Here is a 113,336-nt window from a genome sequence, read left to right as displayed (position 1 = left end):
AGCGGGCCACGCGCACCGGATGCACGAAGCGGACCGGCGCGAAGGTCAGCGCGCAGAGCGCGATCACGAACAGCACGGTGAAGACCTGCGAGGAGGACAGCACCATCAGCCCGAAGACGACCATGTTCCAGCCGGCCGGGAAGCCCTTGAACGAGCCGTCCGGCTGCTTCATGCCGTTGTCGGCGAAATAGAGCGCGCCGGTGAAAACGACGAGGCCGCCGCAGATCCAGTTCCAGGGGGTGGACAGCATGTCGCTGCCGGCAAGCGCGAAGGCCGGCAGGAAGACGTAGGTCGCGTAGTCGATGACGAAATCGAGCGAGGCACCCGACCACTGCGGCATCCGCCGCGCGATGTCGTAGCGCCGCGCCAGGGGGCCGTCGATGCCGTCCACCACCAGCGCGATGCCGAGCCAGACGAAGAGCATGGCCCAGTCGCCCTGCGCGCCGGCAAGCAATGCCAGAAGCGCAATCGGAGCGCCAAGCGCCGTCAGCACATGGATCAGGAAGAGCGGATGGGCGCTTTTCAGCGGCATGGCGATTGCGGATTCAAGATCCGCCGATTTGCCCTTTGTCACAGGCTGAGCCCTGGTTGGCCCCGTCCGGCGGGACGGGCTGCAGGTGGAAATCGAAACGAACGCACCGTATGCCCGCAACCAAGGCGGACTGCAACACGACATTGCATGCGAAGGTCAGAATATCGCAAGGGAAGCTCAGCCCGCAAGCAGTGCGCGTCCCGCATCCGAAAGCGCCAGCAGGGCCAGTCCCCACGCAATCAGGAACACGCCTATGGCGCGCGGGATCCAGAAGCGGAAGACGGTCTTCTCTATTCCCATGAGCAGACCCAGGACCGCGATCCAGAGCACGTTCATGACACCGACGGCGAACATGACGGTCATCAGCGCCCAGCAGCACCCGAGGCACAACATGCCCTGCACCAGGCCGAGACGGTAGACCTCGCCAAGGTTCGCGTAGCGCTGGTCGAGAGGAAAGAGAACGGGCCGCTGGCAGCGTGCCAGACAGGCGAGTTTCGCCGGCGTGAACTGGTAGATGCCGGCCGCGACCAGCGTCGTCCCGGCGAGCACCAGCGTTGCCGGCGCCATCATCGGGGTCATCAGGCGAAAGGCGGTCAGGCCGCCCTGCGCCACCGTTGCAACCACCGCGTAGGCAACCCAAAGGGTGAGATAGCCGAGCGCCAGAACAAGCGTTGGAACGGCGCGTGCGCTGCCTGACTTCATCGGGTGTGGATGTTCGGCAAAGCGGGCGATCATCGGGGCGGCACTCGGCAGCATCATGGCCAGCGCCATCATCACCCACATCAGGAACACGAGGCCGGCATCGGAAAGCGTGTATGTGGTGGAGGCCGGCATTCCGAAGGTCGTCGCCCCCTCGGGCAGGCACAGTGCCGCCAGCGCCGCGCGCATGTCCGGCGGCAGCCCGTCGAAGATATTGAAGGAGTTGAAGAAGGCCATGCCGGGGCCGAGTTCGGTCATGTCCATGACCGGCACCATGGCGGCGACCATGCCGGCGAGATAGGCCCAGCCGGCGGCGGCCGCGATGGCGATGGCACCAAAGACCGCGAGGCGCGGATTGCGGGCGAGCCCGCGCGCGGCGCGTGCCCCGGCTTCTCCCGGCGCCGGATCGTGCCTGATGCGTTCGCCCGTCATGTTCCCGTTCAATTCGCTCATGATGATGCGGCCCGTCCCGATCCTCGCACGCGCCGGCCCGTCCGGCCAGCCGTCCTCCGTGAGCGATCATAGCAGGAGGATGCGTCGCGACCGATCGGGTTTCTTGCGGATGCGACCATATGCACGGGGCCAGGCGCCCGAGGGGACTTGCAAAACGGCCCCGCTCCGCCATCTTGTTGCGCAACATAGGGGTTCACACCCCGGAGAGCGGAAAACCGACAGGCGGGCAACGACATGACCAGCACATCCGACGCGCGTGCAGCCGGAACAGAGACGTCCGTTCATGACGTCGCGGTGGTCGGCGCGGGCCCCTCCGGCCTTGCCATGGCGATCGCCCTCGCCCGCTCGGGACTGTCCACGGTCCTCATCGCGCCGGACGTGACGGCGGAGGATGACCGCACCACGGCCCTGCTCGATTCCTCGGTGGAGATGCTGAAGTCGCTCGACCTGTGGGAGCGCATTCTGCCCCATGCCGCGCCGCTGGCGCACATGCGCATCATCGACGGAACCGAACGGCTTTTCCGCGCGCCGGAAACGGTCTTCGATGCCTCCGAGCTCAAGCTCGAGGCCTTCGGCTACAACATCCGCAACCGTGACCTGAACCGGATCCTTGGCGAAGCAGCCTCCGGGACCGGAGGGCTGACCCGCATTCACGCCCGGTTCGAGGGGCTGGAGGCCGGTGCCGATTGCACGCGACTCGACCTGGAGACCGGCGAGCATGTTTGCGTGCGGCTCGTCGTTGGCGCCGATGGCCGAAACTCTCCGGTGCGCGACGCGGTCGGGATCGACACGAAGACCTGGCGCTATCCGCAGGCCGCTCTCATCGTCAATCTGGACCATGATCTGCCGCACCGCTTCCACTCGACCGAGTTCCACACGCCCACCGGCCCCTTCACCCTTGTGCCCCTTTCGGGACGCGGTTCCTCGCTCGTCTGCGTCGAACGGCCAGAGGTCGCGCAGGAACTGGCCGCGATGGATGACGACACGCTGGCGCTGGAGCTTGAGCGCCGGGCGCGGTCCGTCTACGGCAAGATGCGCATCGACGGGGCGCGGCAGGTCTATCCGCTCGGTGGCCTGACGGCGACGCGAATGGGGGCGCGGCGCGCGGCACTCGTCGGCGAGGCCGCGCATGTGTTTCCGCCGATCGGCGCACAGGGACTGAACCTTGGCTTGCGCGACGTGGCGGCTCTCGTCGAGATCGTCGTGTCCGCCCGCGACCGTGGCGAGGACATCGGCTCCGACGAGGTTCTTGGCCGCTACGAGCGCCAGCGCCGCGCCGACATCACCTCGCGGACCACGGCCGTCGACCTTCTCAACCGCTCGCTGCTGACCGACATGCTGCCGGTCCAGGCGCTCAGGAGCATCGGGCTCTACCTCGCCTCCCGGGTCGCGCCCTTGCGGCGGATGCTGATGCGCGAGGGCATCGCGCCCGTGCTCGCGCGCCCCAGGCTCATGCGTGGCGTGACGCTCGGGCGGTAGCGGTTTCGCGCCACACCCTAGCCGATGGGCAGGTAGCCTTCGGTGATGAAATAGATGAAGAGCGAGACCGTGACGGTCGAGGCGATGGTGCCGATCAGGATCGCGCTCGAGGCCCGCTGGGAATAGACGTCATACTGCTGGGCGATGACAAAGACGTTGGCCGCCGGCGGCAGGCAGGCCATCAGCACCGCCGTCGCCACCCAGGACGGATCGAATCCGCCGATCCAGTTGAGCAGCAGCAGCACGATGAGCGGATGCACCACCAGCTTGACGATGAGCACCGCCGGAAGCTCCAGCGGAACGCGCCCGAGCGGCCGCTGAACCACCGTGACGCCCATGGCGAAGAGCGCGCATGGCGCGGCGGCGTTTGAAAGAAACGTCAGCAGCGTGTCCAGGGCCTGCGGTGGGCGGAACTGCACTGCCGCCGCCAGAACGCCGGCGATTGTCGCCAGAATGAACGGATGCGTGAAGATTCGTTTCAGCACGGTGAGCGCCGTCTTCATCGGCGGCTCGTTGTCCGTTCCGGCGACGGCCATCATCAGCGGCGCCAGCGTGAACAGCAATATGTTGTCGAAACAGAACACCAGCGCCGTGGGCACGGCGGCCGCCGGCCCGAGAACGGCCAGCGTCAGGCCCGGCCCCATGTAGCCGATGTTGGAATAGGAGCCGATCAGCGCCTGGATGGTCGCCTCGGGGATGTTGCCGTTCGACGCGATGACGCCGATGCAAAAGGCGATCGCGAAGGCGCAATAGGTCGCGAAGGTGGTGCCGGCCACGTAGCCGATGTTGGTGAGTTCCTCCACCGGCGTCCTGGCGAGCAGGCGAAAAAAAAGCGCCGGCAGCGCGATGTAGATGACGAAGAACTGCATCCAGGCGAGGCCTTCGGGCGGCAGCTTCTTGAACTTGCCGGCGGCGACCCCGAGAAAGATGAGGCCGAAGAACGGCAACGCCAGTGAAATGACATTTTCCATCGCGATCTCCGGGACCGTTCCGGCCCCAATGCCTGCCCCGTTCCGTCTCCGCCATGCGCGCGGACACGGTCCCTCCCCGGACCTGTTGCCAAGCCCCCTTCGCTTCGGTAAGCACCGCAGGCCTAGCCGGTTCGCGGGAACCGGTCAACGCCATCCGGCGCCCTGGTGCCGGCCCGCTTTCATCAACGCCACCGCCCCGGGGATGCGACTGCCATCATGACGGCGCAATCCGGCCGCCCCCTCGCGGCCCGCCTCCGCTCCTTTGGCCTGACGGTCCGCCACGCCGCGGAATGGCTGATGTTGCGCGCCTGCTTCGCGCTGGTTCGGGTGATCCCCGAGCGGGCCATGGTGCGTGCCATGGGGCGGGCATGGCGCTTCTTCGGCCCGATGAACAAGCGTCACCGGCGCGCCATGGACAATCTGGCCCGTGCCTTTCCCGAGATGGGAGAGGCGGAACGCGACACACTGGCCCGCCGGATGTGGGAAAATCTCGGGCGGGTCGCGGCCGAAACGCTGCAGCTCGACCGCGTGACGCATGACCCGTCCCGTTTCGAGTTCGATGTGTCCGAGGTGGGCGATCTTGTCGGCGACGGTGGTGCGGTCGTCGTGTCCATGCACGCGGGCAACTGGGAAGTGACCACGCTCGGAGCCCTGGAACTCGGCTGGTCTCCCATCGGGGTCTACAAGGCGCTGAGCAACGCCCGTTCCGACACTCTTTTGCGCTCGCTGCGCGCGCCCCTTTATCCCGGCGGACTGCTGCCGAAGGGGCATGAGACGGCGCGCCGGGTGCTGTCGAAGGTGCGCCGGGGCGGGCGCGTCGCCATGCTCGCCGACCTGCGCGATCCGCGCGGCGCGATCATCCCCTTCTTCGGCCATGACGCCTACGCCACCACCTATCCGGCCATGGTCGCCTGCGCGGCCGGCGTGCCGCTGGTCGCCGCGCGTGTGTTGCGCCTGCCCGACGATCGGTTCCGCATCTCCGCCGTGATCGTCGATGTGCCGCGCACGGGCGACCGCAAGGCCGACGCCCTCGCCCTGACACAGGCCTACCACGGCCTGTTCGAACAATGGATCCGCGCCGCACCCGACCAGTGGATGTGGATCATGCGCAAATGGGTGTGATGCGGCAGCGCATCACACCGCCCGGCCACCGACCAAAGGCGGCTTGCTACCTGCCCCCGGCTCGCGCTTATATGCACTGCAACATTTCGGGAGGATCGGGTGAAGACACCACGCGCATTCTATCAGCCGCTTGCCATCGGTGCGCCTGCGCCGCTGCGTGAGCTCCCTACCCGCCTCGAGCGGATGATCCATTTCGTGCCGCCGCATCTGGAGAAGATGCGCGCCAAGGTTCCCGATCTGATCGGCACGGTGGATGTCGTGCTGGGCAACCTCGAGGACGCCATTCCCGCCGACCAGAAGGTTGCGGCGCGGCACGGCTTCATCGAGATGGCGAAGGCCAATGACTTTGGCCAGACGGGCCTGTGGACCCGGGTAAACTGCCTGAACAGCCCCTGGCTTCTCGACGATCTTGTCGAGATCGTCCAGGAGGTCGGCGACAAGCTCGACGTGGTGATGCTGCCCAAGGTCGAGGGCCCCTGGGACATTCACTATGCCGACCAGCTTCTGGCCCAGCTCGAGGCCCGGGCCGGCGTGACGAAACCCATTCTCATTCACGCGATTCTCGAAACGGCGGAGGGCGTGAAGAACGTCGAGGCCATTGCCACCGCCAGCCCCAGGATGCATGGCATGAGTCTCGGCCCGGCCGATCTCGCCGCCTCCAGGGGCATGAAGACGACCCGTGTCGGTGGCGGTCATCCCGACTACGCGGTGCTGCCCGATGCGGCCGAAGCCGCCGCACCGCGCCTGTCGGTTCAGCAGGACCTGTGGCACTACACGATCGCCAAGATGGTCGACGCCTGCATGGCCGCCGGCATCAAGGCCTTCTATGGCCCCTTCGGCGATTTCTCCGACGCGGCCGCCTGCGAGAGCCAGTTCCGCAACGCCTTCCTGATGGGATGCGCGGGCGCCTGGTCGCTTCATCCCTCGCAGATCGCCATCGCCAAGAAGGTGTTCAGTCCGGACCCTGACGAGGTTGCCTTCGCCCGCCGCATTCTCGAGGCGATGCCGGACGGCTCGGGGGCCGTGATGATCGACGGCAAGATGCAGGACGACGCGACCTGGAAACAGGCCAGCGTCATCGTCGATCTGGCACGCCTCGTCGCGGCCCGGGACCCTGACCTGGCAAGCGCCTACGGGTTCTGAGCGCAGGCAAAAGCACAGCGCGGTTTTGCGGCGAATGACGAAGCGGAGCGAAGAGTTCCGCCCCGGTCATGGACTTGTAAACCGGCTGTTGAAGGCGTATGGGCTACGCTAATTCACGAGATACTAACGGCGCGGCGGAGCATGGCCTTCGCCGCGCGAACGGGTTCTACAAGCAATGCGAACCGCGAAATACATGATCGGGCAAGTGGTCCGGCACAGAATCTATCCATTCCGCGGGATCATCTTCGACGTCGATCCGACCTTCTCCAACACGGAGGAATGGTGGGACACGATTCCCGCCGATGTACGTCCCGAGCGCGATCAGCCCTTCTATCACCTGCTCGCCGAGAACGCGGATACGGAATACATCGCCTATGTGTCGGAACAGAATCTGGTTCCCGATGACACCGGCGAACCGGTCCGCCACCCCCAGGTGGACGAGATCTTCGAGCAGCAGGCGGACGGATCCTACCTGCCGCGGGATGTCGATCTGCACTGAGGTTGCCCGTTCCGACGCAAATGAAAAAGGCCGCCGGGAGTTCCCGGCGGCCTTTTGCTTGTCCTGGACGGATGCGTTTCCGGCTCAATTGTCGCCGGTCGCTTCCTTCTGCTTGTCGATCAGCTTCTGACGGGCTTCCTCGGCGCGCTTCTGCAGCTCGGACTGGAGCTGCTGCTGCTTCTGCTGCAGCGCGGCCGCGTCGATCGGGTCGCCGTCGTAGACCTTGGTGAAGCCGGACAGCGTGAGCTGGAACGGCACCTGCTTGGCCTGCTGGTTCAGCGTGGTCAGGATCAGGTTTCCGCCGGCCTTGAGCGAGTTGATGAAGGCATCGTCGATCACCAGCTCGGAATAGCAGGCGTTGGGGAAGCAGATGCCGTACTTCGCTTCGGTCTGCTTGCCGTTGTCGACCTGAACGCGCAGGCCCGGCTGGATGAGCATTCCCGGCGGAACGGCGATGAGCAGCGTCTTGCGCGCCTCGCCGCCGATCTCGCGAACCGCGACGGAAGCCAGGAACTGGCCCGTGTCGGTCCTCAGTTCCTGCGTGACGACGCAGGTCTGCTTGTTGGACTGGGGATCCGTATTGCAGATCTTCACCCAGGGGGTGTCCGCCTGCGGTTCGACGGTCTGGGTCTGGGCGCTGGCGCCGGTCACGGCGGCAAGCAGCGCCGCCGCGGCGAGCGACACGCCGGCCAGGCTATTCTTCAAGGTCTCAGCCATACAATGCGTCCCTACGTCCATGATCTCGTTGCGCGACCCCGGTCGCGCGAACCGTGTGAATTCGCTTTGCGGAAGCGATCCGTCGCAAACCCGCGCCAGCTTTCGCCATATCCGAATCCGGCAGGCCGATCCGCGGTGCCCCTCGCCTCGACTCCGTTGTCACGCGCTCCTGCCCACATGGGCAAGGAATGCGGCGAGACATTGGCCCCGGTGCTTCCGGGGCGCATCTTTACAGGCTCAACCGGCAAATATCCAGAAAGAGCCTTGCGATAGTCGCGTACCGTAACGCCGCACCGCACGGCAAGCCTGACGCTGTTGCGCAAATGTCCCACCCTGCGCGAGGTCGCAATGTTGAACTCTCGTTAACCATAGCAAAGTGATTGCGCGCTATAAACGGGGCATGACTGTCGAGACGAACAATCTGATTCCCTCCCCCGTGTCGCGGCGCGCCCCTGGACATGCCGCGCGTATCGCGCGTGCGCTGGTGCTTGCCGCCGGTCTTGTCGTTACGGGACATGGTCTGGCGACCGCGCAGGCGCAGGAGGTGCCGGCGGTCCATGGCATCGCCATGCACGGGCAGCCCGCGCTGCCCTCCGACTTCGACCATCTGCCCTACGCCGATCCGGATGCGCCGAAGGGGGGCCGTATCACCTATGGCGTCCAGGGCACCTTCGACAGTCTCAACCAGTTCATCGTCCAGGGCGGGACAACAACCGCGCGCGGGATCCGCGACAACGACTATGGCGCCCTGGTCATAGAGAGCCTGCTGGAACGCAACCAGGACGAACCGTTTTCGCTTTACGGGTTGCTCGCCGAGGACGTGCGCCTGCCCGACAGTCGTGACTGGATCGAGTTCACGCTCAACGAGAAGGCACGCTTCTCCGACGGCACGCCGGTGACCGTCGAGGATGTGATCTTTTCCTTCGAGATCCTGCGCGACAAGGGGCGCCCGCATTTCCGCGCCCGCTATTCGCGAATCGAGAAGATGGAGCAGACCGGCCCGCGCAGCGTCCGCTTCACCTTCGAGGATGGTTCCGACCGCGAGCTTCCCCTGCTGATCGGCCTGTCGCCGATCCTCGCCAGGCACACCATCGATCCGGAAACCTTCGACCGCAGCACGCTGACGCCGCCCGTCGGCTCCGGCCCCTATGTCATCGACGCGGTGGACGTGGGCAATTCCATCACCTACCGCCGAAACCCGGACTATTGGGCGAAGGACCTGCCGGTCCGCAAGGGATTGTACAATTTCGACGAGATCCGCATCGAGTATTTCCGGGACGAGAACACCCTGTTCGAGGCCTTCAAGAAGGGGCTGGTCTCGGTGCTGCCTGTTGCCGATCCCGCACGCTGGATGACAGCGCTGGACTTTCCCGCCGTTTCCGACGGCAAGGTGGTCAAGGATGTCTTCCGCCTCGGCACGCCGGCGGGCATGCACGGCTTCGTCTTCAACACCCGCCGCGGGGTGTTCTCCGACGTTCGCGTGCGCCGCGCCCTCGCCATGCTTTTCGACTTCGAGTGGGTGAACCGCAATCTCTACTACGGACTTTATGAAAGGACCGGCGGATACTTCGACAATTCCGTCCTGTCCTCCCTTGGACGTCCGGCGAACGACAAGGAGCGTGCCCTGCTCGCTCCCTGGATCGAAGAGATGCCGGCCGATGTGATCGACGGCACCTGGCGTCCGACGCAGGCCGACGGTTCGGGGCGCGACCGCAAGGTCATGCGCGCCGCCGTCACGCTGCTGCGCGAGGCCGGCTACCGCATCGACGGCGGCACCATGCTCGGCCCCGACGGCAAGCCGTTCACCTTCGAGATGCTGACGGCGACGCCCGACCAGGAGCGTCTCGCGCTTGCCTATCAGCGCACGCTGCGCCTCGTCGGCATCGACGCGTCGATCCGCTCGGTGGACGGCGCCCAGTATCAGCGCCGGCGCCAGACCTTCGACTTCGACATGGTGCTGAACACCTGGCTCGTTTCCCTGTCGCCGGGCAATGAACAGCGCTACCGTTGGAGCAGCGACGCCGCCGGCCAGGAGGGCTCGTTCAACTATGCGGGCGCGAAGAGCCCGGCCGTCGACGCCATGATCGACGCAATGCTCGCCGCACGCGACCAGGACGGCTTCGTCGCCGCCGTGCGCGCCTTCGACCGCGCGCTGATTTCCGGTGCCTATGTGGTGCCGCTCTTTCACCTGCCCGAGAAATGGGTGGCCCGCTGGACGACGATCGGCCGGCCGCAGGACCATCCCGTTTCCGGCCCCCGTTTCGAAAGCTGGTGGTCGGCCACCGGCGACTGATCGGACCCTGGATGTAGCAAGATGATCCTCACGCCCGAAAAGACGATCGAAGCGCACCGCCAGAGCGGTATCTGGGGCAACGTCACCCTGGACGCGTTGTTCCGCAAGACGGCGGCCGCCAGCCCCGACCGGCTCGCCCTTGTCGATCCGCAGGACGCAAGGCTTGGCGAGACCGCGAGCCCTCCGCGCCAGCTCACCTATGCCGAGGCGGATGCTGAGATCTCGCGCCTCGCCGCCTTCTTCGCGGCCGTCGGCATGAGCCATGACAGCGTCATCGGGCTGCAGAGCGCAAACACGGTGGATGCGGTGATCGCACTGCTGGCGTCGCTGCGCGCCGGACTGGTCGTCGCGCCGATGCCGCTGCACTGGCGCCAGAAGAACGTCCTCGAGGCGCTCAACCGTGCGGGCGCACGGGCGCTCATCGCCGGCGACAGCTTCGGCGGGCGCAGCCTTGGGCACGAGGCGCGCGACGCCGCGGCCGAACTCTTCGCGCTGCGCTTCGTCTTCGGCCTGGGCAAGGACGTGGTCGACGGGCTCATGGAGCTTGGAAACGTTCTCGACGAATTGCCGGAGGATCTGGAGGACGCCCCTGTGCGGCGCGGCGCCAACGCCGCCGACCATGTCGCGACGCTGACATGGACCCGCTCGACCAGTGGCGAGCCGCTGCCCATCGCTCGCAGCCACAACCAGTGGATCGCCGCCGGGCTGATGCCCTATCTCGAGCTCTCCCTGCCGCGCGCGCCGAAGATCGTGCTGCCCTATGCCATGACCGGAATGGCCGGCATCGGGGCCGGTCTCGTGCCCTGGCTCCTGTCTGGCGGCACGTTGCACCTGCATCACCCCGCCTCGCTGCGGAAGCTCGCCGCCCACGCCGACATGGTCGAGGCGGACATGGTGCTGTGTCCCGGTTCCCTGGTGCCCGCGTTCGAGCGGCGCCTCGACAACGGCGGTTGCCGCATCGTATCCGTGTGGGGTGCCCATTCGGCGACGCCCGCCGCGCACAACACCAACCGCGATCTCACCGACCTGCATGTGATGGACGAATTCGCCATGGTCGCGCGCCGGCGCGAGGGCAGCGCCCTGCCCCGCCCGTTCGCCACGGGGCGCATCGGCTCGCCCTCCACCGCACAGAACGGACCGGCGCTGCTGGAGCTCGACCTCGACACCGAGAGCGGCCCGGCGACGCTGAAGGTGCGCGGCGCGATGGTCGCCGATTCCGCCTGGCCCGCCTGCAAGGTGCGCGTGCCCACCGACAAGGCCGGCTATGTCGACACGCTGTTGCCGGTACGCCAGTCCGAGGCCGGCATCACCGGTGTCGGCGTGCCGGGAACGACCGCGCCCGGCGTCGGCTCCCTGCCGTCCCTCGACGCGCTTTTCGCCGGCTTTCCGGGCATCCGGGAGGCGGCCGCCTTCCTCGTCGAAGACGGCATTCTGGGGGCCCGCCTCTATGCGGCGCTCGTGCCAAGCAGCGGGCTGATCCTCGATGTGGAGGGCTTCTTCGCCTATCTGGAGACCGAGCGCGCGGGACTTGCCGAAATTCCGCACCGGGTGCTCGCACTGCCCGCCCTGCCGCGCACCGAAAGCGGCAAGGTCGACCGGGTCGCGCTGTCCCAGCGGCTCGTCAATCCGCTGCGCTCCGCGGTCGCGTGATGGACATGGCGGAGGGGGCGGCCGACACGCTGCTGCGTGCGCGTGTCGCCGTGACGACGGCGTCCTGGCGCGACGCCCTGGCCGGCCGGCTGGGCGAAGCCTGGGAGGTGACACTTGCCGACGACACCCCCGATGCCCCCCTGCCCGATCTCCTCGTGCTTGCTCGGGAAACGGATGCCTACGACCTTGCCGCGGTCGCCGGGCTGAAACGCCGGGCGGCGACAGGTGGCGCGCGGCTACCCCTCGTTGCCCCTTGCGCGGCGGACGGCGACCCGGATGCGCCGGGCGGAATGCTGCATCCTGACGCGCTGTTGCCGGTGGAGAATGACGGCCGCACCGGAGACCGGCTCGCCGCCGTGCTGCGCGCCTCCGTCCGGCTCGAGGAAGCCATCCTGCGCCACAGGTCGCTGCCCCGCCTTGCGCATGGCGACCAGCCGACAGTGCCCGCGAGCGCCGCGCATGTTCTTGTCCACGGCGACAGCGCCACTCTTGCCGGCGCGGCACGCGCGAGTGGCCTTGCCATCGCCCCGCATGGGGTTTTGAGCCCCGAGGCGGCGCTTGCCAGGCTCGAGACCGGCCCCGCCGACGCGCTCGTGCTGGATGCGCCGGCGGCCCGCATTGCCCACATGCTGGAGGCGCTCGACCGCGATCCGCGCCACATGCACCTGCCGACTCTGGTGATTGCGCGCGATGCCGCAAGCCGGATGGCGGCGCTGGAACATGGCGCGAGCGATGTCGTCCTTGCGGAGGCCGCTCCACGCGACATCGGTCGACGCCTGCAGCTCCTGCTAGGCGCACAGGCCCGCCGCCGGCTGGCGGATGCCCGGCTGGAGCGGTTTCGCAGGTCTGTTCATGACGGCGGTGACGCGCTGGCTCCGGAGGATATCGAGACCTATCGCCGCGCGCTGACGACGGCGCTGAAGCTTCGCGCGCGCGCGCCTCTCGAGGTGCGGCTGGAGGAGGTTCATTCCGGTCCGCGCGAGCTTCATCTTGCCAATGACGGGATCTTTCCACCGCCTGCGCGGGATCCTGTGCTGACAACGGCGCTTGCCGCATCGCGCGAGGAGGATTTTGTTGCTAGGGTGAAGGGATCCGGGGGCCTTGCGATCCTGCGCGACAGCGATGCGCTCGACGCCCTGCGCCGCCGGATTGCCGCCATCGTGGACCAGACCCGCTTCGGCTAGACGGGCTGCTCCACCGGACAAGAGCCTGAGACCGGACGGAGACTGCCCATGACCGACGCTGCCGACGCGACCGCTCCGATGCCCATCGACATCGTGTCGGATGTGGTGTGTCCGTGGTGTTTCATTGGCAAGCGGCGTCTGGAAAAGGCGCTGGCCACCCTCCCCGACATTGCCGTCACGCTGCGCTGGCAGCCGTTCCAGCTCGACCCGACCATCCCGCGCGAGGGCAAGGACCGGCAGGTCTACCTGATGGAGAAGTTTGGCAGCCAGGCGCGCATCGACGAGTTGCACGAGCAGATCGCGGCGGCCGGCGCCGGCGAGGGCATTCCCTTCGCCTTCGACCGGATCACCTCCTCACCCAACACGCTCGACTGTCACCGCCTCGTGCTTTGGTCACGCGCAGAGGATGCCCAGACCGAGATGGTCGAGCGCCTGTTCAACCTCTATTTCGTGGAAGGCGCGGACCTTTCCCGCCCCGAGACGCTGATCAAGGCGGCCGGCGACGTCGGCATGATGCCGGATCTCGTCGCCGAACTGCTGCCCACCGACGCGGACATGGAGAAGATCGAGCGCGACATCGCCCGCGCCCAGTCCCTTGGCGTCACCGGCGTGCCCGCCTTCATCATCGACGAACGTTTCATCGTCATGGGCGCGGAAAAGCCGGAAACACTGGCCGCCGCCATCCGCCACGCGAGCGAAACGAAGACGGGGTGAGGAAAAGCGACGCCCCGGAGCATCGCAAGGCAAGCGGATACCGGATTCCTGCCTTCGCAGGGATGACAGGAGGAACTCGGCGAACCTTCACTTGTCCCTCCCGCTTCCTGTTTCTTGGTGTTTGCGGGTTAAGCCTCAACACCTTCTCGGACGTCACCCCGGCCAAGCGAAGCGCGAGCCGGGGCCCAATTCCCTTCGCCGCAAGCACACCGTGAACCTTCGGGCCGAACCTTGCCGCGCGCTCCGGTCAGGAGGAGCCTGAGCCGAGGGTGCCAATGGATCCCGGCTCACGGGCCTGCGGCCCCTGGCCGGGATGACGCCTGGGGCGCATCGTCGTATCCGGATCATGGAACGAATGGTGACCGAAAGGAAAAAAAGCCGCCGGATCGCTCCGGCGGCTTTTTTATTTTTCAGAGCAGGCGCTTGGAGCCCCGCCCTCACCCCTTCAGGATGTCGCGGCCGGCGTAGCGCGCCTGGGGACCGAGCTCTTCCTCGATGCGGATGAGCTGGTTGTACTTGGCGAGCCGGTCGGAGCGGGCCAGCGAGCCGGTCTTGATCTGCCCGCAGTTGGTGGCGACTGCCAGATCGGCGATCGTGCTGTCCTCGGTCTCGCCCGAGCGGTGCGACATGACGGCGGTGTAGGCGGCCTTGTGTGCCGTCTCGACCGCGTCCAGCGTCTCGGTCAGCGAACCGATCTGGTTGACCTTGACCAGGATCGAGTTGGCGACGCCCTTCTCGATGCCCTCGCGCAGGCGCACCGAGTTGGTGACGAAGAGGTCGTCGCCGACGAGCTGGCAGCGGTCGCCGACCATGTCGGTCAGCGCCTTCCAGCCGGCCCAGTCGTCCTCGGCCATGCCGTCCTCGATGGAGATGATCGGATAACGCTTCACGAAGTCGGCGAGATAGGCGGCCATCTCGTCGGGGCCGAGCACCTTGTTCTCGCCGGCAAGGTGATACTTGCCATCCTTGAAGAACTCGGTCGAGGCGGCGTCGAGCGCGAGCGCGATGTCCTCGCCCGGCTTGTAGCCGGCCTTCTCGATGGACTTCATGATGAAGCCGATGGCCTCGTCCGTGGAGCCGATGTTGGGAGCAAAGCCGCCCTCGTCGCCCACGTTGGTGTTGTGGCCGGCGTCCTTGAGGCCCTTCTTGAGGGTGTGGAACACCTCCGAGCCCATGCGCACGGCGTCGGCGATCGACTCCGCCCCCACCGGCATGATCATGAACTCCTGCACGTCGATCGGATTGTCCGCGTGCGCGCCACCGTTGATGATATTCATCATCGGAACCGGAAGCAGGCGCGCGCCCGTGCCGCCGACATAGCGGTAGAGCGACAGGCCGGATGACTGCGCGGCGGCCTTGGCCACGGCCAGCGACACGCCGAGGATGGCGTTTGCACCAAGACGCGCCTTGTTCGGCGTGCCGTCGAGCGCGATCATCGCCTCGTCGATGTGGATCTGGTCTTCCGCGTCGAGCCCGCCGACGGCATCGAAGATCTCGCCGTTGACCGCGTCGACGGCCTTGCGCACGCCCTTGCCCAGATAGGCGGAGCCGCCGTCGCGCAGCTCGACCGCCTCATGCGCGCCGGTGGACGCGCCCGAGGGAACCGCCGCGCGCCCGAAGGCGCCGTCTTCCAGATGCACGTCGACCTCGACGGTCGGGTTGCCGCGGCTGTCGAGGATCTGCCGGGCTTTGATATCGACAATTGCAGTCATTCTCGTCTCCCTGGAGGTGGGACTGGCAAGGGACCTGGAGCACGGGCGCGGACGAAACCGCCCTCGCCCGCCCCCGTGTGAAACTGTCAGAGGCCGCGCGGCCGCGACTTGGCGACCTTGTCGAAGGCCTGAAGATCCTGGAGCAGGTCCTTCAGGTCCTTGAGCGCGATCATGTTCGGGCCGTCGGAGGAAATGGTGTTGTCCGGGTCGGGATGGGTCTCGATGAAGACGCCGGCGACGCCCACGGCAACGGCGGCCCGCGCCAGAACCGCCACCATGTTGCGCTCGCCGCCGGAGGAGCCGCCCTTGCCGCCCGGCTGCTGCACCGAATGGGTGGCGTCGAACACGACCGGCGCGCCGGTCGCGGCCATCACCGGCAGCGCGCGCATGTCGGACACCAGCGTATTGTAGCCGAAGGAGGCACCGCGCTCGGTCAGGAGCACGTTCGGGTTTCCGCTCTCGACGATCTTGGTCAGGACGTTCTGGATGTCCCAGGGCGCGAGAAACTGGCCCTTCTTGACGTTGACCACGGCGCCCGTCTTCGCGGCGGCGACGAGAATGTCCGTCTGCCGGCACAGGAAGGCGGGAATCTGCAGCACATCGACGGCCTCGGCGACAGGCGCGCACTGGTCGGCCGAGTGAATGTCGGTCAGCACCGGCATTCCGTAGGTCTCGCGAATCTCGGCGAAGACCGGCAGCGCCTCGTCCATGCCAACGCCCCGGCTTGCCGAAAGCGAGGTGCGATTCGCCTTGTCGAAGGACGCCTTGAACACGACGCCGATGCCCAGCTCCCCGGCGATCTCCTTCACCGCGGCCGCGCACTCCAGCACATGCGCCCGGCTCTCCATCTGGCAGGGCCCGGCGATCAGCGAGAACGGAGCTTCCTGGGCGAAGCTCACATTGCCGACGGTGACGGTTGAATTGCAGTTGGTGGCCATGCGGCGGACGCTCCTGTGGCTGGCGCGCGGGCACGCGCCGTTTCCCCCGCCCGTTCAGTATTCGCTCGCACCCGCGGACGCAAGCTCTGCCGCCGCGCTTGGTTCTCCTCTTCTTTCGCGATAGGAAGATGTGGCAGGGACTTGGGGGCGCCAACCCCTGTCGCACGAGTCGCCGCACAGGGCGGAGACGGCGGCGACAGAAACTGACGAAGCACCGACCGGAAAAGAGAACGAATGCAGAAGAAGCGTATTCGCAAGGCCGTCCTTCCCGTCGCCGGGCTCGGGACGCGCTTCCTTCCCGCCACCAAGGCCCTGCCGAAGGAAATGCTCACCATCGTCGACCGCCCGATCATCCAGTACGTGGTGGACGAGGCCCGCGCGGCGGGAATCGAGCACATCGTCTTCGTCACCGGGCGCAACAAACACGTGATCGAGGACCACTTCGACATCGCCTACGAACTGGAGGACACGCTTCGCTCACGCGACAAGAAGGCCGCGCTGAAGCTTCTGGAGGCGATCCGTCCGGCCCCGGGCACCACCAGCTTCACCCGCCAGCAGGAGCCGCTGGGCCTTGGCCACGCGATCTGGTGCGCGCGCGACATCATCGGCGACGAACCCTTCGCGATTCTCCTGCCCGACATGCTCATGAAGTCCGAGCGCGGCTGCCTGTCGGAAATGGTGGAGATCCATAACGAGACCGGCAACAACGTGATCTCGGTGGAGGCGGTGCCGGAGGACCAGACCCACAACTACGGCATTGTCGAGATCGAGGGCGAGCAGACCGCCCGCACCTTCTCCATCACCGGCATGGTGGAAAAGCCGGCACCGGGAACCGCACCGACGAATCTGTTCATCAACGGCCGCTACATCCTCCAGCCGCGCATCTTCGACCTGCTCGGCACCCAGGAAACGGGCGCCGGCGGCGAGATCCAGCTCACCGACGCCATGCTGGCGCTGATGGGCGAGACAGCCTTCACCGGTTTCCGTTTCGAGGGCGAGACCTACGATTGCGGCTCCAAGTCCGGGTTCCTGGCCGCGAACATCGCCTTCGCGCTCGAGGACCAGACACTTGCCGCCGAGCTGCGTCCGCTGCTCGCCGAGCTTCTCAAGGCCTGATGCAACCGGGTGCCAGCGCGCCCGCATCACATGCAACGCCGCCGGGCGCGCCATGGCGCCCGCGCGGGCCCGAATGGTGAGACATGCGCACTCTTCTTGTCACAGGCTCCGCCGGGTTCATCGGCTTTCATGTCTGCCAGCGGCTGCTCGCCGACGGCTGGCACGTGGTCGGGCTGGATAGCGTCAGCCCCTACTACGATCCGGCACTGAAGGAAGCCCGGCTCAAGATCCTCAATGCCAACAATCACTTCACCGAGGCGCGCATTTCGCTGGAAGATCGTGAGGCGGTGATGGAGCTGATGGCGGCCCATCGGCCGGAGCGCATCATTCACCTGGCGGCACAGCCGGGCGTGCGCTACTCGCTCGAGGTGCCGCAAGCCTATGTGGACGCGAATGTCACCGGCTTCCTGACCATTCTGGAAGCGGCCCGCCGGTTCGAGGTGGAGCATGTGGTCTTCGCCTCGACCTCCTCCGTCTACGGTCTGGACGGGGCGATGCCGCTGTCGCCGCACCGGGGCGGCAACCATCCGATCTCGCTGTACGCGGCCACCAAGAAGGCCAACGAGGCGATGGCGCATTCCTATGCGCATCTCTTCAGGATTCCGCTTACGGGCCTGCGCTTCTTCACCGTCTACGGCCCCTGGGCCCGACCCGACATGGCGCTCTACAAGTTCACCAGCGCGATCCTGGAAGGCCGGCCGGTGGACATCTACAACCACGGTGAGATGGTGCGCGACTTCACCTACATCGACGACATCGTGGAAGGCATCGTGCGCATCGCCGACAAGCCCGCCGCGCCGGGTGAAGACTGGGACGCGGACACGCCGGACCCGGCCACCAGCACCGCACCCTACCGCATCTTCAACATCGGCAATTCGGAGCCGGTCCAGCTCCTGCGCTACGTTGACGCCATCGAGGCGGCCTGTGGTGTCGAGGCGATCCGCAACTACATGCCGATGCAGCCCGGCGACGTGCTCGCCACCTGGGCGGATGTGGACGATCTGGCGGAAGCGACCGGCTTTCGCCCGAAGACCAGCGTCGAGGACGGCGTGAAGGCCTTCGTCGACTGGTACCGCGACTTCTACAAGGTCTGAGGGATCCTCGGATCGAAGCCTCTCAGCCTTTTTGCTTGTCCCGCTTCGCCTTTTCCTCCTTGGCGCGGCGTAAGCGCGACTTGAGCAGGCTTGCGCGCCCCTCCTTGACCGCCTGGCGTGCGCGGCCAATGACCAGCGCATCGGCCGGAACGTTCTGCGTGACGGTGCCTCCGGCGGCGAGATAGGCACCGTCGCCGATGGTGATCGGGGCGACCAGAGTCGAGTTGGAGCCGACGAAGACATCCTCGCCGATATCCGTCAGATGCTTGAGGAAACCATCGTAGTTGCAGGTGATCGTGCCGGCGCCGATGTTCGAGCGCGCGCCGATCCTGGCGTCGCCCACATAGGTCAGGTGGTTCACCTTGGCGCCCTCGCCGACCGTCGCGTTCTTCACCTCGACGAAGTTGCCGATATGCGCGCCGGTGCCGATCTCCGCGCCGGGCCGCAGGCGGGCATAGGGACCAAGCGTTGCCCCCTCGCCGACACGGGCCTGCTCGAGATGGGAGAAGGCACGCACGACCGCATCGCGGGCAACGCTGACGCCGGGGCCGAAAACCACGTTCGGCTCGACCACGACGTCGGCGGCAAGAACCGTGTCATGGGAGAAGAACACGGTCTCGGGCGCCACCAGGGTCACGCCATCGTCCATAGCCTGCTGCCGCATCCGGGCCTGGAAATCCGCCTCGACCCGGGCAAGCTGGGCGCGGGTGTTGATACCCTGCACCTCCGCCTCGTCCGCGGTCTCCGAGGCGACCGACAGCCCGAGACCCCGTGCGACCTCCACGGCATCGGTCAGGTAGAATTCGCTGTTTGCATTGTCGTTGCCGATGGCATCCAGGATCTCCAGGAACCGCGCACCGGAAAAGCCCATGATGCCGGAGTTGCAGAAGGCAACCTGCCGCTCGGCCTCGCTCGCGTCCTTCTCCTCGCGGATGGCGACGAGTTCCCCGCCTTCCTCCAGCAAGCGTCCGTAGTCGAAGGGGTTGGCGGCCTGGAAGCCGAGCACGACCAGATCCGCGCCGGCGGAAAGGCGCGCGCCGATCCGCTCGATCGTCCCGGGCCTCACCAGCGGCGTGTCGCCGAAAAGCACGAAGACCTGGTCCGGCACGGGCGTGGCGGCCGGGCGTGCGGCAAGCGCGGCATGGGCCGTTCCCAGACGTTCGGTTTGCTCGTGGCAACTCGCCTGCGGTGCCCGGCGCCCGACCTCCGAGACCAGGGCCGGCATGTCCGGCCCCACCACCACCGCGATCCGCTCGACCGACGCGGCCGAAACCGCCTTCAGGACATGGCCGACCAGGGACAGGCCGCCGATCTCGTGCATCACCTTCGGCCGCTCGGACTTCATGCGGGTGCCGAGACCGGCGGCAAGAATGATGGCAAGACGGGTCGGTGCGCTCATGAAATCCTCGCTCGGTGATCCTCGTGCCTGTCTTCGGCGAGAGTATCGCCAAGCGTCAAGCCCGAAGGGCGCGGACATGGTATTTTCCGGCACTATCGCGAGAATCGATTCCACGCTATTGCTTGGATGATCTATTTTCGAAATATTGAATGTACAGGATGAGCCCATGGCCGCGAGTGATGTTACCGGACACGAGGAACAAGGCGGGCGCGCCTGGCTGGCGCACTATCCGGTTACCTTCTTCGCCGTGGTCATGGGCCTCTCGGGCCTGACGCTCGCCACCCACCGCATCGAGCACGCGCTCGACCTGCCACCGGTGCCGGGGCAGATACTTACTGTCGTGACGGTGCTTGTCTTCCTTGCCATCGGCACGGTGTTCATCGCGAAGGGACTGCGCTACCCGGACGCGCTGAAGGCCGAATGGAACCATCCGATCCGCATCGCCTTCTTCCCGGCGATCACCATCGGGGCGCTGCTGATCGCGGCCGCGATCCTTCCCTGGCACGGCACGCTCGCCCATATCCTCTGGGTCGTTGCCGCGGTGGCGCATCTGGCCATCATCCTCGGCGTCGTTTCGGCCTGGCTCAGCCATCGTCCCTTCGAGACCGCGCATCTGACACCGGCGTGGTTCATTCCGGCCGTCGGCAACGTGCTGGTGCCCATGGCCGGCGTCCGTCTCGGCTATGTCGAGGTGTCGTGGTTCTTCTTTTCGGTCGGGATCCTGTTCTGGATGGTGTTCCTGACCCTGGTCTTCAACCGGCTGATCTTTCACAACCCGCTGCCGGAGCGCCTGCTGCCGACACTGGTGATCATGATCGCCCCGCCCTCGGTCGGGTTCGTTGCCTGGCTTCAGCTCAACGGTGGCGAAGTCGATGCCTTCGCGCGCATTCTGTATTACGCGGCACTGATGTTCGTGCTGATCACGCTGACGCAGGTCGGGCGGCTGGTGCACCTGCCTTTCGCCATGTCGTGGTGGGCCTATTCCTTCCCCGTCGCCGGTTTCACCATCGCCTCGACCCTCTTTGCCGAGGGAACGGGAGAAACGGTCGCCCATGCGCTTGGATACATCGGCTATGCGGCGCTATGGGCGATCATTCTGCTTCTTGTCGTGCGCACGCTGACGGCCATGCGGCGCAACGAGATCTGCCAACCGGAGGGGTAATGCCCTCCGGCTGCGCGCGATGCGACCGGCCTACCAGAGCGAGGCGGCGGCGCGGGCCGGCCATTCCCGGTCGTACTCCTCGCCGCCAACGCGGTTATCGCTCAGATCGGCGAGAATTTTCCCCGGGCTCGGCAGATCGGAAACATCTGGCCAGGACGACTCCGTCCAGAGTTGGGACCGCACGACCGCGCGGGCACACTGGAAGTAGATCCGCTCCACCTCGATGACGATCACCGTACGCGGCGGCTTACCCTCGACGGTGAAGCGTTCGAGCAGATCCGGCGCGATGCTGACGCGCGCGCGTCCATTGACCCGCAACGTGGTTCCGCTGCCGGGAATGAGAAACAGCAGCGCCACGCGCGGGTCACGCACGATGTTGCGCAGGGAATCGATGCGGTTGTTGCCGCGCCGGTCTGGCAGCGCCAGCGTCTTGCGGTCCAGGATCTCGACGACCTGCCCCCGGTCGCCGCGTGGCGAGCAGTCGAGCCCCTCCGGTCCGACCGTCGCGAGCCCGACGAAGGGAGAGGCCATCATCAGCCTGGCGTATTCGTTGCTGACCCAGTCGATCTCCTTGACGGTCGAGGTCTCGCCCGGAACGCCGTAGATCGCCTCGAGGTCCTCCACGCTGGTCAGAGTGTCTTCGCCTGCGTTCATGTCCGCCCCTGTCTGCTGTGTGCCCATCCGGTGTGACGAGGTCATGTGCAGGCAACCATGACACGTTGATGACACCGCGGGAAAGGCGCGGGACAGCCTCCTCTACCCCGTCGCACCGACCGGTTGCTTCGCCTTGATCACCGGCTCCATCGCCGCAAGCGTTTCGGGATCGAGATGACAGGCGATCTCGTGATCGTCGGCAAAGGTCCGCACCGGCGGAAGGTCAACGTCGCAGGTGCCCTCGATCATGTAGGGACAACGCGTCTGGAACGGGCACCCCTTCGGCGGATTGGCTGGCGACGGGATTTCGCCCTTCAAAACGATGGAGCGCTTCTCGACGCTGGTATCGGCAATGGGAACGGCGGCGAGCAGAGCCTCGGTATAGGGATGATAGGGCGGCGCGAAGATCTCCTCCGTCGTGCCCTGCTCCATGATCCGTCCCAGATACATGACCACGACACGGTCGGCGAGATAGCGCACCACCGAGAGGTCATGGCTGATGAACAGCATCGTGGTGCGGTTCTCGCGCTGGATGTCCATCAGCAGTTCGGTGACGGCCGCCTGCACCGAGACATCGAGTGCTGAAACGGGCTCGTCGGCAATCACCACCTTCGGGTTGCCGGCAAAGGCGCGCGCGATGCCGACGCGCTGCTTCTGCCCGCCGGAAAGCTGGCGCGGCTTACGGCGCGCGAAATCGCGCGGCAGCTTCACCGTATCGAGCAGCCGCATGACCAACCCCTCGATCTCGCCCTCGTCCCGCGCGACGCCGAACTTGCGGATGACACGGGCGATCTGGCTGCCGACGGTGTGCGACGGATTGAGCGTGTCGAACGGGTTCTGGAACACCATCTGCAGTCCGGCGATGGTTTTCGCGTCCCGCTTGTCGACCGGCAGGCCGCCGAGTTCCACGTCCCCCAGAAGCACCTTGCCGTCGGTGGCGTCCTCAAGCCCCATGAGCACCTTGGCGAAGGTCGACTTCCCGCAGCCGCTCTCGCCGACGATGGCCACCGTTTCCGCCTCGCGAGCGGAGAAGGTCAGCTTTTCATTCGCCTTCACGGCGCGCTGCTCGCCGCCCAGGACCAGCAGGCCGCCATCGTCGATGACGTAGTGCTTCGTCATGTCCTCGACGGAAAGCACCACCTCGCCCGCTTCGACCGGCGGTTTGGCCTCGCCCTTCGGGAGATCGCGCTCCCAATCGATGTCCTCAAACCGCTCGCAGCGGACACGATGCCCCTCGTCACCCGGAACCACGTGCATGGAGAGGCGCCCCGTGTCGCAGACGCCCTCGCGGAAGAAGCTGCAGCGTGGGCCGAAGTTGCACCCCGTCGGCCGCTCGTGGGGAAGCGGGAGTTGGCCCGGGATCGCCACGAGGGGATGGGCGTTCTTGTCGGCGCCGGGAAGCGGAATGGAACCGAACAGTCCGCGCGTGTAGGGATGACGCATCTCCTCGAACACGTCGTGGATGTCGCCGACCTCCACCGCCTCGCCCGAATACATGACCGTGAGCCGGTCACAGGTCTCCAGGATCAGGCCGAGGTTGTGGGAGATGTAGATCATGGAGGTGCCGAATTCCCCGGCGATCTCCTTGATGAGTTCGACGATGCCGGCCTCCACCGTCACATCGAGCGCCGTGGTCGGTTCGTCTAGAAGCAGCAATCGCGGATTGGAAAGAAGCGCCATGGCGATCACCACGCGCTGCTGCTGGCCGCCGGAGATCTGGTGCGGATAACAGGTGAGGATCCGCTCGGGATCCGGCAGCCGCACCTTGGCGAGCATGTCGGCGGAAAGCTTCAGCGCCTCCGCGCGCGACAGTCCGTCGTGGTAGATCGGGACCTCGGCGAGCTGGTCGCCGATGGTCATGGACGGGTTCAGCGATGCCATGGGCTCCTGGTAGACCATGGCGATCTTGGATCCCCGGATCTGGCGCAGCTCCTCTTCGCTCATGGTGCGCATGTCGCGCCCCTCGAACAGGATCTCGCCGCCGACGATCGCACCGTTCTTGCCCATGTATTGCATGATCGCGAGGGCGACGGTGGACTTGCCGCAGCCGCTCTCGCCGACGATGCCATGCGCCTCGCCCGGCATGAGCTTGAGGTTGAAGTCCACCACCGCCGGGATCTCGCCCGAACGCGTATAGTAGGAAATGCAGAGGTTCCGGCACTCCAGGACCGGTGTCTGGTCGCTCATGTGTCTCGCCCCCTCAGTCACGCAGGCTCATTTCCCTGAGGCCGTCGGCCAGCAGGTTGAAGCCGAGAATCAGGCTCGACACGGCAAGCGCCGGCACGAGCAGCATGTAGGAGAACTTCCACAGCATCGCCGTCTTGGCGCTCTCGCGGATCATCAGCCCCCAGTCCGGGTCCGGCGGCTGCAGGCCAAGACCCAGGAACGTCAGCGTGGTGATCGCCACCGTCGTGTAGCCGAGCCGCAGACAGGCATCGACGATGATCGGGCCGCGCACATTGGGCAGAAGCTCCACGATCATGATGTAGAGCGGGTGTTCGCCCCGCGTCTGCGCCGCGAAGACATAGTCCCGGGTCTTGATGTCGAGCGCGAGCCCGCGAACGATGCGCATGATCGCGGGAGCGGACGCGAAGGTCACCGCCACCACGATGTTGAAGCCCGACGGCCCGAGATAGTTCAGGATGACGATGAACAGCACCATCACCGGGAACGACAGGAACACGTTGGCGACGAAGGAGATCACCTCGTCCCACCAACCGCTCAGGTAACCGGAGATCAGGCCGAAAAGCGCGCCGATCACATAGGCGACCGCGGTCGCGGTCACGCCCCATACAAGGACCCTCTGGCAGCCCCAGATCATGCGCGAGAGCATGTCGCGCCCCTTGAAATCGGTGCCGAGCCAGAAGAACACGTCGCGTTTCTCGGAAAACGGCGTGGTGAAGGGCGCGATCGGCTTGTTGGGGTCCATGAGCGGCAGATAGGGCGCGGTAACCGCCATCAGCAGCCAGAAGAAGACGAGCGTCAGCCCGATCAGCGCGACGGTGCTCTCGCGGCAGGCCCTGAGCCCGATCACGTAGAGCAGCAGCGTTGCCGGGATCGCCGGCAGCAGCACGAGGCGGGCGCTGTCGCCGAACAGGTTCTGGCCTCCCATGACATAGGCCATGAGGGGCAGCCACATCACCGCCACGAGGACGACGAGCGCCTTCGGACTGGCGAGGCGGTCGAGCAGCGGGGTTGCGGGGTCGGTCTCGGTCAGGGCCATCACAGGGTCCTCCTCAGGCGAAGCGGATGCGCGGGTTGAGGAAGGTGTAGCCGACGTCCGAGATGATCTGGGACAGGACGGCGACTGCGACGGCCACCAGCGTGCAGGCCTGCACGACCTCCACGTCGGGGAAGAGCGCGGCCTCGAGCAGGAGCTTGCCGAAGCCGTCGTACTCGAAGAAGACCTCCACCACGACAACGCCGGAAAGCAGCCAGTTGAGCTGCAGGACAATCAGGGTGAAGGGCGCGATCAGCGCATTGCGTAGCGCGTGCTTCATGACCACCCGCCGGTAGGGCAGCCCCTTGAGAATGGCGGTGCGGATGTACTGGGACGTCATCACCTCGGCCATCGAGGCGCGGGTCATGCGCGCCACATAGCCGAAGTCGTAGATCACGAGGGTGAGAACCGGCAGCACGAGTTCGCGGAAGGAAAAGCCGCCGATCATGGCCGACTTCACGGGAAGCCAGCCGAGCCCCAGGGCGAAGATCACGGTCAGCAGGATGGCGCTGGCGATTTCGGGAATGCTGGTCGTGAACACCGAGACGAAGGAAATCGTCCGGTCCTGTACCGACCCCTCCTTCATGCCCGCCAGAACGCCGAGCACGAGCGAGAGCGGTATCATCAGCGCGAAGACGAAGAAGGCCAGGATGCCCGTGTTGGCCAGCCTGTCGGCAAGGAGCGGGCCGACCGGCCGGTTCTTCTCGTAGGAGAAGCCGAGGTCACCAGTCAGGATCTTGCCCACCCAGTTGACGTAGCGCTGGTAGAAGGGAACATCGAGGCCGCGTTTGGCAAGCCAGCTCTGATAGCTGTCCTCGGTCAGGGCCGAGACGGCGAACCCGCCGATTTCCTGGACCGCCAGTCGTTTCTTGAACTCCGGTGTGTCGAAGATCGCGAACAGCAATAGCGACGAGACCGCCATGATCAGAACCATCTGAACAAGGCGGCGCAGGATCAGTTTCAACATCGGTGCCCACCGTGTCGCCGCCTCGCTGCGCCCGCGAGACGTGCCCCTCGTACCGAACGCCCGAGCGGACATCCGGACCTCGAATTCCGCGGCCGGCTTCTTGCGGCCGGCCGCGGAGGGTCAGTCGTGACGGATCGCCGATCCGTCAGCCGGATCAGCCCATCCAGACCTTGTTGAACTGATGGTACTGGGTCGGGTGCGCCAGATAGCCGTGCACCGAGTTGGACGCCATGCAGTAGACCGGGCGCCAGATCGGCAGCACCACGACGCCGGAATCCTGCAAGATCTTCGAAGCCTTGGCGAGCAGCGGCTTGCGCGCCTCGACGTCGAGCGTGGCCTCGGCCACATCAAGCGCGGCGTCGAATTCGGCGGAGGAGAACCCGCTCTCGTTCCACGGCACGCCCGTACGGTATCCCAACGACATGACCATGGTGCCGAGCGGACGGTGCGTCCAGGCCGTGGCGCCGAACGGTGTCTTGGTCCAGATCTCCCAGTATTTGGAGGCCGGGATCACGTTGATGTTGAGCGTGATGCCAGCGTCCTGAAGCTGGTCGCGCATGGCCTCGGCCACCGTCTGGTGCCAGGGCCCGTCCGTATTGCCGACGTCGATGGTGACCGTCAGGCCGTCCGCGTGCCCGGCTTCGGCGAGAAGCGCCTTGGCGCCTTCCACGTCACGGCTGATCGGCGGCAGCGCCTCATAGTCGGGATGCACCGGCGCGACGTGATAGTTCTCGCCGACGTCGCCGCCTTCCGGGTAGACCAGCGGCTTGATGAGCGAATTGTCGATCGCCATGGCGATCGCCTTGCGCACGCGCACATCGGTGAAGGGCTCCGCGTCCACGCGCATCCGGCAGCACAGGCACTGCGCCGTGCGGGCGGAGATGATCTGGCCGTCGATTGCCTTGGCCAATTCCATCTGCTCGACGCCGAAGTCGTAGATCGCGTCAACGCTCTGTCCAGCGAAGGCCGTGAGCTGGTTGTCCGCGTCGAAGTTGTAGTAGTGGATCTCGTCGAGATAGACCTTGCCGCCCCAGTACTCGAAGGGCTGGCCGCCGGCCTCGGTCACGCGCTTGAGGATGCAGCGGTCGCCGACCACGTTCTCCACGATCTGATAGGCGCCCGTGCCGTTCATGGACGTGTCGAGCGGCGCCTTGAAGTCGCGATGAACGATGGCGGTCGGATAGTTGTACATGTCCTCGGGGAAGGACAGCACCGGCTTGGTGAGATGGAAGCGGATGGTGTGGTCGTCCACCACCTCGATGGCGCCGTCGATCAGCTTCTTCTTGCCGTCGACTTCCTCGACCATCGCCGAGATCGACGACAGGCCGATGTTGGAGGAACCGAGGTCCGGATCCGTCCAGCGCTCGAAGTTGAACTTCACGTCCTCGGAGGTGAAGTCGTCGCCGTTGTGCCACTTGACGCCCTTGCGCAGGTGGAACGTCCAGGTCTTGAGGTCGTCGGAGGCTTCCCAGCCCTCGGCCAGCATCGGGCGGGTGACATTGTCCGGCCCGGTCATCGCGAGATATTCGAGCATATGACGGGTCTGGTTCGACGCCTGGGTCCAGGAGAAGGTCGCCGGGTCGTCGATCTTCTGCACCTGCATCGCCACCTTCAGGATGCCGCCGGCCTTGGCGTCCGCGTCATCGGCCGGGAACGGCATGGTGTCGCCATCCGCCGCGAATGCGGGCGCGGGAAGCCCCGCCATGGCGTAGGCGGCACCCGCCCCGACACCGAGAAGCGCTGCGAACCGCACGAACTCGCGCCGGCTCAGCCGCCCCGCGTCCATGAGGTCCTGTGCTTCATGCACCTTCGGGTGCAGCCCCGTCTTCGAATCCTTGTTCGACATGCTCCGACTCTCCCTTTCGGAAATCCTGCATCAGGTTGATCGTGTTCGCGGCCATGTCCGGCCGCGCGTCCGTTTGATCCTCGACGTTCCTGGCCGCGCTTCGCCCGGGGCGGCGCCGGCCATCACGTGTTGTTCCAGCCGCCCGAAAGCGGACCGCGCGGAAAGCAGATTAACATGCATGACAGGGCTCTTGGCAAAACCTGCGAGCGCTTTTTTCGACTTTCCCTCAGATCACACGTCGCACCCGCGCTATCGCGTGTCGTTTTGTGGATATCGCCGCACCAGGAGACACGACGCTACGATCGACTTCACCGGCGGGATCTTCTGACCGGGAACCTTGCGAAACCCGCGCTCAACGTTGCGTTGCGCAAGCCGTCTCGCGATAAACGCTACGCCGGGAAACAAGTTCTTGGCGAACGGGGGAGTATTGCCTTCGATGACCGGAACGGCAGACCAGGATGGCGCCCCCTCACCCGCCACCTCCAGGGGACGACGCGGGCGCCGTGGCGCCTCCCGCTCCCACGCACTCGAACAACGCCCCTTCCGCCAGCGCCGCAATCCCTACGCTCCGACCGAGGCCGTCACGCCCGATCAGCTCGAGGCAATCCACGAGGCCTCGCTCGAGGTGCTGGAGACCATCGGAATAGACTTCATCAACGACGAGGCGCTTGCCATTCTCAAGGCGGCCGGCGCCGATGTGGTCGCCGGCTCGAAGCGGGTGCGCCTTGACCGGTCCCTCGTCATGGACGCTCTCGCCTCCGCCCCGTCACAGTTCACGCTTCATGCGCGCAATCCGGCACACAACCTGCACTTCGGGGATGACAGTGTCGTGTGGAGCGGTGTCGCAAGCGCTCCGAACTGTACCGACGCCTCTCGCGGTCGCCGCCCGGGGTCCCAGGAGGATTTCCGGGACTTCGTGAAACTGAGCCAGGTCTTCAACGTGATCGACCTGAACGGCGGCTATCCGGTCGAACCGGTGGACCTGCACGCCTCCGTTCGTCACCTCGATTGCATCCACGACTTCGCGACCATGACGGACAAGGCGTTCCACATCTATTCGCTGGGGCGGGAGCGCAATCTCGATGGAATGGAGATTGCCCGCATCGCCCACGGTCTCGACGAGGCCACCTTCGCGCGAACGCCCTGCACGATTTCGATCATCAATTCATCGTCCCCCCTGCGCCTCGATACGCCCATGCTTCAGGGCATCATCGAGATGGCGCGGCGCGGCCAGCCGATCGTCCTGACTCCCTTCACGCTGGCCGGGGCCATGGCGCCGGTGACCGTTGCCGGCGCGCTCGTGCAGCAGAACGCGGAGGCGCTTGCCGGCCTCGCCTTCGCCCAGATGGTCGCGCCCGGCGCGCCGGTGGTCTACGGCGGCTTCACCTCGAACGTGGACATGAAGTCCGGCGCTCCCGCCTTCGGCACCCCGGAAGGCATGAAGGCGGCGCTCGTCGGCGGCCAGCTCGCCCGTCGCTATCGGCTGCCCTATCGCTCATCCGCCGTATGCGCCGCCAATTCACCGGACGCGCAAGGCGCCTGGGAGACGGTCTTCTCCCTCTGGGGCGCACTCATGGGCGGGGCGAATTACGTGAAGCACGCCGCCGGCTGGCTGGAAGGAGGACTGACGGCCAGCTTCGAGAAGTTCGTGATGGACGTCGACCTGCTGCAGATGCTCGACGCCTTCATGGAGCCGCTCGACACGTCGCCGGAGGCGCTGGCGGTGGATGCGATCCGTGACGTCGGTCCTGGGGGCCACTTCTTCGGTACCGCGCACACCCAGGCCCGCTACAAGACCGCGTTCTATGCTCCGCTCATCTCGGACTGGCGCAACTTCGAAAGCTGGACCGAGGCCGGCAGCCCGAACGCCTTCGACAAGGCGCAAGGTGTTCTGGCGCAGGCCCTCGGCGAGTACGAGACCCCGCCCATGGATCCCGCCATCGCCGAGGAACTGGCCGACTTCGTTGCCCGCCGAAAAGCCGAAGGCGGCGCTCCAACCGATTTCTGACCCCGCGCGATCCAGCCCGTTTGCGGATGCAAGGCGGCCGTGAAACGGTCATCCTGCAGGCGGTGGACAAATACGAGACGAAAGGGACCGGCATATGAAAACGCAGGCACGGGTGGTCGTCATCGGAGGCGGCGTCGTCGGATGCAGCGTGCTCTACCACCTGACGAAGCGCGGATGGTCCGACGTCCTGCTCATCGAACGCTCCGAGCTCACATCCGGCTCCACCTGGCACGCCGCCGGCGGCTTTCACACCCTCAACGGAGACCCCAACGTCGCCAGACTGCAGGCGTATACGGTCTCGCTCTACAAGGAGATCGAGGAGATTTCCGGCCAGTCCTGCGGGCTGCATCTGACGGGTGGTCTCCAGCTTGCCGATACGCCAGAGCGCCTCGACTGGCTCAAGATGGCCCACGCGCGCGGCCGCTATCTCGGCATGGAGACAGAGATCATCTCGGCCGCGGAGGCGAAGGAGATGCTGCCGCTCATCGACGAGCGCCATTTCGTCGGCGCCATGTGGGATCCGATCGAGGGGCATCTCGACCCCTCCGGCACGACACACGCCTACGCCAGGGCGGCACGCAAGGCCGGCGCGGAGATCTCGCTGAGAAACCGCGTGACCGAACTGAACCAGCGTTCCGACGGAACATGGGAAGTCGTCACAGAGCAGGGAACGGTTCTTGCCGAACACGTGGTGAACGCGGGCGGCCTGTGGGCGCGCGAGGTCGGACGCATGGTCGGCTTGGAGCTGCCTGTGCTCGCTATGGAACACCATTACCTGCTGACCGAAGACATGCCGGAAATCGCCGAAATCGTTGCCTCGACCGGAAAGGAGATGGTCCACGCCATCGATTTCTCGGGCGAGATCTACACCCGCCAGGAGCGCGGCGGGATGCTGCTTGGCACCTATGAGCGCGCCGCGACGCCCTGGAGCCCGCGCGAAACGCCCTGGGACTTCGGACAGGAGCTTCTGGAGCCGGATCTCGAGCGCATCGCGCCCTCGCTTGAGGTCGGCTTCGAGCATTTCCCGGCACTCAAGCACACCGGCATCAAGCAGTTCATCAATGGCCCCTTCACCTTTGCGCCTGACGGGAACCCCCTCGTCGGGCCGGTACGCGGTCTCACCAACTTCTGGTGCGCCTGTGCGGTGATGGCCGGCTTCAGCCAGGGCGGCGGCGTCGGCCTGGCGTTGTCCAACTGGATGGTCGACGGCGATCCGGGCTTCGACGTGTGGGGCATGGACGTGGCCCGCTTCGGCCCCTGGGCAACGCGGGCCTATACAAACGCCAAGGTGCGCGAGAACTACTCCCGCCGCTTCCGCATCCGCTATCCCAACGAGGAACTGCCCGCCGCGCGGCCGCACCAGACGACGCCGCTTCATGACCGTTTGGTCGCTCAAGGCGCGGTCATGGGCGTGACATGGGGGTTGGAGACCCCGCTGTGGTTCGCACCGCAAGGCGTCGAGCCCCGCGACATCGTCTCCTTCCGCAGGTCAAACGACTTCGAGCATGTCGGCGCGGAGTGCCGGGCCGTGCGCGAGGCCGTCGGGATCACGGAGATCGCGAATTTCGCGAAGTACGAGATCACCGGCCCCGGAGCCGAGGCTTTCTTGGACCGGCTGATGGCCAACCGACTGCCGAAGCAAGGCCGGATGGCGCTGACGCCAATGCTCAATCACGAGGGAAAGATAATCGGCGATTTCACCATTGCCAGAATGCATCCCGGGCGTTTCCTGATGTGGGGCTCGAGCCAGGCGGAGGTCTATCACATGCGCTGGTTCGACGCGCATCTGCCCGAAGACGGGTCGGTGACCATCCGGCCGATCAATCTGGGCTGGGTGGGCCTTTCGATTGCCGGACCAAAGGCACGCGACCTGCTCTCCATGGTCACGGACGAGGATGTCTCCAACGCGGCCTTTCCCTTCATGTCGAGCCGCGAGATGGATGTGGCCGCCGCGCCCTGCCAGGTCAGCCGGATCAGTTACACCGGCGACCTCGGCTACGAGATCTGGATGGCGCCGGAATACGAGATCCGCGTCTATGAGGCACTCAAGGCGGCCGGCGAGGATCTCGGCCTGAAGGATTTCGGAATGAGGGCCCTGCTCTGCCTGCGGCTGGAAAAGAACTTCGGAACGTGGTTCCGCGAGTTCCGCCCGATCTACGGCCCCTATGAGGCGGACCTCGGCCGCTTCGTGGCGCTGGACAAGGGAGACTTCATCGGTCGCGCGGCCGCACTTGCGGAACGCGACTGCGGCGGCGCCCTGCACCGCATCTGCATGAGCGTCGAGGCACGGGACGCCGACGTGATCGGCGATGAACCGATCTGGCATGACGGCAAGGTGGTCGGCTGGGTCACCTCGGGCGGCTATGGCCATCACGTCGGATTGTCGCTCGCGCAAGGCTATGTGCCCCGGGAAATCGCCGATGATCCTGCGCCCGGCGCCTTCGAGATCGAGATCATGGGCGTGAAGGTGAAGGCCACGCTTCTCACCCAGTCGCCCTTCGACCCGAAAGCCGAACGAATGCGCATGTGATGAGGTTACAAATAGGATTCAGAAAAATAAGCAACCATATGAACTGGAAAGATATATCACACTTCAATTAATAGCCTGAACCTTCAATTCGTCAAAGCAGGCGACCACATGGCTGGCAAAGGCATCGCTTGCCTTTCCGGCCTTCCCCGCCTCCTTGAGGATCAGGTGATAGTTGCCGATTTCCGGCAGCCCGTGTCGCTCGTCGAGGCGCTGCAGCGGTGCCGCGATCACGCTTGCAGGGAAAGGGGCGACGGCGAGATCCGCAAGAAGCGCGGCCTCCTGTCCCGCACTGTGGAAGCTCTGGTAGGCGATGCGGTAGGGGTGCTCGGCCTTGTCGAGGGCGATGCGCGCCGCCTTGCGCCACGGGCAGCCGGAAACCGAAAGCGCCAGCGGCAAGGGATCCCGCGAATAGGCAACGCCGTTCTCAAGCCCCGCCCAGGCGAGCGGCTCCGTGTAGACGATCTCCCCTCCGAGCGCGACGTCGCTGTCGGGACGCGCGGTGTAGAGAACGAGATCGAGCTGTCGCTCCTTGAGCTTCTTGAGAAGCTGCGGACTGCCATCGAGATGCACGTCCACGTTCACCCCCGGATGCGAACGCGCGAAACGGGTGAGGATGTTCGGCAGGAACCTGGTGCCGAAATCCGACGGCGCGCCGAAGCGCACTTCACCCTCGATCGCGGGCGAACGGAACAGCGCGACGGCCTCCTCGTTCAGCATCAGGATGCGGCGGGCATATCCGACCAGTGCCTCACCCTCCGGGGTCATGCGTACGCTGCGTCCCTCCCTTGCGAAAACCGCAACCCCGAGCAGTCCCTCCAGTTTCTTGATCTGCATGGAGACAGCCGAGGGAGTCCGTCCGATAACCTCGGCGGCCTTTGAAAAACTTGCAGTTTCCGCGATTACGAGGAAGGTCCTGTAGAGGTCCGTCTCGATCAGCGGCGTGCCCTTTCCCGGGACCAGATCCATGGTGAGGCGTCCTAGCGTCAGATTTCAATATTTTTGATGATAGGCATAAGCTCTTTTCGTTTGATTGACACCACGAATACGACCATATCGCGGTTATGACGATGCAACGGCGGACGAACCGCACCGAGCCCGTAAAACCAGAGCTCCCTAACTCCGTCGCGTGACCGGTTTTCCTTCGGTCACGGGCGGATCAACCGAGCCCGGAGACCAAGGAGTAAAGCCATGTCCTACCTGACCAAGGTTCTCGGCAACACCTTTGGTGTCGCCTCCCGCTTCACCGAGCTGCATGTTGCGGATTCCGATCCCCGTACCCTGTCGGATCTGGGCTTCAAGAGCAACGAGACGACCCGCGCGCGTTTCGCTGCCCTGCGTGTCGGCGAGCCCGGCGCGTCGGCCGCCGCCCGTCTGGGCGTGAACGGCCGCTGAGGATCAAGCCCGGTTGGGAAGCCGCACAATCGGTGTCCCGGACCAGGGGCGAGGTCTTCGGACGACGGTCATCGGACCGAAATACAGGAAGACCCCCGTCGGGCGCCCGGCGGGGGTCTTCGCATTTCAGGGCTTTGACTCTCGCGTTCAGAAGCGGCGGTTGAGCCTGTTCTCCAGCACCTCCTGCCGGCCCGAGACGGGCTCCGGCTCGATGCCATCGCGCTCGACACGCGCTGCGATCTCCTCCAGCGAGCGCTTGCCGGACAGCATCGCCTGCCCTTCTTCCGTGTCCCAGCCCGCATAGCGTTCGGCGAGAGGCGTGGAAAGGTCGCCCTTCTCCACCATCTCGGCCGCGACCAGAAGCGCGCGCGCGCAGGTGTCCATGCCGCCCACATGCGCCAGGATGAGGTCCGAGGCATCAAGTGACTGCCGGCGCAGCTTGGCGTCGAAGTTCAGCCCGCCGGTGGTGAACCCGCCAGCCTTCAGGATGTAGTAGAGCGCGAGCGCCACCTCCTGCACGTTCATCGGAAACTGGTCCGTGTCCCAGCCCGACTGGTAGTCGTTGCGGTTCATGTCGACGGAGCCGAAGATCCCGAGCGCGGTGGCAAGAGCGACCTCGTGCTCGAAGGAGTGGCCCGCCAGAACCGCATGGCCGACCTCGATGTTGACCTTCACCTCCTTCTCCAGCCCGTAGGCCTTCAGGAAGCCGAACACCGAGGCGACATCGTAGTCGTACTGGTGCTTGGTGGGTTCCTGCGGTTTGGGTTCGATCAGGATCGTGCCGTCGAAGCCGATCTTGTGCTTGTACTCCACCACCAGGTTGAGGAAGCGGCCAAGCTGGTCGAGTTCGCGCTTCATGTCGGTATTGAGCAGCGTCTCGTAGCCTTCGCGGCCGCCCCACAGGACGTAGTTCTGCCCGCCGAGGCGCTGTGTCACGTCCATCGCGGCCTTCACCTGGCCGGCGGCATAGGCGAACACGTCCGGATCCGGATTGGTGGCGGCGCCCGACATGTAGCGGCGGTGCGAGAAGAGATTCGCCGTGCCCCAGAGGAGTCTTGTCCTCGAGGTCTCCATCTTGCGCGCGAAGATGTCGCCGATCTCGTTGAGATTGCGAATGCTCTCCGCGAGATTGGCGCCTTCCGGCGCCGCGTCCCGGTCATGGAAACAGAAGAAGGACACGCCGAGACGGTCGAACATCTCGAAAGCGACATCCGCCTTCATTCGCGCACCGTCCATCGTGTCGCCGAACCAGGGGCGCTCGAAGGTCTGGCCGCCGAAGGGATCGCCGCCCGGCCAGCAGAAGGAGTGCCAGTAGGCCACGGCGAAGCGCAGATGGTCTTCCATGCGACGGCCCAGCACCATGCGCTCGGGATCGTACCAGCGGTAGGCGTAGTCGTTGTCGCTGTCCGGGCCCTCGTAGCGAACGGACGGAATGCCATCGAAAAAACCGGTCATGACAGGACCTCCTTGAGAGCGGGATAGAGCGCGCGATAGCGCTGATGGGCCGCGCGCCATTCCTCGGCGCGGGACGGATCCAGATCTATGCTCGCGGACATCTCCGGCGGCGTGAACAGGCCCGTCTCCCCCGAACCGAGGGCTGCCGCCTTGCCGAGCCGGGCAGCACCATAGGCGGCACCGAAGTCCCCCTGGGCCGGGCAGTCTATGGTGGCTCCGAGCAGGTTCGCGAGGATCTGCAACCAGGCCCGCGACCGTGCCCCGCCGCCGACGGCGGTCACCCGCGAGACCTCGCTGCCGGCCTCCTTGAGCACATCGAGGCAATCGCGGAAGGCAAAGGCCACGCCCTCGAGAACGGCGAGCGAAAGGTCCGCCCGGCCGTTCGCGCGCGCGATTCCGGCAAAGCCGCCGCGTGCGGCGGGATCGTTGTGCGGGGTTCGCTCGCCGGACAGATACGGCAGGAAAACGAGATCGGAGGGGCGACCGCCGCGTTCGTCGTGGGCGCGGGCGCCCTCCTGCTCGAGCGTCGCCACGTCCGCGCCCGTGATCTCGGACAACCAGTTAAGGCTGTCCGTCGCGGACAGGATCACACCCATCTGGTGCCAGATGCCAGGCAGCGCGTGACAGAAGGCATGAACGGCGCCGGCGGTGTTCGGGCGATAGCGGTCCGTCGCCACGAAGAGCACGCCGGAGGTTCCCAGCGACAGGAACGCCTCGCCGGGCCGGACCGCGCCGATGCCACAGGCACTCGCGGCATTGTCGCCACCGCCGCCAGCCACCACCGGCGCCACGGAAAATCCCCAACGCGTCACGAGGTCGGAACGCAGGCGGCCGGACGAGTCGGTGCCCTCCACCAGCCGCGGCATCGCCTCGCGCGTGAGGCCCGTCGCCTCCAGGAGTTCGTCGGACCAATCGCGACGAGCGACATCCAGCCAGAGCGTGCCGGCCGCATCGGACATCTCGGACACAGCCTCCCCGGTGAGCTGAAGGCGCACATAGTCCTTCGGCAGCAGGACAAGGCGGGTCGCCGCGTAGACCTCCGGCTCGTGCCGGCGCACCCACTCAACCTTGGGTGCCGTGAAGCCCGGCATGGCCAGGTTGCCGGCGATGCCGTGAACATCGGCACGGCTCTCCAGGAGGGCGCACTCATCGCCCGATCGGCCGTCGTTCCACAAAATGGCGGGACGCAGCACCTTGTGGGCACCATCGAGCAGCGTCGCGCCATGCATCTGTCCGGAAAGGCCGATGCCGGCGACACCCGAAAGCTCCGCTGGATGGCTGTCCTTCAGCCGGTCCAGAGTGTCGCACACCGCCTGCCACCAGTCGGCCGGATCCTGTTCGGACCAGCCGGGTCGCGGGCGGCTCACGGACAGGACGCTCGAGGCGGTGGCCACGACCGCCCCGCTCCCGTCCATCAGGACGCTCTTCACGCCCGACGTGCCGATGTCGATGCCGAGAAACATGCAACCTCCCTGCCCGCTTCACGACGCGTGAACGCTATCGCCTTGCAGGCTTTCAACGGTCCCGGTGGGCCGGAATCCGATTTATTTTCGAAACCAAAATATACCAAGACACGGAGAATGAAAGAGGCATTCGCCCGCATGTCTCCCCGGCCTGCAAGCGAGCACCACGCCCGCCGCGCTCAGTCGAAAACGCGTCCGCGCATCTTCTTGACGTCGCCGCGCTGCTTCTTGGCGGCCAGCCGGCGCTCCTTGGAGCCCTTCGTCGGCCGTGTGGCCTTGCGCGGCTTTGGGCGCTCGAACGCTCTCCGCACGAGGTCGAGAAGGCGCTCGAGCGCGTCCTCGCGATTGCGCTCCTGGGTGCGGAAACGATCGGCCTGGATCAGGATCTCGCCGGCAAGGGTAAGGCGGCTTCCCGCCAGTCGCGCGAGACGGGACTTCACATCCTGCGGCAATGTCGTGTTGGCAGAGAGATGAAAGCGGAGCTGGACCGCCGTCGCGACCTTGTTGACGTTCTGCCCGCCGGGTCCCGATGCACGCACGAAGCTCTCGGACAGATCCTGCGCGGGAATGAAGATCCCCGGCTTCACCTCGATGTCGTCCTGCCGTCTTGCGTCCATTTCCCTCACCGCGTCACATGCTCTCCCCGGATAGCGCCTCCCGGGCGGCGACCGCAAGTCCTGTGCCGCCCTTGGTTGCAGGGTCCGCCGGTGCTATCAGGAACCACGTCCCCTCCCGCCGACCACACCAGAGGCTTCCGCCGTGACACCATCCAGCGACATTCGCCGCCTCATCGAGATCATGGAAGCGCTCAGGACACCCGTCACGGGGTGCCCCTGGGACGTGGAACAGACCTTCGAGACCATCGCGCCCTACACCATCGAGGAGGCCTATGAGGTCGCCGACGCGATCCACACCGGCGACCGCTTGGACCTCAAGGAAGAGCTCGGGGACCTGCTGCTTCAGGTCGTCTACCACGCGCGCATGGCGGAAGAAGAACAAAGCTTCGCCTTCGGCGACGTGGTCGAGGCGATCACAACAAAGATGATCCGCCGCCATCCCCACGTCTTCGGCGACGAGGCGGCGCGCTCGGCCGGAATGGCCAAGGGCATGTGGGAGCGGATCAAGCAGGAAGAGAAACGCGAGAAGGCCGAGGCGCGCGCAAGCGCCGGCATAGCCGAACGCGAGACGGGCTACCTTGACGACGTTCCGGCTGTCTTCCCGGCTCTCACGGAAGCGGAAAAGCTCCAGCGCCGCGCAGCAAGGGTCGGCTTCGACTGGGCGGAAGCGGGGCCGGTTCTGGACAAGATCCGCGAGGAGACGGACGAACTGGCGGAGGAGCTTTCGGCGCCCGCCCCCGATCGCGAGAGGATCGCGGGCGAGATAGGTGACATGATCTTCGCCATAGCCAATCTCGCACGACACCTCGACATCGATCCCGAAGAGGCGCTCAAGCGCACGAACCGCAAGTTCCGCAAGCGCTTCGCGGCCATCGAGGCGGAAGCGCGCGGCCAGGACCGCCCGCTCGACGACCTCTCGCTGGAGGAAATGGAAGCCGCCTGGCAACGGGCCAAGAAAGCGCCCCTCGCCGCCGACTGAAAAGGCGCGCCCAAGCGGTTGCCCGTCAGGGGACGATCACGTCCTTGTAGCGTTCCACGAACTGATCGCGATGACGCTCGCCGACGCGCACGCTCATGCGCACCTCAGTGTCCTCGTCGTGGCGTTCCATCACATCCGTATGCGGATAGAGCCAGGCGATGCGTTCGCCATCGCTCGCCGGCAGCACCACCTCGTAGACGAGGCTGCCGGCGGAAAGCTCCATCTCGATGCGCTCGAGAAGCGCCTCCATCCCCTCGCCCGTATGGGCCGAGACCGCGACCGGACCGGTGCCGGAGGCATTCTGGCCAAGAAGCGTCGTGCGGTAGTCCTCGGGCAGCAGGTCGATCTTGTTCCAGACCTCGATGAGCCGCGCCTCGCGGTCCTCCTCCAGGCCGAGCGCATCGAGCGTGGTGGCGACGTCCGAGGCCTGCGCGTCCGTGTCCTCGTGCGAAATGTCGCGCACATGCAGGATGAGGTTCGCCTCCATCACCTCTTCCAGCGTGGCGCGGAAGGCGGCGATGAGATGCGTCGGCAGGTCGGAGATGAAGCCCACCGTGTCGGACAGGATGATTTCGCGTCCATGCGGAAGCTCGACCCGGCGAAGCGTGGGGTCGAGCGTCGCGAAAAGCAGATCTCGGGCGAAGACCTTCGAGCTGGTCAGCCGGTTGAAGAGCGTCGATTTTCCGGCGTTGGTGTAGCCGACGAGCGCAACGATGGGCTGGGGAACCTTCTTGCGCTTGGCGCGATGCAGCTCTCGCGTTCGCGTGACCTGTTCGAGATCCTTCTCGAGCCGGTTGATACGCTCCTGGATCAGCCGGCGGTCGGCCTCGATCTGGGTCTCACCGGGTCCGCCGACGAAACCGAGGCCGCCACGCTGACGCTCAAGGTGGGTCCAGGACCGCACGAGGCGGCTCTTCTGCCATTTGAGATGGGCGAGTTCCACCTGCAGGCGACCTTCGGCCGTGGAGGCCCGCTCGCCGAAGATCTCCAGGATGAGACCGGTCCGGTCGAGCACCTTGCAGTGGAGGTCCTTCTCGAGGTTTCGTTGCTGGATTGGCGACAGCGGATGATCGACGATCACCAGTTCGATCTCTTCCGCCTTCACCAGCGCGGCGAGTTCCTCGACCTTGCCGGACCCCAGCAATGTTCCCGGGCGCGGGGTCGCGACATTGACGATGCCCGATGAAACGATCTTCAGATCGATCGCGGCCGCGAGGCCGATGGCCTCTTCCAGACGCGCGGCGTTGCTGCGCGCGGCAGCGTCCCCCGCCTCGGCGCGGTATCGCGCTCCGAGCACCGGCACCACGACAGCCGTGCGCGCGCCCTGCGCGCCATCCGGCCCGTCGAACGGGTCATCGGGCCGGTCTTCCGGACGCGGCCCGGGCTTTCGGTTCTTCTTCGTACCGTCCTGCGAGCGCAATCAGTCTGCCTTCTCACCAGCCTCGTCGGTGGGGTCGAACAACTGAACAGGCGCATTCGGCATCACGGTGGAGATCGCATGCTTGTAAACGAGCTGCGAGTGTCCGTCCCGGCGCAGCAACACACAGAAGTTGTCGAACCACGTCACCACGCCCTGCAGCTTGACACCATTGATGAGGAAAATCGTCAGCGGGGTCTTCTGCTTGCGAACGTGATTGAGAAAGGTATCCTGAAGGTTTTGAGCGCGGTCAGCCATGTTTTATTATATCCTGCTAGTGCTTAGTCTTTTTTGGTGCACGCACACCGTCGTTTCAAATCCGATTGTGGATGCAACGTCCACGAGGAAATGGCCGACGTCAAGAGCGCGGGGGGACGCGTCCACCAGCCGGTCGCGACTCTAGCGCATTCGGGACAGCATTTCTGCCCGTTTCTTGAGCGCGCGGCCTGCGGAGGAAATATCACCGCTCCCGAAAATCAGCCGTCACGACGCCTCATGGCGACGCTCGTTCGAAGGCCGGGCACCGGCGGAGCGCCACGGCTCCGCCCTGCTCCCGTCGCCGGTCAGACCGGCTCGGACTCGGCCATTTCGTGAAAGCCGGCTCTCAGATCACGCGACATTTCGCCCGGATGCCCGTTGCCGACCGGCTTGCCGTCGAGGCTCACGACCGGCATCACCAGGGTGGAGGCCGCCGTGATGAACGCCTCCTTGGCCTCCTTGGCTTCCTCTAGCGTGAAGGGACGTTCCTCGAAGGCGAGACCCTTCTTCTCGACCATGTCGAGCACGACCTGGCGCGTGATGCCCTTGAGGATGCCGTGATCGGCCGGGCGCGTGACGAGCACATTGTCCTTCGTTACGATCCAGGCATTGGTCGAACCGCCCTCGGTAACGAAGCCGTCGCGGTCGATGAACCAGGCTTCCTTGGCGCCGGCTTCTTTGGCCTTCTGCTTGGCGAGCACGTTCGGCAGCAGGCCGACCGTCTTGATGTCGACCCGGTCCCAGCGGTTTTCCGGAACCGAGATGACGCCGACACCGGCCTCTGCCGCCTTCTCGGCGACTTCCGGGCGTGCCGAGCGGGCGGTGACGACAAGCGCCGGCGGCGTGTCAGCCGAGGGGAACACGTGGTCGCGCCGTGCGACGCCGCGCGTCACCTGGATGTAGACCAGCCCGTCATGGACCAGATTGCGCCGCACGACCTCGCGCAGGATCATCTCCAGCGCGGCGCGTCCCATCGGCATGCGGATCGACAGCTCGCTCAAGGAGCGCTCGAGGCGGTCGAGGTGGCGACGCGCATCGACGATACGCCCGCTCCAGATCTCGCAGACCTCATAAACGCCATCGGCGAACTGATAGCCCCTGTCCTCGATATGGACCGCGGCTTCGGCATGGCGGACATAGCGTCCGTTCACATAGGCTACTCGGCTCATTTCCCTCTCCGGTTTCCCCGGTTGCGTGATGTCGGCGGCAAGACGGACGGGAGTGGTCCGCGGGCTGCCCCGGCATCTTTCGATAAGCTTGATCCCGCTCAGAAGAATTCCAGGCTGACGCGGAACATCTGTTCCACCTGGCGCACCCGCTCGGCGATGGCAAACAGGACGCATCGGTCATGGGCGCGAATGATCGTGCCGCCGTTCGGCGTGATCACCGCGCCGTCGCGGAAGATCGCGCCGACCCGGATCCCGTCCGGAAGGTCGATGTCGCGCAGCGGCTTGCCCACCAACGGCGAGGTTTCCAGGGCTTCCGCCTCGATCACCTCGGCCGCGCCGTTCTGCAGGGCGTGAACGCCTCGGATGCGGCCGCGCCGCACGTGCTGGAGGATCTTCGAGATGGTCACCTGGCGCGGATTGACGAAGGCGTCGATCCCCAGCGCATGGGTGAAGGCGGGGTAGCTTGGATTGTTGATCAGCGAGAGATTGCGCTTGCAGCCGAGCTTCTTGGCCATGACGCAGGAGAGGATGTTCACCTCATCCTCGTTGGTGACCGCGATCAGCGTGTCCGCGTCCTGGATATCCGCCTCGAGCAGGATCGTCTGGTCGAGCGCGCTGCCGTGAAGGATCACGGACCGCTTGAGGGAATCCGCGATGCCGAGCGCGCGCTCGCGCGAATGCTCGATGATCTTGACCTTGGCCGTGGCCTGACGCTGCTCCAGCATTCGCGCCACATAGTGGCCGATGTTGCCACCACCGGCGATCACCACCCGGTTCGCCTCCGGCTCCTCGTGGCCGAAGATCGCCAGCGTGCGCCGCACGTTGTCGCGCCGCGCGACCACATAGACCAGGTCGTTTTCCAGAAGCGAATCCGAGCTCTTGGGAACGAAGAGATGATTGCCCCGGAAGACGCCCGTCACCACCGCGCCGAGATCGGGGAACAGCTCCGTGAGCTGGCGCAGCGGCGTGTTCACCACCGGACAGTCCTCGCGGCACATGACGCCGACGACCACCACATTGTCGTCGGCGAAGCGCACGGTCTCCACCGCACCGGGCAGCGCCAGGCGACGCAGCACCATCTCGCCCACCTCGATCTCGGGCGAGATGATCACGTCGATGGGCATGTGGTCGCGGGAGAAGAGATCGCTCCAGTGCGACTTCAGGTAGCTTTGCGCACGCACGCGCGCCACCTTGGTCGGAACGTTGAACAGCGAATGGGCCACCTGGCAGGCGACCATGTTGACCTCGTCATAGAGGGTCACGGCGATCAGCATGTCCGCCTGGTCGGCACCCGCCTGGGCAAGCACGTCCGGATGCGCGCCATGGCCGACGAAGCCGCGCACGTCGAGCGTGTCGCGGATGGCGTTGATAAGCCGGGGCGAGGAATCGATCACGGAAACGTCGTTCTGCTCCGCCGCCAGCTTCTCGGCGATGCCATAGCCGACCTGCCCGGCTCCGCAAATCACCACTCTCATGAGATGCCTCGTTCTCGTTCGGCCCCGGCCGGTCTAAGACCCGACACGGGCGGACCGCAATCGCCCCGGGCGATCGCGAGGGAAGAAACCGGAACGCCCAGGTCCCGGCGAAGGGTCATGACAGACCGAGCGACTTGAGCTTGCGGTGAAGGGCCGAGCGCTCCATGCCGACGAACTCCGCCGTGCGCGAGACATTGCCGCCGAACCGCTTGATCTGCGCCTGCAGATAGTCGCGCTCGAACAGCTCGCGCGCATCCCGAAGGGGGAGCCCCATCAGATGCTCGCCGCCGCCGTTTGTCGGCAGGCTCGGCGCGTCGGCGCCGATTTCGCCCGGAAGCAGGTCCGCCGTGATGACGGCCTCGGGGTCGCCGCGGGTCAGGATCATGAGCCGCTCCACGTTGTTGCGCAACTGACGCACGTTGCCGGGCCAGTCATGCGCCTGCAGCACCGCCATCGCGTCATCGCCGATCTTGCGGATCGGCAGGCCCGAGGCAACCGAGATCTGCTCCATGAAGAACTGGACGAGCAGCGGTATGTCGTCGCGCCTCTCCGCAAGCGGCGGCACCAGCAGCGGGACCACGCCAAGCCGGTGGAACAGGTCCTCGCGGAACCTGTGCTCGGTGATTTCCTGTTCCAGGTTGCGTGCGCTCGAGGACAGGATGCGGATGTCCACGTTGACCTTGCCGGCGCCACCGACGCGCACGAACGTCTGGTCGACGAGCACGCGCAGGATCTTGCCCTGGGTCTCGTAGGGCATGTCGGCGACTTCGTCGATATAGAGGGTGCCGCCGTGGGCCTCCTCCATCGCGCCGACCTTGCGCACACGGCCGTCCTCGTCCTCGACGCCGAAGAGTTCCTCTTCCATGCGTTCGGGCGTGATGGTCGCGGCATTGATCACCACGAACGGATTTCGCGCGCGCTGGGACTGGGCATGGAGCGTGCGCGCGGCAAGCTCCTTGCCCGCGCCCGACGGGCCGGTGATGAGCACGCGGCTGTTGGTCGGGGCCACCCGCTCGATCACGTTGCGGAGCTGGTTGATGGCGCTGCTGTCTCCGAGCAGGTCCGGCGCGTCGCCGCTGCGCTGGCGAAGCTGCTTGATTTCGCGCTTGAGGGAGCTTGCTTCCAGCGCGCGTTCGGTGATGAGCACCAGCCGGTCGGCCTTGAACGGCTTTTCGATGTAGTCGTAGGCCCCGCGCTTGATCGCGGAAACAGCGGTCTCGATGTTGCCGTGGCCGGAGATGATGACGACCGGCAGGTCGGGGTCGTGTTCCTTGATCACGTCGAGAAGTCCGAGCCCGTCGAGGCGGCTGCCCTGGAGCCAGATGTCGAGGACGACCAGCGAGGGCCTGCGTTCCTGGATCGCCGCGAGCGCCGCGTCGCTGTCACCGGCGGTGCGCGTCCGATAGCCCTCGTCGTCGAGAATGCCGGCGATCAGGTCGCGGATGTCCGCCTCGTCATCGACAATCAGAATATCATACGCCATCTGTCGCAACCGTTTGTGTGGGCGCGGACGACTCGTCCGCGCTGGTGTCCGCGGCCCCGCGCCCGGTGCTCATGGTCAATCGCACCATGGCTCCCCTGCCGCCGCCCGTTGTGTCCGATGCCCCTGCCATGGGCGCATCGAGAAGCTCGATACCGCCACCGTGGTCTTCCATGATCTTCTTGACGATGGCGAGGCCGAGCCCCGTCCCCTTCTCGCGCGTCGTCATGTACGGCTCGAGCAACCGCTGACGGTTCTCGACCGGAAGACCGATACCATTGTCCACCACCTCGATGGTGACCATGTCGCCCTCCTGGGAAAGCGTGACCCCTATGGCGCCCTCCTCCGCCTCGCCCTCGGGAAGCGCGGTGACGGATTCGGTCGCGTTCTTGATGACATTCGTCAGGGCCTGCCCCACAAGCCGCTGATCGAAGCACGCGGTGACCGGCGTTTCCGGCACGTCGGTGGTGATCGAGAGATCGGGGTTGGCGACGCTTTGCAGGAAGGCCGCCTCACGCACCGTCGTGCGCAGGTCCGCCTCGCTCATGGTGGGCTTCGGCATCCTGGCGAAGGAGGAGAACTCGTCCACCATGCTGCCGATGTCGCCCACCTGCCGGATGATCGTGTCGATGCACTGGTCGAAGACCGTGCGGTCCTCGGTGAGGTTCTTGCCGTAGCGCCGTCGGATGCGCTCGGCGGAAAGCTGGATCGGCGTCAGCGGGTTCTTGATCTCATGGGCGATGCGGCGGGCGACGTCGGCCCATGCGGAAGTCCGCTGCGCGGTCACGAGGTCGGTGATGTCATCGAGTGTCACCACGAACCCGTGCTCGCTGCGCGTCGACTGTTCGCTCGTCACGCGCACGTTGACGGAGCGCTCGCGCCCGTGACGATGCAGCGACACCTGCCGCTCGCTCATGCGGCTGTCATCGCGCGACAGCGCTTCGTCCACCACCTCGGCGAGCTCCGGGGCCACCTGCGCCAGGGGCTCGTCCAGAAGCGCGCTCTCGCTCATGTCGAGCAGCGCCAGCGCCTCGCGATTGACCAGCGAGATGCGTCCCGTGTCGTCGATGCCGATGACGCCGGCGGTCACGCCGGACAGCACGGCTTCCGTGAACCTCCGGCGGCGGTCGATCTGGTCGTTTGCCGCCAGGAGCGCATCGCGTTGCCCGCGAAGCTGGGCGGTCATGTTGTTGAACGTCGAGCCCAGGTTGGCGAGATCGCCGGCCGACTTGTCGGTTTCCACCTGGACGTAGAGATTGCCCTTCGACACCTGATCCGCCGCGCCTATGAGCCGGCGGATCGGCGACACCAGCATGTTGGCGAAGCCGAATCCTATCCAGATGGACGACAGCAGCAGCACCAGCGTGACGCCCGTGTAGACGAGCGCGAAGGCGACCTGCACGCCGAAGCGGCTCTGGTCCATGCGCGTGTACTGGTTCGCCCCGTCCTCGGCGAGACGCATGTAGTCCACCACCCGCTTGTCCATGGCGCGGGTGACATAGAGATACATGTCGTCATAGGCGTTCAGCTTCATGACGCCGCCGACGAGATTGGAAACGCCCGGCGCGATGAGCACCGGCTCGCCCTTGTCCGCCTGCGCGAAGGCCTCATTGGGCGGCAGCAGGACATCCGCGTCCGGGTTGGTCACGACGCGGGTGATGACCGTGCCGTCCTTCGACATGAGGAACGCCGCAAGCAGCGCGCGCAGCGACGTCTGGGTCTGGAAGAAACTGTCGAAGCGGGTCGGCTCGAACTCGTAGATCGACTTCGCCCGGTCGATGTCGTTCGCCATGGCGATCAGGTCGCCGCGCAGCACGCGGGCATGCTCCTGCAGGTAGGCCTGGGCGACGGTCAGCGCATTGTCGATGATGAGCCGCGTCCGGTCCTCGAACCAGCGGTCGAGGCCTCGGTCGAGCGTGATCGTCGCCAGGATCGCGACCAGAACCGCCGGCACGGCCGCAACCACGCTGAACAACGTGACGATGCGCACATGCAGTCGGGCGGCGGCACGGCCCCTTCGTCTCGCCTGAAGCAGCGAATTGAATTCCAGGGCGATCAGAACGACGAGCAGGAAAACCAGCACGCCATTGGTCACCATGGCGATCTGCGCCACCGGCCCGTCGGGCGCAATGGCCGTCAGGCCGGTCAGGACGAAGAAGGTAAGCGTGATCGAGATCAGCGAAACGATGACCAGCACGAGCCCGATGCGTCGTGCCCGGAGGCCGGATCTGCCTCGTCCGGTATCGGAGGACCTGTCACTCGTCTTGTCTGCTAGCACAGCGCGGCAACCGTCTCGAGAAGCCGGACCGTCATGTCGGCCCGTGCGGGATTCTTGTCAGTTCTTGCAGTCCTTGCGTCCCGTCGCCCGCCCGCAGGCGGATCGTCACGCGCAGACCGTCGATGCAGCGACGATGCGGCACCCTTATCACACATTGTTGCCAAATTACGACAGGCATGGACGGATGACAAACGGCAAGGAGCCCGACGCGAGACGCGACGGGCCCGACTGGCGGGTTTCCGCCAGTCGTACTTATCGCGTCTGCCGGATCACCTGAACGTCGAGGTCGCGGATCTTCTTGCGCAGCGTGTTGCGATTCACGCCAAGCAGTTCCGCGGCCTTGATCTGGTTGCCCCGCGTCGCGGCGAGAGCGGCTCCGATCAGCGGGTATTCCACCTCCCGCAGAATGCGGTGGTAGAGCCCGGGAGGCGGCAGCGCATCGCCGAACGCCTGGAAGTAATTGTGGAGATAGCGCTCCACCGAGGCGGACAGGTCGACCTTGCTGGTGTCCTCCTCGTCCACCTGGGCCACTGGCTGGCTCAGTTCGGCGTCGATCAGCGCCGAGGAGATCACGTCCTGCGGATAGAGCGCGGAGAGCCGGCGCACGAGATTCTCGAGCTCGCGCACATTGCCCGGCCAGCGGTAGCGACGCAGGCGGTCGATGGCGGCCGACTCGATCTGCTTGCCCGGCAGGCCCTCCTTTTCCGCCAGGGCGAAGAAGTGGCGCACGAGGTCGGGAATGTCCTCCGTGCGCTCGCGCAGCGGCGGGAGGCGGATCGGCACCACGTTCAGCCGATAGTAGAGATCCTCGCGAAACAGCCCCTGATTGATGAGTTGGCGCAGGTCCTTGTTGGTTGCCGCCACGATGCGCACGTCGGTGCGAATCGGCACGCGTCCGCCCACCGTCGTATACTCGCCCTGCTGCAGCACGCGCAGAAGCCGTGTCTGTGCCTCCATCGGCATGTCGCCGATTTCGTCGAGAAACAGGGTTCCGCCATCCGCCTGCTCGAAACGGCCCGCCGAGCGGGCCTGCGCGCCGGTGAAGGCGCCCTTCTCGTGGCCGAAGAGCTCCGCCTCGATGAGGTCGCGCGGGATGGCGGCCATGTTGATCGCAACGAATGGGCCGTTCCGGCGCTTGCCGTAGTCGTGCAGCGCCCGGGCGACGAGTTCCTTGCCGGTACCCGACTCGCCGTTGATCATGACCGAGAGGTCGGTCTGCATGAGCCGCGCGAGAACACGGTAGATCTCCTGCATGGCCGGCGAGCGCCCGATAAGGGGAATGTTCTCGCCCCCTTCCTGCTCGCTCTCGACGCGCTGGCGCTTGGGTTCCGAAAGCGCCCGGCCGACGATGGCCGTCAGTTCCTTCAGGTCGAACGGCTTGGGCAGATATTCGTAGGCCCCCTTCTCGGAGGCCCGGATCGCCGTCATGAACGTGTTTTGCGCGCTCATGACGATGACCGGCAGGTCGGGGCGCATCTTCTTGATGCGCGGCAGGACGTCGAAGGCGTTTTCGTCCGGCATCATCACGTCGGTGATGACGAGGTCGCCATCGCCGGAAGAGACCCAGCGCCACAGCGTCGTGGCGTTGGAGGTGAGGCGCACGGTGTAGCCTGCGCGCGAAAGCGCCTGGTTCAGAACCGTGCGGATGGCGGCGTCGTCATCGGCAACAAGAATCGTCCCGGTGGGCATGGGTAGCGGTTTCCCGGTCTCAGGTGTCGTCGTGCTCGGAATAGGCTGGCATCAGGATGCGGAAGGAGGTTCGGCCGGCCTGGCTGTCGCATTCGATGACGCCGCCATGGTCGCCGATGATCTTGGCCACCAGCGCAAGTCCCAGTCCCGAGCCGTTGGACTTGGTGGTGACGAAGGGATCGAAGAGATGCGGCAACAGGTCCTCGGGCACGCCGGGGCCGTTGTCGCGAACGCAGAATTCGAGCGGCAGGCTCACCTTCTCGGATGACCCCGGCACGGAAAGGCGAATGCCCGGCCGATACGCGGTGGTGAGCGTGATCTCGCCGCCCTGCTGGTCGGACACCGCCTCGCAGGCATTCTTCACCAGATTGAGAAACACCTGCACGAGCTGGTCGCGGTTGGCGTAGACCAGCGGCAGTGACGGGTCGTAATCGACGCTGATGGGCGTGTTGCGCGCAAAACCCGATTGCGCGAGCCGCTGCACGTGGTCCAGCACCACGTGGATGTTCACCGGCTCGCGTTCCACGGGGCGCTCGTCGGAGAAGACCTCCATGCGGTCAACAAGTTTCACGATCCGGTCGGTCTCGTCCATGATGAGCCGGGTGAGCGGGCGGTCCTCCTCGGCGGCGGAGCCCTCCAGAAGCTGAGCCGCGCCGCGAATGCCCGACAGCGGGTTCTTGATCTCGTGGGCCAGCATGTGGGCGAGACCGGAAACCGTCCGCGCCGCGCCGCGCGAGGTGAGCTGACGGTCGATCTTTTCCGCCATGCCGCGCTCCTGCAGCATGAGGACAACAGCGCCCGGCCGGTCAGCGACGGGGGCCGCGATGATGTCGACGATCTTCTCCGCGCCGATGCGCGGGGAACTGATGTCGACCTTGTATTCATTGACGGGGGCGCCACGCTCCCGCACCTGCTGGACAAGCAGCAGAAGGGGGCTCCCGAAGGGCACGAAATGGGAGACCGGATGGCGCCGCATCACCGGCGCGCTGGCCCGGAAGAAGCTTTCCGCAGCCATGTTCGCTTCCGCGATGCACCCCTTGTCGTCGACCAGAATGACGGGATGGGGCAGTGCGTCGAGCACCTGTGTGGTGGCTCCGCCACTTGCCCCCTCGCCTGTCTGCGTGTCCCGCACGCCCTCTGTCCCGACCGTGTCGCTCATGCCGCCTCCCCGACGCTTGTTACGGTTTCGCCCGCGCCGGAGAACCACTGCGACAGCCCGGCAATCACGGCCCCGGCATCCCGGGATGTGAGAAGCGCCTTCCGCATGTCGGCGGGCATGGGCTCCGCTCCGTCCTCGGTCGCCGCATCCAGCGACCAGGCAATATGCTTGCGCGCCAGAAGCAGGCCGCGCGCGGATCCATAGTGTTCGAGCATCATTTCGACGTGCTCGCAGACGATGTCGCCAAGCGCAGCTCCACGGGGCGTCGCCATGACCTCGCGCCCGGCAAGGGCCGCGCCGATCTGTCCGACGAGCCACGGTCGACCGTAGGCCGCCCGTCCGATCATCACCGCGTCCGCGCCCGAGCGCGCCATCATCTCGCGCGCGTCATCCGCTCCCGCGCAGTCGCCATTGGCGACCAGCGGAATCGTCAGCCGCTCGCGCACGGCGGCGATGGCATCCCAGTCCGCGCGCCCCTTGTAGAACTGGCAACGCGTGCGTCCGTGCACCGTGACCATGGACACGCCCGCCGCCTGCGCCCGCTCGGCGAGCTCCGGCGCATTCAGGCTGCGCTCGTCCCAGCCGAGCCGCATTTTCAGCGTCACCGGAACGCGCGATGCCTCCAGCGTCGCGTCTATCAGCGTCAGCGCGTGATCGAGGTCGCGCATCAGCGCCGAGCCCGAGTACCCCGTCGTCACGCGCTTGGCGGGGCATCCCATGTTGATGTCGATGATGTCGGCGCCGGCGTCGACCGCGATGCGGGCCCCCTCCGCCATCCAGTGCGCCTCGCGCCCGGCAAGCTGGACCACATGCGGAGCACCATCGATTCCCTCGCTGCGCAAGTGCGTGTCGGGATCGCCCTCGGCAAGCTGCTCGCAGGCCACCATCTCCGAAACGACGAGGCCCGCGCCGAAGCGATGTGCAAGCCGGCGGAAGGGAACATTCGTGACCCCGGACATGGGAGCAAGGAACGCACGGTTCGGGACCGCGACGGTCCCGATCACGCTCGCCCTGCCTGCCTCGCCCTGGTTCATTTTGCTCATCTGGTGTGCATTTCCTGATTTGCCTAGATAATAGTCAAAGGCGCATTTGTCGCAAGGGCGAAATTATCGCCTTGCACTTAGCTCTTGTGGACGCGGGAGGAAACCGACAAAACCCGCAGATGGACATCGTGCCGCCATCGGGGAGATCTTCGTGTGCGGAAGGCTTTGACGATTCCGTTTTCCGCGCGCCCCCAGCGGGCATTCGACCGCGCCGCAGGCGCCAAGGACACAGAACACCGACCGACACCTCATGGCCGCCGACCGACCGACCGTTCCCCCATCCCAGGATGGCCCGCAGCCTGAGGGCAACGCGTTTCTCGTCGTCGCGGCCGGCCGCGGATCGCGTGTCGGCGGAGATGGTGCGCCAAAGCAGTATCGCCCGCTCGCGGGGCGCACCGTTTTGCGGCGCACCCTGGAAGCGATCGACCGGTGCCCGGGCATCGACCGTGTCATGGTCGTTATTCATCCCGATGACGAAGCCCTCTATCACGATGCGATCGCCGGTCTCACGCCGTCCTACGCGCTTCTGCCCCCGGCTCATGGCGGAGAGACGCGACAACGCTCGGTTCTGCTTGGCCTTCGCGCGCTCGCGGTCACGGCTCCGCGTCACGTGCTCGTGCATGACGCCGCCCGGCCTTTCCTGACACCGGCCATCGTCGCGGCGGCCCTCGAGACGCTCGGCCAGGGCCAGCGCGCCGTCCTTGCCGCCCTGCCCGTCTCGGACACGCTCAAGAAGGCCGACGAGACCGGCGCCAATGTGGCAACGACGGTGGATCGTGCCGGGCTCTATGGCGCGCAGACCCCCCAGAGCTTCGACTTCGCGTCCATCCTCTCCGCGCATGAGGCCGCCGCCGCCTCGGGAGTCGCCGAGCTGACCGACGATGCCTCGGTCGCCCAGTGGGCCGGCCTGACGGTCGCCCTCGTGCCGGGAGATCCGGCCAACATCAAGATCACCACGGGAGAGGACCTGATGCAGGCCGATGAACGCCTCAGGATGCTCGAGGCCCTCGCGAGCCTCGGCGACATCCGCACCGCCACCGCCTATGACGTTCACGCCTTCGAGCCGGGCGATCATGTCATGCTCGGCGGCATTCGCATCGACCACGATCACGCCCTCAAGGGACATTCGGATGCCGATGTCGTGCTGCACGCGCTCACCGACGCGGTGCTCGCGACGATCTGCGACGGCGACATCGGTCATCATTTTCCGCCGGGCGAGGCGGAGTGGCACAAGGCCACATCCGACCGGTTCCTGCGCTTTGCCGTGGAGCGCGTCGCGGAGCGGGGCGGACGCATCCGGCACCTGGACGCCACCATCGTGTGTGAGCATCCCAAGATCGGACCGCACCGCGAGACCATGCGCGCGTCCATCGCGCGGATCGCCGGGCTTCCGCTCGACCGCGTGTCCGTGAAGGCGACGACGTCGGAGAAGCTAGGCTTCACCGGCCGGGGGGAAGGCATCGCGGCCCTTGCAACGGCCACGGTCGCGCTGCCACTGTCACTGGAAGATACCGACCCGGAGGCCTCATGACCGATCTCGCCCCCCTCTTCGATCCGGCCGCACGGGTGATCGAGCGCGCGAGCGGGTTCGGCCTGAAGATCGCGACCGCCGAATCCTGCACCGGCGGGCTCATCGCCGCGCTCCTGACCGAGGTCCCGGGCTCCTCGGCGGTGGTTGATCGGGGCTTCGTCACCTATTCGAACGAGGCCAAGACCGAGATGATCGGCGTTCCGGCCGAACTGATCGAAGCGCACGGCGCGGTCAGCCGCGAGGTTGCGCTGGCCATGGTCGAGGGCGCGCTTGCCGCATCGCGGGCCGATCTGGCCGTCGCCGTCACAGGGGTCGCGGGGCCAGGCGGCGGCTCGCGGGAAAAGCCCGTCGGCCTGGTGCACTTCGGCTTTGCGCGCCGTGGTGGCGAGGTACATCATCTCGAGGAGCGCTTCGACCCTGAGCTTGGAAGAAGCGGCATCAGGCTTGCGACCGTAGCCATTGCTTTCGCTGGTCTTTCAAATTTGATGGATCGCTAAAGGCCGGGATTCACCGCAAGAAAGGGTTGTCCTGCAGAAGGATTGATCTTTTCGAGGGAACCGCCGATGATACCTTCGAAGGGGTATTCGTAATGCGTTTCCTTGTTGCCGCGCTTGTCTTCGCAACCGCCTTGCCGGCCGCCGCTTCGGCCGAGGAGATGTATGTCATCTCGCGCAAGTCGGACGGACGGTTTCACGCAAGTCATCGCCTCTACGACAGCACGGGTGCCAACCTGCACGAGGTGATCCTCTGCGGTCGCCCCTACTTCGTGCGCACCGCGACCGTTGCCTGGATGAGCTACGAGGCCGACGAGGGCCGCTCCGTCCAGCTCGAGTACAATGTGGGCAAGGGCTGGGTCGAGGTGTGCCGCGATCCGGCGGAGCAGGTCACGCTCGCCGACATCGGCATCAAGGACAAGAAGGACTACGAGGTGATGCGCGCGAGCGACATGGCGCTCAACCGCGCCGAGCGGTTCAAGCACATCAGCAAGGCGTTTTCCGGCTACAAGAATTCCGGCAAGACGTCATCGTCCTACCACGCGCGCTGAGCGTCACGCCCGCGCGTTCCTTCACGCCGCTCCATAGACATGGTCCGCCCGTTCCTCGAACGCGGTCGAGAACTTGCGGAACGCCCGGTCGAACATGGCCGACATGAGCGTCGACAGCGTGCGGCTCTTGAATTCGTAATTGATGTAGAAACCGACCTCGCAGGCGTCCTCGCCGCGCGGGCGAAAGGTCCACCTGTTCTCCAGATGCCGGAACGGGCCATCGAGATACTCGACCAGAATCTCGCCACGCTCGGGCAGCAGCGTCACCCGGCTGGTGAAGGTCTCCCGGAACAGCTTGTAGGCCACGGTCATGTCGGCGACGAGCACGGAGGTGCCGTCGTCATTGTCGCGGCGGCCGCGCACATGCAGCGCCTCGCACAGCGGCACGAATTCCGGGTATCGCTCAACATCCGCCACGAGGTCGAACATGCGACCGGGTGTGTGCTGAACGATATGGCGAGTCTCGAACTGGGGCATGGGCAGCCAATTAGGCGGTGGGATGCGAAAGATCAACCCGCCCCGGCCATGGCCGGGACGCGACGATGAACGCGTCCAAACGTGTCAGACGGCGGCCTCGGCCATGCGACGCTTCTCGCGATTGGCCTTGAGCTCCGCGAAGTCCTCGCCGGCGTGATGCGACGAACGGGTCAGCGGGCTCGCCGAAACCTTGAGGAACCCCTTGGCATAGGCGATCTTCTCGTAGGCCTTGAACTCGTCCGGCGTCACGAAACGCGCGACCGCATGGTGCTTGGAGCTGGGCTGCAGATACTGGCCGATGGTCAGGAAATCGACGTCGGCGGTCCGCAGGTCGTCCATGAGCTGGAGCACCTCGTTGCGCTCCTCGCCGAGGCCGACCATGATTCCCGACTTGGTGAACATGGTCGGGTCCAGTTCCTTCACGCGCTGCAGGATGCGGATGGAATGGAAGTAGCGCGCGCCCGGACGCACCGTCAGGTATTTCGACGGCACGGTCTCCAGGTTGTGATTGAAGACGTCGGGCTTGGCATCAACCACGATCTCAAGCGCGCCCGGCTTCCTGAGGAAGTCGGGAGTAAGAACCTCGACCGTGGTCTTCGGCGCCCGCTTGCGGATTTCGCGGATCACATTGGCGAAATGCGTGGCGCCGCCATCGTCCAGATCGTCGCGGTCGACCGAGGTGATGACCACATGCTCCAGCCCCATGGTCGCCACGGCCTCGGCAACGCCGACGGGCTCCTTCTCGTCCACCGGCCCCGGCATGCCCGTGCGCACGTTGCAGAAGGCGCAGGCGCGGGTGCAGGTGTCTCCGAGGATCATGAAGCTGGCATGCTTCTTCGACCAGCACTCGCCGATGTTGGGACAGCCCGCCTCCTCGCACACGGTGACGAGGTTGTTGGAGCGCACCACATCCTGCGTCTCGCGATAGACCGGAGACGTCGGCGCCTTGACCCGGATCCACGCCGGTTTGCGCTGGATCGGATTGTCCGGACGGTGGGCCTTTTCCGGGTGGCGCGGGCGCGCCGCGGCGTCGGGCTTGTTCGAGATCGTGTCGAGGAGCGTAACCATACCTCTCACTTGTCCTTCTTCTCGCGCTTCGTCAAGCGCGTGCCGTGCCTGACGCCTATGCGATTTCCGCAGGGCGCACCAGAGACATCAGTCTTTCGCGCGCGTCGTGCGACAAGGGCCGCGCCTTTCGGCTGACATCGTCCATCTGCACGATGACCGTAACGGCGGCCGCCGCCTTGCGTCCCTGCTGAAACACCGCCTGCTCGAGTGTCGCCGAACTGTTGCCGACCTTCACGACGCGCGTGCCGATCTCCACCGTTCCCGGCCACAGGAGCTCGGAGATGAAATCCAGCTCCAGCCGCACGATCACGAAGGCGCATCCGGTGTCCGCCAGGTCGCCGATCTTCGTATGCAGCAGCTCCACCCGCCCGGTCTCCAGGAAGGTGGAGAAGACGGCATTGTTCACATGCCCCTGGCGATCCGTGTCGCCATAGCGGACCTTGTCGTGGCTGACGACCGGATAGTCGGAAATCGTCTCGCTCAAACCGTTCACCGCCTCAGCTTCTGATCTTGCGCCAGATGAACAGGAAAAGGATCGCTCCGAGCGTCGACACCAGAAGCTGGTCGATGAACCCGCCCGTCACGTGCAGCCGCAGGATGTCGGCCAGATAGCCACCGACCAGGGCACCGACGAGGCCGACGACCAGGCTGCCGAGAAATCCGCCCCGGCTGTCCAGCACCCGATGCGCGACCGCACCGGCAATCAGCCCGATGATGATCCAGAGAATGAAACCCATGTGACCGGTCCTTTCGCGGGGCGCAAGATGCGCCCTCGCCGCTTTCGTCGGGAACTCAGGCCAGCGCCCGTGCAATCAGCACGACGATGACCGCGCCGACCGCCGACACCACGACCTGGTTGACGAAGGCGTTGCCCAGGTTGACGTTGATTCCGGCCGCGTTGAACAGGAACCCGCCGACGAAGGCTCCGATCAGACCCGTCAGGACGTAACGGATCAGGCCGCCACCGCCGATGAGCAGGCTTGCGAGCCAGCCGGCGATCAGGCCGATCACGCACCAGATGACGATATTCTTGATGTCCATTGCCCGATTCCCCAGCTTGACTTTCGATGTCGGGAAGCCGTGCCCGGCCCCCTGACTTGCATCTTACAGGATCGCAACGGGACACCGAAAGTGCGACACCCGCACGACGGTGCCCACGCGGCATGAGCCTGATCAGGCGTTGAGCACCCGTCCATAGGCGTCGAGCACGCTTTCCTTCATCATCTCCGAAAGGGTCGGATGCGGGAAGATCGTGTGCATCAGCTCTTCCTCGGTCGTCTCCAGGTTCATCGCGACGACGAAGCCCTGGATGAGCTCGGTGACCTCCGCGCCGACCATGTGCGCGCCCAGAAGCTCGCCCGTCTTCTTGTCGAAGATGGTCTTGATCAGACCCTGGTCCTCGCCGAGCGCGATGGCCTTGCCGTTGGCGTTGAAGTTGTAGCGGCCGACGCGGATGTCACGGCCGGCTTCCTTGGCCTTCGCCTCGGTGAGCCCCACGGAGGCGACCTGCGGGTTGCAATAGGTACAGCCCGGGATCTTGCCCTTGTCCATCGGATGGACGTTCGGCAGGCCCGCGATCTTCTCGATGCAGATCACGCCCTCATGCTCGGCCTTGTGCGCGAGCATCGGCGGCCCGGCGACGTCGCCGATGGCATAGACGCCCGGCACATTGGTCTTGCCGTAGCCGTCGATGACGACACAGCCACGGTCGGTCTTGACGCCAAGGTCCTCTAGGCCAAGCCCCTCGATGTTGCCCTGGACACCGACGGCCGAGATCAGGCGGTCTGCGGTGATCTTCTCCACCTTGCCGTCCTTGGTCTCCACATGGGCGGTGACCGAGTTCGAGCCCTTTTCCACCTTGGAGACCTTCGCCTCGGTGATGATCTTGAGGCCGCGCTTCTCGAGCTGCTTGCGGGCAAGCGCGGAGATTTCCGCGTCCTCAACCGGCATGATCTGCGGCATCAGCTCCACGACGGTCACATCGACACCCATGGAGCGATAGAAGGACGCGAACTCGATGCCGATGGCGCCCGAGCCCATGACCAGCAGCGACTTGGGCAGCGTGTCCGGCTTCATCGCCTCGAAATAGGTCCAGATCAGCTTGCCGTCGGGCTCGATGCCCGGCAGCGCGCGCGGACGGGCGCCGGTGGCGACGATCACGTGCTTCGCCGTGTAGGTGCCCTCGCCCTTCACGCCCTTGGGGACCGGGTTCTGCGGCTCGACGACCGGCTTGGACGACTTGCCCACCTTGACCTCGCCGGGCTTCGTCAGCTTCGCCTCGCCCCAGATCACGTCGATCTTGTTCTTCTTCATGAGGAAGCCGACGCCGCCGTTGAGGCGCGCGGAGACGCCGCGCGAGCGGGCGACCACATCCTTCACGTCCGCCGTCATCTTGCCCTCGAGCTTCAGGCCGAAGCTCTTGGCGTGATTGGCGTGGTCGAGGATCTCCGCCGAGCGCAGCAGCGCCTTGGTCGGGATGCAGCCCCAGTTGAGGCAGATGCCGCCGAGATGCTCCCGTTCGACGATGGCCGTCTTGAGACCGAGCTGCGCCGCGCGGATCGCGGTGACGTAGCCGCCCGGGCCCGAGCCGATGATGATGACGTCGTAGGACGTGCCGCTCATGAAAAATCCTCCAGCTCGAACGACGGGCGCGAGCGTCGTGACGCGCCGTCTGCCGTCCGTGAAATCAGGCACCTGAAGAGCAAACGGCGGCCGGTCTCCCGGCCGCCGCGATGGCTCAGACCAGCATGGACATCGGGTTTTCGATGTACTGCTTGAAGGCGGCGACGAGTTCCGCGCCGAGCGCGCCGTCGACGGCCCGGTGGTCGGTCGACAGCGTCACCGACATGACGGTAGCGATTGCCAGTTCGTCGTTCTTCACGACCGCGCGCTTCTCACCCGCGCCGACCGCCAGGATCGTGGCGTGCGGCGGGTTGATCACCGCGCAGAAGTCCTTGATGCCGAACATGCCGAGGTTCGATACGGAGGTGGTTCCGCCCTGATACTCCTGCGGCTGCAGCTTGCGCGTGCGCGCCCGGGCCGCCAGATCCTTCATCTCGTTGGAGATGGCGGAGAGCGTCTTCTCCTCCGCACGGCGGATGATCGGCGTGATCAGGCCGCCGTCGATGGCGACCGCGACGCCCACGTCCGCATGCTTGTGGACGAGCATTCCGCCGTCGGTCCAGCTCGCGTTGGCCATCGGGATGTCGCGCAGCGCCAGCGCCTGGGCCTTGATGACCATGTCGTTGACCGAAAGCTTGTAGGCCGGCTTGCCGTCCTTGTCCTTCGGCGCGGAGGCGTTGAGCTGGGCACGCAGCGCCAGCAGCGCGTCGAGCTCGCAATCCACCGTCAGGTAGAAGTGCGGCACGGTCTGCTTGGACTCGGTCAGCCGCTTGGCGATGGTCTTGCGCATGTTGTCATGCGGCACGACCTCGTAGGAGCCTTCCTCGAACAGCTTCAGCACCTGGGAATCCGACATGCCGGCGGGCGCCGCGGCCTTCGGTGCCTCGGCGGCGGCCTTGTCCGCCTTCGGAGCCTCCGCGCCCTTGCGCGCGGTGCCCGATTTCAGAGCCTCGTCCACATCGCGCTTGACGATGCGTCCGTGCGGGCCGGAGCCCGTCATCGCGGCAAGGTCCAGCCCGCCCTCGGCGGCAAGACGGCGCGCGAGCGGCGAGGCGAAGATGCGCCCGCCCTCCTTCGTCGATGGCGGCGGCGGGGCCTTGGCCGGCTCCTCGCCGGAGGCGACCGGCCCCCGATCGGCGGCCGGCTTGTCCTCGAACGCCGTCGCGGGAGCCTCGTCCTTGCCGGACGACGCCTCGCTTCCGGAGGCCTTGGGCCCGCCGTTGTCGTTGCCGACGCCTTCGAGCGCCGAGGCGTCCTCGCCCTCTTCCAGCAGCAGCGCGATGACCTCGTTGACCTTCACGCCCTGGGCGCCGGCCTCCACGAGGATCTTGCCAACGGTGCCTTCGTCGACGGCTTCCACTTCCATGGTCGCCTTGTCGGTCTCGATCTCGGCGATCACGTCACCGGAGGAGACACTGTCGCCTTCCTTGACCAGCCACTTGGCCAGATTGCCCTCTTCCATCGTCGGCGAGAGGGCCGGCATCAGGATCTTGATCGGCATGGTTTCCCCCTCAGGCCGTGTAGGTGACGGCTTTCACCGCGTCGATGACGTCCTTGACCGTCGGCAGCGCGAGCTTTTCCAGATTGGCGGCATAGGGCATGGGAACGTCCTTGCCCGTCACGCGCAGCACCGGCGCGTCGAGCCAGTCGAACGCCTTCTCCTGCACCTGGTAGCCGATCTCGGACGAGACCGAACACATCGGATAGGCCTCCTCGACCGTGACCAGGCGGCCGGTCTTCTTGACCGAGGCGATCACCGTGTCGATGTCGAGCGGGCGGATCGTGCGCAGGTTCACCACCTCGGCCGAAATGCCCATCCCTGCGAGTTCCTCGACCGCCTTCATGACGTAGGTCATGCCGATGCCCCAGGAAACGAGCGTCACGTCCGTGCCGGCACGTTCGATCTTCGCCTTGCCGATCGGCAGAACGAAGTCCTCCACGTCGGGAATCTCGAAGCTCTGGCCGTAGAGGATCTCGTTCTCGAGGAAGACCACCGGGTTCGGGTCGCGGATCGCGGCCTTGAGAAGGCCCTTGGCGTCCGCCGCCGACCAGGGCTGCACCACCTTGAGACCCGGAACATGGGCGTACCATGCCGCGTAGTCCTGGCTGTGCTGGGCGGCCACGCGCGCGGCCGCGCCATTGGCGCCACGGAACACGATCGGCGCGCCCATCTGACCACCGGACATGTAGAGCGTCTTGGCGGCGGAGTTGATGATCTGGTCGATCGCCTGCATGGCGAAGTTGAACGTCATGAACTCGACGATCGGCTTCAGCCCGGCCATCGCCGCGCCGACGCCCATGCCCGTGAACCCGTGCTCGGTGATCGGCGTGTCGATCACGCGGCGTGCCCCGAACTCCTCGAGCAGGCCCTGGGAGATCTTGTAGGCGCCCTGGTACTCGGCGACTTCCTCGCCCATGAGGAACACGTCGCCGTCGCGGCGCATTTCCTCCGCCATGGCATCGCGAAGGGCCTCGCGCACGGTCGACTGGACCATCGCGGTGCCTTCGGGAGCGTCCGGCTCGGGCTTTGCCTCTACGGCCGGCGCCGCGGGCGCGGAAGCCGGCTTCTCGGGTTCGGCCGTCTCGGAGGCCTCGCTCTTCTGCTCGGGAGCGGGCGCGGGAGAACTCGCCGCCTTGTCCAGGTCGGAGGCGTCCTCGCCCTCCTCCAGAAGCAGGGCGATCGGCGTATTGACCTTCACGTTCTCGGTGCCGGCCTCGATGAGGATCTTGCCGAGCGTGCCTTCGTCGACCGCCTCGACCTCCATCGTGGCCTTGTCCGTCTCGATCTCGGCGATCACGTCGCCCGCCGATACGGTGTCACCTTCGTTCTTCACCCATTTCGCCAGGGTGCCCTCTTCCATCGTCGGCGAGAGGGCCGGCATCAGAATCTCAATCGGCATGTTCGCGCCCCGCCACTTAGAGGAGAATGTCGGTGTAAAGCTCGGACGGATCCGGCTCCGGATCGGTCTGCGCGAACTCCGCCGACTCGGCGACGATTTCGCGGACCTCCTTGTCGATGGCCTTCAGCTCGTCCTCGCTGGCCCAGCCGGCATCCAGAAGGCGCTTGCGGACCTGCTCGATCGGGTCGTGCTCGGTCCGCATCTTCTGGACCTCGTCCTTCGACCGGTACTTGGCCGGATCCGACATGGAATGGCCGCGATAGCGGTAGGTGATCATCTCCAGGATGTAGGGGCCCTTGCCGGAGCGGCAGTGGTCCAGCGCCTTCTCGCTCGCGGCCATGACGGAGCGAACGTCCATGCCGTCGACCTGCTCGCCCGGAATGCCGAAGGAGGCGCCGCGCTGGGACAGGTCCGTCGTCGCCGAGGCACGCTCGACGCTGGTGCCCATGCCGTACTTGTTGTTCTCGATGACATAGACCACGGGCAGCTTCCAGAGCTGCGCCATGTTGAAGCTCTCGTAGACCTGCCCCTGGTTGGAGGCGCCGTCGCCGAAGAAGGTCATGGAGACCGCGCCATTGTCGCGGTAGCGGTTGGCGAAGCCGAGGCCCGTGCCAAGCGACACCTGCGCGCCGACGATGCCGTGGCCGCCGTAGAACTGCTTCTCCTTGGAGAACATGTGCATGGAGCCGCCCTTCCCCTTGGAATAGCCGCCCCTGCGTCCGGTCAGCTCGGCCATGACGCCCTTCGGGTCCATGTCCATGGCGAGCATGTGGCCGTGATCGCGGTAGCCCGTGATCATCTGGTCGCCATCCTTCGCCGCCATGCGCATGCCGACGACGACCGCTTCCTGGCCGATGTAAAGGTGACAGAAGCCGCCGATCAGACCCATGCCGTAGAGCTGGCCGGCCTTTTCCTCGAAACGGCGGATGAGCAGCATGTGGCGATAGGCCTCAAGCTCCTGATCCTTTGTGAACTCGACAATCGCGGGGGCGGAGGATTTAGCCCCTCCGCGCGAACGTCCCGACGTCTTGGCACGCGTGCTGGCGCCCTTCCCTGACGATGCTGCCATTACCCTCGCCTCACTGTGGCGTTCCTGTTTCGGAACAGCGTTTCCTCAGCCTCAAGGTAGCCGAAGCCAGGCTGCAGGAAAAGTCAAATGGAGGAGCGAGAGGCGCCGAAAACCGGTGACGCAAGGGCCTGTCAAAAAAGACGAAATCGTGAATGAACCGATTTTCAGTTCAAAATGCCAACTTAACCGATTTCAGATTAAATCACCGGCCACGCTGCGGCCTCAGGATCGCAAGCTCCTGAGGCTGAACGACATTCAGGCTCGCGCGGGCGCGCTCGTCGATCATGTCCGGATCGAGACTCTCGGGCCGCAGCAGTGCCACGCGGCGCTCCAGCTCCCGGCGTTCCGCGGTGAGCTGTGAAAGCTCCTTCTCCAGCTCCGCATAGCGGTGCTCGATCCGCGCCTTGCCGACGAGACCGAGTTCGCCGTTGAGCGCATGGAAGCCGAAGTATCCGATGAGGGCGAAGGCGATGACCGGCGCCGCGAGGCGCTGGCGCAGGGTCTTCTTCCGGTAGCGGGTAGCACTGAAGGGCACGGGGGATGAGACCTGACTGAATACGAACCGTTCTCGAGAAACAGTGTCGCCGATCAGGCTTAATGGATGGTTTCCGCGCGCCCTCGCGAAAACACGCAGGTGCGCGGCGCATGCCCGCCGGCGTCAGGCCGCCGCGACGCCCGCTTCCGCCAGGCGCACCAGCTTCATGAGCACACCCGCCGCGCCCTTGAGCCGCTGTTCCGCGTCCGGCCAGTCGCGTGAAAGCACCACCTTCTGGTCCGGCCGGATCTTGGCCAGAACGCCCTGTTCGGTGATGTAGCCGACCAGTCCGCCGGGGTTCGCGAACTCGCCGTTGCGGAAGCTGATGACCACGCCCTTCGGCCCGGCATCGATCTTTTCCACATTGGCGCGCCGGCACAGGCCCTTGATGTAGACGATCTTCAAAAGGTGATCGACCTCGTCGGGGAGCGGACCGAAGCGGTCGATGAGCTCGGCGCCGAACCCGTCGATCTCCTCCGGCGTGGAGAGGTCCGCAAGACGGCGGTAGAGCTGCAGGCGCAGCGGCAGGTCGGGCACATAGTCCTCGGGGATGAGAACCGGTGTCCCCACCTGGATCTGCGGCGACCAGGTCTCGTCGGCGCCCGTGTCGTCGCCGCTCCTGAGCTGGGCCACCGCTTCCTCCAGCATCTGCTGGTACAGCTCGAAGCCCACTTCCTTGATGTGACCCGACTGTTCCTCGCCAAGCAGGTTGCCCGCCCCGCGAATGTCCAGGTCGTGGCTGGCCAGTTGAAAGCCCGCCCCCAGGCTGTCGAGCGACTGAAGCACCTTGAGCCGCCGCTCCGCGGTCGGCGTCAGCGCCTTTGTCGCCGGCACCGTGAACAGTGCATAGGCGCGCGTCTTGGAGCGCCCGACACGCCCGCGAAGCTGGTAGAGCTGCGACAGGCCGAACATGTCCGCCCGGTGCACGATCAGCGTGTTGGCGGTGGGAATGTCCAGGCCCGATTCCACGATGGTGGTGGAGAGCAGAACGTCGAACTTGCCCTCATAGAAGGCGTTCATGACGTCTTCCAGCTCGCCCGGCGGCATCTGGCCGTGCGCGACCGCCACCTTCACTTCCGGAACGTGGTCCTCGAGGAACGCCTTGGTGTCGGCAAGATCCGCAAGTCGCGGACAGACATAGAAGCTCTGGCCGCCGCGATAGCGCTCGCGCAGCAGCGCCTCGCGCACCACGACGGGATCGAAGGGCGAGATGAACGTGCGCACGGCCAGCCGGTCCACGGGCGGCGTGGCGATGAGCGACAGTTCCCGCACGCCCGACAGCGCCAGTTGCAGCGTGCGCGGGATCGGGGTCGCCGAGAGCGTCAGGACGTGCACCTCGGACTTCAGCTCCTTGAGCCGCTCCTTGTGCTTGACGCCGAAGTGCTGCTCCTCGTCGATGATGAGCAGGCCGAGATCGCGGAAGGTCACGCCCTTGCCGAGCAGCGCGTGCGTGCCCACCACGATGTCGACGGATCCGTCGGTGAGGCCCTTCTTGGTCGCGGCGAGTTCCTTCGCCGGCACCAGCCGCGAGGCATGGGCAACGTTGATCGGCAGGCCCTGAAAGCGTTCGGCAAAGGTCTTGTAGTGCTGTCGCGCCAGCAGGGTCGTCGGAACGACGAGCGCCACCTGGCGGCCGGTCATCGCCGCGATGAAGGCGGCGCGCAGCGCCACTTCCGTCTTGCCGAAGCCCACGTCACCGCACACCAGCCGGTCCATGGGACGGCCGGAGGCCAGATCCTCGAACACCGCCTCGATCGCGTTGAGCTGGTCGTCCGTTTCCTCATAGGGGAAGCGGGCGGCGAATTCGTCGTAGACGCCCTCGGGCGCGACGATTTCCGGCGCGGTCTTGAGCGCACGCGCGGCGGCGGTCCGGATCAGCCCGTCGGCGATCTCCAGGATCCGCTTCTTCATCCGCGCCTTGCGCGCCTGCCATGCGCCGCCGCCGAGCTTGTCGAGCTGCGCCTCGGTATCTTCCGATCCGTAGCGCGTCAGAAGCTCGATGTTCTCCACCGGCAGGAACAGCTTGTCGCCGCCGGCATACTGAAGCTCCAGGCAGTCATGCGGCGCGCCCACCGCCTCGATGGTGCGCAGGCCGATGAAGCGGCCGATGCCATGGTCCACGTGCACGACAAGATCGTTCTGCGCCAGGCTCGCCGCCTCGGTCAGGACGTTGGTGCCCTTGGCGCGACGCTTGCGCTGGCGCACCAGACGGTCGCCAAGAATGTCCTGTTCGCAGATCAGCGTGAGGTCGCCGATCTCGAAGCCGTGCTCCACGCCGAGCACCGCAAGGCCGGTCATTCCCCTGGGAAGCGCGCGCGCATCCGCATCGGTGGCCACCGGCACGGTGCGGTCCAGCCCGTGATCGGCCAGCACATGCGACAGCCGCTCGCGCGAGCCCTCGCTCCAGCAGGCGATGACGATCCGCTTGCCGTCCTTGCGCCGCTCGGCGGCATGGCTCGTGAGCGCGTCGAAGACATTGACGTCGCCGGCGGCACGCTCGGCCGCGAAACTGCGCCCCTGTCGCCCGTCGAGTTCGACGACCTGGCGCCCGGATCCCGGCGGCTCCGCGAAGGGCGACAGACGCACGCTCGCCCCGTCCGCGAGCCGGGTGCGCCATTCCTCCGCCGTGAGATAGAGCGCGTCGGCCGGCAGCGGCTTGTAGGGCACCGCACCGCCCGTGCCCTTCTCGTTCAGCGCGTCGACGCGCGCGGCGTGATGTTCGCCGATCTGGTCCAGCCGTTCGCGCACCACGTCATCCGTGGACGAGGCCAGCACGATCGCGGCACCACCGACATGATCGAACAGCGTTTCCAGGTGATCGTGATAAAGCGGAAGCCAGTGCTCCATGCCCGGATAGCGGCGCCCGTCGCTGATCGACTGGTAGAGCACGTCGTCCCGGTCGGACGCGCCGAACTGGCTGACGTAACGGGTGCGGAACCGCGAGATCGCCTCTTCCGAAAGCACGGCCTCGCTCATGGCGACGAGCTCCAGCCCCTTGAGCTGCTTCGTGGTGCGCTGGGTCTCGGTATCGAAGGACCGCAGCGATTCCAGCGAGTCTCCGAAGAAGTCGAGGCGCACGGGCGAGTCCATGCCCGGTGCGTAAACGTCGACAATGCCGCCGCGCACCGCGTATTCGCCCGTGTCCTGCACGGTGGAGGCGCGGGCAAAGCCGTTGATCTCGAGCCAGTGAATGAGTTTGGACAGGTCGATCCGCTGCCCGGGCGCGAGCCGCCAGGTCTGCGAGGCGGCAAAGGCGCGCTCCGGCACCCGCTGAAGGATCGCGTTGACCGTCGTGACGAGCAGCGTCGGCTTCTCGAGCGTCTCCGGCCGGGCCAGACGGCTCAGCGTGCCGAGGCGGCGCGCGACGATGCCGGCGTTGGGCGAAACGCGGTCATAGGGAAGGCAGTCCCAGGCGGGAAAATCGAGCAGATCGAGGCCGGGCGCGAAATAACCGAGCGCATCCGACACCAGCCGCGCGTGCTGCGCGTCCCGTGCCACGAAGACGGCGGCCAGTCCCGCCGGACGGCTGGCGACCAGTTGCGCCAGCACATGGGCCTCGGCGCCGTCCGGCACGCCGGTGACGACGGCGTTGCCGGCACCCGACAGGAGATTTTCCAACACGTTCGCAATCCTCGCATCGCCGGGGCACGCGGCTTCATGAAAAGCCGGGCACACGCGGCGTGGCTCAGCTTTCGGCCGCCACCTGGGCCTGCCTGAAGGAAATGATGGCGCGGTAGACGGGGGTGTCGTGTTCCGCGGGCACGGGCTGCCGACCGGTCATCCACTTGAACAGGTCCTGGTCGAAGACGTCCATCAGCCGTTCGAGATCGGCAAGGTCGGCCTCGCTCAGCCGCGCCACATGGGCGCTGGCGAACTGCCCGAGGAAGATGTCCATCTCCTTCATGCCGCGATGCTGGCACCGGTAGAGGATGCGCTTGCGCCGGTCGTCCATCCCGGTGTCCGTCTCCTGAGGCATCATGCACTCCTGTCGCCGCGCCATTGTCGGGAGCCCTGCTTGACAGGAGCCCCCCGGTTCGCGGGTTATAGCGGGCTTGGCGCGAAACTCAATCCGTGCCAGTGGAAAGCATCCGGCCCGTCGGGCCACCTTCTCCCGCAAAGCCCGAGACGAGGTTCATGCGTCCCAGCCTGCTCGATCCGCTCTTCACGCCGGTCTCGCGCCTGCCGGGAATCGGTCTGCGTACCGCCCGCACGCTCGGCGGCCTGTTCGGCAAGGACGCCGAGCGGGAGCCGACGGTGTCCGACCTGCTGTTCCACCTGCCGTCCGGCACCATCGACCGACGCCTGCGACCGGGGATCGCCCACGCGCCCGAGGGCGCGATCGTCACGCTCGAGGTGCGCATCGACCGGCATCAGGCTCCGCCGCGCGGCAGCCGCGCGCCCTACCGCATTCTCGCCCACGACGACACCGGCACGATCACCTTCGTCTTCTTCCATGCCCGTGGCCCGTTCCTGGAAAAGAGCTATCCCGTCGGCGAGGACATGATCGTGTCCGGCCGCATCGAGCATTTCAACGACCAGATCCAGATGGTCCATCCAGACCATGCGGTCCTCGCCGATGATGCCGACGACCTGCCGCTTGTCGAACCGGTCTATCCGCTGACCCAGGGCCTGTCGTCGAAGATGCTGCAAAAGGCGATGGCCGCCGCCCTCGACCTCGTTCCCGACCTGCCCGACTGGCTCGATCCGGCCATGGAGCGGCAAAAGGCATGGCCGACCTTTTCGGACGCCCTCCACGCCCTGCACCAGCCCTCGCCCGAGTCGCCCGAAGCCGGCGACCCGGAAGCGCTGGCCCGCCTTTCCTACGACGAATTCCTTGCAAACCAGCTCGCGCTCGCGCTGGTGCGCCGCTCCATGCGCCAGACACGCGGCATTGCCCGTCACTTCACCGGGGCGCTGAAGCAGAAGATGCTGGACGCCCTGCCCTATTCCCTGACCGAGGGACAGGCCAAGGCGGTGGCCGAGATCGAGGCGGACCTGGCCGCGCCCACGCGCATGTTGCGCCTGCTGCAGGGCGACGTCGGCGCCGGAAAGACGGTCGTGGGGCTCATGGCGGTGGCGGCGGCGGTTGAATCCGGCGCGCAGGCGGTCATGATGGCCCCGACGGAAATCCTCGCGCGCCAGCACTATCTCTCGCTTGCGCCCTTGTGCGAGGCCGCCGGCATCCGCATCGCCGTGCTGACGGGAAAGGATGGCGCAAAGGCCCGCCGCGAAACCCGCGCGGCCCTGGAGGCCGGCGACATCGACCTGATCGTCGGCACCCATGCGCTGTTCCAGGGCGACATCGCCTTCGCCAACCTGGGGCTTGCGATCGTCGACGAACAGCACCGGTTCGGCGTTCACCAGCGCCTTCAACTGTCCTCGAAGGGGGCCGGCGTGGACATGCTGGTCATGACCGCGACGCCGATCCCGCGCACGCTCGTGCTGACCTATTTCGGCGACATGGACGTTTCCCGCCTGACGGAAAAGCCCGCCGGACGGCAGCCGATCAAGACCGTCACCGTGCCGCTGGAGCGCATGGACGAGGTGGTCGAACGTCTCCGGCGCGCCCTTGACGAAGGCACGAAGGCCTATTGGGTCTGCCCGCTGGTGGAGGAGTCGGAAAAATCCGATCTGGCGGCGGCGGAAGAGCGCTTCGAGGTGCTGACCCAGGTGTTCGGACCCCGGGTCGCGCTGGTGCACGGCCGCATGAGCGCGGAGGAGAAGGCGTCCGCGATGACCTCCTTCAAGGATGGCGACGTGGGGCTTCTGGTCGCGACGACGGTGATCGAGGTCGGCGTCGACGTTCCCGCCGCAACGATCATGGTGATCGAGCACGCCGAGCGCTTCGGCCTGTCGCAGCTCCACCAGTTGCGCGGCCGTGTCGGACGCGGCAGCGAGGCATCCACCTGCTTGCTTCTCTACAAGGCCCCCGTCGGCGAGACGGCGCGCGCGCGCCTCTCCATCATGCGCGACACGAACGACGGATTCCTGATCGCCGAGGAGGACCTGCGCCTGCGCGGCGAGGGAGAAATCCTGGGCACGCGCCAGTCGGGAATGCCGGGCTTTCGCATCGGCGACGCGGCGACCCACGCCGATCTCATAGAGATGGCCCGCGACGACGCGCGTCTGGTGCTGGAAAGGGACCCCGATCTCACCAGCGAGCGCGGTCGCGCGCTGCGGGTTCTGCTCTATCTCTTTGCCCGTGACGAGGCGGTGCGCCTGCTCCGGGCTGGCTGACCTGCCTGGCGGGCGGCCTCAGCGCTTGCTCCCGCCGGAGGCTTTCTTGCCGTCGTCAAGCGCCTCCCCTTCCAGAATCGCGAGCTTGGCGTATTCGGGGCTTACCAGACCGGCGGAGATCACCAGCTTGGCGGCTTCCTCGACGGTCATGTCGAGTTCGATGACTTCCTGTTTGGGCACGAACAGCAGAAAACCGGAGGTCGGGTTCGGCGTCGTCGGCAGGAACACCGCCGTCACCTCGTGCCCCTGGTCGTTGAGCTTGTGCGCCACCTCGCCGCGCGCGTCGGTGGCGATGAAGACGATTGCCCACAGACCCGGGCGTGGGTACTCGATGATTGCCGCCTTCTTGAAGCTGTTGGAGCGCTCCGCAAGCACCGTCTCGAAGATCTGCTTCAGACCGCTGTAGAGATTGCGCACCACCGGCATCCGCCCGAGCAGCAGCTCGCCGTAGGACAGAAGCGTGCGCCCGGCGATGTTGGCGGTCAGGAACCCGATGAAGACCAGGCCGATGAAGGCGACGATGAGCCCGATCCCGGGCATGGGGAACGGCAGATAGGTGTCCGGATTGTAGTAGTGCGGCAGGAGCGGCTTCACCCAGCCGTCGACCCATTGCACGATGGACCAGGACAGATAGGCGGTGATCCCGAGCGGTCCCGCCACCACGAGTCCCGTCAGGAAATAGTTCCTGAGCCGGGTCATGCCGCCCGGCCGCGCGGGCTTTGCCTCACCCTCGTGATGTTCGTCCGTAGTCTGTCCGCTCATGTGGTCCTGTCGTCCTGCCTCTGGGGCCCCTGGCCCCGTCTGCCCCTCAGCAATAGATAAGCGAGGCACAGGCCAAGGGAAACTGATAGAAGGTCCCTGGCGAAAATATGGGCGCATCGCACCTCAGGAGAGCACACTTCCCATGCTCGCACGCACCGTCTTTGCCACGCTGGGCGCGCTTCTGGTCGCCCTGGGTGTTATCGGCGCCTTCCTGCCGCTGCTGCCCTCGACGATCTTCTTCATCATGGCGGCCGGCTGTTTCGCCCGCTCCTCGCCGACCCTCGAGGCCTGGCTCCTGGACCACCGCACCTTCGGTCCGCCGATCCGCGCATGGCGCGAGAGCGGTGCGATCTCGCGCCACGGCAAGATGCTGGCGCTGGGCGGAATGGCCTTCGGCTACACGATGTTCTACATCGGCGCGCGTCCCTCGCCATGGCTTGCCGCCGGCGTGGCGCTCTTCTTCGTCGGCAGCGCGCTCTTCGTCGCGACAAGGCCCACACCTTAGCTTTTGCCCACATCTCCCTCGGCTTTTGTTTACCCTGAAGGGAGCTTCGGCCCGGAGGAAGGCTTGGAACAGCCCGTCCTGTGACCCCGGTCACGCTGCGTTCAGCTTCGCCCGGCCAAGCTTGTGTCGCAACGTCATCCCCACGGCTGTCGCAGGGGCCGGCGTTTCGTCACCAAACGCCGAGGACCTGGTCATGATCCGTCTTGCCCCAACCGGCCCCTGCGCCGACCCCGCCCCCGACCGGCGCATGTTCCGCCTGACCGCCGCATTGCTTCTCGCCGCACTGGCCGCCGTCCTGTCGGCGTTCCTGTCGCCCGCCTCCGCCCAGCCGATCGAGATCCGTCCCGACCTCAGGCCGGTGATCCGCCCGGACGTGCTGCCGCAGACGCTGCCGCGCGTCTGCGCGCCGCCACGCGTGATGCGCAACGGGCGGTGCATCAACCCCGTTCAGCCGGGCCGCGACATCGTCTGCCGGCCACCGAAGGTCAGGCGCGGTAACCAATGCGTCGATCCGCTGCGACCGCCGGTGGTCTGTGTTCCACCGCGCGTCGCGCGCAATGGCCGCTGTGTCATGCCCGCGCCCTCGCCCATGCCGGTGGTGTGCCCCGCCCCGAAGATCCGCGTGAACGGGCGGTGCGTGGACCCGGTTCGTCCTCGTCCGATCGTCTGCGAGCCGCCGCGCGTGCGTCGGGGCAACCGCTGCGTGATGCCCGACGTCCGCCCCGCCTGCCGACTGCCCTATGTCTGGTCGCGGGCCGCCCGTCGCTGCATCCTGCCAGTGCCGGTTCCCCCGATCACGCCGCCGCCGGCGTGCGAGGCACCCTGGCGCTATTCCGCCGAGGCCAGCGGCTGCATCTGCCCCAGCGGCCGCGTTGTGGTGAACGGCGCCTGCGTGCGCCGCGAGAGCCAGTCGTGCAGCTATCCCTTCGTCTGGTCGGGGTCCGCCGGTCGCTGCGTCTGCGCCAGGGGGTTCTCGTCTTACGGAACCGGTTGCGCTCCCGACCGTCCGACACCGAGCCCGCAGGACAACATCCTGTGGATCCAGTCCTGCCTGAATGCGGCCGGCTATGACGCCGGTCCCGAGGACGGCCTCGCGGGACGCCGCACGCGCAGTGCCTGGAATGCCTTCCGTGCGGACGAAAACCTTGCCGGCGACAGCTCCTACACGGACCCGGAAACGCTGGCGAAGCTCTTCGAGGCCTGCCGTCCGGAGGGCGCACCGCCGCCGGAGACAAGCAATGCGGACGACAAGGAGGAGCCCGCCGCGCCGGATGACACGGAGGCGGACGACGAGACGAAGGCCGGCTCGACGGACGCCGACACCGGTGAGAGCAAGGGCGAAGAGACCGATGCGGGGGCGCTCACGCCCGCGCCGGCCCAATGCGCCACCGGCAAGCTCTACACGATGCTGAGCGCGCAGGACGCCAGCGTCGAACCCTGCGGCCGCCTCTGCATTCCCGCCCCCGAAGGACTGAGCGAGGACGAACTGGCGGAGCGGGCCGAAAGGCAGGGCATCACCTGGTGCCGCTCCTGCGTCGCCGTCGGAGACCTGGGCCTGCTTTGCCCGCAGCCGGATGAGGCGGGAGACGCGGCGAACCCCTGACCGGCGGGTGACGCCGGCCACAAAACGACAAAGGCCGCCGGAAGAACCGGCGGCCTTTGCAAACCTGTTTCTTTTCAAGCCTGACGAACCCCGATCAGAACGGGATTTCGTCATCCATGTCGCCGCCGGGGCCACTGCCGAAGCCACCGCTGCCGCTGCCTCCGCCACCGGAACGACCGCCGCCGCTGCCTCCACCGAAGCCGCCGTCGTCGTAACCGCCCGAGCGGCCTCCACCACCGCCGAAGCCGCCTCCACCGGCGCTTCCGCCACCGCCACCGAAGTTGCCGCCGCCTCCGCCGCCGCCCTCACCGCGCCCGTCGAGCATGGTCAGCGTGGAGTTGAAGCCCTGCAGCACGATTTCGGTCGAGTAGCGGTCCTGGCCGGACTGGTCCTGCCACTTGCGGGTCTGGAGCTGACCTTCCACGTAGATCTTCGACCCCTTGCGCAGGTAGCTTTCGGCGACCTTGGCCAGACCCTCGTTGAAGATCACGACCCGGTGCCATTCCGTCCGCTCGCGACGCTCGCCCGTGGAGCGGTCGCGCCAGTTCTCGGAGGTCGCCACGCGCAGGTTGACGACCGGGCGCCCGTCCTGCATCCGCCGCACCTCGGGGTCGGCCCCCAGATTGCCCACCAGGATCACCTTGTTGACGCTTCCCGACATCCTGAACTCCTTAAGATCGGTCCTTGTCGCGGGAGCCCGTCCCGCTGGTCTCCTCGTCGCGGAACCGTGATTCCGCGGATCGCGATGGCGGGCCCCTGTCCCGCCTGCCGGCCCTTGCGAACATCGCGGAACGGGCTGGCCGAAAATGACATCGCCGCCGGCTTGCGGCGGTCTCGGCGCGGGCTAAGGCCTCGCACGCGATCCGCCACCATAGGCGCATCGCCGCCGCGCTGCCGGGCCAAACTGCGCCTTTTCCACAATCGCCGGGCCATGCGTGAAGGGCACCGCGCCAAGGTTCCGCCTTTGTTCCACATCAGTGCGCTCCACACAAGTCTGCAGAGACATGCCTTGCACAAGATGAAGCGCGCCCCATCTCCATGCTTGGCGCAAGCTCTCGTTCCCGCTATGTTCCGTAAACTCATCGGATGGTCGCCCGCCTGCGTATCACAGGTCTGCCGCGCTCTTCCGTCAATCGACGCGCGCACTCTCATGGCGTAGAACGGCCCTCCCGCCGCGTCCGCGCCGGACACCGAAATTCCGTCAAAGGCCGAACCGTCACGCCGAGGGCGCCGGTGCGCGCCTCACCGTCATCAGGGACCCGCCTGCCCATGCCGAAGTCGTCCAAGCCCACGCCGGCCCCGACCAGCACCGCCTCCGACGCCGCGGACCGTCGCGTCATCAGCGTGCGCGGCGCGCGCGAGCACAATCTGAAGAATGTCGACGTGGACCTGCCGCGCGACTCGCTGATCGTCATGACCGGCCTGTCGGGCTCGGGAAAGTCGTCGCTGGCCTTCGACACGATCTACGCCGAAGGCCAGCGCCGCTACGTCGAGAGCCTGTCGGCCTATGCGCGCCAGTTCCTGGAGATGATGCAGAAGCCGGACGTCGACCAGATCGACGGTCTGTCGCCCGCGATTTCCATCGAGCAGAAGACGACCTCGCGCAATCCGCGCTCGACGGTCGGCACCGTGACGGAGATCTACGACTACCTGCGCCTGCTTTTCGCGCGCATCGGCGTGCCCTACTCGCCCGCGACCGGCCTTCCCATCGAAAGCCAGACGGTCAGCCAGATGGTCGACAGGATCCTGGCCCTCGATGAGGGAACGCGCCTCTATCTGCTCGCGCCCATCGTGCGCGGACGCAAGGGAGAGTACCGCAAGGAGCTGGCGGAGCTCATGAAAAAGGGCTTCCAGCGCGTCAAGATCGACGGTGAATTCCACGAGATCGCCGACGCTCCGGCGCTCGACAAGAAGCTCAAGCATGACATCGACGTGGTGGTCGACCGCATCGTGGTCCGCGAGGACATCGGAGGTCGTCTGGCGGACTCGCTGGAAACCGCCCTGGGGCTCGCCGAAGGGCTCGCCATCGCGGAGTTCGCCGACAAGCCGCTACCTCCGGCGGGCGACGATGCGGTGCTGCAGAACCGCAACGAGACCCACGAGCGGATGCTGTTTTCGGAAAAATTCGCCTGCCCGGTCTCCGGCTTCACGCTGCCCGAGGTCGAGCCGCGCCTGTTTTCCTTCAACAATCCCTTCGGCGCCTGCCCGACTTGCGACGGTCTGGGCACGACGCTCGCCTTCGAGCCGGACCTGGTCGTTCCCGACCAGACCCTGACCCTGCGCGAGGGCGCGGTGCTGCCGTGGGCCAAGACCGGCTCCACCTCGCCCTACTACGCCCAGACGCTCGAGGCGCTGGCGCGCCACTACGGCGCGAACATGGGCACGCCCTGGAACGAATTGCCGGAAGACCTGCGCAACGCGATCCTCTTCGGGTCGGGACGCGAGAAGGTCGAGTTCGTCTATGACGACGGTGTGCGCAGCTACCGCACCAGCAAGACCTTCGAAGGCGTAATCGGCAACATCGAGCGCCGCTGGCGCGAGACCGAGTCCGAATGGGTGCGCGAGGAGCTGTCGCGCTATCAGTCGGACCGTCCCTGCCCGGCCTGCAACGGCTACCGGCTGAAGCCCGAGGCCCTGTGCGTCAAGATTTCCGAGCGGCACATCGGCGAGATCTCGCAACTCTCGATCCGGGACGCGGGAACCTGGTTCGAGGCACTGCCCGGCGCGCTCACCGACAAGCAGCAGGAAATCGCCGTCCGCATCCTCAAGGAAATCCGCGAGCGGCTGAAGTTCCTCAATGACGTGGGCCTCGACTACCTGTCGCTGTCGCGCAATTCCGGAACGCTGTCGGGCGGCGAAAGCCAGCGCATCCGCCTCGCCTCGCAGATCGGTTCCGGCCTCACTGGCGTTCTCTACGTTCTCGACGAGCCGTCCATCGGCCTGCACCAGCGCGACAACGCCCGCCTGCTTGAAACGCTGAAGCACCTGCGCGATCTCGGCAACACGGTGATCGTGGTGGAGCACGACGAGGACGCGGTTCTCACCGCCGACCACGTCGTCGACATTGGCCCCGGCGCCGGCGTTCATGGCGGAGAGATCGTCTCCCAGGGCACTCCGGAGCACATTCTCGCAGACCCCAACTCCCTGACGGGACAGTATCTTTCCGGCAAGATGGCGATCGAGGTGCCAAGCCAGCGCCGGCCGTCCCTCAAGGGGCGGCGCCTGAAGGTCGTCGGCGCGCGGGGCAACAACCTCAAGAATGTCACCGCCGAGGTGCCACTGGGCACCTTCACCTGCATCACCGGTGTTTCGGGTGGCGGCAAGTCCACCTTCCTCATCGACACGCTCTACAAGGCGGCGGCGCGGCGGCTGAACGGGTCGCGCGAGACGCCCGCGCCGCACGATCACATCGAGGGGCTGGAGCTGCTCGACAAGGTGATCGACATCGACCAGTCGCCGATCGGGCGCACGCCGAGGTCCAACCCCGCGACATACACCGGCGCCTTCACGCCGATCCGCGAGTGGTTCGCCGGCCTCCCGGAAGCGAAGACACGCGGCTACCAGCCGGGCCGTTTCTCCTTCAATGTCAAGGGCGGCCGCTGTGAGGCGTGCCAGGGCGACGGCGTCATCAAGATCGAGATGCACTTCCTGCCCGACGTCTATGTCACCTGCGACGTCTGCCAGGGAAAGCGCTACAATCGCGAGACGCTGGAGGTGGAGTTCAAGGGCAAGTCCATCGCCGACGTGCTGGATATGACGGTCGAGGAAGGCGCGCGCTTCTTCCAGGCGGTGCCGGCCGTGCGCGACAAGCTGGAAACGCTGGCGCGCGTCGGCCTCGGCTACGTCAAGGTGGGGCAGCAGGCAACCACGCTTTCGGGTGGCGAGGCGCAACGCGTCAAACTCGCCAAGGAACTGTCCAAGCGGGCCACCGGCCGCACGCTCTACATCCTCGACGAGCCGACCACCGGCCTGCACTTCCACGATGTCGCCAAGCTGCTGGAAGTGCTTCACGAACTGGTCGAGCAGGGCAACTCCGTCCTGGTCATCGAACACAATCTGGAGGTCATCAAGACCGCCGACTGGATTCTCGATCTCGGTCCGGAAGGCGGTGACGGAGGCGGCACGCTGGTCGCGGCCGGCCCGCCGGAAGCCATCGTCGAGGTGGAGGAAAGCTACACCGGGCGCTTTCTCAAGGAGGTTCTGGAGCGACGCCCCGTCCGCCGCCGCCGGACGGTCACGGCCGCCGAATAGCTTCCCCCTGACGTCGTTGTCCCCGCCCGGCGCGGCCCCGCGCCGGCCGACACTGCCTTGCGGGGGCGGAAGACATGCATGCTTCCGCCCTTCACAAGACCCGCGCTTTTCGCGCGCTTTTCGCCGAAACGAACCCTCGCGAACCTGTGGCCTTTCGTGGGAGCGACGCGCAGGCCGCATCGCAACGGATCGTTAACAAACTGATTTGCGTGCAATTATCGGAATTGGGGCGGACGTCTCGCGGCAATTATTTTGCAATGCACAATCTGCATGGCTGCCGTGCGAAAATCGCGCTTTTTTTCTTTATCCGAAAAAACTATCTCATGGGCATCGGATCGACGCGCTGGCGGGACACGCAATTCAGTCCCCGGCGCCCCAAGAGGTGACACAATCATGTTCGACACGCTGACCCGCAAGTACCGCAACTGGCGCAGCTACCACGCAACCGTTTCCGAGCTCTCGCGCCTCACGAGCCGCGAACTCAGCGACCTCGGCATCGCCCGTGGCGACATTCACTTCGTCGCCCGCCGCGCAAGCCGATAACAGATCACGATAAGGAAGACAGACCTCCTCCCCTGTCTTCTGTCGTGTCCCGGTGGGGTTACCTCCTCCCAACCCCGTCCGGATATAGCGTCGCCCGCCGGTTCTCCTCCCTCCGGCGGGCGATCGCTTTTTTATGTAGGCATGAGGTGACGGACCAGGCCTGACAAGGCCGGCCGCCCCGGCCTTCCCACTCCCGACCATCGTTCCGAGACCGGAAGACATCGTGCCCGAACGGGCCCGGTGACAGACGCGTCCGGCATGGATCGCGAAAGCGCGGAAAGCGACCGAACGCGGTCCGACCTCTGCAGTTTTCGCAGGCCCGGCATTCCGAGGTTGCGCGTTCAAAAAACGCCGACTCGTCCCATATCAGGGCCAACGAGATTTGGTGCAGCGCAACACGCGCCGCTCCACCGATGAAGCGATGAAAAAAAGCGGGCCGCAAACGGTCCGCATACACAAAGGAGACGCATCATGTTCGACACGTTCGTTCGCAAGTACCAGTCCTGGCAGAAGTATCGCCGCACCTACGACGAGCTTTCCCGCCTGTCCAACCGCGAGCTGGCCGACCTCGGCATCGGCCGCGGCGACATCCAGTTCATCGCGCGCGGTTCGCACCGCTAAGCGACTCGCGAAAGACGGGACGCACACGCGACCTGTTCGAAGCGACTGCAGTCAAAAAGCGCCAACCGGTTGTCCGGTCGGCGCTTTTTTCGTATCCGACGACGGGCTTTCCACCGCGAGAGGCAGACTTCGGCCTTGCTGCGGCGCACGATTCCGCTGCGTTCTTGTTGCATTGCAAAAAAAGCAGGGCTGCCATGCAGGACCAGCACTGGAAACTCTGACAGGACTCGCCCATATATTGGTCATCGACACGGGCACTCCTCCTCCCAGCCCGCTGTCGTGTCGGTCGGTTTACCTCCTCCCAAACCGACCTCCTATAACGAGCGCTCGCCGGATCTCCTCCCTCTGGCGGGCGTTTGTTGTTTCTGGCTCCCGAAACACATCCGGACCCTGCACGCGGATTTGCAACCCCAGGCAAATCCGGGCGCCAAATTACGTAAACTTGCACGAATCTTTATCGAAAATTGAGTCGCCGACACGCGTCAGCGCGTCTCGTCGGACCCTGTCGGCGCAAGCGTCTCGAGCACGTCGCGCTCCGCCTCGGCGATGCGACCGGCAGCGGCCGCATTGGCCTTGAAGCTGTGCTCCGCCGAAAGCATGTCGATCATCGCCCCGGCCATGTCGGAAGAAAACCGCACGCCGTCCGGCGGTGGCGGCGTGCCGCCCTGCGGCGGAGTGCCGGCCTGCCCGGAAATCCCCGCTCCGGCCGTCGCGCCATTCGCGCCGGCCACCTCGTTCGCGGCCTCTGCACCGGACGCAACGATGCGCTTGGCGCTCGCCTCGAAGCGGTCGCGGGCGCCGAGCATTCCGGCAAGGGATGTGTTGATCGCGGACATGGGGACAGATCGTAGATCACGCCCCTTAACGAAGCCTCACGCCGGCCGTTCGAATGCGATCGAACGGTCGTCGCTGCTGACAGCCGCGCGCGCAGGGGCCATAGTCGGCGCCACGACCCGACCCCATATGAAGCATACGCAGGCGCGGCCAGGCGGCCGCCATGCCTCCCGCCTTTCCTTCAGGAACCCCGGACGACCTCATGACGACCGACACAAAGCCCGACACCGCGACCGCAAACCCGCTGCTCGCCGACTGGACCGCGCCCTTCGGCCTGCCGCCCTTCGGCGAGATCGAGCCCTGGCACTGGGAACCGGCCTTCGAGACCGCCCTCGCCTCCGCGCGGCACGACATCGATGCGATCGCGGAAAACCCGGAGGCTCCGGATTTCGACAACACGATCGCGGCCATGGAACGCGCCGGTCGGGATCTCACCCGTGTCGCCATGGTGTTCTTCAACCTCGCCGGAAGCCACACCTCGGAGGAGCTTCGCCGCATCGAGCGCGACATGGCCCCAAGGCTTGCCCGCCACTCCTCGCAGACGCTCTTGAACCAGTCGCTCTACGCAAGGGTCGCGGCACTTTGGGAGGCGCGCGGGCGGCTCGGCCTCGATGCGGAAGCCGCGAGGGTGCTTGAGCGCTACCACCTGATGTTCACCCGTGCCGGCGCCGCGCTCGACGAGGCGGGACGCGCTCGCATGGCGGAGATCACGCAGGAGCTTGCGGTACTCGGCACCCGGTTCTCCCAGAACGTGCTGTCCGACGAGGCGGACTACAAACTGGTGCTCGATGGCGAGGAGGATCTCGCCGGCCTGCCGCCCTTCCTGCGTCAGGCGGCGGCGGAAGCCGCCGGAGAGCGCGGACATCCGGGCAAGCACGTCATCACCCTGTCGCGCTCGCTGATCGAGCCCTTCCTGCAGTTCTCGACAAGGCGGGACCTGCGCGAGACCGCGTTCAAGGCATGGACCGCGCGCGGGGAGAACGGTGGCGAGACGGACAACCGCGAGGTGATCGCGCGCATTCTCGCGCTGCGCCAGGAGCGCGCCGAGCTTCTCGGCTTCGACGACTTCGCGAGCTACAAGCTCGACGACACGATGGCCGGAACGCCGGATGCCGTGCGCGAACTTCTGGAGACCGTGTGGACGCCGGCGGTGGACCAGGCGCGCCGCGAGGCGGCCGCCCTCCAGGAGATCGCCGCCGAGGGCGGGGACAACATCGTCATCGAGCCGTGGGACTGGCGTTTCTATGCCGAGAAGCTCAGGAGCCGCGACCACGCGCTCGACGAGGCGGAACTGAAGCCCTACTTCCCGCTGGAAAACATCATCCAGGCCGCGTTCGAAACCGCCAACCGGCTGTTCGGCCTCACCTTCCGCGAGGTCGACGGCGTAACGCTCTACCATCCCGACGTGCGCGCGTTCGAGGTGCTCGACGGGACCGGCGGCCATGTCGGCCTGTTCCTGGGCGATTATTTCAACCGCTCGACCAAGCGCAGCGGCGCGTGGATGAGCGCCTTCCGCCGGCAGGAAAAGCTGTCCGGAGACATCCGGCCGATCATCGTCAACGTGATGAACTTCGCCAAGGCGCCCAAGGGGGAGCCCGCGCTGCTGACCTTCGACGACGCACGCACGCTGTTTCACGAGTTCGGCCACGCGCTGCACGGCCTGCTGTCGGACGTGACCTATCCGATGATCTCGGGAACCTCCGTCTCGCGCGACTTCGTGGAACTGCCGTCCCAGCTCTACGAGCACTGGCTGGAGGAGCCGGAGATCCTGTCGCGCTTCGCCGTCCACGTGGAGACCGGCGAAGCCATGCCGAAGGAGCTGATGGAGCGCGTGCTCGCGGCCCGCAACTTCAACCAGGGTTTCGAGACGGTGGAGTATCTGGCCTCCGCCCTCTTCGACCTCGACGTCCACGCAAGAACCGATGCGGCGAAGACGGATGTCGGCACGCTGGAAAGCGAAACGCTGACGCGCATCGGAATGCCGCGCGAGATCGTCATGCGCCACCGGCCGACCCAGTTCGCGCATGTGTTTTCCGGCGACGGCTACTCGTCCGGCTACTACAGCTACATGTGGTCGGAGGTGATGGACGCGGATGCCTTCACCGCCTTCGAGGAAACCGGAGACATCTTCAACGCGGAACTCGCCCGCCGCCTGCGCGAGGCGATCTACTCCGCCGGCGGACGACAGGACCCGAAGGACGCCTACATCGCCTTTCGCGGCGCGCTGCCCGACGCGGGCCCATTGCTGAAAAAGCGCGGCTTCCTCTGAAATGCGACGGCCCCGGCGAAACATCGCCGGGGCCGGTCCGATTCCGTCTCCCGAAGGCGTCGGGGCAGCTACGCCGCCTCGGCCAGATGACCTTCGACGTACGGGGCGAAACTCGCCCAGCACTCGAGCACGAAGCTCTCCTCGCCGGTGCGCCACAGCACGATCTCGGCCTTGGAGAACAGGGTGCGCGTCACATGCCCGACCGGGAACGCCTCGAGCGAGAGGTCGAGGAAGACATTCGCGTTGAGCAGGTCCGCCGCCCCCGCCCCCTCGATCATCAGCGACACATTGCGCTCCGAAACATCGACGAGGGAATGGGTGACGCCCTCGAGCGCCGCCTCTATCCCGGCAAAGACTTCGCGCGCGAGCGCGTCAAGGTTAGCCGGCTCCGAACCTTCCGGCCTGGCGAGCAGAAGCCATTCGTCGGGCCCCAGCCAGAGTGCCGCCCGGTCGCCGACACAATTGGCGGCGAGCGGGTGAAGCGGCAGCGATGCGCCGAATGCCGCGCCCGCCTTGCCGGCCGCGACCGCGTCGCCTCGAAAGGCAAGGCGGGCAAGCGCCATGCCCCGGCGGACCGTCACCGGCTTGCCGCCTTCGGCTGAACGGTCGACGAGCGGTGCATCGCCGGCGGAAACGTGGATCGCGTTGTCAGACATTTTGCCGGCTTCCTTCCGCATCGACAAAGACGGGAGAGACGACCTCGACGGCGATCGCGCCGCCGGGCATGGGCACATGCAGTATCTCGCCGGTTCGCGCCCGGCCGTTGGCGATCATCGCGAGCGCGAAGGGCCGGCCAAGGGCAGCGGACGCATAGGACGACGTCACATGGCCGAGAGCCGGGGTGCCGCGCGGCGGCGTGGCGCTCTCGGTGACCTGCGCACCCTCCTCGAGCAGGGTCCGGCCGTCCGTGGCCAGAAGGCCGACGAGCTGCTTGCGCCCCTCGGCGACAAGGTCGGGACGCGCGAGCGAGCGCTTGCCGACGAAGTCGCGCTTCTTCTTGCCGATGGCCCAGGTCATGCCGACATCGTCGGGTGTCACCGTGCCGTCCGTCTCCTGACCGACGATGATGAAGCCCTTTTCCGCGCGAAGCACATGCATCGTCTCGGTGCCGTAGGCACAGCCACCGGCCTTCTCGACGTTGGCATGGACCGCTTCCCAGACGTGACGCGCACGGCTCGGCGGAACGTTGAGCTCGAAGCCCATCTCGCCGGTGAAACTCATGCGGAACAGCCGGCAGGGAATGCCGCCCATCACATGGCCCTCGCGCACGGACATGTGCGGCATGGCGTCGGTGGACAGGTCGATGTCGTCGACCAGCGGCGCGATGACATCGCGCGCCTTCGGCCCCTGCACCGCGATCACCGCCCACTGCTCCGTGGTGGAGGTGAGCCAGACGTTCAGATCCGGCCACTCGGTCTGGAGGTAGTCCTCCATGTGGGCGAGAACGCGCGGCGCGCCACCGGTCGTGGTGGTGATGTGGAAGCGATCCTCGGCCATGCGTCCGACGACGCCGTCATCCATGATGAAGCCGGCCTCGTTGAGCATCAGACCGTAGCGCAGACGCCCCACGCCGAGCTTCTTCCACGGGTTGGTGTAGATGCGCTCCAGGAACTCCGCCGCATCCGGTCCGACCACCTCGATCTTGCCGAGCGTGGAGGCGTCGAACACGCCGACGCTGTCGCGCACCATGCCGCATTCGCGCAGCACCGCGGCGTGCATGTCCTCGCCACCCCTCGGGAAATACCAGGCACGCTTCCACAGCGACACATCCTCGAAGGCCGCGCCCCGCTCTTCCGCCCAGTCGTGGATCGCGGTCTTGCGCACCGGGTCGAACAGCTCGCCGCGCGACGTGGTGGCGAGCGTGCCGAAGGTGACCGGCGTGTAGGGCTGGCGGAAGGTGGTGAGGCCGACCGCCGGGATCTCGCGCTGAAGCGCCGTGGAGGCGATCGCCAGCGCGTTCATGTTGGAAAGCCGCCCCTGGTCGGTCGCCATGCCGGTGGTCGTGTAGCGCTTGATGTGCTCGATTGAGTGCATCCCCTCGCGCACGGCAAGCTTCAGGTCCTTGGCCGTCACGTCGTTCTGGTAGTCGACGAAGGCGCGGACGCGGGAGGCATCCCGGTCGTGCGGCACCGCGCCAAGCCACCAGCCGGTCACGGGCTGCTCGCCGGCGACGGTGAAGGCCGGCTGCTCCGCCGCATCGCCGCGCGCCGCCCTGACCGCCTCGACACCGGCGCGCGCACCGGACGCCAGAGCCTCAAGGAGCCCTTCCGTGCCGCCGCACGCTCCGGCGGAGCGATGCCCCGCCGTCTCGTCGGTGACCGGCAGGAAGGCACCGCGCTCCGTATCGAAGGAGAGCTTGCCGCGCGACTGGGAGTGAAGCGCCACATTGGGCGTGAATCCGCCTGACATGAGCAGCGCGTCACAGGAAATCTCGCCGGCCGAGGTCACGTCGCCGGACTGCGAGACGCGGCCGAGCATGACGCCCTTCACCCGCTTCTTGCCCAGAACGCCCGTCACCGCGCAGGAGGTCTCGACGCGAATTCCGGCCGCCCGCGCGGCCTCCACGAGATCCGTGTCCACGTCCTTGCGCAGGTCGATGATCGCCGCGACCCTGCCGCCGGACGAGGCGATCTCGAGCGCGGCCGTCCAGGCGCTGTCGCAGGCGGTGAAGACGACGATCTCGCGGCCCGGCAGCACCGCGTGACGGTGCAGATAGATCCGCGCCGCCTCGGCCATCATGATGCCGGGGCGGTCGTTCTCCGGGAACACCAGCGGACGCTCGATGGCACCGGTGGCGAAGACGATGCGCTTCGCGCGGATCTGCCACAGCCGCTCACGCGGCTGGTCGGCCCCGGGCGCCGCCAGATGGTCGGTGACACGCTCGGCCGCCGCCATGAAATTGTGATTGAACGCGCCGAAGACGGTGGTGCGCGGCAGCAGCGTGACGTTGTCCATCGCCTCAAGCTCGGCGATCGCGTCGGCGACGAACTCCGCCGCCGGCTTGCCGTCGATTTCGGCCTTCGGATCAGCGAGAAGCGAGCCGCCGAATTCCGGCTGCTCGTCGGCGAGGATCACGCGTGCTCCCGCCCGCCCGGCCGCAAGAGCCGCCGCGAGTCCCGCGGGGCCGCTGCCCGCGATGAGGACGTCGCAATGGGCGTAGCGGTTGGCATAGCGGTCAGGATCCGGCGCGGTCGGCGCCTTGCCGAGGCCGGCGGCGGCACGGATCACGGGCTCGTAGACCTTGTTCCAGAACGCCTTCGGCCACATGAAGGTCTTGTAGTAGAAGCCCGCGACGAAGAGCGGCGAGAACTTGTCGTTGATCGCGCCGACGTCGAAGGCGAGCGAGGGAAAGCGGTTCTGGCTTTCCGCCACCAGCCCCTCGTGGATCTCGACCTGGGTCGCGCGCAGGTTCGGCACGCTCTGTCCGCGCGCAGCCGCGTCGGCGGATTTCGCCACACCGACGAGCGCGTTCGGCTCCTCCGACCCGGCGGTGAGGATGCCGCGCGGACGGTGATACTTGAACGAGCGGCCGACGAGATGAATGCCGTTGGCCAGCAGCGCGGCCGCCAGCGTGTCGCCGTGGAAGCCGGTCAGCCGCTTTCCGTCGAAGGTGAAGGTGACAGGGCGCTTGCGGTCGAGCCGCCCGCCCGAGGCAAGCCGGAACTCCTCGCTCATCGCGCGCCCTCCCCCTCGGCACCGGAAACCGCCGGGCGCGGCTCACCCGCCTTGTAGATGCACACGAACCGGTCGCTCACCGTGTCGCGCACGGCATTGAAGAACCGTCCGCACCCGTGCGTGTGGCGCCACCGCTCGGCATGTTCACCCTTGGGGTTGGTGCGATGGTAGAGATAGTCCACCCACGCCGCGTCATCGAGCGCCGACGGGTCGACCGGACGGTCGACATGGGCCTCGCCCGCGCAGGAGAATTCGATCTCCGGGCGCTCGACGCCGCAATAGGGACAGGGGATCAGCAGCATGGCGTATCCTCGGATGCGGAGCTTCAGTGGGCGACGGCGGCGGCCGCCGCCTCGTCGATGAGCCGTCCGGTGCGGAACCGGTCCAGCGTGAAGGGGGCGTTGACCCGGTGGGGCTCGTCATGCGCGATCGTGTGCGCGAAGGCATGGCCCGAGCCCGGCGTCGCCTTGAACCCGCCCGTGCCCCAGCCGCAGTTGACGTAGAGCCCGGGGACCGGGGTCTTCGCCAGGATCGGCGAGCGGTCCGGCGTCACGTCGACGATGCCGCCCCAGTTCCTCAGCATCCGCATCCGGCGGAATTGCGGGAAGAGTTCGCAAATGGCGTCCACCGTGTGGGTGGTGATCTGCAGGCCGCCGGTCTGGCTGTAGGAAACGTACTGGTCGGTGCCCGCGCCGATGACCAGTTCGCCCTTGTCCGACTGGGAGACGTAGGCGTGCATCGTGTTGGACATGACCACGCAGGGGAAGACAGGCTTGACCGGCTCGGACACGAGCGCCTGCAGCGGGTAGGATTCCAGCGGCATCCTGACGCCGGCCATGTCCATCACCACGGTCGAGTGACCCGCCGCGACGACGCCAACCTTCTTGGCGCCGATGAAGCCGCGCGACGTCTCGACGCCCGTGACGGCCCCGTCCGCGCCGCGCCGGATCCCGGTCACGGCGCAGTTCTGGATGATGTCGACGCCGAGACGGTCGGCACCGCGTGCATAGCCCCAGGCCACGGCATCGTGGCGGGCGACGCCGCCCTTGCGCTGAAGCGCGCCGCCGAGGACGGGATATCGCACGTTCCCGGAAATGTTGAGCGGCGGGCAGAACTCCTTCGCCTCTTCCGGCGTCAGCCATTCGTTCTGGACGCCGGCGAGGCGGTTGGCGTGCACGTGCCGCTTGAACACCTGCACGTCATGGATCGTATGCGCGAGCATCAGCACGCCGCGCTTCGAATACATGACGTTGTAGTTGAGCTCCTGCGACAGGCCCTGCCACAGGTCCATGGCATGGTCGTAGAGCCCCTCGCTCTCCTCCCATAGGTAGTTGGAGCGCACGATGGTCGTGTTTCGACCCGTGTTGCCGCCGCCGAGCCAGCCCTTCTCGAGCACGGCCACATTGGTGATCCCGTGCTGCGAGGCGAGATAATAGGCGGTGGCGAGCCCGTGGCCGCCGGCGCCGATGATGACGACGTCATACGCCGGTTTCGGATCGGGCTGACGCCACTGGCGCCCCCAGTCCTGATGGGCGTTGAGCGCCTTCAAGGCCAGATCCCAGAAGGAGAAACGGGTCATCGTCACCTCTTTCAAGCAGTGCCGCCGGGTGCGAGGGCAGGAGCGCCGGACAACGGGGGCTCCATGGCCCGCGCGCCTCTCGCTTTGTGCAGCGCATCCGCCCCGTCGTCTTGCCGAAAAGCGACATCGCGTCGAGGCTTTGCGTCGCCCGGCCTGTCGAAGCGCGTCAGCTGCGCCGCATCATCCGGGCCACGCCGACCATCACCACGCCGGTCCAACCAAGAATCATCAATCCGCCGCCGATGGGCGCCGCCATTGGGAAGGCCCGCTCGCCCAGGAACGCCCGCAGGGACAGGTCGCCGGCGAAGAGCAGCAGGCCGATCGCGAGGCAGATCACACTCGCGGGAACCAGATGGCGCGGACCGACACCGCGCAGGACCGCCAGCGCGAGGAACGCGGGCGCATGAAACATGAGCATCTGCGAGGCGGTCACCAGCAATTCGGCCCCTGGAAGATGCGACCCGATGGCGGCGAACGCGACGCCGAGGCCACCGGAAATCCCGCCGAACAGGATGGCCGCGCCGCAGGCGCGTTCCTCGCCGAGCAGATGATCGGCCTTGTCGGTGGTGTTGCTCATGTAATCGACCGTCATCCGTCGTTGCCCTTCACGATCACGTCCCGCGCCGACCAGGCCCCGGGCCAGACTTCCGCCTCGCCCGAACGGAGCCTTCGGATCTCCGCAATCGGCACATCCGCGACGAGGAACGGCTCCTCGCCGTCCATCCCGTCCGTCGCGGCAATTTCGCCGCCAATTCCGGTATAGCCGAGCGTCGGCTCGCAGGGGAGGAAAAGCGAGGCACCCGACACGTTCGAGGCCGGTTGCGTCGCCCCCTCGGCAACGCCGACGCACCCGCACGCGGCGACCGCCGCCATCAGCTCCACCGCCCGCGCCCTGGCACAGCCGAAGACGCGGGAATACCCGCCGAGATTCGACGTCATCGACGGCACGATGAGAAGGTCCGGCTTCAGCCCGGCAAGCAGCACCGACAGCGCCGGCATTTCCACGTCGAGGCAGATCAGTACGGCAATGCGCAGCCCCTCGTGCTCGAACACGCCGAGTTCTCCACCCGCGGTCAGCAGCCAGCCGTCCGCCTCCAGCTCGAAGGGCGTCAGCGCCAGCTTGTCGTGGACGAAGGAGGACGCGTCGGGAAGCAGCACATGGGCCCGGTTGAAGAAACCGCCCTTGCCGTCCGGGACGGGCATGGAGCCGGCAACAAGACCGATGCCGTGACGCGCGACAAGCGCCTCGAGCGAGGGCAGGATGCGCACGCCCTCCTCCGCCATGAAGGCAAGCTCGCCGGTGACCGGCAGGCCTTCCGGCTTCCAGGCGAGAAACGCCTCGCTCACGTATTCGGGGAGAACGAGAAGGCGGGCGCCCTCCTCGCGGGCGCGGGTCAGACGCGCGTCCACACCGGCGACAAAGGCGGCCGGCGATTGTCCGCCGAGCGCCAGATTGAACGCGCAAAGGGCGATGCGCCAGGCATCGCCGGATTCCGCTTCGGCAGATTTCGTGTTGGGATCAGGCTGTGTCATGGCCGGGATGCTGGACCGGCCCGGGGTTCAATTCAAGTCCCGGAAATTGCAAAAAACGGCCATTCCCGACACCGGAAAACAGGCTCAGTCCTGCAGGCCGAGAACCTTTGCGCTCAAGAGCAGGCTGGCCAGAACGAGACCGCCGAGAAACGGCGCGACCGGCGCCTTCTTCTGCGGCACGGCACCGACGACGCCCTGCGCCTGCATACGCCTCAGCGCGCGCTCCGCGTTGTCCGCGGCTCCGTCGACTTCCGCCATGAGCTGGCGCAACTGTGCCCTTGGAGTCATGTTCCAAGCCTCTTGATCACCATCCGCGATCAGGCTAGGCGCGCAGGCGTTGCCCCTTCCTTAACAGGGCGGGAAAATCATGCCGGTCGGCAGGTTTTTCCAAAGGCCGTGCGCCCGGGGAACGCCGGACGGCTCAAACGGCGAGGAAATGTCGCACCACCATGGCGGCCGCCACGCCGGCGGCCATGGCGGCAAGCGCGTTGCGGGTGAAGTACATGACGAGCGCGGCGCAGACGAGCGTGGCCCGGGCGGCCAGGTCGCCGTCGTATGCAGCCGGTGCCAGCACGGCGACCAGAACCGAGCTGGACAGATAGCGCAGAAACCGCTCGATGGCGGGCGTCAGCGGCACGAAGCGCATCATGACAACGCCCCCGATGCGGGTGGCGAAGGTGATCGCGCCCATGCCGAGGATCACCAGGGTGACGAGAACCTGCTCGCTCATGTCGGGGTCTCCTCGTCGCCCGCGCCGGTGATGTAGGGAAGCAGCAGACCGACGAGCCCGCCGACAATGCCGCCCGCGAGAATATGCCAGCCCGGCGGCAGGACCCGTTCGGCAAGGATCGCGGCCGCGCCGGCGGCGATCCACGGCAGGAGATCCTGCCGGGGACTGCGCCAGAAGGCGGCCGCGAGCGAGGCGAAGAAGGCAATCACCAGAAGGTCGAGACCGAAGCGCGACAGGTCGCCGAAATCGGAGCCCAGGATCGCGCCGAACGCGGTTCCCGCGATCCAGCACGCCCACATGGCGATACCGCCGCCTGCGAGCGCGCCCGCAAGCCTGGCGGGATTGCGCACCCCTTCCACGTCATGCATCCGGATCACCAGCGCCCAGGTCGGTTCGCTGAGAACGATCACGGCCGCCACCTGACGCGAAAAGCTCACCTTGTTCATCCACGGCGAAATGGCGGCTCCCAGAAGAACGTGGCGCGCGTTTAGCGTGAAGGCCGCAAGCAGCATGGGAATCACGGCGACGCCAAGCGAGGAATAGACCGCGAGGGCGGCGAACTGGGCCGAGCCGGAGCACATGACCGCGCTGATGAGAAGGGTCGCCTCGACGCTCATTCCACCCTGGGTGGCGGCGGCGCCGAAGGCAAATCCCATCGGCGCGACATAGAGCGTGACCGGCAGGGTGCGGCGCATTCCCTCGACGAGGCCCGCGCGAAAACGTCCGAAGGACGCGGTGTCCTGCTGCATGGGTGTCTTGATCGCTTGTGTGAATGTTGCGCGCCCGAAGCCTCATGCGCACACGTCAGGCAAGAGCCGAACGGCCCGTTACACTTTGGCGCGCGATGACTGCGAGGTCAACGCGGGGACGCGTCGAAAGGACTGTCGGTGGCGATGTCCGCAACACCGCTGGCAAAGACCAGTTCGACGCTGAACATCGGCCAGCACCCCGCGTTCACCTCGATCACGCGCCCGTCCGGGTCCGTGTTGAAGGAGCGCGAGCGCAACAGCGGCGCCCCCTGGGAGACTTGCAGCTCCGAGGCTTCCGTCTCGGTGGCAAAGTCGGCGGAAATCCTGGTCTCGGCCCGCACATAGCGCGGGATGCCCGCCTCGGCATAGGCATCCAGGATCGTGCCGCCCCGGGCCACGACCTCCTCGAGCCCGGCGAACACGTCGACGCGGAATTCCTTCGTCGCCAGGTAGACCGGCGTCTCGCCGATGACGATCGCGTTGCGCATCTCGAAGACCTCCGCATCCTCCCCAAGGTCGAACCCGCGCCGGGCCGCCGGCGATGGCGGACGGCGGGTGACGGAGAGGATCCTGAGTTCGGCCGCGTCGTCGCACACGGATTCGTTGAAGGCCTCGTAGCGGTGAACGACATAGCGCACCGCCGGCGCGCGCACGAAGATGCCGACACCCTTGCGTGCCTGCAGCCGTCCTTCGCGCTGATGGCGGTCAAGCGCGCGGCGGAGCGTTACCCGGTTGACCCCGAAGAGCGCGGCGAGGTCGTCCTCGCCCGGCAGGCGCTCTCCTTCCGCCAGCAGCCCGCTTTCCAGCGCCGTCCCGATCCGGTCGTAGATCTGGAGCCAGATCGCCCGCTCGCTCCTGCTGCGGTAGTCCGAGGAAGCAAGCCGCCTCAACTCTTCGATGGAACCCAAACCCCTGCCCCTCCGAAACTTGCGGAAAAGCCGGCTACAGAAACCGGCCGGAATCACTGAACGATCCGAAAACTCATTGTGTAACATATAGTTAATAGTCCGGAGGTGTCACAGATCTTTCGTGCGGCCTTGATAGAACCACCCTGTCGCTGCTGTGTACACAGGAAAGGCGACGCGTCCCTCAAGCACCCGACAGGCTCTCCGAGAGGTTCCCGACATGGCAAACTTCACTCCCTCGCGTCGTACCTTCATGGCCGGCACGGCCGGCCTTGCCGCCGCGTCCCTGCTGCCCTTCCGCGCGCTCGCCAGCTCCGATGCGACCGTCACCATTTCCAGCCCCTGGGGCGCGAACCAGCCGTTCCAGAAGGTCGTCGACGCCTACAACGCGAAGAAGACGGGCGTCACGGTCGTCAACCGGATGGACGGCGACTACCAGGAGATGGCCACCAAGGCGCTGGCCTCCATCGCGTCCGGCCGTCCGCCCGAGATGATGATCACCGGCTGGAAGTTCGGCTACTTCGCCCGCCGCACACTCGGCGCGCGTGACTTCAACGAGATCGACGCCGGCAAGGCGGAGGCGATCATCGGCCAGTTCAAGCCGTCCGTGCGCCCGCTCGTCACCATCGACGAGGCGCTGATCGGCCTTCCCTGGGCCATGTCGACGCCGGTCACCTGGATCAACATGGATCTGTGGCGCGAGGCCGGCCTCGACGAGAACATCCCCCTCGACGTGAGCCACGCCTGGCTGATGGAACAGGCCGCGAAGATCGAGAAGGCGCTCGGCGGCAAGAACCATCCGACCTACCGCTCGGCCATGGACCTGTCGAACAACGAGTGGACCTCGCAGGCCTACATCCAGAACGCCGGCGGCTTCATCCTCGACGGAGACACGCTCGCCTGTGACAGCCCCCAGGCAATCGAGGGCATGACCCGCTTCGCCGAACCGGTGCGCGCCGGTCTGTGGACCAACATGGACTATCGCGCCCAGCAGAAGGCCATGTTCGCCGGCAACATCGCCATCGTCACCACCTCCTCCTCGCGCGCCGCGGCCGCCGCCAAGTCCGACATCGAGTTCAGGGACGTCATGTTCCCGAGCCTTGCCGGCAACCGCAACATGAACTCCGGCGGCAACTTCCTCGCCATCTACGCCCGCGACGAGGAACTGGCCAAGGCGTCGATGGACTTCCTCGCCTTCTGCGCCTCGAAGGAAGGCCAGGAGATCTGGTCCGAGGTCGGCTATCTCAATACCTCCGTGCACGACCTTCCGCGCAAGCCGCTTCAGGAAGCCTCTTACGCCCAGCTCGAGGCCGGCCTGACGCCGGAGACGATCTGGCCGGGCGCGCGCGGTCTCGAGGGGCAGGACGTGTGGCGCCAGTGGGTGGCCCGCATCCTGGACGGCCAGGTGGAGCCGGCCGAGGGTCTTGCCCGCGCGAAGCAGGATCTCGCCCGCCTCGTCACCAACTGATCCGGCGAGAGAGCCGAACGAAAAGACCCGCCATGACCCGCAGCCTGCTGCGGTCCGCGACGACGACGCTGGCCCCGTATCTTCTGACGGGGCCGGCGATCGCCTTCGTGGCCGTGTTCCTCTACGCCCCGGTGCTGTTTTCCGTGGGGCTTTCCTTTTCCGACTGGGACTTCATCCATCCGGACGCCGGCTTCGTCGGGCTGGACAACTACACCCGCGTGCTGTCCGATCCGGACTTCCGCGAGGCGGCGTGGAACACGCTGCTCTATTGCGTCGTGCTGATCCCGGCACAGATCGTCGTGCCGCTGGTTCTCGCCGCACTCCTGCTGCGCGTCAGCGAAAGCCGGGCCAGCCGCGTCTACAAGCCGCTGCTCTTCCTGCCCACGATCCTGGCGTATTCAACCGCCGGCATCGCGTGGCTGTGGCTGTTCGACCCGCTCAACGGATTTCTCAACACGGTGCTGACCGGCCTCGGGGCCGGCGCAAGCCGCTGGTACACCGATCCGGACCTGGCACTGTGGTGCGTCGCCATTGTCACCTTCTGGAAGACCTTCGGGCTGAACATGCTGCTGTTCCTGGCCGCCCTCGTCGGCATCCCGAAGGACGTTCTGGAGGCAGCCGCCATCGACAACGCGGGGCCTCTCAAGCGGTTCTGGACCATCGAACTGCCGCTGATCTCGCCGACGTTCTTCTTCGTCGCGGTCACGACGAGCTTCAGCGTTCTCGACGACATCGTCGGCGTGATCGACGTCCTGACCGGCGGCGGCCCCTACGGCTCGTCCACCAACATCCTCTACTACATGTACGAACGCGGCCTGAAATACTTCCAGTTCGGCCAGGCGAGCGCCGCCTCGGTGATCATTATCGCCCTGGTGCTCCTGGTGACCTGGGCCCAGTTCCGTCTGTTCGAGCAGAAGGTCCACTATGAAAGCTGACGCCTTCCTGCGCCGCCATCCGGTGAGCCACATCGTGCTCGCCACGGGCACGCTGCTCGCCATCTTCCCCCTGTTCTGGATGATGACGACCGCCTTCACCCCGAACGACCTTGTGCTCACCAAGGCGTTCCGCTTCTGGCCGGACGACCCCTCGCTCGAAAACTTCCGCATGGCGTTCGCCACCCATCCGGTCGGCGCCTGGCTGGTCAACTCGGTGGTGATCGCGAGCCTCGTCACGCTCGGCAAGCTCGCCATCGCCTTTCCCGCCGGATTCGCCTTCGCCCACCTGCGCTTTCCCGGACGCGACTGGATGTTTCGCGGCATCATCGCCACGATGGCGTTTCCCGTCGCCATCGGCATCGTGCCGCTCTACGTGGGCGTGTCGCTGACGGGCTGGTACGACACCCGCGCCGGTGTGATCGTGCCCTCGATTGCCTATGTGGGTTTCTACGTCTTCTTCGCCCGGCAGGCCTTCAAGACGCTTCCCGGCGAAATGTTCGAGGCCGCGAGACTGGACAACGCCGGCCCGTTCCGCCAGTTCTTCCAGGTCGCGCTGCCCAACGTCATGCCCGCCGTCGCCTCGCTGGCGGTGGTGAGCTTCATGGGGGCATGGAACATCTACCTCTGGGCCCTGCTCGTGCTCGACTCGCCGGAAAAACGCACGCTCGCCATCGGCCTGAAGGCCTTCACCTCGCTGGACGACGTGGAGCCGCTCTGGGGTCCGATGATGGCCGTCGCCCTGCTCTCCGCCCTGCCCGTCCTCGTGCTCTTCGCCTTCGCGCAGCGCTTCATCATGGCCGCTTTCAGCGGAAAGGTCGGAACATGAGCCGCATCGCGATCCTGGGAAACCTCGGTGTCGACCTGCTCTATCGGGTGCCGCATCTGCCGGCCCAGCACGAGAAGGTGCAGACCCGCGACCTCACGGTCGCGGGAGGCGGCGCGCCGGCCAATGTCGCCCACTGGCTCGCCCGCCTCGGCCATGACGTGCGATTTCACGCCGTCACCGGAAGCGATCCGCTCTCGCAAATGGCCGTGGACTTTCTCGCGCGTGCCGGCGTGGACGTCTCCGGCATCGACCGCCACGACGACGTCGGCCCCTCGGTCGCCTCGATCTTCACCGGCGGCACGACCAAGGCCATGGTCTGCGGCGGCCCCCGCGAGGCGGACGCGCACTGGCGCGCAATGGCCGCGCGGGCGGACTTCACCTCCGCGCGCCACGTGCATTTCGCCCCCTCGTTCCACGAGCTTCTTTTCGGCGACGGACGACGGGCAGACCTTCGCCAGGCAACCGTCTCGGCGGACCTCAACGGCAGCGTGAGCCTGCCGCTCCTGCGCGATCCCGACGTCGCCTTCACCAACCGGGACGAACTGGCCCGCGCGCTGGCGGGCCACGGGACGCCCGATCTCGCCGGGCTGCTGGACAAGGCTCATGCGGAGGGCGCGCGGCGGCTGATCGTCACCGATGGCGAAACCGGGGTCACCTGCCATCGCGATGGCCAGCGGATCACCGTTGCTCCCGAGCCCCTGTCCCCGGTGGACCGGACCGGAGGGGGAGACGCCTTCGCCGCCGGATACCTGCATGCAATGCTGCGAGGAGACGACGACACCGGGGCCCTGCGCACGGGTCTTCGGCTCGCCGGTGCCGTGCTTGCGGGCATGGGAAGCCGCCCGGACACGGACGAGGTGACGGCGACGGTCAACGCGCTGCGCTGAAAGGGCTGACCGCTCAGCGCTTCAGAGCCTGCTCTTGCGCGGATCGGCGGCGTCGAGCACGCGCAACTGCACGCTCTCGCGGCCCTGCCAGGTATCGAGCGACAGTGCGCCGGCCACATGGACGGTCTCGCCGCGCTTTTCCATCAGGAAGGCACCGAGCGGCGTATCGGCCGCCTTGAAGGCAATGGCCTTGAGGCTCCCGCCTCCCCCATCGCCAAGGGTCAGGCGCACATGCCCCTTGCCCACCACGTCGGCGAATTTCACCCTGTGGCTCGGCAAGGCGAAGACGGGCTCGGAATGGCCCGCGCCGAAGGGACCCGCCTTTTCCAGCTCGTGCAGCAGCGACACACTGGCCGCACTCGCGGTCAGCGCCCCGTCGATCTTCAGCACATGCGATTGGCGCGCGGCCTCGACGGCCTCCGCGAGTTGCCCGTCGAGAAAGGCGGCAAGATCGGGAAGCTTTTCACGGCGCACGGTGAGACCGGCGGCCATGGCGTGTCCGCCGCCCTTTTCCACAAGCCCCTCGGCCACGGCCTTGCGGACGGCGGCGCCGAGATCGACACCGGGAATGGAGCGGCCAGAGCCGGTGCCCTTGCCGTCGGCGTCCCAGGCAATGGCGAAGGCCGGCCGGCGGTAGCGTTCCTTGATGCGCGAGGCGACAAGGCCGACGACGCCCGGATGCCAGCCGTCGGCCCCGGTGAGGAGCACGGCCGGATCGCCCGCCTCGGAGGCCGCGAGGGCCTGCGCGTCGCCCTCCAGCAGCATCTCCGCCTCGATGGCCTGGCGTTCGCCATTGAGCCGGTCGAGCGTCTCGGCGATGGAGCGCGCCTCGTCCGCGTCATGGGTGGTCAGGAGCCGAGCGCCGAGCGCCGCGTCGCCGATGCGCCCGCCAGCGTTGATGCGCGGCCCGATCAGGAACCCCAGGTGATAGGGTGTCGCCGGCCCGTTGACCCGGGCGATGTCGGACAGTGCCGCGAGACCGCAATTGGCGCGCGCGTGCAGCGCCACCAGCCCCTTGCGCACGAAGGCCCGGTTGAGCCCCTTGAGCGGCACCACGTCGCAGACCGTGCCGACGGCGGCGAGATCGAGAAGCGAGAGAAGATCCGGCTGGGCGCGTCCCTGGAACACTCCGCGACGGCGAAGCTCGCGGTTGAGCGCCACCACGAAGAGGAAGGTGACGCCAACGGCGGCCAGATGCCCGAGGCCCGAAATGTCGTCCTGCCGGTTGGGATTGACGAGACCGGAGGTCTCGGGAAGCTCCTCGCCGACCTGATGGTGGTCGAGCACGACGACGTCGAGCCCGACCTGGCGCGCCTCGGCGAAGGCCTCGAAGGAGACGCTGCCGCAGTCGACGCAGACGAGAAGCCCGGCCCCCTCCTCGCGCAGCATCCGGATCGCAGGGCCGTTCGGCCCGTACCCTTCGATGATGCGGTCGGGAATATGGATGCGCGCCGGATGCCCGAGCTCGGCGAGATAGCGGTAGAGCATGGCCGAGGACGTGGCGCCGTCCACGTCGTAGTCGCCGAAGATGGCGATGGGCGCGCGCGCCGCGATGGCATCGGCGACCCGCCCGACCGCCCGGTCCATGTCCGTGAGCACGGACGGATCGGGCATCAGGCCCTTGATGGTGGGATCGAGGAAGGTTTCGGCCTGGTCGAGGCCGACGCCGCGCGCCGCCAGAACCCGCGCGACGATTTCCGGCAGGCCGAGGCGCTGGGACATGGCAAGCGCCGTGGCCGCCTCGCCGCGGCTCGGACGCTCGCGCCAGGACCGGTCCCCGATCGAGCGAGACACACCGAGAACGAGACGGGTTTCCTCGTCTCCCTCTCCGGTGCCGGCGCCCGTGTCAGGTCCGCTGAGCGGTGATGTCATCGTCGACCGTCACCTTCCTTGTCAGCGCCCGCGCGCTCAGTCCAGGTGGAACTTCTCCACGTGGGTGTGGCGGGCCTTGATGTAGCGCACCGTTCCGGTCGTCGAACGCATGACGACCGTATGCGTGGTGACGCTGTCACGGCCGAGACGCACGCCCTGCAGGAAGTTGCCGTCGGTCACGCCCGTGGCCGCGAACAGCACGTCGCCGGTCGCCATCTCTTCCATGGTGTACTTGCGCTTGATGTCGTCGATGCCCATGCGGTGGGCACGCTCGACCTGCTCGTCGCGGGTGATCACCAGACGGCCCTGCATCTGGCCGCCGATGCAGCGCAGAGCCGCCGCCGCCAGAACGCCTTCCGGAGCGCCGCCGATGCCCATGTAGAGATCGATGCCCGTCTCTTCCGGGTCCGTCGTGTGGATCACGCCGGCCACGTCGCCGTCGCCGATGAGACGGATCGAAACGCCCGTGGCGCGCAGCTCCTCGATGATGCGTGCGTGACGCGGGCGATCAAGCACGCAGGCCGTGATCTCGCCGACGGAAACGCCCTTGGCCTTGGCCAGCGCGTTGACGTTGTCGGCGACGGAAGCATCCAGGTCGACCAGACCGGCCGGGTAGCCCGGGCCGATGGCGATCTTTTCCATGTAGCTGTCCGGCGCGTTCAGCAGGCCGCCCTTCGGGGCCATGGCGATCACGGCGAGCGAGTTGGGCAGGTTCTTGGCGCAGATCGTGGTGCCCTCGAGCGGATCGAGCGCGATATCGACCGCCGGTCCCTCGCCGGTGCCGACGGTCTCGCCGATGTAGAGCATCGGCGCCTCGTCGCGCTCGCCCTCGCCGATCACCACCGTGCCATCGATGGGCAGGCAGTTCAGTTCGCGGCGCATGGCGTCGACGGCGGCCTGGTCGGCGGCCTTCTCGTCGCCGCGTCCGCGCAGGCGGGCGGCCGCGACGGCGGCACGCTCGGTCACGCGGGCGAGCTCGAGGGTCAGGATACGGTCGAGAACTTCGGTGGAGGCATCGGCGGCAGTGGACATCATTCTTCCTCAGGACGGAGCAAAACGGGGGTCAGGCGAGTTTCTCGATGCGGATCATCTGCGGCGTACCGGCAATCACGTTCTGCGCGGTAATGGTCGCAAGCGCACGCTTCACGGCCGCTTCGGTGGTCTCGTAGGTGATCAGGATGACGGGCTGGGGCGCACCGGCTTCCCCGGCCTGGGTGCGCGCGCGGTCGCGCTGCATGATCGATTCCAGCGAAATGCCTTCGGCGGCCATGATGCGCGCGATCTCGGCGAAGGCGCCGGAACGGTCATAGACGGCAAGGCGGATATAGTAGCCGCCCTCATGCAGACGCATCCGCGCCGCCTCGTAGGGTTTGAGCCGCGACACCGCCAGCCCCAGCGCGGGAACGGCATTGTCCCGCGCCACGTCGACAAGGTCGGACAGCACGGCGGACGCGGTGGCATCGCCGCCGGCTCCCGGACCGACAAGCACCACCTCGCCCACGGCATCGCCGTCGACGGCGACCGCGTTCAGCACGCCGTCGATGCGCGCGATGGCCGAGGTCTTGGGCACCATGGTCGGATGCACGCGCTGCTCGATGCCCGTGTCGGTCTTCTGCGCCACGCCGAGGAGCTTGATGCGGTAGCCAAGCTCGCTTGCCGCTTCGATGTCGGCGCGCGTGATGGAGGTGATGCCCTCCAGGTAGATCGCGTCGGCGTCGATCTCGCACCCGAAGGCGAGCGAGGTCAGCAGCGCCAGCTTGTGCGCCGTATCGTTGCCCTCGATGTCGAAGGTCGGATCGGCCTCGGCATACCCGAGGCGCTGGGCCTCGGCGAGACAGGCCGCGAAGTCGATGCCGTCCTGCTCCATGCGGGTCAGGATGTAATTGCAGGTGCCGTTGAGAATGCCGTAGATCCGGTTGACCCGGTTGCCGGCCAGCGCCTCGCGCATGGTCTTCACGACCGGGATGCCGCCGGCCGCCGCCGCCTCGTAGGACAGCGTGACACCCGCCTTCTCGGCCATGCGGGCAAGCTCGACGCCGTGCCTGGCCAAGAGCGCCTTGTTCGCGGTCACGACATGCTTGCCGGCGGCAAGGGCGGCCCGCACGCTTTCATCGGCCGGGCCGCTGTCGCCGCCGATCAGCTCGACGAAAACGTCTATGCCCTCGAAACGGGCAAGGTCGGTCGCATTGTCGAACCACTGGATGCCGGAAACATCGACGCCCCGGTCCCGCGTGCGGTCACGGGCGCTAACGCCCGTGACGACGATCGGGCGGCCGCACCGCTGTGCGAGCAGGTCCGCCTTGCTCTGCAACTGGCGCACCAGCGAGGCGCCCACCGTACCGAGGCCGGCAACGCCGACGCGCAGTTCAGGTTTCATGAAGATCGCATTCCATTCGAGTTCGGGCCCGCCCGGGAGCGGGCGCGGGCGAAGGGATCAGCCCTTCGCTCCGATGGGGATCACGTTGTGCAATTTTTCATCCGCCGTTTCAAGGAAACGGCGCAGATTGCGCGCCGCCTGACGGATGCGCTGCTCGTTTTCCACCAGCGCGATGCGCACATGCGTGTCGCCGTGCTCGCCGAAACCGAGCCCCGGCGCCACCGCGACATCGGCATGCTCGATGAGAAGCTTGGAAAACTCCACCGAGCCGAGGTGGCGGAACTTCTCCGGGATCGGCGCCCAGGCGAACATGCTGGCCGCCGGAGCGGGCACCTCGAATCCCGCCCGTCCGAAGGTCTCCACCAGCACGTCGCGGCGCTTGCGGTACACCTCGCGTGCCGAGACGATGCAGTCGTCCGGCCCGTTGAGCGCCGCCGTGGCGGCCACCTGGATCGGCGTGAACGCGCCGTAGTCGAGATAGGACTTCACGCGCGCCAGGGCCGCGATGAGCCGCTCGTTGCCGACCGCGAACCCCATGCGCCAGCCCGGCATGGAGAAGGTCTTGGACAGCGAGGTGAACTCCACCGCCACGTCCATGGCGCCGGGAACCTGCAGGATGGACGGCGGCGGCGTGTCGCCGAAATAGATCTCGGAATAGGCAAGGTCCGACAGCACGAAGATCTCGTGCTTCTTCGCGAAGGCCACGATGTCCTTGTAGAAGTCGAGATCGGCCACATAGGCGGTCGGGTTGGCCGGATAGCACAGGATCAGCGCGATCGGCTTGGGCACCGAGTGGATCACCGCGCGCTCGAGCGCCTCGAACACCTCCGGCCCGGGCTCGGCGGGAATGGAGCGCAGCGAGGCGCCCGCCATCAGGAAGCCGAAGGCATGGATCGGATAGCTCGGGTTGGGCACCAGAACCACGTCGCCCGGCGCCGAAATCGCCTGCGCCATGTTGGCGAAGCCTTCCTTCGAGCCGAGCGTCGCCACGACCTGGGTGTCGGGATTGAGCTTCACGCCGAAGCGGCGGCCGTAATAGGCCGCCTGGGCGCGGCGCAGGCCGGCAATGCCCTTGGACGCCGAATAGCGGTGCGTGCGCGGATTCTGCACGGTCTCGACCAGCTTGTCGACGATGTGCTTCGGCGTCGGAAGATCGGGATTGCCCATGCCGAGGTCGATGATATCCGCTCCGCCCGCGCGTGCCTTCGCCTTGAGCCGGTTGACCTCTTCGAACACGTAGGGCGGCAGGCGCCGCGTCTTGTAGAATTCTTCCATGGCTCAATCCTCACGCGAAGGGGCCCGGCGGGCCGGTTGCGATGTCGGGCGGACCCGTCCGGGGCTGGCGGGCATATACCAGCAGGACCGCGACCGCGCATCGTCAAAAAGAGTGAAATTCATTCAAGTGCCCTTCTCCCGCGCCGCCGGGGCAGCAGGAGACCGGCGGCACATGCCGCCACGAACGGGCGGCGGTTCAATCGTCCGCTGCTGCTGCCTCGATCTCGGCGATGGCATCCGCGCCATGCGTCTCGCGCAGGCGCAGAAGGTCGGCGGCGGTCGTCGACGACGCTCCGCCCGCCGGGGTGCCGCGTGTGCGGGCCATGTCGAGAAGCTGGTTGCGCGTCGCCGCCGCCTGGTCGGTCGACAGAAGCGCGCCGGGCGCACGCGCGGCGACGGCGGCGGCCGCCTGGGTGCCGGTGGCGGCCGTTGTGGTCTGCGTGCCCGAAGGCGCGACCGTCTGCCCCGGCGCCGCATAGGCGCTCGGTTCGGGCAGCGTCACACCATCGGAGGACGTGCCGGACCGGGCCGCGGCAAGCTCGGACCCGGATGTGACATAAGGTCCCGTACCGGCGGGCTCGAGTGCCTCCACCAGCGTGCCCGACGGCGCGTAGGCGCATCCGCCAAGAGCCATGGCCAGGCAAAGCGCCGTTCCGGTCCAATGCAGTCGCATCGTTTCGCTCTGTCTCCGTGTCGTCCGCGCCCGGATGTCCTTGCAACACCTGTCCGGGCAACACCTGTCCGGATACCGCCCGGTCGCCGGTGCGGGGCCGTTCCCGTCCACACCACGCGACTTGCACGTTTCGACGGGAACTACGACATTGTAGGCGCTTTGTCCAACTTGTCAGCCAGACTTCATGAATGCCTATTATGGCGACAAGCGGACCGGAGGCGGGTCGGGGCCCGCACAGCCCGGCAAGCGGAGCCGGACGAACACGCAAACGGAGGGGAACGCGGGGATGACGGACGAGACGCCGAATCCGCTTTTACAGTACATCGTCAAGAATCCGGAAGCGTTCGCTCAGAACCTCGCGCGCATTGTCGAAAACGCCGGAAAGGCGATGGCGGCCTACGTGGAGCCGCGCGAGAAGGGCGAGATCAAGTCGGGCATGGCCGACGAGATGACGGAGATCTTCAAGACGCTCGCCCAGGTGGGCGAATACTGGATGTCCGACCCCCAGCGCGCCATCGAGGCGCAAAGCCGGTTGTGGACCGGCTACATGAACCTGTGGAACACCTCGCTCAAGCGCATGATGGGCGAGACCGCCGACCCCGCCATCATCCCGGACCCGCGCGACAAGCGTTTCGGCGACCCGGAGTGGAACGACAACCAGTTCTTCGACTTCGTGAAACAGATCTACCTGATCACCTCCCGCTGGGCCGAGCAGCTCGTGGTCGAGGCGGGCGATCTGGACGAGCACACCCGCCACAAGGCCGATTTCTACGTCAAGCAGATCGCCAACGCGCTCTCGCCCTCCAACTTCGTGCTGACCAACCCCGAACTGCTGCGTGAAACGCTGGAATCCAACGGCGACAACCTGGTGCGCGGCATGAAGCTGCTGGCCGAGGACATCGCCGCCGGCAAGGGCGAACTGAAGATCCGCCAGTCGGATCCGACCAAGTTCCGGGTGGGAGAGAACCTGGCGCTCACCCCGGGCAAGGTGATTGCCGAGAACGACGTTTGCCAGGTCATCCAGTACACGCCGACAACGGAAAAGGTGCTGAAACGGCCGCTGATGATCGTGCCGCCGTGGATCAACAAGTTCTACATCCTCGACCTGAACCCGGAGAAATCCTTCATCCGCTGGGCGGTGGACCAGGGCCACACCGTCTTCGTCATCTCCTGGGTAAACCCCGACGAGCGGCAGGCGCAGAAGGGCTTCGAGCACTACATGCGCGAGGGCGTTCTGGAAACGCTCGACGTGATCAAGCGCGCGACGCGCACCGAGGAGGTCAACGCCATCGGCTATTGCGTCGGCGGCACGTTGCTGTCCGTCACGCTCGCCTACATGGCGGCGACCGGTGACGAACGGATCAAGAGCGCGACCTTCTTCACGACACAGGTCGATTTCACCCACGCCGGCGACCTCAAGGTCTTCGTGGACGAGGAACAGATCCAGGCGCTCGAAAAGCAGATGGGCGAAAAGGGGTATCTCGACGGCTCGCGCATGGCCTCCGCCTTCAACCTGCTGCGCTCCAACGACCTGATCTGGCCCTACGTCGTCAACAACTACCTGAAGGGCAAGGAGCCCTTCCCCTTCGACCTGCTGTACTGGAATTCCGACAGCACCCGGATGCCGGCCGCCAACCATTCGTTCTACCTGCGCAACTGCTATCTGGAGAACCGGCTGACAAAGGGCACCATGGAGATCGCCGGCGAGCGCCTCGACCTCTCGAAGGTGACGATCCCGGTCTATAATCTCGCCACCCGCGAGGATCACATCGCACCGCCGCGCTCGGTCTTCCTCGGCTCCCAGTTCTTCGGCGGCCCCGTCGACTACGTGCTGGCCGGGTCGGGGCATATCGCCGGCGTGGTCAATCCGCCCTCCCGCAACAAGTACCAGTTCTGGACCGGCGAGCGGCCGAAGGGCGAACTCGACGCCTGGATCGCGAAGGCGGAGGAACATCCCGGCTCCTGGTGGCCGCATTGGGATGCCTGGGTGCGCAAGCTCGACGACACGCAGGTGAAGGCTCGCAAGCCCGGCGCCAACCGCATGAAAATCCTTGAAGACGCTCCGGGACGCTACGTCAAGTCCGTGAGCTGACGCACCGCTCCGCTCGCCCCTTCGGCAAAGAAGCCTTCACCATCGGCAAGGCTCGCGATGGTGCGCATGGCGGTGATGGGCTAGACTTCCCCCGTCCGACGGCCGCGCACAAGAAACGGCCGCGGACCATGGCCGCCGCCGGCAGGCAGCCGGCGTCGGCGACAGCGCTCAGGTGATGCCCCGCAAGGCGCGTCGCACGAGCCAGACAGGGGGCGAAACGCCGTGGCAAAGATGGAAAAGGAAAGCCCGCGCGGCACGGAGGATACCGCTCCGGTTCGCACAGCCGCCTATCATCCGATGATGGCGGGTGGCCTGTCGATGCTGGGCATGAACGCCGACACCTGGCGCCGACACGCCAGCGGATGGAGCGTGTGGACCCGGTTCGCCACCCTTCCCTTCCTGTTTCTGGCCCTGTGGTCGCACACATGGATCGGCTGGCCGAGTGCTCTCGGCCTGCTCGTGCTGGTGGCCCTGTGGCTCTGGATCAATCCGCGCCTGTTTCCGCCGCCGCGCCGCTTCGACACCTGGCATGCGCGCGCGACATTCGGCGAGCGGGTGTGGCTCAACAGGCTGGCGGTGCCGGTCCCCGCAGCCGACAACCGCCGCGCCATGATCCTGTCGCTGGTGACGAGCCTCGGCTTCGGTCTCGGCATCTGGGGCGCGATCACGCTGTCTCTGCCGCTGGTCGCGGCCGGAACCGTGCTCACCTACGCCGGCAAGATGGCCTTTCTGAACGGCATGGTCTCCCTCTACGACCGAATGCGCGACGCGCATCCGGTCTACCGTTCCTGGTCGGTAACGCCCGACAACGACAATGCAAACGGAGCCGCTTCCCACAAGAGCGAGGCGGACGGCCGGCGAACGGGCTAGCGCGCGCGTTGACGAGAGAGCTCAGGAAAGCCTGATCCCCAGCAGCTCCCGCACGGCCGCCAGAAGGAACTCGTCCTGATAGTGACCTGCTGCGAGGGAAAGCCCGACGGGACACCCCTCGACGGTCATCAGGGGGGCCGAGATTTCCGGCAGGCGTGCGACCCCGGAAAACGCGGTCAGGGTCATCGTGGGATCGTAGAAGGCCGTCACCGCGTCCAGCGTGTTCAAGGAGCCCTTGAGCGGCGCGATGGACGGGGTCGTCGGAAAGCAGATGACCGTGCCCGCAGGAAGCGCGGCATTGATCCGTTCGAAAAACCGTTCGCAGCGGGTCACGCTGTCCAGGGCCGCAATGCGGTCGAAGCTTCGAACGTTGCCGTACGCCATGGAAAAGGTACGGCCGAGTTCGGGGTGCACGGCCTCGATCCAGTTGCCGACGGTGCTTTGAAACTCCGCCGTTTGCAGATCCCTCAACGCCTTCAGATTGCAATCGCCAAGCGGAATGTCCTCGCCGACAAGGTCCGCGAAGCGGACCGGCTCCGGCACGATGCCGGTTCGCCGTGCGATCTCGGCCAAAGCCTTCCGGACCGCTTCCCGCACAGCCGCCTCGGCGACCTCAACACCGTCGCTCAACACCAACAGCCGCCTCAGGGGAGCGACCGGACCGGCTCCACTGCGCAACAAGACGCGCGCCGCAACCTCGAGATGCCGGTACTCCGCCGAGAGAAGCCCAACCGTGCTCACGCTCGGCATGAACGGCAGCACCCCCGCTTCGGAGATCCGGTGCAGCGAGGGCCGCATCCCCCATATGCCGCAAAGGCTTGCCGGAACCCTCAAGGAACCGCCGGAATCCGTTCCGATCGAAAAATCGGCCAGTCCGTTTGCAACCGAAGCCGCCGATCCGCTCGAGGAGCCGCCGGGAATCCGCTCCGGCGCCCTGGCATTGCAAGGCGTGCCGAAAAACTGGCTCTCACCGTCAAGGCTGTAGGTAAACTCATCCGCGACAGCCTTGCCCACGCACCGCGCCCCGGCAGCCAGAAGCTGGTCGACGCAAAGCGCGTTGTGAACCGGTGCGGGATGGGCGTCACGCCAGGCCGGACTGCCGTAGGACGTGCGGTGGCCGGCAATGTCGATATTATCCTTGACCGTGAAACGTGTTCCGTTCAGGGGGCCGCTTCTCAGCGGGGCGATGTCCAGTCGTTCGACAAGAGCGCCGACGGAATCGGGAGACGTTCCTTGGGTCATGGGCATCCAGATACCCCGGCCGGGAGCACCCGACAACGTGAACATGACCGGCCAAACGTCAAATGGCGCGGGCCGGCATCGAACCGGGAGACGACCTTGGGACACATGGACCAGACAGACGACACGGGACGCAGCGGGTTCGGCACGGCCGACTACGGCGTCATCGGCGCGTTCGGGGGCTTCGTCTGTCAGCATCCCGCAAGGGGCTGAAATACGGCAATCGCGACGGCCACGGGTTGTTCCTGTCCAGAGCGAAGCAGACCCTCTTTTGAGGGCCGGGGCACCCCTTATCCCAGTCGCGTCAGCACCTTGTCGAAGCGTTCCAGCGCCCAGTCGACCTCGTCGGCGGTGATGACCAGCGGCGGCGCGATACGGATCGTATGGTCGTGGGTGTCCTTGGCAAGCACGCCTTCCTCGCGCAGGGCCTCGCAGACCGCCCTCGCCCCACCGGCGTCCTCGTGCAGTTCGACCGCGATCATGAGGCCCCGCCCGCGCACCTCGCGCACCGCATTGGAGCGGATCGCGGAAAGCCCGGTCCGAAAGCGCGCGCCCTGCGTTTCCGCGTTTTCCATCATGCCTTCCTCGACAAGGACCTTGAGCGCCATGCGGGCCACCGCGCAGGCAAGCGGGTTGCCGCCAAAGGTCGAGCCGTGTTCTCCCGGGTTCAGAACGCCGAGCACCTCGGAGTTCGAAAGCACCGCCGAAACCGGATAAAACCCGCCCGAGAGCGCCTTGCCCACCAGCGTGACATCCGCCTCGATGCCCTCGTGCTCCTCGGCAAGCAGCTTTCCCGTCCGCCCGAGCCCGGTCTGGATCTCGTCCAGGATCAAGGTGATGCCATGGCGGGTGCACAGCTCGCGCACCGTCGCGAAATAGCCGGCGGGCGGGATGAGGATCCCCGCCTCGCCCTGGATGGGCTCCGCCAGAAACGCGACGGTGTTGTCGGTGATCGCGTCCTCGAAGGCCTGCGCGTCGCCGAAGGGCACCACGCGGAAGCCCGGTGCGAAGGGCCCGAAACCGGTGCGGGCGGTCGGGTCGGTCGAGAAACCGACGATACCGAGCGTACGGCCATGGAAGTTGTTGGCGCAGACGATGATCTCCGCCTTGTTCTCCGGCACGCCGCGCACCTCGTAGCCCCACTTGCGAACGGCCTTCACCGCGCTCTCCACGGCTTCCGCGCCGGAGTTCATCGGCAGGATCTTGTGCGCGCCCGTGAGCCTCGCCAGATCCTCGTAGAAGCCGGCGAGCTGGTCGTTGCGGAACGCACGCGAGGTGAGTGTCAGCCGGGCCGCCTGGTCGGTCATCGCCTTGAGAATCCGCGGGTGGCAATGCCCCTGGTTGACGGCGGAGTAGGCCGCGAGGCAATCGAGGTAGCGCTTGCCCTCCACATCGGTCAGCCACACGCCCTCGCCCTTCTCGATCACCACATCGATGGGCTTGTAGTTGTGCGCGCCAAGGCGATGTTCGGCGGCGATATAGTCTTCGGGCAGACGGCTCACGGCGGACCTCTTTCAGGCTGGGGCTGGATCAGGCGAATGCCTGGGTCGGACGATCCATGACGTCCTGACCGAACAGGCTCGCGACGAGTTCGGCGAGCGCGATGGCGCTGCGGCCACGCTCGTCGAGGAAGGGATTGAGCTCGACCACGTCGAGCGAGACGGTGATGCCGGCGTCCTCGAGAAGCTCCATGACGAGATGCGCCTCGCGATAGGTCGCACCGCCGGGCACGGTCGTGCCGACGCCCGGAGCTACGGCAGGATCCAGGAAATCGACATCAAGCGACACATGAAGAACACCGTTTACGTCTTTCACTTTCCTGATGAAGTCGCGCATGAGAATCGAAACGCCGTTCTCGTCGATCTGGCGCATGTCGTTCACCGTGACGCCGCGACGGCGCAACAGGTTGCGCTCCTCCGGATCGATCGAGCGGGCGCCGAAGACGCAGATACGCTCCGCGGGAACCGGCGCAAGCGCGGCCGGACGTGCCATCATCGGAAGGAGTTCCGCCTCGCCGGACGCAAGCGCCAGCGACATGCCGTGCAGGTTGCCGGAGGGCGAGATCGCGGGCGTGTTGAAATCGGCATGGGCGTCGAGCCAGAGCACGAAGAGTGGCCGCCCCTCTTCCGCCCAGTGGCGGGCAACGCCGGTGACACTGCCCATGGAAAGCGAATGGTCGCCGCCGAGGAAGATCGGGATCGCGCCCTCGCGCGCCAGGTCATACGCCGCGTCGTGCAGCGGGCGCACCCACGCCGCCACGACCTCGGGCAGATAGGCCGCCCCTGGAAGGTCGAGGGTTTCCACCTGCTGGGGCGCAAGCGGACGCACGTCTCCCCGGTCCGACACCTGCCAGCCGAGCGCCTCGAGACGCGCTCCCAGTTCGGCGACCCGCAGCGCCGCGGGTCCCATGGCCGCTCCCTTGCGCCCGGTTCCGGCCTCGATCGGCACGCCAAGCAGCGCGATCGGGCGAATGCGGTCGGTGGACATGGTCGAAAACTCCCCGGTTTTGCGAAAGACACACAAGCGCAACGATCGAACGAACCGCATGTTCCCGCAAGTCAGGCAGCCAGCCGCGCCGGAACCACGCCCGCGCGCCCCGCAACCACCCGATTGCCTGTAGGATGGCGCGCCGGCGTGCTTGTCGAAACGGTGAAAAATCGCCATTTTGGCCATGCAATTGATCAGGCTGACAAGAACGGATGATCAGACTGACAGGCCCTGCAGGATCTCACTCCTGCATTCCCGGGAATCGCATGCCATGGACGACCTCGACCGGAAACTGATCGCGCTGCTCCGCCACGACGCGCGGCTCCCCGTTGCCTCGCTGGCGGCGCGCCTTCGGGTTTCGCGGGCAACCGTGAAGGCCCGCATCGACCGGCTGGTCGACACCGGCGTGATCCTCGGCTTCACGGTGACGCTCGGCGCACAGGACCGTTCGGCGCCGGTGCGGGCGGTGATGATGGTGGAGGTGGAAGGTCATCGCACGGAGGCGATCGCGCGGCGCCTGCAGGGGTTTCCGGAAGTGCGCGCGCTGCACGCCACCAACGGGCGCTGGGATCTTGTCGCGGAACTGGAGACGGAAACGCTCGCCGATTTCGACCGGCTCCTCTCCGCGATCCGCCTCGTCGACGGGATCGCGGCCACCGAAACCAGCCTGCTGCTCGCCACCCGCAAGGGGTGAGTGCCACAAGCGGGCCCGCAAACGCGAAACGGCCCGCCGATGGCGGGCCGTTCCTGAAGTCGAAGTGTTCCGAAGCGGATCAGCGCTTGGAGAACTGGAAGCTCCGACGCGCCTTCCGGCGGCCGTACTTCTTGCGCTCCACGACGCGGCTGTCGCGGGTCAGGAAGCCTTCCTTCTTGAGGATGCCGCGCAGCTCGGGCTCGTAGTGGGTCAGGGCCTTGGACAGGCCGTGACGCAGAGCACCGGCCTGGCCGGACAGACCACCACCGGAAACGGTGGCGACCACGTCGTACTGGCCTTCGCGGTTGGTCAGCATGATCGGCTGACGCAGAATCAGCTGCAGGACCGGACGCGCGAAATAGGCGACGTAGTCCTTCTTGTTGACCGTGATCTTGCCCGTGCCCGGCTTGATCCAGACGCGCGCGATGGCGTCCTTGCGCTTGCCGGTCGCATAGGCGCGACCCTGGGCGTCAAGCTTCTGCACATGAACCGGAGCCTCGGACGCTTCCGCGTCCAGAGCGCCGCCGAGATCCTCGAGGGACTGGAGCTCAGCCATCGTTACGCCCTCTTGCCATCGTTCTTCGCGTTGAAGGCCTTGAAGTCGACCGGAACCGGCGACTGGGCCTCATGCGGATGAGTGGAGCCGGAGTAGATCCGGAGGTTCTTGAGCTGCGTGCGGCTCAGCGGGCCGCCGGGCATCATGCGCTTCACGGCCTGCTCGAGAACGCGCTCCGGGAAGCGGCCTTCGAGAATGGCGCGCGCGGTGCGCTCCTTGATGCCGCCCGGGTAACCGGTGTGCCAGTAGTACTTCTTGTCGTAGTACTTCTTGCCGGTCAGCACGGCCTTGTCGGCATTGATGACGATGACGTTGTCACCGCAATCGATGTGGGGCGTGAAGGTCGCTTTGGTCTTGCCGCGCAGCGTGTTGGCGATGAAGGCGGCCAGGCGGCCGACGACAACGCCCTCAGCGTCGATCAAGATCCACTTCTTCTCGACCTCGGCCGTCTTGGCGGAGTAGGTCTTCATGGTCGTGGTCCGTTGTTGGGTCCGTGTCCGTCACGGGCCTTCGGTGCGGAAACGCGACCAGGCCCGAGGTCAAGCAAAACGGGCCCAACCCGGGCCCGCTTTCCGTCGGCGCTGTGTCTACGCCGCTTCACTCATCCTGTCAACGACCTTCATTCGCACATCGATGCAAATTGTGCAGCAAAAACAACGATCTGAAAAAACGGTATCATAATACCACACAAATTCATGCCTTTCCGGCCGGTTCAGCGCGGCGGGATCGAATAGGTCGCGGTGGCGTGGGCGACGGGATCTCCGCCCGCACGGCCCGTCAGCGTGCATTCCGTGACGGCCAGCCGCTTGCCGAGCTTCAGGAGCCGGCAGGTCGCAAGAAGATCGCCGGGCTCCGGTTTCCTCAGAAAGTTGATGTTGAGATTGGTGGTCACCGCCAGCGCCACCGGACCGATATGGGCAAGGATCACCGCATAGGCGGCCAGGTCCACCAGGGCCATCATGGTCGGGCCCGAGATCGTCCCGCCGGGGCGAAGATGCCGTTCCAGTGCCCGCACCGACAGCACCGCCTCGCCCTCGGACACCGTCTCCACCTTGTAGATCCGTCCGTCGACATGGATCTGGGGAAACTCCGTCTCGAGAAACGCCTCAAGCTCTTCCACGTTCATCACAGACTGCAAGCTTCTCTCCTCCCCCGCCGGACCGGCCGGCTCTCTTGACGTGTTGGTCAAGGGAGCCCGAAAATCCGTCCTGTCGCAAGTGGAAACAGGATCATGCGTGGCACTCGCTTCCGCCGCTTGCCGGCGCGGGCTATAAGGTCGGCAACACGAAAACATTCCGGGAGAAACGATCATGGCGGACACGAACCATGCGGCGGGCCCGCTGCGCAGCGACCTGGCCGACGGCATCCTGACGCTGACGCTGGCCCGGCCCGAGCGGCGCAATTCGCTGTCGGAGGAGATGATGGCGGCGCTCCAGGCCGCGCTTGACGACGCAGCCTCGAACACGGACGTGCGCGTCATCGTCCTGAAGGCGGAAGGCCCCGTGTTCTCGGCCGGCCACGACCTCAAGGAGATGACGGCCGCGCGTGCCCATGAGGATCGCGGACGCGCCTATTTCACCGACGTCATGGGCCGCTGCGCGAAGCTGATGCAGACGATCGTCACCCACCGCGCGCCGGTGATCGCCGAGGTCAACGGCATGGCCACCGCCGCCGGCCTCCAGCTCGTCGCCTCCTGCGACCTGGCGATCGCGGGCGACAAGGCGCGCTTCTGCACGCCGGGCGTGAACATCGGCCTGTTCTGCTCCACCCCCATGGTGGCGCTGACGCGCAATGTCTCGCGCAAGCAGGCGATGGAGATGCTTCTCACCGGCGAGATCATCGACGCCGGCACGGCGCGCGAGTTCGGCCTGATCAACCGCGTCGTGCCCGAGGACTACCTCGACCAGGTGACCGCGAAATACGCGCAGACCATCGCCGGAAAATCCCCGCTGACACTGAAGATCGGCAAGGAGGCCTTCCACGCCCAGGCGGAAATGCCGCTCGCCGACGCCTATGCCCATTGCGCGCAGGTGATGGTGGAGAACATGCTCGCGCGTGATGCGGAAGAAGGAATCGGCGCCTTCATCGAGAAGCGCGAGCCCGTGTGGACCGGAGAATGAGCATGGCGAGCGAGACGACACCGGCCGACATGAGCCACCACGAGCGCTACACCGACGCCAAAATCCGCCAGGTGCTGGACGAAACAAAGAGCGTCGCCATGGTCGGCGCGAGCGCCAACCCCGCTCGCCCTTCCTTCCTCGTGCTCAAATACCTTCTGTCGAAGGGGTATCGCGTGTTTCCGGTCAATCCGGGCCTCGCCGGCAAGGAGATCCTCGGCCAGACGGCCCATGCAAGCCTCGCCGACATTCCCGAGCCGGTCGACATGGTCGATATCTTCCGCAATTCGGAAGCCGCCCTTGGCGTGACGAAGGAGGCCCTCGCCCTGACGCCGAAGCCGAAGGTCGTGTGGATGCAGCTCTCGGTTCGCAACGACGAGGCCGCACGCCTTGCGGAAGCGGAGGGCGTCACCGTCATCATGAACCGCTGCCCGAAGATCGAGTACGGACGGCTGTCCGGCGAAATCGGCTGGACCGGCGTCAACTCCCGCACCCTGTCCTCCAAGCGTCCGGCGCTGCGATCCGGCTTCCAGCACCGTGGCCTGCGCAAGGAGTGACGGGCCTCGCGCGCAGGGGCCAGGATCAGGAAGGAACGGCGCGACGTCAAAGCTTGCAACTTTCCCTGCCGCCCCCTTTCGTGCAGACTCTTTGCACGGATACAGGCAGGGATCACAGGTTATGGCAACTTCTGTTCACCCCGGAGAAATCCTGCGCGAGGAGTTCCTCGCCGAGCTTGACCTGACGCCTTATGCACTCGCCCGGGCACTGGGCGTACCGCGTACGCGTATCGAAAGGATCGTACGGGAGGAAACACCCGTGACGACCGATACGGCCTTGCGCCTTGGCCGCTACTTCGGCACCAGCGCCGAGTTCTGGATCAACCTCCAGACCCGCCATGACCCAGGGTGTGGACCCAAGAACGAGGCATGTCCGGCGTGAAAACGGCAAGGAGATGCAAGGAGAAGCGCGCCGGGCGGGCCTTCCGCCCGGCCAAGGGCTTCGACGCCGCAAATCGAAGCCGCCTTCACGTCCCTTCGGGATTTGCTCGGCCAGGGCCGGGCAACAGCGTTGCCAGCCTTTGAAAACCGGACGGTTTCCTGCAGGCTTGCGCCTCGTATCCGACCCTGGCGAACAAACCGGACCCGCCTCGTTCTTGGGTCCACACCCTTGCCCTTGCGCGTGCTGAACTGTCCGGGGAGATCGAGGCCATCCGGCCACGCGAGGTTGCCTGAATCCGGATGGCTCTCCCCTCGTCCCGGCGGGTTTGAAAAATCATTCCTCAGGCGCGGGCGGCACCCATATGAAACGCGGCGGGATTTCCCCTGTTCGTTTCCGCCAAGCGGCGGAAAACGCAATCTCTTTGCTTTGACGGGGAAAGCGCCTTCGGACACTATGCCGGCCACGTTTCAACGAGGAGGACCTCATGACCGACCGCATCCCCGGTTTTTCGACGCTTGCGATTCACGCTGGCGCCCAGCCCGATCCCTCGACCGGAGCGCGCGTGACGCCGATCTACCAGACGACCTCCTTCGTCTTCGACGACGTCGATCATGCCGCCTCGCTCTTCGGCCTGCAGGCCTTCGGCAACATCTACACCCGCATCACCAACCCGACGAACGCCGTACTCGAGGAGCGCGTCGCCGCGCTTGAGGGCGGCACCGCCGCTCTCGCCGTCGCTTCGGGCCACTCCGCCCAGCTTCTCGCCTTCCACACGCTGATGACCCCGGGCGACAACATCGTCGCGGCGAACAAGCTCTACGGCGGCTCGATCAACCAGCTCAACCACTCGTTCAAGAGCTTCGGCTGGGAAGTGAAGTGGGCGGACGCGGTGGATCCGGCCTCCTTCGAGGCGCAGATCGACGACCGGACCCGCGCCATCTTCATCGAGAGCCTCGCCAATCCCGGCGGCGTGGTGACCGACATCGCCGCAATCTCGAAGATCGCCAGGGCGCACAACATCCCGCTCATCGTCGACAACACGATGGCGACCCCCTACCTGTGTCGTCCGATCGAGCATGGTGCCGACATCGTCGTCCACTCGCTCACCAAGTTCATGGGCGGACACGGCAATTCCATGGGCGGCGTGATCGTCGACGGCGGCAGCTACGACTGGTCGTCCACCGACCGCTATCCGCTGCTTACCACCCCGCGCCCGGAATACTCCGGCATGGTGCTGCACGAGACCTTCGGCAATTTTGCCTTCGCCATCGCCTGCCGCGTCCTCGGCCTGCGCGATCTTGGCCCGGCACTCGCCCCCTTCAATGCCTTCATGCTGCTGACCGGCATCGAGACGCTGCCGCTTCGCATGCAGCGCCACTGCGACAACGCGCTGAAGGTGGCGGAATTCCTCGCCGGGCACGAGAAGGTCGGCTGGGTGTCCTATGCCGGACTGCCGGGTGATCCGAACCACGAGCGCCAGCAGAGGTACATGCCCAAGGGCGCCGGTGCGGTGTTCACCTTCGGCCTCAAGGGCGGCTATGACGCCGGCGTGGCGCTCGTGTCCAACTGCGAGATCCTGTCGCATCTGGCCAACATCGGCGACACACGCTCGCTGCTGATCCACCCCGCCTCCACCACCCACCGCCAGCTCACGGACGAGCAGAAGACCGCCGCGGGCGCCGGTCCGGACGTGGTGCGCATCTCGGTCGGTCTCGAGGATGCCGAGGACATCATCGCGGATCTGGAGAGCGCCCTCGCCAAGGGCTGACAGCCGCGGTAACGCATATCTTCGAAACACGAAAGGCCGGGCGATTGCCCGGCCTTTTACATTTTCTCAGACGCATTTTCTCAAGCGCTCATGCCCGCCGTGATCGGATCACGCGTCAGCCGGCCGTTTGAACCGGGCACGGCACCACAGTTCCATCACGACCGCCACGACGACCACCGCGAAGCCCTGGTGCAGAAGAGCCAGTCCGAAGGGAATCTGGCCCACCAGCGTGGCGATGCCGATTGTCATCTGGGCGACGAGTGCCCCGGCGGCGGCAAGCGCGGCTCCACGCAGGTGGCGGGTGTCCGCCCGCCTGGCGATGGCCCAGAACACGGCAACCGCCAGCGCCACCACCACATAGGCGGCGATACGGTGCTGGAACTGAACCGTCAGCACGCTCTCGAAATGATTGAGCCACACAGGCGACATCATCCACAGGCCGGACGGCACCAGCGCGCCATCCATGAGCGGCCAGGTGTTGAACGAATGGCCTGCCTTCAGCCCGGCAACAAGACCTCCGAGGAAGATCTGGATGAAGACGGCTGCAACGAGCAATGCCGCGAGAAGCGACAGAGGATGCGGGCGCGCGGCGGCATCCCGGCGAACCGGCGCGAAGGCGAGATAGCGTGCCAGCCCGAAGAGATAGGCGAAGATCAGACATGCCAGCGTCAGATGGGTCGCAAGCCGGTACTGGCTGACGTCGACACGATCGACAAGGCCGGAGGCCACCATCCACCAACCGATGAATCCCTGCAGGCCGCCGAGCGCCAGCCCCGCGACAAGCCAGGGTTTCAGCCAGGGCTCAACGCGTCCACGTGCCCAGAACCACACCATGGGCGCGAAAAAGGCCACGCCGATGAGGCGGCCGAGCAACCGATGGCTCCACTCCCACCAGAAGATGACCTTGAACTCCTCAAGCGACATGCCCTTGTTGATGAGCTGGTACTCGGGAATCTGGCGGTATTTCTCCAGCTCCTCCTCCCATTCGGCAACCGAAAGCGGAGGGATCACGCCGTGGATCGGCTTCCACTCGGTGATGGAAAGGCCCGATTCCGTCAGCCGCGTGGCGCCGCCGACGACGACCATGGCGAGGATGAGCAGGCAGATGGCATAGAGCCAGAGCCGGATCGCCTTGCGGTCCCGGGCGATCCGGTCCTCCCCGGAATTCGGGGAAACATGCGTGTCAGCCGTGATATCGCTCATGGTCCGTCCAGGCCCGTCATTGAGAAACAGCGCGCGAACGGCGCAAATCCGTCCGGCTGAAACCGGTTATAGGCAGGCGCGGAGAATGACAAGGGCGCACGCCGGGCTTGACGCGCACCATGCCCGTGACACATGACCTCAGGCATCAACGCGTTTTTGCGTCACGCTCAGGATCCGGACGACGACCATGACCAATCCCGCCCGCAAGTTCATCGGCATGACGGTGCTCGTCATCTTCGTGATCGTCTATGCTTTCGTGGCAATGGTCATCGGCGACATGACGATGCAGACGGCATCATCGGTCATCCGCTTCGCGTATTTCGCCATCGCCGGACTGGCCTGGACGATCCCCGCCGGCGCCATCATCTGGTGGATGGAGCACGGCTTCCGGCTCAGCCGCAGGCCGGATGCGGATTGATCACGTCGCGGACCCGGCGCATCAGGTTGTAAAGCGGAAACGGTGCGCCAGTCAGGAACTGCGACACGACGGCCGCATTCTGGAAGTAGCCGTTCAGTGACACGCGGGGCAGCGCGAAACGGTCCTCCCGACCGGACAGGACGCCCGGACGGGTGGTAACGGCGGCACGAAATCCCATCTCCCGCACCACGTCGTGCGCCTCGATGTTCACCGCTGCCTCGTAGCCATACGGATAGGCGAAGAACCGGGGGCTGACGTCCAGTTCCTCCTTCAGGCGCTCAAGGCCGCGACCGATGTCGGCGCGCATCCGCTCCCGCGTGAGGCGGGCCAGCGCGAAATGGTCGTGCGTGTGTGCGCCCACCGTGAAAAGCGGATCGCGGGACAATTCGCGCAGTTCGTCCCAGGTGAGAATGAGCTCATCCGCGAGCGCCACGAGATCGAGACCGTGACGCTCCGCCAGGCGCCTGAGCTCCAGGCGCTGGGAATCCTCACCCAGCTCACGGGTGAACCAGTGCAGCACATGGCAGAAGACATGCCGTTTCTCGGCGGTCGTTTCGGCCGGAAAGCGACGCATCCCGGAGCCGACAGGGACCTCGATGGAATCGGCGCCGGCGACAATGC

The 113,336-nt window shown here is 66.2% G+C and carries 100 protein-coding genes (2 of these 100 running past the window's edge); 37 read left to right on the top strand and 63 right to left on the bottom strand.

The genetic code is table 11. From position 1 onward, the window contains the following. Positions 1–532 carry the 5' portion of a CDP-alcohol phosphatidyltransferase family protein gene (locus ACYX4S_RS08615; protein ID WP_422068761.1) on the bottom strand. Its footprint begins 173 nt before the window's first position, so only the first 532 of its 705 coding nucleotides appear in the window; its start codon is at positions 530–532; the stop codon falls past the left edge of the window. 177 nt (positions 533–709) lie between these two features. Then, positions 710–1,684, bottom strand: a complete 975-nt coding sequence (locus ACYX4S_RS08610; protein WP_476362588.1) for a DUF2182 domain-containing protein — start codon at positions 1,682–1,684, stop codon at positions 710–712. Between the two features lie 234 nt (positions 1,685–1,918). On the opposite strand from ACYX4S_RS08610, the gene ACYX4S_RS08605 reads away from it, so the two are divergent. Then, complete coding sequence (locus ACYX4S_RS08605) at positions 1,919–3,163, top strand: UbiH/UbiF family hydroxylase (RefSeq protein WP_476362587.1); 1,245 nt, start codon at positions 1,919–1,921, stop codon at positions 3,161–3,163. Between the two features lie 17 nt (positions 3,164–3,180). Here ACYX4S_RS08605 and ACYX4S_RS08600 read toward each other — a convergent pair whose 3' ends face one another. After that, entirely contained in the window at positions 3,181–4,134 is a 954-nt protein-coding gene (locus ACYX4S_RS08600) for an AEC family transporter (protein ID WP_476362586.1), read from the bottom strand. Between the two features lie 216 nt (positions 4,135–4,350). Here ACYX4S_RS08600 and ACYX4S_RS08595 point away from each other — a divergent pair, with 216 nt between their 5' ends. The 3 genes from ACYX4S_RS08595 (at position 4,351) to hspQ (ending at position 6,898) form a co-directional block, all read left to right on the top strand. Next, positions 4,351–5,256, top strand: coding sequence for a lysophospholipid acyltransferase family protein (locus tag ACYX4S_RS08595; RefSeq protein ID WP_476362585.1), 906 nt, complete (start codon positions 4,351–4,353; stop codon positions 5,254–5,256). 99 nt (positions 5,257–5,355) lie between these two features. Next, on the top strand, positions 5,356–6,399 hold the full coding sequence (locus ACYX4S_RS08590; protein WP_476362584.1) for an HpcH/HpaI aldolase/citrate lyase family protein: 1,044 nt from the start codon (positions 5,356–5,358) through the stop codon (positions 6,397–6,399). A 175-nt stretch (positions 6,400–6,574) separates the two neighbouring features. Beyond that, entirely contained in the window at positions 6,575–6,898 is a 324-nt protein-coding gene (hspQ, locus tag ACYX4S_RS08585) for a heat shock protein HspQ (protein WP_293724878.1), read from the top strand. A gap of 84 nt (positions 6,899–6,982) precedes the next feature. On the opposite strand, the gene ACYX4S_RS08580 is transcribed toward hspQ, so the two are convergent. Continuing rightward, positions 6,983–7,615 carry an invasion associated locus B family protein gene (locus ACYX4S_RS08580; RefSeq protein ID WP_293724876.1) on the bottom strand — a complete coding sequence of 211 codons (633 nt, stop codon included), beginning with the start codon at positions 7,613–7,615 and terminating at the stop codon, positions 6,983–6,985. Positions 7,616–8,015: 400 nt separating this feature from the next. On the opposite strand from ACYX4S_RS08580, the gene ACYX4S_RS08575 reads away from it, so the two are divergent. Genes ACYX4S_RS08575 through ACYX4S_RS08560 form a run of 4 tightly spaced genes read left to right on the top strand, consistent with a single transcriptional unit; the run spans position 8,016 to position 13,456 of the window. Then, a complete protein-coding gene (locus ACYX4S_RS08575; protein WP_476362583.1) occupies positions 8,016–9,908 on the top strand; it encodes an extracellular solute-binding protein in 1,893 nt (630 codons plus the stop codon). Between the two features lie 21 nt (positions 9,909–9,929). Further along, the gene (locus tag ACYX4S_RS08570; protein WP_422068769.1) at positions 9,930–11,558 is read left to right on the top strand and encodes an AMP-binding protein; all 1,629 of its coding nucleotides are present in this window, start codon (positions 9,930–9,932) and stop codon (positions 11,556–11,558) included. 5 nt (positions 11,559–11,563) lie between these two features. Further along, positions 11,564–12,742 carry a hypothetical protein gene (locus tag ACYX4S_RS08565; protein WP_476362582.1) on the top strand — a complete coding sequence of 393 codons (1,179 nt, stop codon included), beginning with the start codon at positions 11,564–11,566 and terminating at the stop codon, positions 12,740–12,742. A 48-nt stretch (positions 12,743–12,790) separates the two neighbouring features. Next, the gene (locus ACYX4S_RS08560) at positions 12,791–13,456 is read left to right on the top strand and encodes a DsbA family oxidoreductase (RefSeq protein ID WP_476362581.1); all 666 of its coding nucleotides are present in this window, start codon (positions 12,791–12,793) and stop codon (positions 13,454–13,456) included. A 437-nt stretch (positions 13,457–13,893) separates the two neighbouring features. Here ACYX4S_RS08560 and eno read toward each other — a convergent pair whose 3' ends face one another. Continuing rightward, positions 13,894–15,168 carry a phosphopyruvate hydratase gene (gene eno / locus ACYX4S_RS08555; protein ID WP_476362580.1) on the bottom strand — a complete coding sequence of 425 codons (1,275 nt, stop codon included), beginning with the start codon at positions 15,166–15,168 and terminating at the stop codon, positions 13,894–13,896. Positions 15,169–15,254: 86 nt separating this feature from the next. Further along, positions 15,255–16,106 carry a 3-deoxy-8-phosphooctulonate synthase gene (gene kdsA / locus ACYX4S_RS08550; RefSeq protein WP_476362579.1) on the bottom strand — a complete coding sequence of 284 codons (852 nt, stop codon included), beginning with the start codon at positions 16,104–16,106 and terminating at the stop codon, positions 15,255–15,257. Positions 16,107–16,340: 234 nt separating this feature from the next. On the opposite strand from kdsA, the gene galU reads away from it, so the two are divergent. Then, positions 16,341–17,222 carry a UTP--glucose-1-phosphate uridylyltransferase GalU gene (gene galU, locus ACYX4S_RS08545; protein ID WP_293724864.1) on the top strand — a complete coding sequence of 294 codons (882 nt, stop codon included), beginning with the start codon at positions 16,341–16,343 and terminating at the stop codon, positions 17,220–17,222. A gap of 83 nt (positions 17,223–17,305) precedes the next feature. Further along, positions 17,306–18,316, top strand: coding sequence for an NAD-dependent epimerase (locus tag ACYX4S_RS08540; RefSeq protein WP_422068775.1), 1,011 nt, complete (start codon positions 17,306–17,308; stop codon positions 18,314–18,316). 22 nt (positions 18,317–18,338) lie between these two features. On the opposite strand, the gene glmU is transcribed toward ACYX4S_RS08540, so the two are convergent. After that, positions 18,339–19,715: a bifunctional UDP-N-acetylglucosamine diphosphorylase/glucosamine-1-phosphate N-acetyltransferase GlmU gene (gene glmU / locus ACYX4S_RS08535; RefSeq protein ID WP_476362578.1), complete on the bottom strand. Its 1,377-nt coding sequence runs from the start codon at positions 19,713–19,715 to the stop codon at positions 18,339–18,341. Positions 19,716–19,881: 166 nt separating this feature from the next. Between glmU and ACYX4S_RS08530 the strand changes: the two genes are divergently transcribed. Then, entirely contained in the window at positions 19,882–20,877 is a 996-nt protein-coding gene (locus ACYX4S_RS08530; protein WP_293724859.1) for an SLAC1 anion channel family protein, read from the top strand. Between the two features lie 30 nt (positions 20,878–20,907). Here the strand turns inward: ACYX4S_RS08530 and ACYX4S_RS08525 are convergent, their stop codons facing one another. From ACYX4S_RS08525 to ACYX4S_RS08505, 5 genes are all read right to left on the bottom strand, one after another. Then, entirely contained in the window at positions 20,908–21,531 is a 624-nt protein-coding gene (locus ACYX4S_RS08525; RefSeq protein ID WP_476362577.1) for a pyridoxamine 5'-phosphate oxidase family protein, read from the bottom strand. 102 nt (positions 21,532–21,633) lie between these two features. Beyond that, positions 21,634–23,718 carry a dipeptide ABC transporter ATP-binding protein gene (locus ACYX4S_RS08520; protein WP_476362576.1) on the bottom strand — a complete coding sequence of 695 codons (2,085 nt, stop codon included), beginning with the start codon at positions 23,716–23,718 and terminating at the stop codon, positions 21,634–21,636. Between the two features lie 13 nt (positions 23,719–23,731). After that, positions 23,732–24,754, bottom strand: coding sequence for an ABC transporter permease (locus tag ACYX4S_RS08515; RefSeq protein ID WP_422068778.1), 1,023 nt, complete (start codon positions 24,752–24,754; stop codon positions 23,732–23,734). A gap of 13 nt (positions 24,755–24,767) precedes the next feature. Further along, positions 24,768–25,718 carry an ABC transporter permease gene (locus ACYX4S_RS08510; RefSeq protein WP_476362575.1) on the bottom strand — a complete coding sequence of 317 codons (951 nt, stop codon included), beginning with the start codon at positions 25,716–25,718 and terminating at the stop codon, positions 24,768–24,770. 154 nt (positions 25,719–25,872) lie between these two features. After that, the gene (locus ACYX4S_RS08505) at positions 25,873–27,564 is read right to left on the bottom strand and encodes an ABC transporter substrate-binding protein (protein ID WP_476362574.1); all 1,692 of its coding nucleotides are present in this window, start codon (positions 27,562–27,564) and stop codon (positions 25,873–25,875) included. 436 nt (positions 27,565–28,000) lie between these two features. On the opposite strand from ACYX4S_RS08505, the gene ACYX4S_RS08500 reads away from it, so the two are divergent. After that, positions 28,001–29,572 (top strand): trimethylamine methyltransferase family protein, encoded by a 1,572-nt coding sequence (locus ACYX4S_RS08500; protein ID WP_476362573.1) that lies wholly within the window; start codon positions 28,001–28,003, stop codon positions 29,570–29,572. 94 nt (positions 29,573–29,666) lie between these two features. Then, positions 29,667–32,102, top strand: a complete 2,436-nt coding sequence (locus ACYX4S_RS08495) for a GcvT family protein (protein ID WP_476362572.1) — start codon at positions 29,667–29,669, stop codon at positions 32,100–32,102. A 63-nt stretch (positions 32,103–32,165) separates the two neighbouring features. Here the strand turns inward: ACYX4S_RS08495 and ACYX4S_RS08490 are convergent, their stop codons facing one another. Further along, entirely contained in the window at positions 32,166–33,068 is a 903-nt protein-coding gene (locus tag ACYX4S_RS08490) for a LysR family transcriptional regulator (protein ID WP_293724841.1), read from the bottom strand. A 222-nt stretch (positions 33,069–33,290) separates the two neighbouring features. Here ACYX4S_RS08490 and ACYX4S_RS08485 point away from each other — a divergent pair, with 222 nt between their 5' ends. Then, a complete protein-coding gene (locus ACYX4S_RS08485; RefSeq protein ID WP_293724839.1) occupies positions 33,291–33,494 on the top strand; it encodes a hypothetical protein in 204 nt (67 codons plus the stop codon). A 147-nt stretch (positions 33,495–33,641) separates the two neighbouring features. On the opposite strand, the gene xylA is transcribed toward ACYX4S_RS08485, so the two are convergent. From xylA to arfB, 3 genes are all read right to left on the bottom strand, one after another. Next, positions 33,642–34,949, bottom strand: a complete 1,308-nt coding sequence (xylA, locus tag ACYX4S_RS08480) for a xylose isomerase (RefSeq protein WP_476362571.1) — start codon at positions 34,947–34,949, stop codon at positions 33,642–33,644. Continuing rightward, complete coding sequence (gene xylB, locus ACYX4S_RS08475; RefSeq protein WP_476362570.1) at positions 34,946–36,412, bottom strand: xylulokinase; 1,467 nt, start codon at positions 36,410–36,412, stop codon at positions 34,946–34,948. The genes xylA and xylB overlap by 4 nt, the downstream gene beginning before the upstream one ends. 179 nt (positions 36,413–36,591) lie before the next feature. Next, positions 36,592–37,029: an alternative ribosome rescue aminoacyl-tRNA hydrolase ArfB gene (gene arfB / locus ACYX4S_RS08470; protein ID WP_476362569.1), complete on the bottom strand. Its 438-nt coding sequence runs from the start codon at positions 37,027–37,029 to the stop codon at positions 36,592–36,594. Positions 37,030–37,171: 142 nt separating this feature from the next. On the opposite strand from arfB, the gene mazG reads away from it, so the two are divergent. Continuing rightward, positions 37,172–38,008 carry a nucleoside triphosphate pyrophosphohydrolase gene (mazG, locus tag ACYX4S_RS08465; RefSeq protein WP_476362568.1) on the top strand — a complete coding sequence of 279 codons (837 nt, stop codon included), beginning with the start codon at positions 37,172–37,174 and terminating at the stop codon, positions 38,006–38,008. A gap of 25 nt (positions 38,009–38,033) precedes the next feature. On the opposite strand, the gene hflX is transcribed toward mazG, so the two are convergent. The 9 genes from hflX to dusB all read right to left on the bottom strand — a co-directional run bounded on the left by hflX (position 38,034) and on the right by dusB (position 49,967). Continuing rightward, a complete protein-coding gene (gene hflX / locus ACYX4S_RS08460; RefSeq protein ID WP_476362567.1) occupies positions 38,034–39,428 on the bottom strand; it encodes a GTPase HflX in 1,395 nt (464 codons plus the stop codon). Next, positions 39,429–39,683, bottom strand: coding sequence for an RNA chaperone Hfq (gene hfq, locus ACYX4S_RS08455; RefSeq protein ID WP_293724829.1), 255 nt, complete (start codon positions 39,681–39,683; stop codon positions 39,429–39,431). A gap of 305 nt (positions 39,684–39,988) precedes the next feature. Beyond that, entirely contained in the window at positions 39,989–40,852 is an 864-nt protein-coding gene (locus ACYX4S_RS08450) for a D-amino-acid transaminase (protein WP_476362566.1), read from the bottom strand. 98 nt (positions 40,853–40,950) lie between these two features. After that, a complete protein-coding gene (trkA, locus tag ACYX4S_RS08445) occupies positions 40,951–42,327 on the bottom strand; it encodes a Trk system potassium transporter TrkA (protein ID WP_422068788.1) in 1,377 nt (458 codons plus the stop codon). Positions 42,328–42,442: 115 nt separating this feature from the next. After that, a complete protein-coding gene (gene ntrX, locus ACYX4S_RS08440) occupies positions 42,443–43,810 on the bottom strand; it encodes a nitrogen assimilation response regulator NtrX (protein ID WP_476362565.1) in 1,368 nt (455 codons plus the stop codon). Further along, positions 43,800–46,004, bottom strand: a complete 2,205-nt coding sequence (locus ACYX4S_RS08435; RefSeq protein ID WP_476362564.1) for a sensor histidine kinase NtrY-like — start codon at positions 46,002–46,004, stop codon at positions 43,800–43,802. The genes ntrX and ACYX4S_RS08435 overlap by 11 nt, the downstream gene beginning before the upstream one ends. A 333-nt stretch (positions 46,005–46,337) precedes the next feature. Further along, positions 46,338–47,774 (bottom strand): nitrogen regulation protein NR(I), encoded by a 1,437-nt coding sequence (gene ntrC / locus ACYX4S_RS08430; RefSeq protein ID WP_293724819.1) that lies wholly within the window; start codon positions 47,772–47,774, stop codon positions 46,338–46,340. A gap of 19 nt (positions 47,775–47,793) precedes the next feature. Then, positions 47,794–48,933, bottom strand: a complete 1,140-nt coding sequence (locus ACYX4S_RS08425) for a two-component system sensor histidine kinase NtrB (RefSeq protein WP_293724817.1) — start codon at positions 48,931–48,933, stop codon at positions 47,794–47,796. Beyond that, on the bottom strand, positions 48,930–49,967 hold the full coding sequence (dusB, locus tag ACYX4S_RS08420) for a tRNA dihydrouridine synthase DusB (protein ID WP_476362841.1): 1,038 nt from the start codon (positions 49,965–49,967) through the stop codon (positions 48,930–48,932). The genes ACYX4S_RS08425 and dusB overlap by 4 nt, the downstream gene beginning before the upstream one ends. A 259-nt stretch (positions 49,968–50,226) precedes the next feature. On the opposite strand from dusB, the gene ACYX4S_RS08415 reads away from it, so the two are divergent. The 3 genes from ACYX4S_RS08415 to ACYX4S_RS08405 all read left to right on the top strand — a co-directional run bounded on the left by ACYX4S_RS08415 (position 50,227) and on the right by ACYX4S_RS08405 (position 52,552). Next, the gene (locus ACYX4S_RS08415) at positions 50,227–51,507 is read left to right on the top strand and encodes a bifunctional 2-C-methyl-D-erythritol 4-phosphate cytidylyltransferase/2-C-methyl-D-erythritol 2,4-cyclodiphosphate synthase (RefSeq protein WP_476362563.1); all 1,281 of its coding nucleotides are present in this window, start codon (positions 50,227–50,229) and stop codon (positions 51,505–51,507) included. Then, on the top strand, positions 51,504–52,004 hold the full coding sequence (locus ACYX4S_RS08410; RefSeq protein WP_476362562.1) for a CinA family protein: 501 nt from the start codon (positions 51,504–51,506) through the stop codon (positions 52,002–52,004). The genes ACYX4S_RS08415 and ACYX4S_RS08410 overlap by 4 nt, the downstream gene beginning before the upstream one ends. Positions 52,005–52,096: 92 nt before the next feature. Further along, positions 52,097–52,552, top strand: coding sequence for a hypothetical protein (locus ACYX4S_RS08405; RefSeq protein WP_476362561.1), 456 nt, complete (start codon positions 52,097–52,099; stop codon positions 52,550–52,552). 21 nt (positions 52,553–52,573) lie between these two features. On the opposite strand, the gene ACYX4S_RS08400 is transcribed toward ACYX4S_RS08405, so the two are convergent. From ACYX4S_RS08400 to ACYX4S_RS08345, 12 genes are all read right to left on the bottom strand, one after another. Further along, complete coding sequence (locus ACYX4S_RS08400; RefSeq protein WP_293724811.1) at positions 52,574–53,029, bottom strand: type II toxin-antitoxin system RatA family toxin; 456 nt, start codon at positions 53,027–53,029, stop codon at positions 52,574–52,576. An 84-nt stretch (positions 53,030–53,113) separates the two neighbouring features. Further along, on the bottom strand, positions 53,114–54,097 hold the full coding sequence (gene lipA, locus ACYX4S_RS08395; RefSeq protein WP_293724809.1) for a lipoyl synthase: 984 nt from the start codon (positions 54,095–54,097) through the stop codon (positions 53,114–53,116). Positions 54,098–54,152: 55 nt separating this feature from the next. Continuing rightward, positions 54,153–54,590, bottom strand: coding sequence for an acyl-CoA thioesterase (locus tag ACYX4S_RS08390; RefSeq protein WP_476362560.1), 438 nt, complete (start codon positions 54,588–54,590; stop codon positions 54,153–54,155). Positions 54,591–54,594: 4 nt separating this feature from the next. Then, complete coding sequence (locus ACYX4S_RS08385; RefSeq protein ID WP_476362559.1) at positions 54,595–54,834, bottom strand: GlsB/YeaQ/YmgE family stress response membrane protein; 240 nt, start codon at positions 54,832–54,834, stop codon at positions 54,595–54,597. A 55-nt stretch (positions 54,835–54,889) separates the two neighbouring features. Continuing rightward, complete coding sequence (locus ACYX4S_RS08380; protein WP_293724804.1) at positions 54,890–55,138, bottom strand: GlsB/YeaQ/YmgE family stress response membrane protein; 249 nt, start codon at positions 55,136–55,138, stop codon at positions 54,890–54,892. A gap of 132 nt (positions 55,139–55,270) precedes the next feature. Beyond that, entirely contained in the window at positions 55,271–56,719 is a 1,449-nt protein-coding gene (gene lpdA / locus ACYX4S_RS08375; protein ID WP_422068796.1) for a dihydrolipoyl dehydrogenase, read from the bottom strand. A gap of 115 nt (positions 56,720–56,834) precedes the next feature. Further along, a complete protein-coding gene (locus ACYX4S_RS08370) occupies positions 56,835–58,220 on the bottom strand; it encodes a pyruvate dehydrogenase complex dihydrolipoamide acetyltransferase (protein WP_476362558.1) in 1,386 nt (461 codons plus the stop codon). Between the two features lie 10 nt (positions 58,221–58,230). Further along, positions 58,231–59,619 carry a pyruvate dehydrogenase complex E1 component subunit beta gene (locus ACYX4S_RS08365; RefSeq protein WP_476362557.1) on the bottom strand — a complete coding sequence of 463 codons (1,389 nt, stop codon included), beginning with the start codon at positions 59,617–59,619 and terminating at the stop codon, positions 58,231–58,233. 16 nt (positions 59,620–59,635) lie between these two features. After that, positions 59,636–60,688 carry a pyruvate dehydrogenase (acetyl-transferring) E1 component subunit alpha gene (gene pdhA, locus ACYX4S_RS08360; RefSeq protein WP_476362556.1) on the bottom strand — a complete coding sequence of 351 codons (1,053 nt, stop codon included), beginning with the start codon at positions 60,686–60,688 and terminating at the stop codon, positions 59,636–59,638. 202 nt (positions 60,689–60,890) lie between these two features. Further along, entirely contained in the window at positions 60,891–61,223 is a 333-nt protein-coding gene (locus ACYX4S_RS08355) for an FtsB family cell division protein (protein WP_293724794.1), read from the bottom strand. A gap of 123 nt (positions 61,224–61,346) precedes the next feature. Then, complete coding sequence (mfd, locus tag ACYX4S_RS08350) at positions 61,347–64,844, bottom strand: transcription-repair coupling factor (RefSeq protein WP_476362555.1); 3,498 nt, start codon at positions 64,842–64,844, stop codon at positions 61,347–61,349. Positions 64,845–64,908: 64 nt separating this feature from the next. Further along, positions 64,909–65,199 (bottom strand): FAD assembly factor SdhE, encoded by a 291-nt coding sequence (locus ACYX4S_RS08345; protein WP_293724790.1) that lies wholly within the window; start codon positions 65,197–65,199, stop codon positions 64,909–64,911. 158 nt (positions 65,200–65,357) lie between these two features. Between ACYX4S_RS08345 and recG the strand changes: the two genes are divergently transcribed. After that, a complete protein-coding gene (recG, locus tag ACYX4S_RS08340) occupies positions 65,358–67,460 on the top strand; it encodes an ATP-dependent DNA helicase RecG (RefSeq protein ID WP_476362554.1) in 2,103 nt (700 codons plus the stop codon). Positions 67,461–67,478: 18 nt separating this feature from the next. On the opposite strand, the gene ACYX4S_RS08335 is transcribed toward recG, so the two are convergent. Next, positions 67,479–68,222, bottom strand: a complete 744-nt coding sequence (locus ACYX4S_RS08335; RefSeq protein WP_476362553.1) for a DUF502 domain-containing protein — start codon at positions 68,220–68,222, stop codon at positions 67,479–67,481. 142 nt (positions 68,223–68,364) lie between these two features. Between ACYX4S_RS08335 and ACYX4S_RS08330 the strand changes: the two genes are divergently transcribed. Both ACYX4S_RS08330 and ACYX4S_RS08325 read left to right on the top strand, forming a co-directional pair. Beyond that, a complete protein-coding gene (locus ACYX4S_RS08330; RefSeq protein ID WP_476362552.1) occupies positions 68,365–68,727 on the top strand; it encodes a YbaN family protein in 363 nt (120 codons plus the stop codon). Between the two features lie 193 nt (positions 68,728–68,920). After that, positions 68,921–70,330, top strand: a complete 1,410-nt coding sequence (locus ACYX4S_RS08325; RefSeq protein WP_476362551.1) for a peptidoglycan-binding domain-containing protein — start codon at positions 68,921–68,923, stop codon at positions 70,328–70,330. Positions 70,331–70,424: 94 nt separating this feature from the next. Here ACYX4S_RS08325 and ssb read toward each other — a convergent pair whose 3' ends face one another. Continuing rightward, on the bottom strand, positions 70,425–70,991 hold the full coding sequence (gene ssb / locus ACYX4S_RS08320; RefSeq protein ID WP_476362550.1) for a single-stranded DNA-binding protein: 567 nt from the start codon (positions 70,989–70,991) through the stop codon (positions 70,425–70,427). A 608-nt stretch (positions 70,992–71,599) separates the two neighbouring features. On the opposite strand from ssb, the gene uvrA reads away from it, so the two are divergent. The 3 genes from uvrA to ACYX4S_RS08305 all read left to right on the top strand — a co-directional run bounded on the left by uvrA (position 71,600) and on the right by ACYX4S_RS08305 (position 75,745). Beyond that, the gene (gene uvrA, locus ACYX4S_RS08315) at positions 71,600–74,581 is read left to right on the top strand and encodes an excinuclease ABC subunit UvrA (RefSeq protein WP_476362549.1); all 2,982 of its coding nucleotides are present in this window, start codon (positions 71,600–71,602) and stop codon (positions 74,579–74,581) included. Positions 74,582–74,974: 393 nt separating this feature from the next. After that, entirely contained in the window at positions 74,975–75,124 is a 150-nt protein-coding gene (locus tag ACYX4S_RS08310) for a DUF1127 domain-containing protein (protein WP_293724783.1), read from the top strand. Positions 75,125–75,595: 471 nt separating this feature from the next. Beyond that, positions 75,596–75,745, top strand: coding sequence for a DUF1127 domain-containing protein (locus ACYX4S_RS08305; protein WP_293724782.1), 150 nt, complete (start codon positions 75,596–75,598; stop codon positions 75,743–75,745). Between the two features lie 482 nt (positions 75,746–76,227). On the opposite strand, the gene ACYX4S_RS08300 is transcribed toward ACYX4S_RS08305, so the two are convergent. Continuing rightward, positions 76,228–76,581 (bottom strand): hypothetical protein, encoded by a 354-nt coding sequence (locus ACYX4S_RS08300; RefSeq protein ID WP_476362548.1) that lies wholly within the window; start codon positions 76,579–76,581, stop codon positions 76,228–76,230. A gap of 200 nt (positions 76,582–76,781) precedes the next feature. Here ACYX4S_RS08300 and ACYX4S_RS08295 point away from each other — a divergent pair, with 200 nt between their 5' ends. Next, positions 76,782–78,848, top strand: a complete 2,067-nt coding sequence (locus ACYX4S_RS08295) for a M3 family metallopeptidase (protein WP_476362547.1) — start codon at positions 76,782–76,784, stop codon at positions 78,846–78,848. 68 nt (positions 78,849–78,916) lie between these two features. Here ACYX4S_RS08295 and ACYX4S_RS08290 read toward each other — a convergent pair whose 3' ends face one another. The 10 genes from ACYX4S_RS08290 to ACYX4S_RS08245 all read right to left on the bottom strand — a co-directional run bounded on the left by ACYX4S_RS08290 (position 78,917) and on the right by ACYX4S_RS08245 (position 88,022). Continuing rightward, the gene (locus ACYX4S_RS08290) at positions 78,917–79,504 is read right to left on the bottom strand and encodes a sarcosine oxidase subunit gamma (protein WP_476362546.1); all 588 of its coding nucleotides are present in this window, start codon (positions 79,502–79,504) and stop codon (positions 78,917–78,919) included. Continuing rightward, entirely contained in the window at positions 79,497–82,523 is a 3,027-nt protein-coding gene (locus ACYX4S_RS08285) for a sarcosine oxidase subunit alpha family protein (RefSeq protein ID WP_476362545.1), read from the bottom strand. The genes ACYX4S_RS08290 and ACYX4S_RS08285 overlap by 8 nt, the downstream gene beginning before the upstream one ends. Then, positions 82,520–82,825, bottom strand: a complete 306-nt coding sequence (locus ACYX4S_RS08280) for a sarcosine oxidase subunit delta (RefSeq protein ID WP_293724777.1) — start codon at positions 82,823–82,825, stop codon at positions 82,520–82,522. The genes ACYX4S_RS08285 and ACYX4S_RS08280 overlap by 4 nt, the downstream gene beginning before the upstream one ends. Before the next feature lie 23 nt (positions 82,826–82,848). Next, positions 82,849–84,102 carry a sarcosine oxidase subunit beta family protein gene (locus ACYX4S_RS08275; RefSeq protein ID WP_422068810.1) on the bottom strand — a complete coding sequence of 418 codons (1,254 nt, stop codon included), beginning with the start codon at positions 84,100–84,102 and terminating at the stop codon, positions 82,849–82,851. A gap of 166 nt (positions 84,103–84,268) precedes the next feature. Further along, positions 84,269–84,679, bottom strand: a complete 411-nt coding sequence (locus ACYX4S_RS08270) for a DUF423 domain-containing protein (RefSeq protein WP_476362544.1) — start codon at positions 84,677–84,679, stop codon at positions 84,269–84,271. 11 nt (positions 84,680–84,690) lie between these two features. After that, positions 84,691–85,635: a nitrilase-related carbon-nitrogen hydrolase gene (locus tag ACYX4S_RS08265; RefSeq protein WP_476362543.1), complete on the bottom strand. Its 945-nt coding sequence runs from the start codon at positions 85,633–85,635 to the stop codon at positions 84,691–84,693. A gap of 84 nt (positions 85,636–85,719) precedes the next feature. Next, positions 85,720–85,923 (bottom strand): hypothetical protein, encoded by a 204-nt coding sequence (locus ACYX4S_RS08260; RefSeq protein ID WP_293724773.1) that lies wholly within the window; start codon positions 85,921–85,923, stop codon positions 85,720–85,722. Between the two features lie 133 nt (positions 85,924–86,056). Then, on the bottom strand, positions 86,057–86,365 hold the full coding sequence (locus ACYX4S_RS08255; protein WP_476362542.1) for an AzlD family protein: 309 nt from the start codon (positions 86,363–86,365) through the stop codon (positions 86,057–86,059). Then, positions 86,362–87,114, bottom strand: a complete 753-nt coding sequence (locus ACYX4S_RS08250; RefSeq protein WP_476362541.1) for an AzlC family ABC transporter permease — start codon at positions 87,112–87,114, stop codon at positions 86,362–86,364. Before ACYX4S_RS08250 ends, ACYX4S_RS08255 begins: the two co-directional genes overlap by 4 nt. A 107-nt stretch (positions 87,115–87,221) precedes the next feature. Next, positions 87,222–88,022: a GntR family transcriptional regulator gene (locus ACYX4S_RS08245; RefSeq protein WP_476362540.1), complete on the bottom strand. Its 801-nt coding sequence runs from the start codon at positions 88,020–88,022 to the stop codon at positions 87,222–87,224. Between the two features lie 217 nt (positions 88,023–88,239). On the opposite strand from ACYX4S_RS08245, the gene ACYX4S_RS08240 reads away from it, so the two are divergent. From ACYX4S_RS08240 to ACYX4S_RS08225, 4 genes are read left to right on the top strand one after another with little or no spacing between them, the layout of a single operon-like run. Next, complete coding sequence (locus ACYX4S_RS08240) at positions 88,240–89,487, top strand: extracellular solute-binding protein (RefSeq protein WP_476362539.1); 1,248 nt, start codon at positions 88,240–88,242, stop codon at positions 89,485–89,487. Positions 89,488–89,519: 32 nt separating this feature from the next. Next, positions 89,520–90,422 (top strand): carbohydrate ABC transporter permease, encoded by a 903-nt coding sequence (locus ACYX4S_RS08235; RefSeq protein ID WP_422068815.1) that lies wholly within the window; start codon positions 89,520–89,522, stop codon positions 90,420–90,422. After that, complete coding sequence (locus ACYX4S_RS08230) at positions 90,412–91,248, top strand: carbohydrate ABC transporter permease (protein ID WP_476362538.1); 837 nt, start codon at positions 90,412–90,414, stop codon at positions 91,246–91,248. Before ACYX4S_RS08235 ends, ACYX4S_RS08230 begins: the two co-directional genes overlap by 11 nt. Then, positions 91,245–92,135, top strand: coding sequence for a carbohydrate kinase family protein (locus ACYX4S_RS08225; RefSeq protein WP_476362537.1), 891 nt, complete (start codon positions 91,245–91,247; stop codon positions 92,133–92,135). Before ACYX4S_RS08230 ends, ACYX4S_RS08225 begins: the two co-directional genes overlap by 4 nt. A 21-nt stretch (positions 92,136–92,156) precedes the next feature. On the opposite strand, the gene recJ is transcribed toward ACYX4S_RS08225, so the two are convergent. From recJ to ACYX4S_RS08200, 5 genes are all read right to left on the bottom strand, one after another. Then, complete coding sequence (gene recJ / locus ACYX4S_RS08220) at positions 92,157–94,007, bottom strand: single-stranded-DNA-specific exonuclease RecJ (RefSeq protein WP_476362536.1); 1,851 nt, start codon at positions 94,005–94,007, stop codon at positions 92,157–92,159. A 36-nt stretch (positions 94,008–94,043) separates the two neighbouring features. After that, on the bottom strand, positions 94,044–95,039 hold the full coding sequence (gene glpX, locus ACYX4S_RS08215) for a class II fructose-bisphosphatase (RefSeq protein WP_293724758.1): 996 nt from the start codon (positions 95,037–95,039) through the stop codon (positions 94,044–94,046). Positions 95,040–95,070: 31 nt separating this feature from the next. Further along, positions 95,071–96,384 (bottom strand): homoserine dehydrogenase, encoded by a 1,314-nt coding sequence (locus ACYX4S_RS08210; RefSeq protein ID WP_476362535.1) that lies wholly within the window; start codon positions 96,382–96,384, stop codon positions 95,071–95,073. Positions 96,385–96,441: 57 nt separating this feature from the next. Continuing rightward, positions 96,442–97,659 (bottom strand): LL-diaminopimelate aminotransferase, encoded by a 1,218-nt coding sequence (locus tag ACYX4S_RS08205; protein ID WP_293724755.1) that lies wholly within the window; start codon positions 97,657–97,659, stop codon positions 96,442–96,444. A 196-nt stretch (positions 97,660–97,855) separates the two neighbouring features. Continuing rightward, a complete protein-coding gene (locus ACYX4S_RS08200) occupies positions 97,856–98,332 on the bottom strand; it encodes a hypothetical protein (RefSeq protein WP_293724753.1) in 477 nt (158 codons plus the stop codon). Between the two features lie 286 nt (positions 98,333–98,618). On the opposite strand from ACYX4S_RS08200, the gene ACYX4S_RS08195 reads away from it, so the two are divergent. Together ACYX4S_RS08195 and ACYX4S_RS08190 are read left to right on the top strand one after the other, a co-directional pair. After that, on the top strand, positions 98,619–100,424 hold the full coding sequence (locus ACYX4S_RS08195) for a PHA/PHB synthase family protein (RefSeq protein WP_293724751.1): 1,806 nt from the start codon (positions 98,619–98,621) through the stop codon (positions 100,422–100,424). A 231-nt stretch (positions 100,425–100,655) separates the two neighbouring features. Beyond that, the gene (locus tag ACYX4S_RS08190) at positions 100,656–101,294 is read left to right on the top strand and encodes a DUF6653 family protein (RefSeq protein ID WP_476362840.1); all 639 of its coding nucleotides are present in this window, start codon (positions 100,656–100,658) and stop codon (positions 101,292–101,294) included. A 21-nt stretch (positions 101,295–101,315) separates the two neighbouring features. Here the strand turns inward: ACYX4S_RS08190 and ACYX4S_RS08185 are convergent, their stop codons facing one another. The 3 genes from ACYX4S_RS08185 to rocF all read right to left on the bottom strand — a co-directional run bounded on the left by ACYX4S_RS08185 (position 101,316) and on the right by rocF (position 105,005). After that, the gene (locus ACYX4S_RS08185; protein ID WP_476362534.1) at positions 101,316–102,536 is read right to left on the bottom strand and encodes an amidase family protein; all 1,221 of its coding nucleotides are present in this window, start codon (positions 102,534–102,536) and stop codon (positions 101,316–101,318) included. A gap of 287 nt (positions 102,537–102,823) precedes the next feature. Next, the gene (gene rocD, locus ACYX4S_RS08180; RefSeq protein WP_476362533.1) at positions 102,824–104,035 is read right to left on the bottom strand and encodes an ornithine--oxo-acid transaminase; all 1,212 of its coding nucleotides are present in this window, start codon (positions 104,033–104,035) and stop codon (positions 102,824–102,826) included. Positions 104,036–104,063: 28 nt separating this feature from the next. Continuing rightward, a complete protein-coding gene (rocF, locus tag ACYX4S_RS08175; protein ID WP_476362839.1) occupies positions 104,064–105,005 on the bottom strand; it encodes an arginase in 942 nt (313 codons plus the stop codon). A 286-nt stretch (positions 105,006–105,291) separates the two neighbouring features. Between rocF and ACYX4S_RS08170 the strand changes: the two genes are divergently transcribed. Further along, positions 105,292–105,714, top strand: coding sequence for an Lrp/AsnC family transcriptional regulator (locus ACYX4S_RS08170; protein WP_476362532.1), 423 nt, complete (start codon positions 105,292–105,294; stop codon positions 105,712–105,714). A 79-nt stretch (positions 105,715–105,793) separates the two neighbouring features. Here ACYX4S_RS08170 and rpsI read toward each other — a convergent pair whose 3' ends face one another. The 3 genes from rpsI to ACYX4S_RS08155 all read right to left on the bottom strand — a co-directional run bounded on the left by rpsI (position 105,794) and on the right by ACYX4S_RS08155 (position 107,396). Then, entirely contained in the window at positions 105,794–106,270 is a 477-nt protein-coding gene (gene rpsI / locus ACYX4S_RS08165) for a 30S ribosomal protein S9 (protein WP_293724742.1), read from the bottom strand. A gap of 2 nt (positions 106,271–106,272) precedes the next feature. After that, complete coding sequence (rplM, locus tag ACYX4S_RS08160) at positions 106,273–106,740, bottom strand: 50S ribosomal protein L13 (RefSeq protein ID WP_422068824.1); 468 nt, start codon at positions 106,738–106,740, stop codon at positions 106,273–106,275. A 242-nt stretch (positions 106,741–106,982) separates the two neighbouring features. Continuing rightward, positions 106,983–107,396 carry a PaaI family thioesterase gene (locus tag ACYX4S_RS08155; RefSeq protein WP_476362838.1) on the bottom strand — a complete coding sequence of 138 codons (414 nt, stop codon included), beginning with the start codon at positions 107,394–107,396 and terminating at the stop codon, positions 106,983–106,985. 184 nt (positions 107,397–107,580) lie between these two features. Between ACYX4S_RS08155 and ACYX4S_RS08150 the strand changes: the two genes are divergently transcribed. The 4 genes from ACYX4S_RS08150 to ACYX4S_RS08135 all read left to right on the top strand — a co-directional run bounded on the left by ACYX4S_RS08150 (position 107,581) and on the right by ACYX4S_RS08135 (position 111,094). After that, positions 107,581–108,390: an enoyl-CoA hydratase gene (locus ACYX4S_RS08150; protein WP_476362531.1), complete on the top strand. Its 810-nt coding sequence runs from the start codon at positions 107,581–107,583 to the stop codon at positions 108,388–108,390. A 29-nt stretch (positions 108,391–108,419) separates the two neighbouring features. Continuing rightward, on the top strand, positions 108,420–108,944 hold the full coding sequence (locus ACYX4S_RS08145) for a CoA-binding protein (protein WP_476362837.1): 525 nt from the start codon (positions 108,420–108,422) through the stop codon (positions 108,942–108,944). 121 nt (positions 108,945–109,065) lie between these two features. After that, positions 109,066–109,326 (top strand): HigA family addiction module antitoxin, encoded by a 261-nt coding sequence (locus ACYX4S_RS08140; RefSeq protein WP_476362530.1) that lies wholly within the window; start codon positions 109,066–109,068, stop codon positions 109,324–109,326. Positions 109,327–109,810: 484 nt separating this feature from the next. After that, positions 109,811–111,094, top strand: coding sequence for an O-acetylhomoserine aminocarboxypropyltransferase (locus ACYX4S_RS08135; protein ID WP_476362529.1), 1,284 nt, complete (start codon positions 109,811–109,813; stop codon positions 111,092–111,094). Positions 111,095–111,202: 108 nt separating this feature from the next. Here ACYX4S_RS08135 and ACYX4S_RS08130 read toward each other — a convergent pair whose 3' ends face one another. Further along, on the bottom strand, positions 111,203–112,297 hold the full coding sequence (locus tag ACYX4S_RS08130) for a COX15/CtaA family protein (protein WP_476362528.1): 1,095 nt from the start codon (positions 112,295–112,297) through the stop codon (positions 111,203–111,205). Positions 112,298–112,484: 187 nt separating this feature from the next. Here ACYX4S_RS08130 and ACYX4S_RS08125 point away from each other — a divergent pair, with 187 nt between their 5' ends. Continuing rightward, positions 112,485–112,715 carry a DUF2842 domain-containing protein gene (locus ACYX4S_RS08125; protein WP_293724730.1) on the top strand — a complete coding sequence of 77 codons (231 nt, stop codon included), beginning with the start codon at positions 112,485–112,487 and terminating at the stop codon, positions 112,713–112,715. On the opposite strand, the gene ACYX4S_RS08120 is transcribed toward ACYX4S_RS08125, so the two are convergent. Beyond that, positions 112,690–113,336, bottom strand: partial view of a polysaccharide deacetylase family protein gene (locus ACYX4S_RS08120; RefSeq protein WP_476362527.1) — the 3' portion only. It continues 397 nt past the right edge of the window; 647 of the gene's 1,044 nt are visible here — the last part of the coding sequence; the start codon falls outside the window, past its right edge; its stop codon occupies positions 112,690–112,692. The genes ACYX4S_RS08125 and ACYX4S_RS08120 overlap by 26 nt on opposite strands.

The organism is Stappia sp. ABD4_338 (genome assembly GCF_056312175.1).
The sequence above is the reverse complement of the archived record's forward strand: the minus strand, read 5'-3'. Positions and strand labels throughout refer to the sequence as shown.

Bases quoted from the DNA above. Each gene is read 5' to 3' on its own strand.
- rpsI (WP_293724742.1), bottom strand. From the start codon at position 106,270: ATGGCTGAGCTCCAGTCCCTCGAGGATCTCGGCGGCGCTCTGGACGCG.
- ACYX4S_RS08370 (WP_476362558.1), bottom strand. From the start codon at position 58,220: ATGCCGATCAAGATCCTGATGCCGGCCCTCTCGCCGACGATGGAAGAG.
- ACYX4S_RS08235 (WP_422068815.1), top strand. From the start codon at position 89,520: ATGACCCGCAGCCTGCTGCGGTCCGCGACGACGACGCTGGCCCCGTAT.
- hfq (WP_293724829.1), bottom strand. From the start codon at position 39,683: ATGGCTGACCGCGCTCAAAACCTTCAGGATACCTTTCTCAATCACGTT.
- glmU (WP_476362578.1), bottom strand. From the start codon at position 19,715: ATGAGCGCACCGACCCGTCTTGCCATCATTCTTGCCGCCGGTCTCGGC.
- arfB (WP_476362569.1), bottom strand. From the start codon at position 37,029: ATGGACGCAAGACGGCAGGACGACATCGAGGTGAAGCCGGGGATCTTC.
- ACYX4S_RS08405 (WP_476362561.1), top strand. From the start codon at position 52,097: ATGCGTTTCCTTGTTGCCGCGCTTGTCTTCGCAACCGCCTTGCCGGCC.
- ACYX4S_RS08200 (WP_293724753.1), bottom strand. From the start codon at position 98,332: ATGCGACTGCATTGGACCGGAACGGCGCTTTGCCTGGCCATGGCTCTT.
- ACYX4S_RS08580 (WP_293724876.1), bottom strand. From the start codon at position 7,615: ATGGCTGAGACCTTGAAGAATAGCCTGGCCGGCGTGTCGCTCGCCGCG.
- ACYX4S_RS08415 (WP_476362563.1), top strand. From the start codon at position 50,227: ATGGCCGCCGACCGACCGACCGTTCCCCCATCCCAGGATGGCCCGCAG.
- recG (WP_476362554.1), top strand. From the start codon at position 65,358: ATGCGTCCCAGCCTGCTCGATCCGCTCTTCACGCCGGTCTCGCGCCTG.
- ACYX4S_RS08280 (WP_293724777.1), bottom strand. From the start codon at position 82,825: ATGCTGCTGATCCCCTGTCCCTATTGCGGCGTCGAGCGCCCGGAGATC.
- ACYX4S_RS08135 (WP_476362529.1), top strand. From the start codon at position 109,811: ATGACCGACCGCATCCCCGGTTTTTCGACGCTTGCGATTCACGCTGGC.
- ACYX4S_RS08285 (WP_476362545.1), bottom strand. From the start codon at position 82,523: ATGAGCGAGGAGTTCCGGCTTGCCTCGGGCGGGCGGCTCGACCGCAAG.
- ACYX4S_RS08345 (WP_293724790.1), bottom strand. From the start codon at position 65,199: ATGCCTCAGGAGACGGACACCGGGATGGACGACCGGCGCAAGCGCATC.
- ACYX4S_RS08265 (WP_476362543.1), bottom strand. From the start codon at position 85,635: ATGACACAGCCTGATCCCAACACGAAATCTGCCGAAGCGGAATCCGGC.
- pdhA (WP_476362556.1), bottom strand. From the start codon at position 60,688: ATGGCAGCATCGTCAGGGAAGGGCGCCAGCACGCGTGCCAAGACGTCG.
- ACYX4S_RS08240 (WP_476362539.1), top strand. From the start codon at position 88,240: ATGGCAAACTTCACTCCCTCGCGTCGTACCTTCATGGCCGGCACGGCC.
- ACYX4S_RS08225 (WP_476362537.1), top strand. From the start codon at position 91,245: ATGAGCCGCATCGCGATCCTGGGAAACCTCGGTGTCGACCTGCTCTAT.
- ACYX4S_RS08190 (WP_476362840.1), top strand. From the start codon at position 100,656: ATGGAAAAGGAAAGCCCGCGCGGCACGGAGGATACCGCTCCGGTTCGC.
- ACYX4S_RS08195 (WP_293724751.1), top strand. From the start codon at position 98,619: ATGACGGACGAGACGCCGAATCCGCTTTTACAGTACATCGTCAAGAAT.
- ACYX4S_RS08530 (WP_293724859.1), top strand. From the start codon at position 19,882: ATGGCCGCGAGTGATGTTACCGGACACGAGGAACAAGGCGGGCGCGCC.
- ACYX4S_RS08540 (WP_422068775.1), top strand. From the start codon at position 17,306: ATGCGCACTCTTCTTGTCACAGGCTCCGCCGGGTTCATCGGCTTTCAT.
- ACYX4S_RS08295 (WP_476362547.1), top strand. From the start codon at position 76,782: ATGACGACCGACACAAAGCCCGACACCGCGACCGCAAACCCGCTGCTC.
- trkA (WP_422068788.1), bottom strand. From the start codon at position 42,327: ATGAGAGTGGTGATTTGCGGAGCCGGGCAGGTCGGCTATGGCATCGCC.
- ACYX4S_RS08210 (WP_476362535.1), bottom strand. From the start codon at position 96,384: ATGAAACCTGAACTGCGCGTCGGCGTTGCCGGCCTCGGTACGGTGGGC.
- ACYX4S_RS08170 (WP_476362532.1), top strand. From the start codon at position 105,292: ATGGACGACCTCGACCGGAAACTGATCGCGCTGCTCCGCCACGACGCG.
- ACYX4S_RS08575 (WP_476362583.1), top strand. From the start codon at position 8,016: ATGACTGTCGAGACGAACAATCTGATTCCCTCCCCCGTGTCGCGGCGC.
- rplM (WP_422068824.1), bottom strand. From the start codon at position 106,740: ATGAAGACCTACTCCGCCAAGACGGCCGAGGTCGAGAAGAAGTGGATC.
- ACYX4S_RS08525 (WP_476362577.1), bottom strand. From the start codon at position 21,531: ATGAACGCAGGCGAAGACACTCTGACCAGCGTGGAGGACCTCGAGGCG.
- ACYX4S_RS08565 (WP_476362582.1), top strand. From the start codon at position 11,564: ATGGCGGAGGGGGCGGCCGACACGCTGCTGCGTGCGCGTGTCGCCGTG.
- xylA (WP_476362571.1), bottom strand. From the start codon at position 34,949: ATGACCGGTTTTTTCGATGGCATTCCGTCCGTTCGCTACGAGGGCCCG.
- ACYX4S_RS08495 (WP_476362572.1), top strand. From the start codon at position 29,667: ATGAAAACGCAGGCACGGGTGGTCGTCATCGGAGGCGGCGTCGTCGGA.
- ACYX4S_RS08310 (WP_293724783.1), top strand. From the start codon at position 74,975: ATGTTCGACACGCTGACCCGCAAGTACCGCAACTGGCGCAGCTACCAC.
- ACYX4S_RS08595 (WP_476362585.1), top strand. From the start codon at position 4,351: ATGACGGCGCAATCCGGCCGCCCCCTCGCGGCCCGCCTCCGCTCCTTT.
- ACYX4S_RS08330 (WP_476362552.1), top strand. From the start codon at position 68,365: ATGCTCGCACGCACCGTCTTTGCCACGCTGGGCGCGCTTCTGGTCGCC.
- hspQ (WP_293724878.1), top strand. From the start codon at position 6,575: ATGCGAACCGCGAAATACATGATCGGGCAAGTGGTCCGGCACAGAATC.
- ACYX4S_RS08145 (WP_476362837.1), top strand. From the start codon at position 108,420: ATGAGCCACCACGAGCGCTACACCGACGCCAAAATCCGCCAGGTGCTG.
- ACYX4S_RS08365 (WP_476362557.1), bottom strand. From the start codon at position 59,619: ATGCCGATTGAGATTCTGATGCCGGCCCTCTCGCCGACGATGGAAGAG.
- recJ (WP_476362536.1), bottom strand. From the start codon at position 94,007: ATGACATCACCGCTCAGCGGACCTGACACGGGCGCCGGCACCGGAGAG.
- ACYX4S_RS08570 (WP_422068769.1), top strand. From the start codon at position 9,930: ATGATCCTCACGCCCGAAAAGACGATCGAAGCGCACCGCCAGAGCGGT.
- ACYX4S_RS08290 (WP_476362546.1), bottom strand. From the start codon at position 79,504: ATGTCTGACAACGCGATCCACGTTTCCGCCGGCGATGCACCGCTCGTC.
- ACYX4S_RS08230 (WP_476362538.1), top strand. From the start codon at position 90,412: ATGAAAGCTGACGCCTTCCTGCGCCGCCATCCGGTGAGCCACATCGTG.
- lipA (WP_293724809.1), bottom strand. From the start codon at position 54,097: ATGGTTACGCTCCTCGACACGATCTCGAACAAGCCCGACGCCGCGGCG.
- ACYX4S_RS08205 (WP_293724755.1), bottom strand. From the start codon at position 97,659: ATGGAAGAATTCTACAAGACGCGGCGCCTGCCGCCCTACGTGTTCGAA.
- galU (WP_293724864.1), top strand. From the start codon at position 16,341: ATGCAGAAGAAGCGTATTCGCAAGGCCGTCCTTCCCGTCGCCGGGCTC.
- ACYX4S_RS08185 (WP_476362534.1), bottom strand. From the start codon at position 102,536: ATGACCCAAGGAACGTCTCCCGATTCCGTCGGCGCTCTTGTCGAACGA.
- ACYX4S_RS08490 (WP_293724841.1), bottom strand. From the start codon at position 33,068: ATGGATCTGGTCCCGGGAAAGGGCACGCCGCTGATCGAGACGGACCTC.
- lpdA (WP_422068796.1), bottom strand. From the start codon at position 56,719: ATGAGCGGCACGTCCTACGACGTCATCATCATCGGCTCGGGCCCGGGC.
- eno (WP_476362580.1), bottom strand. From the start codon at position 15,168: ATGACTGCAATTGTCGATATCAAAGCCCGGCAGATCCTCGACAGCCGC.
- ACYX4S_RS08500 (WP_476362573.1), top strand. From the start codon at position 28,001: ATGACCGGAACGGCAGACCAGGATGGCGCCCCCTCACCCGCCACCTCC.
- ntrX (WP_476362565.1), bottom strand. From the start codon at position 43,810: ATGGCGTATGATATTCTGATTGTCGATGACGAGGCGGACATCCGCGAC.
- ntrC (WP_293724819.1), bottom strand. From the start codon at position 47,774: ATGCCCACCGGGACGATTCTTGTTGCCGATGACGACGCCGCCATCCGC.
- ACYX4S_RS08140 (WP_476362530.1), top strand. From the start codon at position 109,066: ATGGCAACTTCTGTTCACCCCGGAGAAATCCTGCGCGAGGAGTTCCTC.
- ACYX4S_RS08335 (WP_476362553.1), bottom strand. From the start codon at position 68,222: ATGAGCGGACAGACTACGGACGAACATCACGAGGGTGAGGCAAAGCCC.
- ACYX4S_RS08385 (WP_476362559.1), bottom strand. From the start codon at position 54,834: ATGGGTTTCATTCTCTGGATCATCATCGGGCTGATTGCCGGTGCGGTC.
- ACYX4S_RS08250 (WP_476362541.1), bottom strand. From the start codon at position 87,114: ATGCAGCAGGACACCGCGTCCTTCGGACGTTTTCGCGCGGGCCTCGTC.
- ACYX4S_RS08450 (WP_476362566.1), bottom strand. From the start codon at position 40,852: ATGAGCCGAGTAGCCTATGTGAACGGACGCTATGTCCGCCATGCCGAA.
- ssb (WP_476362550.1), bottom strand. From the start codon at position 70,991: ATGTCGGGAAGCGTCAACAAGGTGATCCTGGTGGGCAATCTGGGGGCC.
- glpX (WP_293724758.1), bottom strand. From the start codon at position 95,039: ATGTCCACTGCCGCCGATGCCTCCACCGAAGTTCTCGACCGTATCCTG.
- ACYX4S_RS08260 (WP_293724773.1), bottom strand. From the start codon at position 85,923: ATGACTCCAAGGGCACAGTTGCGCCAGCTCATGGCGGAAGTCGACGGA.
- ACYX4S_RS08485 (WP_293724839.1), top strand. From the start codon at position 33,291: ATGTCCTACCTGACCAAGGTTCTCGGCAACACCTTTGGTGTCGCCTCC.
- ACYX4S_RS08325 (WP_476362551.1), top strand. From the start codon at position 68,921: ATGATCCGTCTTGCCCCAACCGGCCCCTGCGCCGACCCCGCCCCCGAC.
- ACYX4S_RS08125 (WP_293724730.1), top strand. From the start codon at position 112,485: ATGACCAATCCCGCCCGCAAGTTCATCGGCATGACGGTGCTCGTCATC.
- ACYX4S_RS08425 (WP_293724817.1), bottom strand. From the start codon at position 48,933: ATGAGCGACACGGTCGGGACAGAGGGCGTGCGGGACACGCAGACAGGC.
- ACYX4S_RS08150 (WP_476362531.1), top strand. From the start codon at position 107,581: ATGGCGGACACGAACCATGCGGCGGGCCCGCTGCGCAGCGACCTGGCC.
- ACYX4S_RS08515 (WP_422068778.1), bottom strand. From the start codon at position 24,754: ATGGCCCTGACCGAGACCGACCCCGCAACCCCGCTGCTCGACCGCCTC.
- ACYX4S_RS08275 (WP_422068810.1), bottom strand. From the start codon at position 84,102: ATGACCCGTTTCTCCTTCTGGGATCTGGCCTTGAAGGCGCTCAACGCC.
- ACYX4S_RS08600 (WP_476362586.1), bottom strand. From the start codon at position 4,134: ATGGAAAATGTCATTTCACTGGCGTTGCCGTTCTTCGGCCTCATCTTT.
- ACYX4S_RS08520 (WP_476362576.1), bottom strand. From the start codon at position 23,718: ATGAGCGACCAGACACCGGTCCTGGAGTGCCGGAACCTCTGCATTTCC.
- xylB (WP_476362570.1), bottom strand. From the start codon at position 36,412: ATGTTTCTCGGCATCGACATCGGCACGTCGGGCGTGAAGAGCGTCCTG.
- ACYX4S_RS08605 (WP_476362587.1), top strand. From the start codon at position 1,919: ATGACCAGCACATCCGACGCGCGTGCAGCCGGAACAGAGACGTCCGTT.
- ACYX4S_RS08305 (WP_293724782.1), top strand. From the start codon at position 75,596: ATGTTCGACACGTTCGTTCGCAAGTACCAGTCCTGGCAGAAGTATCGC.
- ACYX4S_RS08560 (WP_476362581.1), top strand. From the start codon at position 12,791: ATGACCGACGCTGCCGACGCGACCGCTCCGATGCCCATCGACATCGTG.
- ACYX4S_RS08130 (WP_476362528.1), bottom strand. From the start codon at position 112,297: ATGAGCGATATCACGGCTGACACGCATGTTTCCCCGAATTCCGGGGAG.
- ACYX4S_RS08155 (WP_476362838.1), bottom strand. From the start codon at position 107,396: ATGAACGTGGAAGAGCTTGAGGCGTTTCTCGAGACGGAGTTTCCCCAG.
- ACYX4S_RS08380 (WP_293724804.1), bottom strand. From the start codon at position 55,138: ATGGACATCAAGAATATCGTCATCTGGTGCGTGATCGGCCTGATCGCC.
- ACYX4S_RS08400 (WP_293724811.1), bottom strand. From the start codon at position 53,029: ATGCCCCAGTTCGAGACTCGCCATATCGTTCAGCACACACCCGGTCGC.
- kdsA (WP_476362579.1), bottom strand. From the start codon at position 16,106: ATGGCCACCAACTGCAATTCAACCGTCACCGTCGGCAATGTGAGCTTC.
- ACYX4S_RS08510 (WP_476362575.1), bottom strand. From the start codon at position 25,718: ATGTTGAAACTGATCCTGCGCCGCCTTGTTCAGATGGTTCTGATCATG.
- ACYX4S_RS08300 (WP_476362548.1), bottom strand. From the start codon at position 76,581: ATGTCCGCGATCAACACATCCCTTGCCGGAATGCTCGGCGCCCGCGAC.
- ACYX4S_RS08255 (WP_476362542.1), bottom strand. From the start codon at position 86,365: ATGAGCGAGCAGGTTCTCGTCACCCTGGTGATCCTCGGCATGGGCGCG.
- dusB (WP_476362841.1), bottom strand. From the start codon at position 49,967: ATGAACCAGGGCGAGGCAGGCAGGGCGAGCGTGATCGGGACCGTCGCG.
- ACYX4S_RS08410 (WP_476362562.1), top strand. From the start codon at position 51,504: ATGACCGATCTCGCCCCCCTCTTCGATCCGGCCGCACGGGTGATCGAG.
- ACYX4S_RS08610 (WP_476362588.1), bottom strand. From the start codon at position 1,684: ATGAGCGAATTGAACGGGAACATGACGGGCGAACGCATCAGGCACGAT.
- uvrA (WP_476362549.1), top strand. From the start codon at position 71,600: ATGCCGAAGTCGTCCAAGCCCACGCCGGCCCCGACCAGCACCGCCTCC.
- ACYX4S_RS08270 (WP_476362544.1), bottom strand. From the start codon at position 84,679: ATGAGCAACACCACCGACAAGGCCGATCATCTGCTCGGCGAGGAACGC.
- ACYX4S_RS08505 (WP_476362574.1), bottom strand. From the start codon at position 27,564: ATGTCGAACAAGGATTCGAAGACGGGGCTGCACCCGAAGGTGCATGAA.